A 114,631-nucleotide genomic window follows, 5' to 3' on the forward strand; every position below is an offset into this window, starting at 1 on the left:
TCTAACGGACGCATGCCGATGGCGCGGGCGGATTGGACATAATCGCGCTCGCGTATGCTCAAGACCTGCGCCCGCATCAGCCGCGCCGGATCCGCCCATGCGCCGAGCGCAATGGCGAGAATGACAATGGGCATGGAAGGGCCGATGGTGCTGACGAAGGCGAGCGCGAGCAAGAAATTCGGCACGATCTGGAAGGCGTCGGTGACGCGCATCAATGCTTCATCCACGAGGCCGCCTGCAAAACCGGCAATGGTGCCGATGACGGCGCCGATCACAAGCGCCGCGGCGGCGGCGCCAATGCCAACGAGCAAAGAGGACTGCGCGCCGTGGGCAAGTTCGGCCAGCACATCTCGGCCAAGCCGGTCGGTGCCGAGAGGCAAAGCGGCATCCGTAAAGGGCGCGATCAGCGGCTCACCGGCGATGGCCAGCGGGTCACCGGGAAAAACGACGGGCGCGGCGAGCGCCGTCACGGCAAGCAGCGCCAGAATGATGGCGCCTGTGGCGCCTTCGAAACTGCGCAGCAGCCGGAGAGCGAAACTCATGCCTGTCGCTCCCCGCTGCCGATGCGCGGATCGAGAACGGCATAGAGAATGTCGACGGCGAGATTGACGAGGATGACGAAGACGGCGCTTGTTAGAATAATGCCCATCAAAAGCGGCGTGTCGCGACCGCTGACCGCCTCCTGCGCCAGCCGGCCAAAGCCGGGAATGGCAAAGACGCTTTCAACTACCACGCTGCCGCCCAGCATGGTTGCGGCCTGCAGGCCAAGCACGGTGACGAGCGGAAGAGCGGCATTGCGCGCGACATGGCGCAGCACGATCCGCCGTTTGGAAAGCCCTTTTGACCTGGCGAACAGCACGAAATCCAGCGGCCAGACCGCCGCCATGGCGGTGCGCATGACGCGCAGGAAAAGCGCGAGATAAATGAGGCCGAGGCTGGCGACCGGCAACACGAGATGGCGGGCAATATCGAGCGTCCTTGCAAATCCCTGTTTGCCCGAGGCGATGGTTTCGATGCCGGACGTGGGCAGCCATTTGAGTTGAACGGCGAAGACGATTGCGAGCACGAGGCCAAGCCAGAAGCCGGGTGTGGCGTAAAGCGCCAGCGAAAACGTTGAAAGCACGCGGTCCGCTAGCCCGCCAGGACGCGCCCCCGCAACGATGCCAAGCCCGGTGCCGAGGATGAAGGCGAGTGTGGTAGCGCTGCCCATCAGGAGAAGCGTGTTCGGCAGTCGCTCGAGGATCAACCCCAGCACAGGGCGGTTGAAGGCAAGCGACCAGCCGAGATCGAGCCGCAGCACCGAGCTGGCATAGAGCCAGAAACGGGCCAGCACCGAACCGTTCAGGCCATATTGCTCGCGCAATACATCCCTGAGCCCGGCATCACCGCCGCCGATGGAGACGAGATAGGCGTCTACCGCGTCTCCGGATGCGTTTTCAAGCAGTACGAAGGTGAAGACGAGGACAATCAGCAGCACCGGAATGGCGCTGACTGCCCTACGCTTCAGCAATGTCGTTGCGCGCTTCACGGCGCGTCCTCAGCCGTCGACCGTCGTATCCGCCCAGTTGGAAACGGCCCAGCGGGGATTGCTGGCGACATGTTTGACCGTATCGCGCGCCACGGTAATGAAGCCCCATTCGGCAACGTTGATCAGCGGCAGATCGGCGGCGACCTGCTTCTGGAAATCCTTGTAAAGCGCCGTGCGTACCGCCGTATCGACCGTTATCGCCGCATTGTCGATCAGTTCGTCCAGAGTCTTGTTCTCGTAACCGCCCTGGTTGGAGAAGCCGACGCCCGTCGGAATGCCGGAACGCACGAGAATGGTGGTGGAAATTGCCGGGTCGCCGCGGAAGACCGGCGGCGCGATGGCGAGATCGAAGGCATGATCGGTGTAAACGGCCTTCTGGTGAGCGGCTGAATCATTGTTGACCAATTCGGCATCGATGCCGATTTCCTGCAACGCCTGACGAAGATAGGAGCCGAACTGCCTGGTTTCATTAAAGTAAGGCGCCGGCAGAAGTTTCAGCGAGAAACGTGTTCCGTTCGGGCCGCGTGCATAACCCGCCTCGTCCAGCAGGGCGTTGGCCTTGGCCACATCGAAATCATAGGTCTCGACATCGTCGGTGTAGAATTCAGGGGCGTTCTTCGGTACCGGGCCGGTGGATGCCGTGGCGTAACCGAGAAAGACCTTGTCTATGACGAATTTTTTGTCGATGGCGTGGGCGATGGCCTTCCGGACCTTGAGGTCGGCCAGTTCCTTGCGGCGGTGGTTGATTTCCACCACCAGCTGATAGGTCAGCGCCTCGTAACCATCGGCGATGACCTTGATCCCAGGCACCTTCGAGATGCGGTCGAGATCGGCCAGCGGCACGGCGGAGAAGGCGGCCAGCTGTATTTCTTCCGCTTCCAGCGCCGAGGCAGCGCCTGCGCGGTCGGGCAAGACGCGATAGATGATCTCTTCGAGCTGTGGTTCGTCCTTGCCCCAGTAATTGGGATTGCGGGTCAGGCGATAATATTCGCCGGGTTTGTATTCGGCAAAGACGAAAGGCCCGGTGCCGACCGGTTTGGTATTGGCCGGGTTGCTGGCGATATCGGTGCCTTCATAAAGATGTTTCGGCACGACGCTGGTAACGACCGGCAGCGCGTTGCGGATGAGCTGGAACGGCGTTGGCTTGGAGAAGCGGAGGATTGCCGTGTGTTCATCCGGCGTGTCGACCTTATCGAGATTGGCAAAGACCAGCCGTCCGAGGTTTTGCAATGGTTTCCAGACGTAGAGCGCCGAAAAGGCAACGTCCGCGGAGGTAAAGGGTTTGCCATCATGCCAGGTCACGCCCTCACGCAGCTTGAAGGTGGCGCTTAACCCGTCATCCGATCCCGCCCATTCGGTTGCGAGGCGCGGTTCCAGGCCGTCCTTGCCGTTGAAGGAGGCCTCGGCCAGCGGCTCGATGATCTTGCTGGCAATATAAAACACGCCGTTTGAGGCGACGATCGCCGGATTGAGGTTCTTCGGCTCCGAATCGGCCGCAACGATCAACCTTCCGCCGGGCGCCGCCTGCTGCGCAGCGGCAATGCCTGCCAGCCCCGTGGTTGCGGCAAGAAGAAGCGAGGTCTTGAGAAGCGAGCGACGGGACAGATGGACAGGCGACATGATTCACTCCGGAAATGAGGGCTGGACGGGCCTTTCCGCTTGGGCCGCGGCAGGCCGATCTTAAGGCTGCAACCTCGGCAGTGTCCACGTTAATTCGCGGGCTTTACAGCAATGATTTTACGTTGCGCGCACCTTTGCGGAAACAATATGCTTTCCGGCGGCAATACGCTTTTCTCACCTTGCCGTCTTGCCCTCGGTAATGCTCTGAAAATTTGATATAGCCTAATAAAATTAAGTGGTTGGAATGCCGTTCCCTCGGTGGCATGTGCCCCGTGCGGCGTATGGACGAAACGAAAATCTACCTCATCGACCCCGTTTGGAAAGGGGTAATTAACCTTTATTTTTTATTTCAGGGAGACCGAAATATGTACGTTTATGATGAGTGTGCACGCTGCCATGAGCTTCTCCCGATCCAGATTCCAGAATTCGTCCAATAGCGTAGGGGAGGGGAGCGAGAAGGCTCGTCATGCCGGCGGCCAGTCGGTTGCCGGTCAGCAGACGGCGGCGATGAAGGCCGGCGCGGCACCCAAGCCGAATGCCGATGTCAGCGCAGCCGACGCCATCGAAGGCCGCGCCGAGATGCCCGGCTGGCAGAATGCTTTCGTGCTCGGCCCGAATGTCCGTTTCACCCGCACGCCGGAAAGCGCGTTTGCGCGGCGCATGCCGGTCGAGACCCCCAATATTCCGGAGGAGGAAGTCCTGGCTGTCGCTCCGGCTGAAGCACCGGAGCCGGAAGTGGTGGAGCAGCAACAGGCTGTGCAGCAGGAGGTTGCTCCTGTCTCTCAGCCGGTCATAGAGCCGGCGGAGCCGCGCATGCCGCCGCCGCGCATGCCGTTCCTGCCGCAGCCGCCGGAGGCCCGGGGTGCGAGGGCGTTGACCTACAAATTGCGGCTGGAGCTTGCCCGCAAGCAGGCGGAAGAGGCGGCTGCCGCTGCCCGGGCGCCGGTTCAGGCGGAGGTTTCCCTAGCTTCAGAAGCGCCCGCGCAGCAGATATTCTCGCCGGTTCAGCCGCCATCCGTCGAACCCGCCATCGATGCAGTTCAGACCACCGCGCCGCAGGCTGCCATTCCGGCTTTCGCCGCCCATCTGCCTGATGAGCTGTTCTGGGAAGTGATGACGCTTGATCTGCCGGGCGCTGCCGGCGAGGGCGTCTCCGCGTCCGCGCGCGCCGTTCTTGCAAATTCGGTCACGGCACCTGCTGTTGTCGCGCCGGTCGCCCTTGCATCGCCGGCGGCCGCGGCGACCGTACTTTCGTCCGTGCCTCCGGTCATCACCGTGCCGGGTGGTTCCGCAATCCGGCTTTACCGCGAGATCGGCGTGCGCCAGTCCGTCGTTCCTGCGGCCCTTCCGGTCGTTGAACAGGAAGTCGCGCTGCCGGCCGTTGCGGAAACGCCAATGGTTGTCGAAGCGCCGAAACCTGTGGAGCAGGTTCAGCCGGTTGAGAGAATTACGGCAGAGCCGCGCTTTACGCCGCGCGCACCCATCCAGGCCTCGCAGCCGATGTTCCGCGACGCGCCTGTCTTTGCCGAAGGCGAATATGAATATCCCTCCATCGATCTTCTGCAGGAAGCCCGTGTCCAGCAGACCACGACCATGACGCCGGAAGCGCTGGAGCAGAGCGCCGGTCTTCTCGAAAGCGTGCTGGAGGATTTCGGCATCAAGGGCGAGATCATCGATGTTCGTCCAGGCCCGGTCGTCACGCTGTACGAATTCGAGCCCGCGCCCGGCGTCAAGTCCTCGCGCGTCATCGGCCTCTCGGACGATATCGCCCGCTCCATGTCGGCGCTTTCCGCGCGTGTCGCCGTCGTACCCGGCCGCAATGTCATCGGCATCGAATTGCCGAACCCGGTGCGTGAGACGGTTTATCTGCGCGAATTGATCGAAGCGACCGACTACGCCGAGACCCGCCAGAAGCTCGCACTTTGCCTCGGCAAGACCATCGGCGGCGAACCTGTCATCGCCGAACTGGCGAAGATGCCGCACCTTCTGGTCGCGGGCACCACCGGTTCGGGCAAGTCGGTCGCCATCAACACCATGATCCTTTCACTGCTCTATCGCCTGAAGCCGGAAGAGTGCCGCCTGATCATGGTCGATCCCAAGATGCTCGAGCTCTCGGTTTATGACGGCATTCCGCATCTGCTGACGCCTGTGGTCACCGATCCGAAAAAGGCGGTGATGGCCCTGAAATGGGCCGTGCGTGAGATGGAAGACCGGTATCGCAAGATGTCACGTCTCGGCGTGCGCAATATCGACGGTTACAATGCAAGGGCCGCTGCCGCCCGCGCCAAGGGCGAGACGGTATTCTGCAACGTGCAGACCGGGTTTGATCGCGCCACCGGCGAAGCGGTCTACGAGCAGGAGGAAATGGACCTCACGGCCATGCCTTACATCGTCGTCATCGTCGATGAAATGGCTGACCTGATGATGGTCGCGGGCAAGGAAATCGAAGGGGCGATCCAGCGCCTGGCGCAGATGGCGCGCGCCGCCGGCATCCATCTCATCATGGCAACGCAGCGCCCGTCGGTCGATGTCATTACAGGCACGATCAAGGCCAACTTCCCGACCCGCATCTCCTTCCAGGTAACCTCGAAGATCGACAGCCGCACCATCCTTGGCGAACAGGGCGCAGAGCATCTGCTCGGCCAGGGCGACATGCTGCACATGATGGGTGGCGGCCGCATCGCCCGTGTCCACGGCCCCTTCGTTTCGGATGAGGAAGTGGAAAAGGTGGTCGCGCATCTGAAGACGCAGGGACGTCCGGAATATCTAGGCACCGTTACGGAAGACGCCGACGAGACCGACGAAGATGTGGAAGAGGAAGCCGCTGTTTTCGACAAGACCGCCATGGGTGAGGACGATAGCGACGATCTCTACGAGAAGGCTGTCAAGGTGGTGATGCGCGACAAGAAATGCTCCACATCCTATATCCAGCGCCGCCTGTCCGTGGGCTATAATCGCGCAGCTTCGCTGGTCGAGCGCATGGAACAGGAAGGCATTGTCGGGCCTGCCAATCATGTCGGCAAACGCGCGATCATCGCCGGCGAACGCTCTTCTTACGATGCCACGGGAGCGGAAGACTGATTGAGCCTTCGGGCGCGCGATATTCGATTGCAAAAACGCGCCCCGTGAATAGCTTGTGCGGCATGGATTCTGGAATTGGGAGGATTCCCTTATGGCGCACAGCAATGAAAAAGCCAACGTCCTGGCGAGGCTGGATGAGCTGGAGCGGTTTTGCCGCGCCGTTTTCCTGGCCGCCGGCACCGATGAGGAAACGGCCGATGCGGCGACGCGCGCCATGATGCACGGCACAAGGCTCGGTGTGGACAGCCACGGCGTCCGCCTGCTCGCCCATTATATTACCGCGCTCGAAGGTGGACGTCTCAATCGGCGGCCGCAGATCCGCCGCGTTTCGGGCTTCGGTGCGGTGGAGACGATCGACGCCGACCATGCCCATGGCGCCCGCGCCACCTATGCGGCGATGGACAGCGCCATGGCGCTCGCGGAAAAATTCGGCATTGGCGCGGTGGCGATCCGTAACTCATCGCATTTCGGCCCCGCCGGCGCTTATGCGCTGGAAGCGGCGCGGCAGGGTTATATCGGCCTCACCTTTTGCAATTCCGACAGTTTCGTGCGCCTGCATGATGGCGCAATGCGTTTCCACGGCACCAACCCCATTGCCATTGGTGTGCCGGCAGCGGACGGCATGCCCTGGCTGCTGGATATGGCGACGAGTGCCGTGCCCTATAACCGCGTTCTGCTTTACCGTAGCCTCGGCCAGCAATTGCCGCAAGGCGTCGCTTCGGATGGCGACGGCGTCGATACGCGCGATCCCAATGCGGCCGAGATGCTTGCCCCTGTAGGCGGTGAGTTCGGGTTCAAAGGCGCGGCGCTTGCAGGAATGGTCGAGATTTTCAGTGCTGTTCTCTCCGGCATGAAGCTCAGTTTCGATCTCGCTCCCATGGGCGGGCCGGATTTTTCAACGCCGCGCGGGCTCGGAGCCTTTGTTCTGGCACTGAAGCCGGAGGCCTTCCTGGAGCGCGACGTGTTCGACGAGGGCATGAAACGTTATCTCGAGGTCCTGCGCGGATCCCCTGTGCGGGAAGACTGCAAGGTCATGGCGCCGGGTGACCGGGAGTGGGCGGTGGCGGCAAGGCGGGAGAGGGAAGGCGCCCCTGTCGATCCCGTCACACGGGCGGCCTTTTCAGAACTTGCGGAAAAATTCTTGCTCAGCCTGCCCGCCTATCATTAAAGCGGCCAGTACATGAGGGCAGTCTGCGCTGACATCGCTGGATCAGGCGGGGCGCAGCAGCATGTTGGGGCGCGGATAGGGCGCCGCCGCCGCGCTCAGCCTCTCGGCCCCGACCGGACGCCCAATATAATAACCCTGCGCGTAGTCGATCTCCATCTGCCGCACGAGCCTCAGCTGTTCCTCGGTCTCCACGCCTTCGATCAGGATCTTGTGGCCGCGATTGCGGATAAGGCGGATCATGTCCTGCAGCATCGCGCGTCCGCGCGGGGCCTTGCTGTCGTGCAGGAAGGAGCGGTCGATCTTGACGGTATCGAAATCCGTCATGCGCAGCCAGGAGAGCCCGGCAAAACCGGTCCCGAAATCATCAAGCCAGATATTGATACCAAGCGTTTTCAGGTCGTTCAGACACCGTAGCACGTCTGAGTGCATTTCCATGTCGACGCCTTCGGTGATTTCGAAGGCGAGCCTGTTGCCGGCAATGCCGGCCTCCACGAGAATGGCGGCCACCGAGGTTGCGAATCCGGGATTCTTCAATTGCATCGGCGAGACGTTGACGCTGACGACGGCCACCGTGTCATCGGCCAGTATCTGTTTGCAAACCGTCTTGATGGTCCACAGGCCAAGTTCCATGATCGTGCCGGTACGTTCGGCAATCGGAATGAAGACGCCAGGCGCGACGGGAGTGCCATCCAGCAGGCGGAGCCGCATCAGCGCCTCTACCCCTGCCGTCTCGTTGGTCGAAACGTTGAGAATAGGCTGATAGACGAGGGAAACGAGATTTTCCGCGACGGCGATTTTCAGCAGAGCGGCAATATTCTCGGTCTCGTCGCTGGTCTGCGGATCGTTCGGATCGAACAGCTTCATGCAGTTGCGGCCATTGCCCTTGGCTATATAGAGCGCGCGGTCGGCTTCATTGATAATCTTTTCCAATTTGCCGTCCGGATTGGGACGGGTGAACGACGCACCGATGCTGACGGTGACGATGAAGGTGCCATCGCGGCGCTGGTCATGCGGGAGCGACAGACTTTCAACTGTGTGGCGGATCGTCTCGGCAAGCTCACCCACCTGCTGCCTGGTCTTGAACGGCGCCAGCACGATGAATTCTTCGCCGCCATAGCGGCCGATGGAAGCGCCGTGTTCGGTGATCGCATCCTGCAGGGCGTTGCCCACCGTCACCAGGCACTTGTCGCCTTCCTGATGGCCGTAACGGTCGTTGTATTTCTTGAAGAAGTCGACGTCGATGAGGAAAACGGCAAAGCCTTCTTCCTTCCTGATCCAATTTTCCCACAGAAGGCGCAGATGGTGGTCGATGGCGCGGCGGTTCTGCAGGCCCGTCAGGGAATCGGTATTGGAAAGCCGCAACAGCGCCTGGCCACGCTCGTCCGCCGCCTTTTGCTGGGCCTTCGCCTCCAGTGCGTTGACGAACACATGGTAGCGTTCCCGGTTCAGGTTCCAGTTCACGTAAGAGGTGAAGACGAAGCAGGAAATGTAGAAGGTGCCGAAGGCGATCTTGTAGAAGCCATCTTCGGGAAACTGCATAGCCGCCACAAAATAGGAGACGAGAATAATACCTGAAGACACCAGTGACAGATGGAAGCGGAAGGTGAAAAACAGATTGGCGCCCATCATGAATATCGCCCCGAAAACCATGTAATAGGACATGTTTTCAGTATTGTCGGTCAACAGCGAAGGGAGCAGCCAACCGATATATCCCATGACGAGAGCCGTGGCGCAGGTGAGATCGAGCGCGGCAGTACTTGCACCCTTGCGCAGCTGGATTTCCAGCGTCAGCAGGGATGACAGGACGACGGCGAAGCGTGCAAGAATGGTATAGGACGCAACGTCGGGTATGAGAATGATGTCGGTTGCGGCAAATAGCAGATAGATTAAAACAGCGGTCCACAGGCCCCGGCGGATCGAACCACGGCGGCTGCGTTCACCTTCCTGCTGGTAAAGGGCAAGAAGTTTATCAGAAAACCGGGAGTCCGGCCGCCGATAGTCTTGCTGTCCACTCACCTCTCCCAATGTGTGCTTCATGCACTTTCCCATAGTGTTGCGTATACTTTATTAAGTAACTGCTTATTCCACTTTTCCGTGTGCTTCCGCACCCGTTGCGGGTTCCCGTCGATCTCTGCCGATGCGTGCGGAGAACATGGAAAGGAAGAACGCATTATACGTTCGCAACATTAAGTTTCACTAAATCGCGTATCTGCTTTCTCCCGTCCTCACGAGTGTGACCAAAAAAATACGCTAATTTACTAATGTATCCCTACACCGCTCAAAAATCGAAAGCGAGTGGCCATCCGCCTCCCAGAAACGTATAGTTAACAATGTGTTAATACTGGAGGCTGAAGTGGTGCGGGTAAAGAAAAAAAATCTTGACGGGGCAAGTCTGATCACCCCGGATACTGTCGCAAAGGAGATTTTTGCGCGCAGAACGGAAACATTCGATGAGCAGTTCGCAGTTGCGAAAGCAGAGGTGGCGCTCATTCTCGAATTGGCACAACAGCAATTCGACAATCGTGTTTCAGCACGTGAGATAATACATAGAATAGCAGGTGCACTTCATCTCCTGCGTGATAAGCTCCACTCCAGCGTGTGGGCTGAACTGATACCGCTGGTACAGAATCACCCCGTTTCGCACCGTTTTCTGGAAGACCCGTTCACGCGTTGGTCCTTCGAAAAGCCGCGTGGCTATTCGGGCGACGCGCAGTTGCTGGATTTCATTTATGGCCACGACAGCGTTGCGGAACTGGTGAAAAAGGCCACGCCGCTCGGTGCGGCCCTTTACGACTACACGAAGGACGCCAGTTCCTCGGTCGCCGTGCGCGAGCGGCGCGATTTGCTGACGCGGTTCGTTGACGAGGCCGCAGCCCGGCATGGCGATGAGACGGAAATCCTCACCATCGCTTCCGGCCATCTGCGCGAGGCGGATGCCTCCGTGGCGCTGAAAGAGGGCCGGATCAAGCGCTGGGTGGCGCTCGATCAGGATCCCTTGAGCGTCGGTTCCGTCGCCCGTGATTTCAACGGCAGCTGCATTGAGGCGATCGATGGTTCCGTGCGTGATATCGTGCTGCGCACGCAGGAACTAGGCACTTTCGACCTGATCTATGCGGCCGGTCTTTACGATTATCTGAACGACCGCGTGGCGATCAAACTCACGCGGCGCTGCATGGAGATGCTGAAACCCGGCGGCATGTTCCTCTTCGCCAATTTCTCGGAAGACATCGTCGTCGACGGTTACATGGAAACCTTCATGAACTGGGCGCTGCTGTTGCGCTCCAAGGCGGATATGTGGCGAATCGTCAATGCCAGCGCCGATCCTGCGAGCATCGAGGCGGAGGTGTTTTTCGGTGAGAACCACAATATCGTCTACGCGACAATGCGGAAGAAGGTGTGATGTCCTTCGGACCGATCTCTGTTTGCCAATAACTATTTGATTAAACGCCGGCGCGGCCTTAAGAATCCGCGCCGAATGCGTTGCTGAATGGAATGGCTGAAATGAAGAGATATTATTCGGATATGGGTGGTCTGCCGGGACAGACGGAACTTCTGTCGAGCAAGGCGGTGTTCAAGACCGCCTATGCGGTCATTCCCAAAACCGTCATGTCCGATATCGTAACAAGCGTTCTGCCGCACTGGACCGGCACTCGCGCGTGGATCATCGCCCGGCCGATGACGGGTTTTTCCGAAACCTTCGCGCAATATATCGTCGAGGTGCAGCCGGGCGGCGGTAGTGAGCGGCCGGAACCGGACGCGCGGGCTGAAGCCGCGATCTTCGTCGTTGACGGCGAAATGACCGTGGAATTCGAGGGCGTGCAGCACGCGCTGCGGGAGGGCTCATTCGCCTTCCTGCCTGCCGGTTCCCGCTGGCGGCTTCGCAATTCGGGCAAGGCGCCGGTCAAGTTCCATTGGGTCCGCAAGGCGTTTCAGGCGGTTGACGGGCTGGAGCTTCCGCCGGCGATCTTTTCGCATGAAGACGAGATCGCCCTGTCGGCCATGCCTGACACGGAAGGCAAATGGGCAACGACCCGTTTCATCGATCCGGAAGATGTGCGCTATGATATGCATCTCAACATCGTTACCTTCGAGCCGGGCGCGACCATTCCCTTCATGGAAACCCATGTGATGGAACATGGTCTTTATGTCCTGGAAGGCAAGGCCGTCTACCGGCTGAACGAGGACTGGGTAGAAGTTGAGGCGGGTGACTTCATGTGGCTGCGCGCCTATTGCCCGCAGGCCTGTTATGCGGGTGGACCGGGCCGGTTCCGTTACCTGCTCTACAAGGATGTGAACCGCCACGTGAAGCTCTGGTAACGGGCATCATAGTCACAAAGCTCAGGAATTATCGCCCAATCTGACGGTTTGCGCGATAAATGCTTGCGTTAAATCGAATATCCCTAATAAATCCGGAGATGCGGGCGGCCATTGCTGCCCCGCACCCTTTCGGCCTTCATCCGCATTTACCTCAAGAAGAATGCCCGCATGAGTGAGACGACCGATACCAGCATCTTCAATCTTGCGCCCGTGGCGATGTGGATAGAAGATTTCAGCGAGGTGAAAAGCCAGTTCGATATCTGGCGGTCTCAGGGCGTGGAGGATGTCAGGGCGTTTCTTCTCGAAGATTTATCAAGGGTAGCGGCCTGTTCGCAGAAAATCCGTGTGATTAAGGTCAACCCCAGGACGCTGGAGCTGTTCGAGGCCCGTGATCAGGCGCATCTCGTTGACAATCTGCACCGGATTTTTCGTGACGACATGCTGGAAAGCCATGTGAACGAGCTTTCCGAACTCTGGGCGGGCAAGACGGAGTTCACCAGCAACGCGGTCAATTATTCAATCGGCGGCAAGCGACTGGATATTCAGCTGCGCGGCGCGGTCATTCCCGGCCACGAAGAAACACTCGGGCGGCTGCTTTTGACCACCGAGGATGTGACGGAGCGGGAGGAAGCACGCCGCAAGGAGCTTCTCAACCGTCGTTATGCCGAAGGTATGTTCAAACACTCACCCGTTTCCCTGTGGGTGGAAGATTTCAGCCGGGTGCGGCGATTGATCGAGGAGGTCAGGGACCGCGGCATCGTCGATTTCCGCGTGTTCATGGATGTGCATCCCGAATTCGTGCGGCAATGCATGAGCGAAATCCGCGTCATCGACGTCAACCGCGCGACGCTTGACCTGTTCTGCGCGCCGGACCGGCAGGTCCTGTTGCAGCGGCTAGGCGATATTTTCCGTGGCGAGATGGAAAAGCCGTTCCGGGAACAGCTGATGGAGCTTTGGAACGGCAATCTCACCCACCATCGCGAGGTGGTGAATTATGCGCTTGATGGCTCGGAGCGGCACGTTCTCCTGCATTTTTCCGTTTTTCCGGGCCATGAGCACGACTGGTCGCTGGTGCAGGTGGCGCTGACGGATATTACCGCGCGCAAGAAGGCGGAAGCCTACCTCGAGTATCTCGGCAAGCACGATGTGCTGACCAAGCTGCACAACCGCGCTTTCTATTCGGACGAGCTGAACCGGCTGGAGCGCAGCGCGCTCAGGCCGGTTTCCGCCATCGTCATCGATCTCAACGGCCTGAAGGATGCCAATGACAAGCTCGGCCACGATGCCGGCGACGCGTTGCTGCGGCGGGTGGGCGAGGTGCTGAACGGTGTGGTGACTGCGCCGAACCATGCCGCGCGCATCGGCGGTGACGAATTCGCCATCCTTCTCCCCGGCGCCGACAAGCAGGTCGCCGCCGCCATGGTGGAAACCGTCTACGAACTGCTGAAGATCAACAACCAGTTCTATTCCAGCGCGCCGCTAAGCCTCTCGCTGGGTGTGGCGACCAGCGAGGCCGGCGAGACGATGGAATCGCTGGTGCGCCGGGCCGACATGAATATGTACGAGCAGAAGAACGCCTATTATGCGGCATTGCGCAACAGAGCCGCCGACAATAACGACACGACGAAGGGCGGCCCGCAGCCGGAGCCGAACTCGCTGAAACGTCTGTCCTAAGGGCGGAAAGGGTCGCCGCCCTCCCGTTTGCGCTATTTTCGTCAGACGTTGTGGGAGTGTAACCACGCGCAGGTTCCGTGCCGCCATGCGCCACTCGCTTCTCCTCATTTTCTGCAATGCAAATCTCGTTTCCAAGCCGCCTCAAAGGTCTTCACAAGCGCGTGAGAGCACTTTTGCACTGCAGCAATTCTATTGCCGAAATTTTACATACGTATTAGTATGTATGTAAATGTGACCTATTTTATGGATTCGGAGCGCAGTATGGCGAAGAGATTTGGGCAGATCGTAGCGGTGTTGTTGACAGGCATCGTCCTGGTCGGGTGTAGCGACGAGCAGGCGTCCGCGCCCGCCGCCCCGCCGCCCGGTGCGGTCAAGGTCGTGACCGTGAAGCCGGAGGAACTGCCCATCACCAACGAATTGCCGGGACGCATCGCGCCGACGCGGCTTGCCGAAGTACGTCCGCGCGTTTCCGGCATCATCGTCGAGCGGGTGTTCGAGCAGGGCTCGCTGGTGAAGGAAGGCGACGTGCTCTACCGGATCGATCCCGCACCCTTCCAGGTGCGCGTCGATAGCGCCGAAGGCACGCTGCGCCGGGCGCAGGCCGCGCAACTGCAGGCGCGGCAGACGGCTGACCGTCAGCAGCAGCTGCGCCGCTCCAATGTCGGCTCTCAGCAGGAATTCGACAATGCCGTCGCTTTGCTGGCGCAAGCCGATGCCGAAGTGGCGGTGGCGGAGGCCGGCGTTGCGGAAGCAAGGCTCAATCTGCAATATGCCGATGTGAAGGCGCCGATCAGCGGCGTCATCGGCCGGGCGCGCATCACCGAAGGCGCGCTGGTCAGCGCGACCGGTTCTGAAAGCCTGGCGACGATCCAGCAGCTCGATCCGATCTATGCCGATTTTACCCAGCCGGCCGCCGATCTCATTCGCCTGCGCAAGGCGCTGCAAGACGGCCAGCTGATGACCGGCAAGAACGAGGCCGAAGTCAACCTGCTGTTTGATGATGGCAGCCGTTATCCGGTGTCTGGCCGCCTGCTGTTCTCCGAGGCAGCGGTGGATGAAACCACCGGCCAGGTGACGTTGCGCGGCGAATTCCCCAACCCGAACGGCGATCTTTTGCCGGGCATGTATGTTCGCGTCCAGATCCAGCAGGGTATCCAGAAGGCGGCCTTTGCCGTGCCGCAGCAGGCGGTACAGCGGGATGCGGGCGGACAAGCCAGCGTGCTAGTCGTGAATGCCGAAGACACGGTCGAACAGCGGCGCGTGAGCGTCGGACGCTCCATCGGTGATCGCTGGGTGATTTCGGAGGGGCTGAAGGATGGTGACCGTGTGGTTGCCGAAGGTTTCCAGAAAACTGCGCCGGGCGCCAAGGTGAAGCCCGAACCGTGGTCGCCGGAGCCCGATATCGCTGCCGTCGCCGGCAGCGAGGGCACTGTCCCGGCCGCCGCGAAGCAATAAGGACCGATTTCCATGGCACGTTTTTTCATCGATCGGCCCATTTTTGCCTGGGTCGTCGCCATCTTCATCATGCTGGCGGGCCTGCTCGCCATTCCCATGCTGCCGATTGCGCAATATCCGAATGTGGCCCCGCCACAGATTTCGATCGGCACCAACTATCCGGGCGCCTCGCCGGAAGACATCTACCAGAGTGTTACCCGGCCCATCGAGGAAGAGCTAAACGGCGTTCCCGGTCTCATCTACTTTGAGTCGACGTCGGAATCCTCCGGCCGTATTTCGATCAACGTGACGTTCGAGCCCGGCACCAATATCGGTGAAGCGCAGGTGGAAGTGCAAAACCGCATTGCCCGCGTCCAACCCCGTCTGCCGCGCTCTGTGACGCAGCAGGGACTGCGTGTGGAACAGGCCGGCACATCGTTTCTGATGATGGTGGCGCTGACCTCCGTCGACGGCAACACCGATGCCATCGGTCTTGGCGATTATCTCAGCCGCAACGTGCTGGGTGAATTGCGCCGTGTGCCGGGTGTCGGCAGCGCGCAGCTGTTCGCCACCCAGCGCTCCATGCGCATCTGGATGGATCCCGACAAGATGTTGGGTCTCAGCCTGACTTCGGACGATGTCATCAACGCCATTCAGGCGCAGAACTCGCAGGTGGCCGCTGGCCGCATCGGCGCATCGCCGAACCCCGTCGGCCAGCAGATTTCGGCCACCGTCAACGTTCAGGGTCAGTTGACCTCTCCGGAGGAATTCGGTTCCATCGTGTTGCGCGCCAATCCCGATGGCTCATCGGTGCGGCTGCGTGATGTCGCACGTGTCGAAGTGGGTGGAGAGAGCTACAATTTCTCGAGCCGTCTCAACGGCAAGCCCAGTGCCGCCATCGGCGTCCAGCTGTCGCCGACGGCAAATGCCATGCAGACCTCCGAAGGCGTGCGCGCGACGATGGAGGAGTTGTCACGTTATTTCCCGCAGGGCATCGAGTATGAGATACCCTATGATACCAGTCCCTTCGTCAAGATCTCGATCGAGAAGGTCATTCACACGCTGATAGAGGCAATGATCCTCGTCTTTGTGGTGATGTTCGTCTTCCTGCAGAACATCCGCTACACGATCATTCCGACACTGGTGGTGCCCGTGGCGCTGCTGGGCACCTGCGCCGTCATGTATGTCTCGGGGTTCTCGATCAACGTGCTCACCATGTTCGCCATGGTTCTCGCCATCGGCATTCTGGTGGACGACGCTATTGTTGTCGTGGAAAATGTTGAGCGCATCATGGCGGAGGAGCATCTTCCGCCGAAGGAGGCGACCCGCAAGGCCATGGGCCAGATTTCGGGCGCCATCATCGGCATCACGCTGGTGCTGACCGCGGTGTTCGTACCGATGGCCTTTTTCCCCGGAGCCGTTGGCATCATCTACCAGCAGTTCAGTCTGACGATGGTGGTTTCCATCCTGTTTTCGGGCTTCCTGGCACTGTCTCTCACGCCCGCGCTCTGCGCTTCGTTCCTGAAGCCGATCAAGGCAGGGCATCACGAGAAAAAAGGATTTTTTGGCTGGTTCAACCGCAATTTCGATAAGGCGTCGCACAAATACTCCTCGTCGGTGGGGGGTATCATCAAGCGCTCCGGCCGTTTCATGATCATCTATGCGGCGCTGCTTGCCGGTCTCGGTTGGGCCTATATGCAGCTGCCAAGCTCGTTCCTGCCCAACGAGGATCAGGGCTATCTGATCGTCGATATTCAGGCGCCGGCGGAAGCCAGCACCGAGCGCACGCTGCAATCCATCCAGCAGATCGAGAAAATCTTCATGGAAGAGCCGGCGGTGGAGCGCGTCATTGCGATCTCGGGATTCTCCTTCTCCGGCTCCGGCCAGAATGCGGGTCTCGCTTTCGCGACGCTGAAGGACTGGAGCGAACGCGGGCCGGAGGATTCGGCTGCCGCTATCTCCGCCCGGATCAACGGCAAGCTGTGGGGACTTCCAGACGCGATGTCCTTTGCCTTGTCACCGCCGCCCATTCAGGGGCTGGGCAACTCGAGCGGTTTCACCTTCCGTCTTCAGGACAGGTCTGGCGCCGGTCAAACCGCACTCAGCGCGGCGGGCGCCCAGCTCATGGCCGCCGCCCGCCAGAGCCCCATCCTCGCCGGCCTTCGCATCGAAGGCATGCCGGATGCGGCGCAGGTCAATCTCGTCATCGACCGTGAAAAGGCCAATACTTTCGGTGTGACCTTCAGCGACATCAACGCCACCATCTCGGCTAATATGGGGTCGTCCTATGTCAACGACTTCCCCAATGCCGGCCGCATGCAGCGTGTGACGGTGCAGGCGGAACAGGGCCAGCGCATGAAGACCGAGGATCTTTTGAACCTCAACGTCCGCAACGCCAATGGCGGCATGGTGCCGGTCAGCTCATTCGCTTCGGTGGAATGGGTGCGCGGTCCCTCGCAGGTGGTCGGTTATAACGGCTATCCTGCGATCCGTATCAGCGGCCAGTCCGCACCCGGTTACTCCTCCGGCGATGCGATTGCCGAAATGGAGCGTCTGGCGCGTGAATTGCCTGGTGGTTTCGGTTTCGAATGGACCGGCCAGTCGCTGCAGGAAATCCAGTCGGGCTCACAGGCGCCGGCCCTGATCGGCCTCAGCGTGCTGTTCGTCTTCCTGCTGCTGGCCGCGCTTTACGAAAGCTGGTCCATCCCTCTCTCCGTCATGCTGGTGGTGCCGCTCGGCGTCATCGGCTCGGTGGCGGCTGTCATGCTACGCGGCATGCCGAACGACGTCTACTTTCTGGTGGGTCTTGTCGCCATCATTGGTCTCTCGGCCAAGAATGCGATCCTGATCATCGAATTCGCCAAGGATTTGCGGGCGGAAGGAAAATCCACCTATGATGCGACGGTGGAGGCGGCGCATCTGCGCTTCCGGCCGATCCTGATGACCTCGCTTGCCTTCTCGCTCGGTGTGTTGCCGATGGCGATCGCATCTGGTGCCAGTGCGGCGAGCCAGAACGCCATCGGCACCGGTGTTCTCGGCGGCATGATCTCGGCGACGATCCTCGCGATCTTCTTCGTTCCCGTGTTCTTCGTTTTTGTCATGAAGTTTTTCGGGGATCGGAAGAAGGGGGACAAGATTGCTGCTGACGCTGTGTCGCCGGCGGAATAAAACGGATGTGACAGCTGGGCGAAAAGTCACATGAATGCGTTCATTTGGCTGACAGCCCGGCACTGCAAACAAGGTACGGTGCGAAAGCGCCGTGCCGCGACTGGAAGGAGACATCAGCATGCGCCGAACCAAGGCCGAGGCGGAAGAGACGCGTCAGGCGATCCTTGCCGCCGCCGAGCGGGTGTTCTTCAAGAAGGGTGTGGCCAACAGCTCTCTGGATGAGGTGGCGGCTGCGGCCGGCGTCACGCGTGGTGCCATATACTGGCATTTTTCCAGCAAGAGCGATCTCTTTATCGGCCTCTATCAATCGGTGTCCCTGCCGGAATCGGATTTGCTCGATTTCGGCGACCCCGACGTCAAGGGGCTGGCTCTGCTGGCCAAGATCGAGGAAGCCGCCTGCAAATGGCTGACGCTTCTTTCAAAAGATGAACAGCGCCAGCGCATCATGACCATCAGCCTGCGCACCAATTACTCCGATGAGTTCGCTCCGGTGCTGCACGCGCAGGAAGAACTGGATCGGTATCACAAGGATCGGCTCGAGGCCGCTTTCGCACGGGCGCAGGCGGAAGGCGCATTCAACGACAACTGGACGGCGGACTCTGCGCTCGATGCGCTATACTGGCTGCTGAAAGGCATGTGCTCCGACTGGCTGCTGTTCGGCAAGCGTTTCGATCTGGCCAGGGAGGGTGCCGAAGCCGTGCACCGCCTGATGAAGGGTTTCCAGCGCTCCTCCGCATCATGACGGGACTTCCGGGACCTTCTGGTTTGCGGTTCATACGGTCAAATTTGAGTGTATTCTAAAAGACCAGCGAAAATTGCTTTACGTACCTCAAAACGAACGCTAGCTTCTTCTTCGGGCTTTGGGAGGAGTTCGCACATGGTCATTTCAAATAAAATTAAGGGACAAGCGCCGTCCGTTCTTACGGGACACCGGTGAGGGCGCATGGCTTTTGCTGACGAATCTCCAGACCCGGCCTTGATCCGGACGGTTGGGCTATCGAAGTCTTTCGGTCCGGTACAGGTTCTGAAGGACATCGAGATTGCGGTGCAGGCCGGCGAGGTCCACGCGATCATCGGTGAGAACGGCGCCGGCAAGTCGACGCTGATGAAGCTTCTTGCCGGCAATGAGAAGCCGTCGGGCGGGGAAATCCGCATCGATGGCGAGGCCGTTGCGCTCACCGGACCGGTGGACGCCGAACATCGCGGCATCGTCCTCGTGCATCAGGAAATATTGCTGGCCCCGGATTTGACGGTGGCGCAGAACATCTATCTCGGCCGTGAATTATGCAAAGGTCCGACGGTGGATGATCGCGCGATGCGCGCCGGCGCCCGCAAGGCGATCGCCGATCTTGGCGGTACGATCGATCCGGACGCCATTGTCGGCAGCCTGTCGATTGCCCAGCGGCAGCTCGTGCAGATCGCCCGTGTGCTGCTGGTGCCGCACCGGGTGGTCATTTTCGATGAGCCGACGGCGAGCCTTACCCCCATCGAAACGGATGCGCTGCTGAATGTCATCAGGGACATCCGGGCGAAGGGTGTGGCCGTGCTTTATATTTCGCATCGTCTGCCGGAGGTGAAGGAGATCGCCGACCGGGTGACGGTTCTGCGAGACGGCAGACTGGTCGCCTCCCATCCGGCATCGACGCTGGAGCCTGCGGATATGGCGCGTCTGATGGTGGGGCGCGACGTCGCCAAGCTTTATCCAGACCGTGTCGCCGGCGGAGAACACGAGCCGGTTCTGCAGGTGGAGCATTTTACCGTTCCGGCCTATGCTCAGGATGCCGGTTTCAGCCTGGGCAGGGGCGAAATCCTCGGTTTTGCCGGTCTGGTTGGCGCGGGCAGAACGGAGCTTATGGAGGGGATACTCGGCCTGCGCGCCGGTCGGGGAACGGTGCGTCATCACGGCAGGCCGGTGTATTTCGCAACGGCGGAAGACAGCCTGAAGGCCGGAATCGTTTACCTGAGCGAGGACCGCAAGGGCAAGGGCCTGCTGCTCGCCAAGGATTTGCGTGTCAATCTCACGCTTGCCGCGCTCAAGAAATTCAGCCGGCTGTTTCAGATCGATACCCGCCGGGAAACGGCGGCGCTCGATGATGCGGTCCGGGATTTCGACATCCGCACCGGCCGCAAGGATTTGCTGGCGGGCCAGCTTTCCGGCGGCAACCAACAGAAGCTTCTGCTGGCCAAGATGATGCTGCTCGATCCATCCATCGTCATCATCGACGAACCGACGCGCGGCATCGATATCGGCACCAAGGAGCAAATTTACCGCTTCATCGCCAGGCTTGCGGATGAGGGGCGTTCGATCATCGTGGTTTCTTCGGAAATGCCGGAGCTGATCGGCATTTGCGACCGCATTCTGGTGATGCGGTCGGGCCGGATCGTCGGTGAGGTGACGGGTGAGCACATGACCGAGAACGACATCGTGACACTGGCGACGGGCGTTCATACGCAGGAACCCGCCTGAGCGCCCGTGTCCCGGGAAACATGGCCTGACAAAAGAGACTGAGGGGAAATATGACTGAGGCCGCATTTGACAACGGCAAAACGCCGAAGACCTCGAAGGACTGGGACCTGCGCGCCGTCGCGCCGTTCGTGGCGCTGGCCCTGCTGCTGGTTCTCGGCGCCATCGCCAATCCCAATTTCATCGGCATCGACAATTTGTTGAACGTCACTACGCGCAGCGCCTTCATCGCCATCATCGCGCTCGGCGCAACTTACGTCATCACATCGGGCGGGCTTGATCTTTCCGTCGGCGCCATGGTCGCATTCGTCGCCAGCCTGATGATCCTGTTCATGAATAGCGGCGTCATCGCAAGTCCGCTTTTAATGCTGCTCACCGCCATGGCGTTGGCGCTCGCCATCGGTGCTGCCTGTGGGCTGACGAACGGTCTCATCACCACCATCGGCCGTATCGAGCCCTTTATCGCCACGCTCGGCACCATGGGCATCTATCGCGGCTTGACCACATGGTTGTCGCAGGGCGGGGCGATCACGCTGCGCAATCCGGAAATCCAGACGCTTTATCGTCCGGTCTATTTCGGCAATGTCTTCGGCGTGCCGGTGCCGGTCATCGTCATCTTCGTCACCGCTGCAATCGCCGCCTTCGTGCTCTATCGCACCCGTTACGGCCGGCATTTGACGGCCGTCGGCTCCAGTGAGGATGTAGCGCGTTATTCCGGTATTTCGGTCACCCGGGTGCGCACCATCGCCTATGTGGTGCAGGGGCTGTGTGTCGCCGTTGCGGTGCTGCTTTACGTGCCGCGCCTCGCTTCCACTTCGGCCACCACAGGCATGTTGTGGGAGTTGCAGGCCATCACCGCCGTCGTCGTCGGCGGCACGGCGCTGAGAGGCGGGGTAGGGCGCATCTGGGGGACGATCTGCGGAGCCTTCATTCTGGAGATCGTCGGCAACATCATGATCCTGTCGAACTTCGTCAGCGAATATCTGATCGGCGCCATTCAGGGGGCCATCATCATCATCGCCATGCTGGTGCAGCGCTCGCTCAGCCGCAGGTGACGTATCACGCCGCGCCAGTGGGGCAGGCGCGGTCGAAGGAGGAACGCCCCGGTCTTGGGAGGAAAGAGACTATGCGTAGAAAATTCATCGGCGTGGCCTTTGCCGCGCTGGCTGCGGTGCTGGCGGGTCCGGCTCACGCGCAGGACAAGAAGGTCACCATCGGCGTTTCCATTCCAGCGGCCGATCATGGCTGGACGGCGGGCGTCGTCTATCATGCCGAGCGTGTGGCCAAGCTGCTGATGCAGGAGCATCCGGGGCTCAACGTCATCGTCAAGACGTCGCCGGACGCCGCCAATCAGGCAAATGCGCTGCAGGATCTTGCCGTGCAGGGGCTCGATGCGCTTGTCGTGCTGCCATCCGATCCCGATCCGCTGGTCAACGCCATCAAGGAGATCAAGGACAAGGGCACCTTCGTCGCGCTGGTCGACCGCGCGCCGAGCGTCAACGACAATTCGATCCGCGATCTCTATGTTGCCGGCAACAACCCCGCGCTTGGCCAGGTGGCCGGCGAATACATCAAGAAGACGACGCCGGATGCCGAAGTCGTGGTCATTCGCGGTCTGCCGATCCCGATCGACCAGCAGCGTCAGGATGGTTTCGACAAGGGCATCGCAGGGTCGAACGTCAAGGTTCTCGACCGCCAGTACGGCAACTGGAACCGCGACGACGCCTTCCGTGTGATGCAGGACTATCTGACCAAATACAAGAAGATCGACGTGGTCTGGTGTCAGGATGACGACATGGCTATCGGCGTGCTGGAAGCCATCCAGCAGGCGAAACGCACCGATATCCAGTATATCGTTGCGGGCGCCGGCTCCAAGGACATGATCAAGAAGGTGATGGACGGCGACAAGCTGGTGCCTGTCGACGTACTCTATCCGCCGGCAATGGTGGCGACAGCCATGCAACTGACCGCTGGGCACTTCTACGATCAGGTGCCGGTCGCGGGTGAATATATCCTCGATGCGACGCTGATCACCAAGGACAATGCCGAGCAGTTCTACTTCCCGGATTCGCCATTCTGATCTGATTTTCCGCTAGTACCGACGCCCGCCGCAAGGCGGGCGTTTCATTTTGCGGACTACCCGTTCTTCCTGAACCAGGCCGAGAGATAGTCCACGAAGCTGCGCACCTTGGCGGGCAGGTAGCGGCGATGCGGATAGACCGCATAGATACCCCTGTCCTTGGAAATATAATCGTCGAACAGCGTCACCAGTTCGCCGGACTGGATATAGGGTCTGGCAATGAAATCCGGAACGAGCGCGATGCCGATCCCGGCGCGGGCGGCGCGCAGCGTCGCCTGCGGGCTGTTGACCTCGATCGGTCCGCTGATGGTGACGGAGTTCGAACCGCCATCCGGCTCCAGATACCGCACCGTATTGTGAAACCGTGTATTGGTGTCGATGATGAAGGGGACGCGGGAGAAATCCTGCGGGCCATGGAGTGGCCCGTGTTTCGCCACGAAATCTGCCGTCGCCACCGCATAGACCCGGAAATCGGAAAGCTTGCGGGCTATGAGGCCCGAATCCTCCAGCCGGGTTATCCGAACCGCGAGATCGAAACCCTCCTCGATCAGATCGACGAATCGGTCTTCCGCGACGATTTCGAGCGAGAGTTCCGGATTTTCCTTGGCGAAGTCGATCAGGCTCTGGCCGACATCGGCGTCGATGAAGGTGCGGGGAACGGAAATCCTGAGCTTACCCTTCAGATCGGCATTCTTCTCGCGCACCAGATCGGCAAGGTTATCGATCTCCTTCAAAATGTCGGAAGCCGTGCGGTAATAGGTGTGCCCGGCCTCCGTCAGCGAGAACTGCCGGGTGGTGCGATTGAGGAGCAGCGCGCCGAGATCGTCCTCCAGTTCCCGCACATATTTGGACAGGAGCGCCTTGGATCGCCCTGTCTTGCGCGCCGCGGCGGAAAAACCCTCCGCTTCGACGACATCGATAAAGGCGCGGATGCGGGTGAGCGTGTCCATGAAAATCCTCCGGTTCGTTCCATATAATTGAACGGCGAGAACGGACTGTTCAACCCTTAATTCATTGCCGAAAAAATCCGCGCTTTGGTGAAAAAATCCTCTTGATTATGACTGCGAATATTCTTATCTCCCGTGCTGCCCAAAGTCGCACGTGCCCATGTGTGTCCGCCGAGTCCTCGATGTGGTGAGGATTTAGGTAAGGTACCTGGAACTAACCCCTCCAGTCGCTATTCCGGCCAACCGGGAAATGCGAGGACATACGAAGCAACGACGGTGCGGGCCTTTCTGGTTCTCTGCCGGCTTTCCATCAGCCGGGGTACTAAAGAGGCACACCATCATTGCCTGAAGTGCGGTCGGGTCATTCCCTCCAATCAATGGCAGACAAAGCCGAATGATGCTCTGGCAGGGCGTCGTTCACATTCGCGCCTTGAGCGTATGCTATCGATTCTGCGCCTCCACCGGCTGATTCGAATGCATATCTCGAGCGTCCTTTGTCCTTCGGATTTTTCCGAAGCCGGTTTAACAGGGAATACATCGATGACGACTGCACGCATTCTCGACTTCATCAAGACCCGACGTCCCGAAGGCCCTTGCCTCGTGGTTGATCTCGACGTCGTGCGCGACAATTTCAACGCTTTCCGGCATTCCCTGCCGAACAGCGCCATCTACTATGCCGTCAAGGCAAACCCGGCTCCGGAAATCCTGAAGCTGCTCGCTTCGCTCGGCTCCAACTTCGATTGCGCCTCCGTGGCTGAAATCCAGATGGCGCTCGATGCCGGTGCGACGTCCGACCGTATCTCCTTCGGCAACACCATCAAGAAGGAACGTGATGTTGCACGTGCCCATGCGCTCGGCATCGATCTCTTCGCCGTGGACAGCCATGAGGAAGTCGAGAAGGTCGCCCGCGCCGCTCCCGGCGCGCGCGTCTTCTGCCGCGTGCTGACGGATGGCGAAGGTGCGGAATGGCCGCTGTCGCGCAAGTTCGGCTGCGTGCCGCAGATGGCTGTCGACGTTCTCGTTTACGCCCATCAGCTCGGCCTCGAATCCTATGGCGTATCCTTCCACGTCGGTTCGCAGATGATGAATCTCGACGCATGGGATGCGGCGCTGGCCGATGCCAAGCGCGTCTTCGCGTCGCTTGCCAAGCAGGGTATCCATCTGCAGATGGTCAATATGGGTGGCGGTTTCCCGACCAAGTATCTGCGCGACGTTCCGGCTGCCGAAGAATACGGCCAGGCGATCGACACGGCGCTGCGCAAGCACTTCGGCAACCAGATCCCGAAGACGATCATCGAGCCGGGCCGCGGCATGGTGGGCAATGCCGGCGTCATCAAGGCGGAAGTCGTTCTTGTCTCGAAGAAGTCCGACAATGACAACCACCGCTGGGTGTTCCTCGACATCGGCAAATTCGGCGGTCTCGCCGAGACGATGGACGAGGCGATCCGTTACCCGATCCGCACCGAGCGCGATCAGGACGAGATGGAGCCCTGCGTTCTGGCCGGCCCGACCTGCGACAGTGCCGATGTGCTGTATGAAAAGAACATGTACCCGCTGCCGGTCTCTCTGACTATCGGCGACGAAGTTCTGATCGAAGGCACGGGCGCCTATACGACCACCTATTCGGCGGTCGCCTTCAACGGCTTCGAGCCGCTGAAGGCTTACGTCATCTAAGCATCGGGCCGAAAAGTGTAACGCGGTTTTCGGAAAACCCGATGCGCAGGTCAAAAAGTCCGAGCGCCGTCCGCTGAAAAGGGCGGCGTCTCGACCAAGCTTCCGTTCCGGCCCTGCCGATTGTGCTGTTGCGCAAATCCCTGCTTGCTGCACCTCTTCCAGCCGAGGAAAGCGTGTCGGCGGGCCGGAACGGCTCCACCAATTTTCATCAAGGGCCGCGTGTGGGCGGTAGTGTGACGGGAGGCCAAGGATGGCCGCTCTTTTGAATTCGGTACGGGCGTTTTTCACACCGCAGACATTTCATATCGATCAGGAAAATCCGGGCGATGTCGTCGCCCGTGAGAACCTGCTGGACCGCGCCATGGGCGCAGGCCGCCGCCGCAAGTCTTCCGAAAAGCTGCGCGCCGGCCGCGTTCCGGCCGAAGGCTTGGCGCTCGTCGCCCGCGATGAGGACGGCCATGTCATCGGCACGGTGCGCCTGTGGAACGTCGAGGCCGGCATCTCGCGCGAAGGCCGCGCCGTCGAAGCGCTGCTGCTCGGCCCGCTGGCCGTCGATGCCGCCCATGAGGGCAAGGGCATCGGCTCGGCGCTGATGCGCGCTGCCATTGCCGAGGCAACCAAGCGTGGACACGGCGCCGTTCTTCTGGTTGGCGATGCACCTTATTACGAGCGCTTCGGCTTTTTCCCCGACAAGGCCCAGCACCTCATCATGCCCGGCCCATTCGAGCGCAGCCGTTTCCTGGCGCTGGAGCTGAAAGCCGGCTGGCTTGATGGCGTTGCCGGCTTGCTGGTGGCAAGCGGCCGCAGGCTCTCTGCCTGAGATAAGCCCGATACTGATATCAACCCCCGGCCTAAAACCGGGGGTTTGTTTTTACGCTGTGATCCGAGCGTGCGGCTTTTCCCGTCGATAGTTTTCAGTCGCCTCTTGCGCATAGAAATTTACGGGTATATACCCGAGACAAATGCCAAATGATCGTTGCCACTGCATTCTGTTGCGCAAAGCATCCCGCAAGGTTTCGTCTTATTATGACGAAGCCCTGGCGCCGCTTGGCGTCAATATCGGTCAGTTCAGCCTGTTGCGGAATATCAACCGCACCGCGCCTGTCTCGCTGACCGATCTGGCCGCGCGGGTGGAACTGGATCGTTCCACAGTCGGCCGCAACGCCAAGGTGCTGGCTCGCATGGGTCTGGTGGCCATCGGTCACGGCGAGGATCAGCGGGAAGCGATGCTGACCGTGACGAGGGAAGGGCATGCGATCCTGAAAGCGGGCGCGCCGCTCTGGGATGGCGTGCAGGATGAAATCGAGGCCCGGCTTGGGCCTGAGAAGACAGCACAATTACAGGAACTGCTCGCAGCTCTGTAATTTTTGGGGACATAAGCGGGTATCTGCCCGCAATACAGGGTATATACCCGTAAACTATCGGCCGCAGCGGCTGGAAAGGGAAATTGAACATGCTCTCCACACGCCTTGCCAGCTGGATGGCCGGCAGAAATCTGCATTATGGCTGGCTCGTTGCTGCAACCACCTTCCTGACGATGTTGGCCACCGCCGGTGCGATGGGGTCCGCGGGGGTGATGATCCAGCCGCTGCATCAGGAATTCGGCTGGGATATCGCCGATATTTCCTCCGCAATGGCCGTCAGGCTGGTGCTTTTTGGTCTGCTCGGGCCTTTTGCCGCTGCCTTCATGAATCATTTCGGCGTCCGGCAGGTGGTGTCCACCGCGCTTGCCCTGATCATGGGCGGCATTGTCGCCTCTTTCTTCATGACTGAGGTATGGCAATTGCTGCTGCTCTGGGGCGTGGTGATCGGCGTCGGCACCGGTATGACCGCGCTGGTATTGGGCGCCACCGTGGCGACACGCTGGTTCTCCAAGCGTCGCGGCCTGGTGATCGGCCTCATGACGGCGAGCAACGCTACCGGCCAGCTGGTTTTCCTGCCGCTGCTGGCGGCGTTGACGGAAGCCTACGGCTGGCGAACCGCTTTGACCCTTTCCGTTGCGGTGATCGCAACCGCGATGGTCCTCGTGCTGCTTTTGATGCGTGACCATCCCGCCGATGTCGGCCTGCCGGCCTATGGCGAGACAGCGGTGGCAAAACCGGTCAAGCAGGATCACAATCTCCTCGCCACACTGGCATCGCCGCTGGTGACCTTGAAGAGCGTATCGGGCAACCCGGTGTTCTGGGTGCTTTTCGGCACTTTCTTTGTCTGCGGGCTTTCGACCAACGGTCTCATCCAGACCCACTGGATTTCGATCTGCGGCGATTTCGGCATGGCCGCGGTGACGGCGGCGGGTACGCTGGCGGTAATCGGTATTTTCGATTTCTTCGGCACCATCTTCGCCGGCTGGCTTTCCGACCGGTTCGACAATCGCTTCCTGCTGTTCTGGTTCTACGGTCTGCGTGGCCTGTCCCTGCTTTATCTCTCATTCTCGGGGTTCAGCTTCGTGGAGCTTTCGGTCTTCGCCGTCTTTTATGGGCTGGATTGGGTGGCGACCGTACCGCCGACGGTGAAACTTGCCGCCGAGAATTTCGGCCGTGAAAAGGCCGGTCTCGTTTTCGGCTGGGTGTTTGCCGGCCATCAGTTGGGAGCCGCTACCGCCGCCTTTGGCGCCGGGTTCTTCAAGAGCGATTTCGATACCTATATGCCCGCACTGCAGATTGCCGGTCTGATGTGCATGATCGCGGCCGTCTCGGTTCTGCTTCTGCGCAAGCCGGGCTCCGCAACCCTGACGCCCCAGGCCGCGTGATAGAGATGATGCACTGGAAGGAGGCCTGCAAATGCAGGCCTTTCTTGTATTTTTCCGGTATCTGCCGGGCGCGTTGTGCATCCGCTTTTCGATCGCTGGACGGCGCTTGTTGCGTAATTGTCACAATGTTTGCCGGTTGATCGTTCCGATCCATGATCGGCGTCCCGGTTTGATCCATCTCAATCGGCCTGCCTTCCCCTTCGTCATAGTGGTTCCGAAGCGGTTGCGGCGGGCGAAGATTCGCTAAAGCCCACCGTCATCAGCCGGTTCCGGGGACTTGCCCGGCTGCGGTGCGCTATAGGAGAGATGGAATGACGAACAGAAACAAAAAAACCGCCTTGTTTGCCAGTGTCGCGGCTGGTGTTGCGGCCATGCTGGTATCCGCCAATGCCATGGCCGCCGATCTGGCCCAGGCAGCGCCGACCCCCACCGCCGAAGAGGCGATTGCGGCGGCAAGCCCGTGGATGCTGCGCGTGCGCGGCCTCGGCGTCATCACCCATGACAGCGGCAGCGTCGATGGCGTACCGGGCGCGGGCCTGTCCTATTCGGACACCGTGATCCCGGAACTCGACATCAGCTATTTCTTCACCGAAAACTTTGCGGCCGAACTTATCCTCGGCACCACCTATGCCAAGATCAATGGCGAGGGCGTGCTCGCCGGCACGCCTGTCGGCAAGACCTGGCTGCTGCCGCCGACGCTGACGCTGCAATATCACTTCACCGATTTCGGTGCTTTCAAGCCCTATATCGGCGCGGGCGTGAACTATTCGCTGTTCTATAACCAGTCGGAAAAGCCCGGTTTCAGCAATCTCGACGTCAAGAACAAGCTTGGTGCAGCCGTACAGGTCGGTTTCGATTATATGTTGGACGAGCATTGGGGCGTGAACTTCGACGTGAAGAAAATCTTCCTCAAGACCGACTGGACCGCCGAACTGGGTGGCACGCCGATCAGCGGCAAGGCCAAGCTCGATCCCTGGCTGATCGGCGCGGGTATCACCTATCGCTTCTGATCACGGGATCGGCTGAGCGCTGCCTTTGACGGGCGACGCTTTCTGAGCTATAGGGACGGCCACGGGCGTAAGAGCCCCGGCCGTCCGCAGGCGTTTACGCCCTTGGTGAAGCTCTTTCTTCAATAACGGTCATCCCATGTTTTGCATGTCGTCGATGGCAACGCGGACCCCCTTCGGAATAGTCGGCATGCGCATGTTGGAGAACCGTTATGAACGTGTCCAAACCGCTTCCCGCGCTTGAGGGGCTGAAAGAACAGGCAAAACGCCTGCGCGCCGCCCTTGAGGATCAGGGGCAAGCAATCACCCATTCGAAAGCGCTGGAACTCATCGCCGCGCAATATGGCTTCCGCGACTGGAACACCCTCCACGCATCGGCCGGCAACCGCCCCGCCTTCAACCCCTATCTTCTGGGGTCAAGGGTGGAAGGTTTTTACCTCGGCCAACCCTTCGTGGCTTCCGTTCTAGGTGTGCAGGCGCTCGGCGGCGATCCCGAACGCTACCGGCTGACCCTGCATCTCGATGATCCCGTGGATGTGGTGACTTTCGAAAGCTTTTCCGCTTTCCGGCAGCGCGTTCATTGCAATGTCGATACGTCCGGCCGCACCGTGGAGAAAACCTCCAATGGCCGGCCGCAGGTGGAACTCGTCTGGTAAGGAGCTGGCGGAGATTCTAGCGATAGTGCGAGCACCCGCCGACTGGCGGGTGTCCCTTTTCGTAGGCAAGTTTAGATTCTCTTCCCCGCCGCATCGAACAGGTGAAAATCCTTTGCCTGTGCGGCTATCTTCAGCGTTTCGCCGATGCGCAGTTGCGAGCGGCCGTGAACGCGGAAAACGATGGTGGTGCCGTCAGCGAAGGAGCCGTGCACGTAGCTTTCCGCGCCCACCAGCTCCACGGCGTCCACCTGCACGGTTCCGGTGAAGGCGGCATCTGCGGGGGCTTCATCGGCGAGAGTAATATCTTCGGGGCGGATGCCGAGCGTGGCGACGCCCTGCGGCAGTGCCGGGGTTCCCTGCACCGACCAGCCGGAAGAGCCGTTTGCCGATGTCGCGTCATGGTTCAGCAGGTTCATGGAAGGCGAGCCGATAAAGGTGGCGACGAAGGTGGTGGCCGGTTTTTCGTAGAGCTCAATCGGCGTGCCCATCTGCTCGATACGGCCGGCATTCAGCACCACCAGCCGGTCGGCCAGCGTCATCGCCTCCATCTGGTCATGGGTGACATAAACGCTTGTCGTGGCGAGCGAACGTTGCAGGCGGCGGATTTCCACGCGCATCTGCACACGCAGCTTGGCATCGAGGTTGGACAGCGGCTCGTCGAATAGGAAGGCCGCCGGCTTGCGCACGATGGCGCGGCCCATGGCCACACGCTGGCGCTGGCCGCCGGAAAGCTGGCGCGGTTTGCGCTCCAGGAACTGTTCGATCTCCAGCGCCTTTGCCGCCTCGGTGATTCGCCGTTCGATCTCCTCCTTCGGCGTATTGCGGTTCTTCAGGCCATAGGCAAGGTTTTGGCGCACCGTCATATGCGGATAAAGCGCATAATTCTGGAACACCATGGCGATATCGCGGTCGGAGGGCTCGAGATCGTTGACGACCCGGTCGCCGATGACGATCTGACCGCCGGAAATACCTTCCAGACCGGCGATCATGCGCAGTAGGGTAGATTTTCCACAGCCGGAGGGGCCGACCAGCACGATCATTTCGCCGTCGGCGATGTCCATCGACACGCCCTTGATGGCCTCGACATTGCCGCCATAAACCTTGCGGACGTCTTTCAGCGCAATTTTTGCCATTACTTTTCGGTCTCCACCAAACCTTTGACGAACCAGCGCTGCATCAGCACCACAACGATAATCGGGGGGATGATGGCGAGGATCGCCGTCACCATCACATAATTCCAGGGCGTCGAAGCGTCGGTAAAATCCACCATGCGCTTGAGGCCGATGATGATCGTGTTCATCTTGGCGTCGTTGGTGACGAGCAGCGGCCAGAGATATTGAGTCCAGCCATAGATGAACAGGATCACGAACAGAGCGGCGATATTGGTTCTCGACAGCGGCAGCAGGATATCCCGCATGAAGCGGAACGGGCCGGCATTGTCGATGCGCGCCGCCTCGACCAGTTCACCGGGAATGGTCAGGAAGAACTGCCGGAACAGGAAGGTCGCCGTCGCGGACGCCATTAATGGCAGCGTCAGTCCCGCATAGGTGTCGATCAGCCCAAGATCGACGATGACCTTGTAGGTCGGCAGGATACGCACTTCCACCGGCAGCATGAGCGTGATGAAGATCATCCAGAAAAAGCCCATGCGGAAGGGAAAGCGGAAGAAGACGATGGCGAAGGCCGACAGGAACGAAATAACGATCTTGCCGATGGCGATGGCGAGCGCCACGACGAAGCTGTTGAACAACAGCCGTTCGAGGCTCACACCGACCACTCTTTCGACACCGCCAACCATGGCCTCGGCGTAATTGGCGCCAAGATGGTCACCGGGCAGGAGCGACATGGGCGGGCGGATGATATCCGTCGACGTCATGGAGGAGGCGACGAAGGTGTAATAGATCGGGAAGGCCACGATGATGATGCCGAGTACCAGCATCAGATGGGCGACCACACGGGCGACCGGGCGATTTTCAATCATGGGAAATCCTCAGCCGTAATGCACGCGCTTCTCGACGAAGCGGAACTGGAAGGCGGTGAGCGCTATGACGATCACCATCAGGATCACGGATTGCGCGGCGGAAGAGCCGAGATTGAGGTTCACGAAGCCATCATTATAGACTTTGTAGACCAGTGTTTCCGTCGCCTTGGCAGGGCCGCCACCGGTGACGGCATGGATGATGCCGAAGGTATCGAAGAAGGCGTAGACCGTGTTGACGACCAGAAGGAAGAAGGTGGTCGGTGCTAGCAGCGGGAAAACGATGGTCCAGAAGCGCCGCGAACCGCGCGCGCCATCAATGGAGGCCGCTTCCAGCAATGATTTCGGAATTGCCTGCAAGCCTGCGACAAAAAACAGGAAATTGTAACTGATCTGCTTCCAGGCGGCAGCCGCGACGACGAGCAGCATGGCCTGGTCGCCGTTGAGCAGCGGGTCCCACATGATGCCGTTACGGCGCAGGATATAGGAGAAGGTGCCCATGGCCGGGTTGAACATGAAGAGCCACAACATGCCGGCAACCGCAGGGGCGACGGCATAGGGCATGATCATCATGGTGCGATAAAAGCCCTTGCCGCGCACAACGCGGTCGGCAGCCGTCGCCAGAAGCAGCGCCAGCCCCATGGAGACGAGCGCGGTCAGGATGCTGAAGATGATCGTGACCTGCAGCGAGTTCAGATAGCTTTCGTCTGAAAGCACGGCGGAAAAATTCGCCAGACCGACGAAATTGCTGTTCAGCCCGAAGGCGTCCTCGCGCATGGTCGATTGGTAAAGCGCCTGGCTTGCCGGCCAGAAGAAAAAGATCACCGTGAGGATGATCTGCGGCGCGACCAGCAGATAGGGCAGGATTTTGTTGGGGAATACGACGCTTTGCACGGCGATCTCCTGATGAGATGGGAATGCCGCCCGCACCCTGTCGAGGATGCGGGCGGGGCAGGGGATCGTTTAGTTGCCGGCAGCCTGCTTGATGGCGGCGTCACCGCGCTCCACGATCTTGTCGAGGGCGGCTTTCGCGTCCTGCTTGCCGGCGAGCATCGCCTCGAACTCTTCATTCATGATATCGCGCACCTGTGGCAGGTTCACGAGACGCACGCCCTTGGAGTTTTCTGTCGGCGGCTTGCCCATCATCTGCAGCAGCGGCGTTTCACGGGCGGGGTTCTTGTCATAAAATCCGGATTTCTTGGTTTCCTCATAGGCCGCGATCGTCACCGGCATGTAACCGGAGACCTGATGCAGGCGCGCCTGAATCTTGGTCTGGGAGAGGAAGTGGAAGAACTCGGCCACGCCCTTATATTCGGCGTCGCTTTTGCCGCCGAAGACCCAGAGGCTGGCGCCACCGGGAATGGTGTTCTGCGGACCATGGCCCTCATAATAAGGAAGCTGGCCGATGCCGTAATTCATGCCGGTCTTGACGATATCGCCAAGGCCGCCGGAGGATTCGGTCAGGATGCCGCATTCGCCGGACATGAACAGCTGCTTGGCTTCTGAAGTGCGGCCGCCATAACGGAAAGTGCCGTCCTTCGCGAGGTCTGCAATCGCCTGGAAATGCTCGACGAAGAGCGGCGCGTTGACCGCAAGTTTCACATCCGTGCCACCAAGACCGTTTTCATTGCTGCCATAGGAGACGTTGTTCCAGGCAGCGAAGTTCTCGGTCTGGATCCAGGTGAGCCAGGTGGAGGTGAAACCGCATTGGGCGGCGCCGCTGGTCTTGATCTTCTTGGCGGCTTCGAAAACTTCCGGCCACGTCTTCGGCGGGTTGTCGGCGTCGAGGCCGGCTTTCTGGAAGATATCCTTGTTGTAATAGAGGATCGGCGAGGACGAATTGTAGGGGAAGGACAGCATGGTGCCGTCGGGCTTGGAATAATAGGCCACGATGCCGGCCAGATATTCATCCTTGTTGAAGGTGTATCCCCCTTCCTTCAGGACGTCCGCAACGGGCTTGATGGCGCCGGCGGCCCCCATCATCACGCCCGAACCGGCATCGAAGACCTGAATGATCGCCGGCGGCTGCTTGGCGCGGAACGCCGCAATCCCGGCATTCAGCGTTTCCGGGTAAGTACCCTTGAAGACCGGTGTGATCTTGTATTCTTTCTGGCTGTCGTTGAATTCTTTCGCAAGCGTATCCACGACCTCGTTATTCGCGCCGGTCATGGCGTGCCACCACTGAATCTCCGTCGCAGCGAAAGCATTCGATGTGACAAAAAACGAAAGCGCGGATGCCGCAGCAAGGCGGTAGCTGAGTTTTTTCAAGGCGATTCCTCCCGTTATGAAAACAGTAAAAGATACAGCCCCTTATTGCAGTCGTTCCTCCATGATCCGGCTGCGGGCGATCTTTTCTGCATTAGCGATCTGATTAAAAGCGAACTCTAATGAAAATGCAAGAGAACGTGGAACGATTAAAACGAAAGTGAAGGAAACGGTTTTATTATTCCATTTTCTTCGTTACGTGGTTTTTTCATGCGCCTGCCCGTTGGCGACGCGCTGGCGCTGGTTTAGCGCGCGCCAGAAATCAAATAATCGCAATTGATATGTTATTACATTGCGTACTATGGTGCGGCGAATTTTGGATGGTGAAGGTGCGGATGTGTTCGGAATGAAGCGGAAGAATGCGGTCGGTCCCAGGGACGATTCGGCCGTCGCGCCACCTGCCTGCACAGTGCCGGTTACCCTGCTGACGGGTTTTCTGGGCGCAGGCAAGACGACGTTGCTGAATGCGCTTCTGACTGAGCCGGCCATGCGCGACGCCGCGGTCATCGTCAATGAATTCGGCGCAGTTCCCATTGATCACGGTCTGGTGCGGACGGGGTCTGAGCGATATTTCAGAACGACAACGGGCTGCATCTGCTGCACCGCCACCAGCGATATTCGCACTTCGCTTTACGAGCTGCATCAGGCCTTTCTGGAAGGGGTGATGCCGGAAGTATCGCGGGTCGTCATCGAAACCACCGGCCTTGCCGATCCCGCACCTATCATCAACAGCCTGATCGCTGGCGGAACGCCGGCGCTTGGCCTGCGCGATCACATCGTGGCGCGGCATTTTCATCTTTCCGGCGTGGTCACGGCTTTCGACGTTGTCTCCGGCCCGGCGATGCTCGACAGCTTTATCGAAGGCTGGAAACAGCTTGCCTTTGCCGATCATATCGTCCTGACGAAAACCGATCTTGTCGATGCTGCAGCCGTGGACCGCGAAAGCCTCGCCGATCTCAATCCTGCGGCCTCGTTTCATGACCGCAATGCGGTCGATTTCGATCTGATGTCGTTGTTTGCAGCCTCGGATTATTCGCTGCGCGGCAAGCCGGAGGATGCGCCGGGATGGCTTGCGGCCGACAGGCTGAGCCTTCATGCCGCCCACCAGCACGATATCAACCGCCATGGCGTCGGGGTCGAGGCTTTCGATCTTACCTTTGACGGCGCTTTTGATCCGCAAGCGATTGCCACTTTTCTGGAGCTCGTCACCAGCAATGTGCATTCCGGCCTGCTGCGACTCAAGGGAATTTTCGGCGCGACGGATGATCCGGAGCGGCCGGTTATCGCCCATGCGGTGCAGCATCGGCTTTATCCATTGACCCGCCTGGAGCGCTGGCCGGATGGCAATCGTGGCACGCGCATCGTGCTGATCGGCATGGAGATGCCGCAGCAGCCGATCCGCGCTCTCTTCGAGACATTGGCCGCGCAGGCGGCGCGAAAGGGCAGGGCATGAACAATCCGCTTGCGCGCAGCGGCTCCGCAATCGTCTCGCAGGCCCGTCTTGTGAAGCAATGGTCCCGCGATTTGCTGCATCTCCACGCCGAAGACATTATTACAGTCACCGAGCTTTCCTGCGCCCTGCCGGATTGCCCGCCGCGCGAAACGGTGATCGTCATCCTGTCGGCTTCCGGCACAAGCCGGCAACTATCCATCCACAAGGCGCTTCTCGCCGTGGATCATGACGATATCGTGCGCGCCATCGCCGCGAATTCGGCTTGAGAACCCGTTTTCAGGCTCAAGATGTGCTTGACCGCCGCCGCCCTCATCCGCCACTTCAGGGGCAGCGACGGGATTCGTGGAGGATGAAGGGCGGGCAATGGCCGATCTGGCGGTATATGCGGGTTTGTTCCTGACGGCGTTCATAGCAGCGACCATTCTACCCATGCAGTCGGAGGCCGCATTGGCCGGCCTCATCCTTCTGAAATCACAGCCCGTCTGGCTGCTGGTCGTCGTGGCCAGCGCCGGCAATGTCGCCGGCTCCTTTGCGAACTGGCTGCTCGGCCGCGGCATCGAGCGCTTTCGGCATGAACGCTGGTTTCCGGTCGGTGAGGCGGCGCTGGAGCGCGCCCAGAACTGGTATCGGCACTATGGCAAATGGTCCCTGCTGCTCAGCTGGGCGCCGCTGATCGGCGATCCGCTGACGGTTGCCGCCGGGATCATGAAGGAACCGCTGCCAGTGTTTCTGCTGCTGGTCACCGTCGCCAAGGTTGGGCGTTATCTCGTTCTGGCGCTGGTGACGCTGAATTTTCTGTAGTGTTTCGCAAGAAACGGGGCGGCCTGTTTCTTCCCCCCCGGTGGGGAGAAGACGACAGGCGCATACGCCCGGCTAAAATAAGGGCGAGGAACGATCAAGCCGCCTGCCGGTCCCAGCTTGCGAAAGGATCGGGCAGGTGCCGCCATGCATCCGGTGTGAATGCCTCGGTATCGATCAGGCAGGCGTCGAGCTGCGCGCGGATGCGTGCCTCGTTCATCGGATCGGAGCCGATGAAGACGATTTCCTGCCGGCGGTCACCGAAGACCGGATCGAGATAGGGCTTCATCATATCGAGGAACTGCTTCTCGCGCGGCCATTGCTCTTTCGGCACGGCGGACCACCACAGGCCCATCTTGCCGGTACGCACCAACGCGCCGGCCTGGCTGATCTCGCCGACATAACGCGGACGCGTCGCCAGCCAGAAGAAGCCCTTGGCGCGCACCACGCCTGGCCAGGCGCGGTCGATGAAGCGCTGGAACAGCACAGGGTCGAAGGGTTTTTTGGCGCGGTAAACAAAGGAGCGGATGCCATATTCCTCGGTTTCGGGAATGTGGTCCTTGAAGCCGTGCAATTCCTTGAACCATAGGGGGTGTTCTTCCGCCCTGGCGAAATCGAAACGGCCGGTGCCCAGAACCTCCTTCAACGCCACCTTGCCGAAATCGGCCTCGATGAGTTTTGCATCCGGGTTCAGCCCGACGATGATCTTGCGGGCGGCGTCCCGCTCCTCTGGCGTCGCGGTGCCGATCTTGTTGAGGACGACGACATCGGCAAATTCGATCTGCTCCACCAGGAGATCGACGATGGTGCGGTTGTCGCCATCGCCTGCCGTTTCGCCCCGGTCGGCCAGAAAATCGGACGAACCGTAATCGTTGAGAAGATTGGCGGCATCCACCACCGTCACCATGGTGTCGAGACGCGCAACATCGGAAAGGCTGCGGCCGTTTTCGTCGCGAAAATCGAAGGTCGCAGCGACCGGAAGCGGCTCGGCGATGCCGGTGGATTCGATCAGCAGGTAATCGAAACGACCCTGTTCGGCCAGCGCCCGCACCTCCGTCAGGAGGTCGTCGCGCAGCGTGCAACAGATGCAGCCATTGGTCATTTCCACCAATTGCTCCTCCGTGCGGGAGAGATTGGCGCCGCCATCGCGCACCAGCGCGGCGTCGATATTGATCTCGCTCATGTCATTGACGATCAACGCCACACGCAGACCATCGCGATTGGCGAGAATATGGTTGAGGAGCGTCGTCTTGCCGGCGCCCAGAAAGCCGGAAAGCACGGTGACGGGAAGTTTGTGCGACATAAGGACCTCGTTCTTTGGCAACGCTCGCGTGCACCTCATGGCGACCACGCGGACGATCTGAAAACGACGGGTTCGGTGCTACCCCGTCTTTGTGGTGTAACGTAATAACATTACACATCGTCCACCTGTCAACGGGCGACAGAAAAAAAGTGCCCCGCTATGCGGGGGCTGTGACTTATGCGAAGCGCAACGCATCTTTCCGATAGTTAATGTTATTTCATTACGTATTCGTTTGACGAATGTAATAACATTACATATCAAGGGCCATCGAATGACATCCTGCCTTGGAGGGATCGATGAGCGATCCGTGCCTCACCTTCAAAAACCTGACGCTTGGATATGCCGGCCGCGCGGCCGTGCATCATCTGAATGGCGATATCGCCAAAGGCTCGCTCACTGCGGTGGTCGGCGCCAATGGCTCTGGAAAATCGACGCTGATGAAAGGCATTGCCGGCATTTTGAAACCGCTCGGCGGGGAATGCCGGTTAAGCCCAAATCTGTCCGTCGCTTATCTGCCGCAGCAATCGGAACTCGACCGCTCCTTTCCGGCGCAGGTGCGGGACCTGGTGGCGCTTGGTCTCTGGCCGAAACGCGGCCTTTTTGGCCGCCACCGTTCCGAAGACCGGGCGGCGATGGGCCGCGTGATGGAGGCGGTTGGGCTTTCCGGTTTTGAAAAGCGAAATATAGACTCACTGTCCGGTGGCCAGATGCAGCGTGCCTTGTTTGCGCGCGCGATGTTGCAGGATGCGCAGCTGATCCTGCTCGACGAACCCTTCAACGCCGTCGATGAGAAGACTGTTGCCGACCTTATGGTCCTGATCAAGTCATGGGTGGCCGAGGGGCGCACGGTGCTGGCGGTCCTTCATGACTTCCAGCTCGTGCGGCAGCATTTTCCAGAGACCCTGTTCCTCGCCCGAAAGCTCGTCGGGCTGGGTCCTACGGCCGAGGTGTTGAAGTCCGAGAACATCCGGCAGGCGCGGCATTTTCACGAGGCGTGGGAGGAAAATGCGCCCTGGTGCGATCCGGCCGAAGCACCTTCGCTGCAGATCGTCGGGGCAAGTCCGCACGCGGCCACCGCCCGTTCCCATTCCGATGACCACTCACACGCGAATTCGAGTGCCCATGGCTGATATCTTCATCCAACCCTTCGTCCAATATGTCTTCATGCAGCGGGCGCTCGCCGGTGCGCTGATCCTTGCCATCAGCTGCGGCCCGGTCGGGGTGTTTCTGATGCTGCGCCGCATGAGCCTGACGGGCGACGCCATGTCTCACGCCATCCTGCCGGGGGCGGCGGTCGGGTTTCTGTTCTACGGGCTGGAAATCCTGCCCATGACCATCGGCGGGCTGGCTGTCGGCCTTCTGGTCGCGCTCGGCGCCGGCGCGGTGTCACGCTTCACCATCCAGAAGGAAGACGCTTCCCTTGCCGCCCTTTATCTCATCTCGCTTGCGCTCGGCGTGCTGCTCGTCTCATGGCGCGGTTCCAGCGTCGATCTCATGCATGTGCTGTTCGGCACGGTGCTGGCGCTGAACAATGAGGCGCTCGGCCTGATCGGCAGCATCTGCATCGTAACGTTGGTGGTGATGATCACCTTCTGGCGGGCGCTGCTGGCGGAATGTCTCGATCCCCTGTTTCTGCGCTCGGTCAGCAACTGGGGCAGCCCGGTGCATTTCCTCTTCCTTGCCATCGTTGTGCTCAATCTCGTCGGCGGCTTTCAGGCGCTGGGAACGCTGCTCTCGGTCGGGCTGATGATGCTGCCCGCCGCCGCCAGCCGCTTCTGGTCGAACCGTGTCGCACCAATGTGCTTCATTTCCATCGGCATCGGCATGGTGTCCTGCTTTGCGGGCCTGCTCCTTTCCTATCACGCATCGCTGCCGTCCGGCCCGGCGATCATCCTTTCCGCGGGCGTCATTTACGCCCTCTCCATCCTCGTCGGCACGCGCGGCGTGCTCAGCGATCTTCTCGGTTCCGGCCGTCACAGGACGGCCTGAAAACAGCGTTCGAAAAAGGAGAACCTTCATGTTCAAAACCCTCCGTCTCGCCACTGGCGTCAGCCTTCTTTCCCTCTCCCCGGTCCTGATGGCGCAGGCGTCCGCCGCCGAACTCAAGGTCGTGGCGAGCTTCTCGATCATCGCCGATTTTGCTAAAAACGTCGGCGGTGACCGCGTGGAGATCACCACGTTGGTGGGGCCGGATGGTGACGCCCACGTTTATGAACCCCGCCCGGCCGATGCCGTCGCCGTCAGCAAGGCGGATGTGGTGCTGGTCAACGGTCTGGAATTTGAAGGCTTCCTGAAGCGGCTGATCGACACCAGCGGCACCAAGGCGCCGGTGGTGGAACTGACCAAGGGTGTGGAGCCGCTCAAGCTTTCTGAAGAGCCGGCAGGTCACGCCCATCCGGAAGCCGAGGAAGAGGATGGCCACGACCACAAGGCCGAAGAAGCCGGCCACAGCCATGAGACCGCCGAGGCCCATGATCACGACCACGGCCATGAGGGGCATCACCATCACGGCGAATACGATCCACATGCCTGGCAGTCGATCAAGAACGCGGAAATCTACGTGAAGAACATTGCCGGCGCATTTTGCGAAGTCGACAAGGCCGGTTGCGCCACCTACACCGCCAATTCGGACGCCTATATCGCCAAGCTTGCCGCGCTGAACGAGAAGGTGAAGACCGAGATCGCCGCCATCCCGCCGGAAAAACGCGTCATCATTACTTCGCATGACGCCTTCGGTTATTTCGAGCATGCCTATGGTCTGAATTTTCTTGCGCCCGAAGGCGTATCAACGGAATCAGAAGCCTCGGCCGCCGATGTCGCCAAGCTCGTTGACCAGGTAAAACATGACAAGGCCTCGGCGATCTTCGTCGAGAACATTACCGACAAGCGGCTGATCGACCAGATCGCCAGCGAAACCGGTCTCAAGGTTGGTGGCACGCTCTACTCCGACGCGCTTTCGACTGCCGATGGCCCGGCTTCGACCTATATCGACATGATCAATCACAATATGCAGACGATCACGGCGGCGGTTCTCGGCCAGTAAGTTCAGCTCTTTCGTTGTGGAGTCGGGGAGGACGGCTTGCCCCGCCCTTTCTGCTTTTCTGCCCGCGCTTTTTGGCTGCCTGCGAGGGGGAAACGCTATTGGCACCGAAGAAACCTTCTCAAATGGCGTGTTGCTTTAGTGGTTTCCGATTGGGTACTACACAACCTGTCATGTCCGATGCGCTTCACATTTTCACCGACGGCGCCTTCGATGATGCCTCCCGTTCCGGAGGATGGGCGTTCGTCGTTTATGAAACAGCCGACCAAATCCATTCGGCCTCGGGCAAGGCGGCCGGCACATCCAACAATACGTTCGAGGTCCTCGCCGTCCTGAATGCCATGTTGTGGATCGCCGCTGAGGCGCCAACGCGGGCAGTCACGCTCTGGACGGATGCAGTTCATGTCATTGAGGGCTGTCGGCGGTATAGAGCGATCTGGCGCAACAATGGCTGGACGCGCATCACGCCCAACCAGCGTAACCGCCGAAGACCGATCCCTGACAGGGAAATCTGGCAGCAGCTCGACACGTTGCTCGAGCAGCATCCCCATGTGGCCGTAGAATGGTGCAAGGGGCATTCCGGCACTGTCGGCAATGAGCATGCCGACGCATTGGCGCGTCAGGTGGCTCGCGTGAAGACGGCTTAATCGGCGGCTCTCTGTCGTCGTGATGCGGCACAATCGATTCCCTTCAAGCCCGCACTCTGACGTTTCGATATCGAGGGATCGCGCAGTTACTTTTTTGCTGCACCAATAACCCAAGAGACACTTTGGGCACTTCATTATCTCTATTTTTTCAGCAGCATACGAGATTTTGCTGAGAGGAGCGTACAGCGTCCCCTTGCCCGTTGACATTCCTTTTACCTTTTGAAATGGTAAGATGTCAGACCAATTTAGGGGATGCGTTTTGGACAGGTCCAGCCGGGAACTCATGCAGCCGATTCCGCCGAGCGACCGTGTGCGCCAGGTCGAGGCTGCGCTTTCCGACTATGTGGAGCGGGCTGGACTGAAGGCGGGAGATCGGCTGCCGGCGGAGCGGGAACTTATGGCGGCGCTGGGCGTGGGGCGGTCCACCATCCGCGAAGTCATCCGCAAGTTTCAGGCGCTCGGTGTGATCGACAGCCGAAAGGGCAGCGGGAACTACCTCCTGAAACCGATTTCCGCCGCCACCGTGCATATGCCGATCTCCATAGATGCCGAAAGCCTGCGCGACGCGCTGCTGATGACGCTGGAAGTACGACGCGGCATCGAAGTGGAGGCCTCCATGGCTGCCGCTCGTCGCCGCACGGCAGACGATATCGCCACCATGGAAGCGCGGCTCGATGAGATGGAGCGGGTGCATCTGGCCGAAGGCACCTCCGGTAAAGCCGACCTTGCCTTCCATCTGTCGATCTACGACGCCACCCACAATACGCTGTTCAAGCAGCTTCTGGAGCAGATGCGCGAAGGTTTCGAACGTTTCTGGTCGAAACCGTTCGACCGCCCGGATTTCGCCGGTCGCTCCTTTCCCTTTCACCGCACCTTGTTCAACGCGATCGCTGCGGGCGATGCGGAGACCGCCCGTGAAGAAACACTGAAAATCCTCGCCGTCGTCGAGGAGGATATCAAGGACATGTCGAAATGAACCATGGCAACGATCTGTTCGATCCCGCCTCTTTGATCGTCGCCCATGACGAAGCCCACGCCTTCGACGCCGTGGTGCCGCCCATCGTGCAGACCTCGCTTTTCACCTTTTCCAGCTATGACGAGATGGTCTCCACCTATCGCGGCGAAAAGGTGCGGCCGGTTTATACGCGCGGGCTCAATCCCACCGTGCGGCTGTTCGAGGAAATGCTGGCGAAGCTCGAAAGGGCGGAAGATGCGCTCGGTTTTGCGAGCGGCATGTCTGCCATTTCCTCCACCGTGCTTTCCTTCGTTTCGCCCGGCGACCGCATCGTCGCGGTGCGCCATGTCTATCCCGATGCCTTCCGCCTGTTCGGCACCTTTATGCAGCGCATGAATATCGAGGTGACCTACGTCGACGGTCGCGATGAGGCGGCAGTTGAAAAGGCGATGCCAGGCGCCAAGCTGTTCTACATGGAAAGCCCGACAAGCTGGGTGATGGAAGCCCATGATGTCGGTGCGCTCGCTGCCATAGGCAAGCGTCATGGCGCGGTCACCGTCATCGACAATTCCTGGGCAAGCCCCGTTTTCCAGCAGCCGATTTCGCTTGGCGTCGATTTGGTCGTGCATTCGGCCTCGAAATATCTCGGCGGCCATAGCGATGTGGTGTCCGGCGTGGTTGCCGGTTCGAAGGCGATGATCGACCGCATCCGGGCGGAAACCTATCCCTATCTCGGCGGCAAGATGTCCCCCTTCGATGCATGGTTGCTCATTCGCGGACTTCGCACCCTGCCGCTGCGCATGAAGGCGCATCAGGCCTCGGCTTTGGATATCGCTAGCCGCCTGCAGGCGCTGGATGTGGTGGAGAAGGTCTGCCATCCCGGGCTGGCGAACCGCCTGCCGCCCGGCCTTAACGGCACGTCGGGCCTGTTTTCCTTCATTTTCAAGGAAGGGGTGGATGTGCGCGCTTTTGCCGACCGGCTCAAGCTTTTCAAATTGGGTGTTTCCTGGGGCGGGCATGAAAGCCTGATCGTTCCGGGCGAAGTGGTGCTCGAACAGAAGGCGCAACCAAACTCCGCCCACACCTTCGGCATCAGCGCACGCTCCGTGCGCCTGCATGTTGGGCTGGAGGGCACGGAAGCGCTCTGGAACGATCTTGAACCCGCGATCAAGGCGGCCTCCGCCGCCTGACGTTTTTTAAACTGACCACAAAAAGGGGAGAACGACATGAAAAAACTGGTAGCAGCAGCAATCTTCAACGCCCTGATGACCGGAACGGCGCTGGCGGACACGACCTTGAAACTGGTGGAAGTCATCACCAGCCCGGAACGCACCGAAACGCTGAAGGGCATCGTCTCGAAATTCGAAGCGGCCAATCCCGGCACCAAGGTAGAGATCATCTCGCTGCCGTGGAGCGAGGCCTTCCAGAAATTCGCCACCATGGTTTCCGCGGGCGATATTCCCGATGTGATGGAAATGCCTGATACCTGGTTGTCGCTTTATGCCAATAACGGCATGCTGCAGAGCCTTGAACCCTATCTCGCCAAGTGGGAACACACGGCGGGCTTGAGCGAGCGCACGCTCGAACTCGGCCGCGATGTGAAGAACACCGCCTATATGCTGCCTTACGGTTTCTATCTCCGCGCCATGTTCTACAACAAGAAGCTGCTGGCCGAAGCCGGCGTGAAGGAGCCGCCGAAGACGCTCGAGGAGTTTGCCGACGCCTCCAAGAAGGTCGCGGCACTGCCCGGCAAATACGGCTATTGCCTGCGCGGCGGCCCGGGCGGCCTCAACGGCTGGGTCATGTTCGGCGCGTCCATGGCTGGCTCGAACGAGTTCTTCACCAAGGACGGCACTTCCACATTCGATAGCCCCGGCTGGGTGAAGGGCCTGACCTATGTGATCGATCTTTACAAGAACGGCCTGGCGCCGAAGGACAGCGTCAACTGGGGCTTTAACGAGATCGTCGCCGGTTTTTATTCCGGCACCTGCGCCTTCCTCGATCAGGATCCGGATGCGCTGATCGCCATTGCCCAGCGCATGAAGCCGGAAGATTTCGGCGTCATGACCATGCCGAAGGGACCCGATGGCAAGACCTTCCCGACGATTGGTTTCGCCGGCTGGTCGATGATGGCGAAGTCTGAAAACAAGGACCTTTCCTGGAAGCTGATCGAGACGCTTGAGGGACCGGAAGGCAATATCGAGTGGAACAAGAAGACGGGCGCGCTGCCGGTGCACAAGTCGGCGGAGAAGGACCCCTTCTATGCCAGCGAGCAGTTCAAGGGCTGGTTCGATGAACTGGCGGACAAGAACGCTGTGCCGACGACGATGCCGACCTATCTTGAGGAATTCGCCTTCTTCAAGGACTCGCTCGTGATCAAGACCTCTCAGGAAGCGCTGCTCGGCGACATCACGCCGGAAGACCTCGCCAAGCAATGGGCGGATTACATGACGAAGGCGCAGCAGAAATTCCTCGCCTCGAAGTAACGACACGCACCAGCCGTGCGGGCGCAAATGCCCGTGCGGCGGGTCTTGCCGGCCTTCGCTGCGACAGGCTTTTTCTTGCAATTTTTCGGATCGGTGAGCCGAGAGGCTGGAAAACCCGTCCGTTCCGTCGTCCGATCAGGGAGCGATACAATGTCCTATGCCCATGGCGCCGGGCCGGTGGCTGCGCGCAAACCGGCTGGCAAGCCCGCAATGCGGCGGTTTGCTGATTGGGCCGAACCATGGCTCTACAGCGCGCCCGTTCTGGTGCTCATCGTCGCCGTCATGCTGGTGCCGCTGGTGCTCGGCCTCTCCTATGCGTTTCGCGACGTGCAGCTGCTCAACCCGTTCTCCGGCGGTTTCGTCGGCCTGAAACATCTGGAGGCTCTGTCGCAGGACGCGGCCTTTTACCGGGCGCTGAAAAACACGCTCTGGTGGACAGGCGCTTCGGTTTTCCTGCAATTCTTCTTCGGCCTCATTCTGGCACTGCTGCTGGATAAGCCTTTCGCAGGCAGGGGGCTCGCTCAGGCGCTGGTGTTTCTGCCATGGGCCGTGCCGACCTTTCTCGCCGGTCTCAACTGGGCATGGCTGTTCAACCCGGTCATCGGGCCGCTGCCGCACTGGATGGTGTCGCTCGGGCTTTTATCCGCACCTAACAATATTCTCGCCGATCCGCATCTCGCCATGTGGGGGCCGATCATTGCCAATGTCTGGTGGGGCATTCCCTTCTTCGCCATCACTTTGCTTGCCGCATTGCAGGCGATTCCGCGCGATCTCTACGAGGCTGCGGAAATCGACGGGGCGAATCCGCTTCAGCGTTTCACCTCGATCACCCTGCCGTTTCTCGCCCCCACCATCGCCATCACCATCCTGCTGCGCACCGTCTGGATTGCCAATTTCGCCGATCTCATCATCGTCATGACCAATGGCGGACCGGCCGACCGCACGCAGATCGTCGCCAGCTACATCTTCACCCAGGCCTTTAGGCGTCTGGATTTCGGTTATGCCTCGGCCATTGCGCTGGTGCTGCTGGTGTTGCTGCTTGCCTATTCCATGGTGATCGTGCTGCTGCGCCAGCGCCTGATCGAGAAGGATTGACCGATGACATCAAGGATATTTCTCACCCTTGCCCATCGTCTGGCGATCCTCGCCTATATCGCTTTTGCGCTGTTCCCGCTGTTCTGGCTGCTCAAGGTCTCCGTCACGCCGAATGACCTGCTCTACAGCGAAGGTGTGCGAATGTGGCCGTCGCGGGCGACATGGGACCATTATCGTTTCGTCATAGAAAACAGCGCCTTCCCGACATTTTTTAAGAACAGCGTCATCGTCGCTGGCTCCACGGCGCTTGCCGTAACGGTACTCTCGTCACTTTCGGGTTACGCGTTGTCACGCTTCCGTTTCAAGGGCAAATACTGGATCGTCGCCCTGATGCTGATCACCCAGATGTTCCCGCTGGTGATGCTGGTCGCGCCGATCTTCAAGATGCTGTCGCCGCTCGGCCTCACCAACAGCCTGACAGGCCTCGTTATCGTCTACACCGCCTTCAACGTGCCTTTCGCTACCTTCCTCATGCAGTCCTTCTTCGACGGCATTCCGAAGGATCTGGAGGAGGCCGCAATGATCGACGGGGCGAGCCGGTTTACGGCCTTTCGCCAGATCATTCTGCCGCTGACGCTGCCGGGCATTGCCGCAACGCTCGGCTTCGTCTTCACCGCCGCATGGAGCGAGCTGCTGTTTGCTCTGATGCTGATTTCCGGCAACCAAAGCGCCACTTTCCCGGTCGGCCTTCTGACCTTCGTGTCTAAATTCTCCGTCGATTTCGGGCAGATGATGGCGGCGGGCGTTCTGGCGCTCATTCCGGCCTGCCTCTTCTTCCTGCTTATTCAACGTTATCTCGTGCAGGGCCTGACGGCCGGCGCGGTGAAAGGATAATCCCATGGCTTCCATTGAGCTGAAGAATGTCGGCAAGACCTATGGCGACCTCGCCGTGCTGCATGGCGTCGATCTTGATATTGGTGATGGCGAGTTCATCGTTCTCGTCGGCCCATCCGGGTGCGGAAAATCGACGTTGCTGCGCATGATCGCGGGACTTGAGGAGATAACGTCCGGCGACCTGTCCATCGACGGTGAGCGCGTCAATGATCGCCGGCCGAAGGACCGGGATATCGCCATGGTGTTTCAATCCTACGCGCTCTATCCGCATATGAGCGTTGCCGACAATATGAGCTATAGCCTTCGCCTGCGTCGCAGCCCGAAAGAAACCATCGCGGCGGCGGTGGCCGGTGCTTCCGCGAAACTCGGCCTCGATCCCTATCTCGCCCGCCGCCCGAAGGCGCTCTCCGGCGGCCAACGCCAGCGTGTCGCCATGGGCCGCGCCATCGTGCGCCAGCCCAAGGCCTTTCTGTTCGATGAACCACTGTCCAACCTCGATGCGCGGCTGCGCGAGCAGATGCGCGCCGAAATCAAACGCATGCATGCCGATCTCGGTGCCACCTCGGTTTACGTTACCCATGACCAGATCGAGGCCATGACGCTCGCATCCCGTATCGTCGCCATGAATGCCGGCCATGTGCAGCAGATCGGGGCGCCGCTCGATCTCTATGACCGTCCCGCCAATCTCTTCGTTGCCGGCTTTATCGGCTCACCGGGCATGAATTTCCTCGAAGGCCGGATCGGACGGGAGAATGGCGGCAGTTTCGTCGTGCTGAGTGACGGCACGCGCCTTGAGCTTGGCCGGGATGTGAAGCTGGCCGATGGCGAGCCGGTCACGCTCGGCATCCGTCCGGAACATGTCACCGTTGCGCCGGCCGAGGGTGATGTTGAAGCGACGGTCGATCTGGTCGAGCCGACCGGCCTCGGTGTCATCTTGCATCTCACCGTGCACGGATTGCCGTTCAAGCTGTTTTCGTCAGACCGGGCGCTGTTGCAGCCGGGCAAATCCCTTCGGGTCGGTTTCCCGCAGGAGCGGCTGCATGTCTTCGACAGGAGCGGTGCCCGGATCGATGGAACCTGATACGTGAAGATATTCTACTTATGTTATGAGAAAGAATGTATAGTTTGTACGCTCTGATGTTTTGGCTTCCGGGAGGCGCATATGATCGGTCTTTCGCGACAGGAAAGAGCGATGTAATCTACCCATGATTCTTTCATTGGGGGTAACATTGTGGCCAAGTCTATCAGGACGATGGAGGAATTTTCGGAGTTCGTCGGGTTCTCTCGCCCGACGGTATCCAAATACTTCAATGACCCGTCCTCGGTGCGTAAGAAAACGCGGGACACAATAGAGGAGGCGCTTAGAAAATCCGGCTTCCGGCCGAATATGTTTGCCGTCAATCTCAACCGCCGTCGCAGCAATATTATTGGCATTGTCATTCCGAACTATGCCGACCCTTTCTACATGGCCCTGACGAACCGTATCGAATCGATTGCCAACGACGCCGGTTTTCTTGCCTTCGTGCTGTCTTCGGATGGAAAGCCGGAAATCGAAGACCGTGCCATCCGTACTTTCAAGTCCATGAACATCGCGGGCGCGATCATCGCGCCGCTGGGTGTTACATCGCACTGCTCGACGCTAGAACAGCTCGCCGCTACCATCCCCATCGTCTACGTCGACTCGCCGCTGGACGAGATGTCGGCCTTTGTCGGCACGGATAACAGGCAGAGCGTTGACCTGATCGTTGATTATCTCTGCCGCTCGGGTGAGCCGCCCAGCTATTTCGATATGCCGCAGGTCAACAACAACTCCTCGACGCGCCGTATAGCCTATGAGGAGGCTATGCGGCGTCTCGGCCGCGAACCCTTGTGCCTGGATGTCGCGAAGCCCGCGCGATGGGATTTCGAGCGGTTTGCGTTCGATGAGGCGAGCCGGCTTTTCGAACGAATGGGGGATCTGCCCTCCCGAACCATCCTGTGCGCCAATGATCGGATCGCTTTCGGCGTCATCTCGGCTGCCTCGCAGAAGGGCATGAAGGTCGGCCATGGCACCGGGCATGATCTGCGGGTTGCCGGTCATGACGATCATCCGCTGTCGCGTTACGCCAACCCGCCGATTACGACCGTGGCGCAGAATTATAACGAGATCGGCAGGCTGTCGATCGAGCTTCTTTTTCAGAAGCTGAACGAGGAGGCGGGTCAGTCGACCCGCATTCGTGATCGCATTCTCCTCAGTGCCGACCTCATGTTGCGAAAATCGGCCTGATGCGGGGCGGCGGTCAGATTTGAAATGACCGCCGCTATTGGCCGGTCCTAGCGGTGGCTCGGCAGTTTCGGCAGGAACACTGTCAGAAGGCCGAGCAGCGGCATGTAGGAGCAGATGCGGTAGACGAATTCGATGCCTTCCTTATCCGCATAGACGCCCAGAACCGCAGCCCCGATGCCGCCGAAACCGAAGGCGAAACCGAAGAACATGCCGGCGATGAGGCCGACGCGGCCCGGCACCAGTTCCTGCGCGAACACGACGATGGCCGAGAAAGCGGAGGAGAAGACGAAGCCGATGACAACCACCAGAACCGCCGTCCAGAACAGGTTGGCATAGGGCAGCATGAGCGCGAAGGGAATGACGCCGAGGATCGAGAACCAGATGACGACGCGGGAGCCGAAACGGTCGCCGATCGGGCCGCCGAAGAACACACCGAGCGCCGAAGCCCCGAGGAAAAGGAACAGCAGAACCTGCGCGTCCTGTACGCCAAGACCGAACTTGTCGATGGTATAGAAGGTGAAGTAGCTGGACAGGCTGGCGAGATAGGCATTCTTGGTGGCGGTCAGAACCACCAGCACCAGTAGCGTCATCATCACCGTGCCACGCGAGAGGGGCAGGGCGCGGCTGGCCGCGGCCTTGCCGACGGTTGCGCGGCGGTGGCGGGTGTACCAGACGCCGACCCAGGAAAGCACGCCGAAGCCGAGGAGCGCGATCAGCGAGAACCAGCTGAGGCTCGTCTGGCCGAGCGGGATGACGACGAAGGCGGCGAGCAGCGGGCCGATGGCCGTGCCGGTATTGCCGCCCACCTGGAAGAATGATTGCGCCAGACCATGGCGGCCGCCGGATGCCAGGCGCGCAACGCGAGAGGCTTCCGGATGGAAGATCGCCGAGCCGACGCCGATGAGGCAGGCGCCGATCACCAGAACCTCGAAACTATGGGCAAAGGCAAGCGTGATGAGACCGGCGCAGGTGGACAGCATGGCAACAGGCAGGGAGAAGGGCATCGGCCAGCGGTCGGTCACCGTGCCGACGACCGGCTGCAGCAGCGATGCGGTGACCTGAAAGGCGAAGGTCAGCAGGCCGATCTGCACGAAATCGAGCGCGTAATTGGCCTTCAGCAACGGATAAAGTGACGTCAGCAGCGATTGCATGATGTCGTTCAGCATGTGGCAGAAGCTCGCCGCTGCAATGATTGAAAACGCCGTGCGTTGCGGGTTGAACCCGGTGCTGGTGACGGTGGCCATGGTAAATCCTCTTCAGATCCCCGCTGACGAAGCGGAAAACATGTCTTTATTGCTCCCGCTTTTATTCATATTGTGTCTGGCCTGCATTTGTGTTCTGGACGATTTTCTTTGTGAGTGGGCCAAATGGCAAAAATCAAATCGCGACAGCCATTCGGCATGGGCCTGGAAGAGCACGAGCGCAGCCTGAAATTGATCGACGGCACCAACGAGCCGGTGCTGGCGCTTCATCGTACTTATCCCACGGGTCATCGAACACCGCCGCACAGCCATAGCCGGGTGCAGATCTGGTGCGCCCGTCAGGGCGTGGTGCTGGTGAGCACGGCCGACGGGCGCTGGATGATACCGCCCGGTCACGGGTTGCTCATTCCCGCCGGGCTGCAACATGAGGCCGAGATCATCTCTGCGGTGGAGATGCACTCGATCTACGTTCATCCTGAGATGTTTCAGGCAGACGTCCCGAAGGTCGTGGAAATAACCGAATTGGCAGCGAGTCTCATTTCGGAATTGCTGGCCGAGGAGCACCAGCCATCCGCGTTCCATCGTCAGGGTCTCGTGCGCGCCCTTTTGCTGGATGAGGTGAATCGCCTGCCGGAACGCCCTTTGGGCTTGCCTTTTCCGGACAATCAGCGGCTGGCTGCGCTTTGCCGTGACTTCCTTAAAAAGCCGGTGGCGCGGGTGGAGATCGACGACTGGGCCGCGGCAATGGGCATCAGCCGCCGCTCCTTCACACGCCTTTTTCGTCGGGAGATGGGGGTGAGCTTCGTTACCTGGCGCCAGCAGGCCTGCATCTTTGCCTCATTGCCGAGATTGGCGGCGGGCGAAGCGGTGACCAATGTGGCGCTGGATGCGGGTTATGAAAACATCCCGGCTTTCACCACCATGTTCCGGCGGATGCTCGGCAGTTCGCCGCGCGCTTACCGTCAGGCGGCGCGGCAGCGCAGCGCCGCTTTCGCCGATAGTGAAGATTAAGCCGCTGCCGCCCGCATGTCGCGGCGGAAATCGGAAGGCGACATGCCTGATATCTGGCGAAAGGCCTTGTTGAAGGCGCTGACCGAGCCGAAACCGCTTTCCATGGCGATTTGCAGAATATTGTCCTTGCCCGTCATCAGCATCGCCTGTGCGCGGGAAAGCCGGAGCAGGGTGAGATATTTGATTAGCGTCATGCCCGTCGATTTGCGGAACAGGTTCATTGCATATTTCGGGTGCAACGACGCGGCGCGGGCAATCTCCGTCGCGTCGATATCGTCGAGAAAATTGGCGGCGATGAAGTCGCACATGCGCACCACGCCAATGGAGGGCGCCATGCCCTCGTCATCCTGTTTGCGTTTTCCATTGAGGGCAGAGGAGATGACGGTGTACGGCTCGAGGAACATCCGCTCGACCCTTAGCAGCAGTTCCTCCACCGCATGCTGGGCTTTCACCGGATTGCCCGAGGTGACGTAACGGAACCAGCGGCCGAAATTTTCCGCATCCGCCCTATCCGTCTCGGCGCTCACCATTGTCGCACCACCCATCAACTGGCTGGAGACGGCGACCGGCAGGCGCATGCGAAAGAAATGCACCAGCGGCAGATGCGCACCCGCGTAAAAGGAATCATCGGAAGAACGGTCCATCTGGTGCGGCTGCCCACCCCAGAAGATACACATCTGGCCGGCGTTGAGCGTCAGGTCGTGATCGCCCATGCGGTAATGCACTGATCCCGACATCAGGTAATTCACCTCCACCTGCGCGTGCCAGTGGGGCCGGAGCATGATGGGCGGGTGGTTGTGGAACAGCTGAAGCGTTGTCGGCATACCTTCGATGCTGCTCGCACCGGGCTGGTAAAAAGCTCTTTCGGCAACCTTACTTTTCGCCAAATCGATATTCCCTTTGTACGAGACAGATTTCCTGCCGCCGCTAATGTGCCCATGTTCGCTGAAGAACGGCAATTGAAAAAGGGAGGTTTTCAATGTGCTTGAAATTTCTTGGCGCGTCTACGGCCATGCTGCTTCTCGCAGCTCCGGCTTTCGCGCAAACCGAAACCGTCACCATCTGGAGCTGGAATGTCGCGGCTTCCGCGCTGAAATCCACGGTGGAAGGCTTCAACAAGCAGAATCCGGATATCAAGATCGTCGTTGAAGACCTTGGAAACGATCAGGTTTTTGACAAAACGCTGGCTGCCTGCGCAGCCGGCGGCGATGGTCTTCCTGATATCGTCACCATTGAGAATTTTGAGGCCGAACTGTTCTGGAGCCGCTTTCCCGATTGTTTCGCCAATCTGACCGAACTTGGCTATACGCCCGAGAAACAGGCACTTTTCCCTGACTTCAAGCGCACGGAACTGGAGGTTGACGGTGTCGCCTATGCGGTTCCATGGGATTCCGGTCCGGTGGCCGTGTTCTACCGCCGTGACTTCTATGAAAAAGCAGGCGTCGATCCGGCGACCATCAAGAGCTGGGACGATTTCATCGCCGCCGGCAAGAAGGTCATGGCCGCCAATCCCGGCACCGTCATGGCGCAGGCCGATTTTAACGGCGATAGCGAATGGTTTCGCATGATCGCCAACGAGCAGGGATGCGGTTACTTTTCGACCGATGGCCAGACTATCACCATCAACCAGCCCGCCTGTGTCGCGACCCTCGAAAAGGTCAAGGAGATGAAAGACGCCGGCATCATCACGGCGGCGATCTGGGATGAAAAAATTCAGGCCAATACCGCCGGCAGGGCCGCAAGCCAGATGTATGGCGCCTGGTACGAGGGCACCATCCGCTCCGGCTCTCCCGATCTCTCCGGCAAATGGGGCGTCTATCTGATGCCGAGCCTGACGCCGGACGGTCCGCATGCCGCCAATCTCGGCGGTTCGTCGCTGGCGATCAGCTCGACATCCGAGCACAAGGAAGCCGCGTGGAAATATATCGATTACGCGCTCACCACCAATGAAGGGCAGGTGACGATGTTGAAATCCTTCGGCCTCGTTCCCTCGCTGCTGTCTGCCATCGACGATCCTTTCGTCAAGGAAAAACAGCCCTATTGGGGCGGGCAGGCGGTGTGGACCGATATTCTCGCCACACTGCCGAAGATCGTGCCGAGCCGCGGCACGGCGTTCCAGTCGGATGCGGATGCGATCTACAAGGCGACGCAGACCAAATATTTCGCGGGTGGGTTTCCCGATGCGAAGGCGGCGCTCGATGATGCGGCAAAGCAGATCGAAACGGCGACGGGGCTCCCCGTAGCGCAGTAAGCCGGCGGCTGTTTTATGGACCGAGAGGGTGCTGCACGTTTCTTCTCCCCGAGGGGGAGAAGTCCGCGGCAGCGGGATGAGGGGCGAGGGTAGCGATATCCGGTGAGCTAGCCCCCTCATCCAACCCTTCGAGCCACCTTCTCCCCCTCGGGAAGAAGAAACCAGTGGCACCGTTGTGCAAAAGCATTCCCCTCAACGGGGGAAGCTCTTTCAAGCTTTTCCATTTATCCGGCCATCGTCCGGCTTCTGGAGGTCGTCATGCCGTCTAGGAACAGGATCGCTTATGCGTTCCTTGCGCCCTATCTCCTGATTTTCGCCACCTTCTGGGTCTGGCCGATCATCAGCTCGTTCATGCTGTCGTTCCAGAATACCCGCATCAACCCATGGCGGTTCGCGCCCTCCATGAACTGGGGGCGGCTCGTTTCCGATCCGGCCTTTTATAATGCGCTTTATAATACGCTGATCATTCTGGTCATTCAGGTGCCAGTCATGATCGCGCTCGCCACCGTCATGGCGGTGCTCTTGAACTCGCCGCTGCTGAAAGCACGGCCGCTTTACCGTTTTGCCTTCTTTGCACCTGTCGTTGTCGGCGAGGTAGCCTATGCGGCGGTTTTCCGGCTGATGTTCAGCGCCGATTTCGGCATCATTAACAAGCTCATCACCTCCGTCGGCCTTTCGCCCGTCTCGTGGTTCGACAATGCCAATGCGGCCATGGCGCTCGTCATCATCGCCGTCACCTGGCGTTGGGCGGGGTATAACGCCATCATCATCCTGGCCGGTCTGCAATCCATTCCTGGCGATGTCTATGAAGCGGCGACGCTGGACAAGGTCAGCAAGCGGCAGCAGTTCTTTTATATCACCCTGCCGTTGCTTAAACCCATCATCCTGTTCTGCGTCGTGCTGTCGGTCATCGGCACCATGCAGCTGTTTGCCGAACCCTTCCTCATCACTAACAGGGGCGGGCCGGGCGGCGGCACGGAAACGCTGGGGCTGTTCCTCTATCGCCAAGGCTTCACGTCGCTCAATTTCGGCTACGCCTCGGCCATTGCCTACACCATGGCGGCGCTTGCTATCGCCATTTCACTCCTCAATCTCTGGGTCGGGAGGGAGCCGAAATGAGATCGAAATCGAGATCGCTTTTCTGGCAGAAGATCGCCCTGCATGCGGCGCTGACGCCGCTTGCCATCGTCTGGCTGTTTCCGCTGTGGATGATGTTCGTATTCTCGACCATGCCGGATTACGGCATTTTCAGCCCTGATATCGTGCTGGCGCCCTCCACCAACTTCATCGAGAATTTCAACAACCTGCAGGCGGATACCAATTTCCTCAGGGCCATGTTCATCTCGATCACCGTTGCCGTCATCTACACAGTTCTTTCGGTGTTCCTGACCTCCATGGCGGGCTGGGCACTGGCGCGTTACCGCTTTGCCGGACGCAGGGTGGTGATCGCCATCATTCTCGGGACCATTACGTTGCCTTTTGCCGTTGTCGTTATCCCGCAGTTCATCATGGTGGCGCGCGAATTCAAGCTGGCCAACACCTGGGTGGCCCTGATCGTGCCGCCGCTGTTCAATTCCCTCGGCGTTTTGTTCATGCGGCAATCCTTCTCGATGATGCCGACCGAGCTTTTCGATGCGGCAAGGGTGGAGGGCGTCAAGGAATGGCAGATTTTCCTGCGCATCGCCCTGCCACTGGCACGGCCCACCATGGCGGCACTGTCGATCATTCTCTTCCTGGCCTCGTGGAACAATTACCTCTGGCCGCTTCTCATCAATTCCCGCCCAGGAATGATGACCGCACCCGTGGCGCTTGGCACCCTCATCGGGCTGACCAAAGTGTCATGGGGCGGCATCATGGCGGGGGCCGTGCTGCTCACCGCACCCATCCTCGTGGTTTTCGTGGCTTTGCAGCGCCACTTCATCGCCGGCATTTCCGCCGGGGCAGTCAAGTAAGGGGAGGCCGCATGGCGGAACTTTCGCTCAAAAACGTTGTGAAGCGTTATGGCGCGCTGGAGGTGATCCATGGCGCAAATCTGGAGGTGAAAGACGGGGAATTCGTCGTTTTCGTCGGCCCCTCCGGCTGCGGCAAATCCACGCTTCTCAGAATGATCGCCGGGCTGGAGGATATTTCCGGTGGCGATATCGTGATTGGCGGCAAGACGGTCAGCGATGCCGATCCGGCCGATCGCGGCATTGCCATGGTGTTCCAGTCCTATGCGCTTTATCCGCATATGACGGTGGCCGAAAACCTCTCATTCGGGCTCAGAATGAACGGTAACCCCAAGGCCGATACGCAAAAGCGGGTCAAACGCGCCGCGGAAATCCTGCAGATCAACGAGCTGATGGAGCGACGCCCGAAACAGCTTTCCGGCGGCCAGCGCCAACGTGTGGCCATCGGCCGCGCCATCGTGCGCGAACCGCAGGTCTTCCTGTTCGATGAGCCGCTGTCGAACCTCGATGCGGAATTGCGGGTGCAGATGCGCGTGGAAATCTCGCGGCTGCACAAGCAGCTCGGCACCACGATGATCTATGTGACGCATGACCAGACCGAGGCGATGACGCTTGCCGACAAGATCGTCGTGCTGCGGGCGGGCAATATCGAGCAGGTCGGCGCGCCGCTCGATCTTTACGACGATCCCGCCAACCGTTTCGTTGCCGGTTTCGTCGGTTCGCCGAAGATGAATTTTCTCGACGCCACCATCGTCGGCAGCAGCGCGGAGGGCGTCACGCTCTCCCTCGACAGCGATCCTACGGTGCGGCTGAGCCTGCCGGTCACGGCCCGTTTGAACGAGGGAGCCAGAGTGTCGCTCGGCATGCGGCCCGAACATTTTGCCGATGCGGACGCGGGCGATGCCGATCTCACCGTTCATGTCGATGTCGCCGAACATCTCGGCAATACCAGCTATGTCTATGCCCGGACCGAAGGCGGCGAGCAGCTCATCATCGAGCGGCCGGAATCGCGCGATGTCGGCAATCGCGACCGACTGACTGTCGGCCTTTCCGCCCGCAGGGCTTTCCTTTTCGACAGCAAGGGCGACCGCCTGCGCTGAACCCTTTCCCAAGCACCCAAGACTGATATGAAGGACGAGGATTTCATGACGACCGAACAACCGATCCGCTGGGGCATCATCGGCCCGGGCACCATCGCCAGAACTTTTGCCGATGGCATTGCCCATTCCCGAACCGGCAGGTTAGAGGCCATCGCCACACGCAATCCGGACAGGCCCGGCCTTGCCGAGGCCTTTGCCGGTGCGCGTGTGATCCATGGGTACGATGCGCTGCTTGCCGATCCCGATATCGACGCCGTCTACATCGCCACACCCCACACCGGCCATGCCGAATGGGCGATCAAGGCGATCCGGGCGGGTAAGAACGTGCTGGTGGAAAAACCCATCGCGCTCTCAGCCTATGATGCCGACGCCATTTTCCACGAGGCGAAAAAGGCCGGCGTTTTCGCCGGCGAAGCCTATATGTATCGCCTGCATCCGCAGACGTCGAAATTGCTGGAACTCGTGAAAGCCCGCGCCATCGGCGATATCCGCATCATCCGCTCCAGCTTCGGTTTCAACATGGGCTCGTTCCGGGCCGATCACCGGCTTTTCGCCAATGAAACGGCGGGCGGCGGCATTCTCGATGTCGGCGGTTATCCGGTTTCCATGGTGCGGCTGATCGCCGGCGCCGTGGACGGAAAACCCTTCGCCGAACCGGAAAAGGTGGCGGGCGTCGCCCATCTTGGCCAGTCGGGCGTCGATGAATGGGCCTCGGCCGTGCTGAAATTCGCAAACGGCATTGTCGCCGAAGTTTCGTGCTCGATCATGGCGGCGCAGGACAATGTGCTGCGCATCATCGGCTCGGAGGGCCGTATCGAGGTCAAGGATTTCTGGTTCGCCGCCGGCCACAAGGGCGGCACCGGGCGGATCGATATTATCAGGGGCGACAAGGTGGAAACCATCGAGTTGCCGGAGGATCGTTGGCTTTATTCCTTCGAGGTCGACGCGGCCGGCGAGGCGATCCGGCATGGCAAAAAGGAATTCGACGTACCCGGCATGGCCTGGGCGGACAGCCTCGGCAATCTGCGTGTCATGGATCAATGGCGGGCTTCCGTCGGGCTTGAATACAGCGTTGAAAAAGCAACGTCGCGCGTCGCGAATATTGCCGGCGGCAAGGTCGTGGCCGGAAACGCAGTGCCGAAGCGGCAGATTCCGGGCCTTGCCAAACCCGCTTCCGTGGTCGCGCTCGGTTTCGAATTCTTCCCCAATTTCGCCTCCGCATCGCTGACGCTGGATGCCTTCTATGAAGCGGGCGGCAACCTCTTCGATACGGCCTATGTCTATGGCGCAGGCAGGACGGAGACGATTTTCGGCGACTGGCACACCAGCCGCAACGTGCCGCGCGAAGAGATCGTGCTGATCGGCAAGGGCGCACATTCGCCGCTCTGCTATCCTGATATGATCGCAAAGCAGCTCGATCAGTCGCTCGCGCGGCTGAAGACGGATTATGTCGATGCCTATTTCATGCATCGCGATAATCTGGAGGTTCCGGTCGGCGAGTTCGTCGACGCCATGGATGCCGAAGTCCGGCGCGGGCGCATTCGCGGCATTTTTGGCGGCTCCAACTGGACACGCGAACGTATGGATGAGGCGGCCGCCTATGCTGCGAAGAACGGCAAGCAGGCGCCGGCCGCGCTTTCCAACAATTTTTCGCTGGCGGAAATGCTCGACCCTATCTGGGCGGGCTGCGTCGCTGCATCGGATGACGAGTGGAAAGAATGGCTGCAACAGCGTCAGATCCCCAACTTCGCTTGGTCCAGCCAGGGGCGCGGTTTCTTCACCGAGCGTGCCGGGCGGGACAAGCAGGACGATGAAGAAATCGTCCGCGTCTGGTATTCCGACCGCAATTTCGTTCGCCGGGACAGGGCGATCGAGCTTGCCCAGGAACTTGGGCGGCACCCGATCCATATCGCGCTCGCCTATGTCATCGCCCAGCCTTTCCCGGTCATTCCGTTGATCGGGCCGCGCACGATTGCGGAGCTGGAGGACAGTCTTTCGGCGCTGGATATCAGGCTGACAGCCGAGCAGGTGAAGTGGCTGGAGGCGTGAAAAGTAATGAGGCGGCGGGTTTATCCACCGCCTCAACGATATTGGGCAAGATGTTGTCGCCCGTTTCTTCTCCCCGCCGCGGAGAAGGTGGCCCGAAGGGTCGGATGAGGGGGCCAGCTCTCCGGATAACTCTACCCTTGCCCCCTCATCCCGCTGCCGCGGACTTCTCCCCGGCGGGGAGAAGAACAAGCGGGAAGCGCTCGCGCAACTGACAATACTCGGCATAGAGATGTCATCTTCCACTTTCATTCCTCTCCCGGTGACTGCTAAAGCGTAGGTCCATAAACGTGTCGCGAAACACGGCAGCCAAACAATCACCGGGGTTCCCATGAGCGATGTCGACCGAAGCCGTGCCCAGCAGCTGATGCGGGAGGCGGGCATAGATGCGCTTGTACTTTTCCAACCCGAAGCCTTCCGTTATGCCGTCGGCGTCCATGCCGGTGTCGCGACCATGTGGGGCAGGGCGGGTTCGGCAATTGCGCTGGTGCCGGCCGATGCCCATGCGCGGCTTGCCGCTGTCATCAGCGATCATGCCGCTCCGCTTGTGAGAAAGGCCGCGCCGGAGATCGATCTGCGCTGCCATCGCATCTGGATCGACATGGTCGATCTGTCGCAAGTCAAAACCATCGCGCAGGTGGACGACGCCTATCGCCGCAACAACTCCGGTGGCCCGAGACCGGAGACATTCGACCGCGCCGCCTGTTTCGGCCTGCTGGCCGACCTGCTGCGGGAGCGCGGACTGTCGGGCGCGCGCATTGGCGCAGACCTAGAATTCATGCCCGCCGCCGATTTTCTGGCGCTGTGCGAGGCGCTGCCCGATGTCGAATGGGTTGACGGATCGCCCGTGCTGCGCCATCTGCGCGCCGTGAAATCCAAGCGTGAGATCGAGCTTCTGCGGCGCGCGGCGGCCGCGGCTGAGGCAGGGCTGGTCGCGATGGCCGCTGCCGTCAGGCCAGGTGCGGAGCTCGGCGGGCTTTCTGCTGCCTGGAAGGCTGGCGCACATGCCCATGCCGTAAATTCCGGATTTTCGCTGAGCGGCCATTGGGATTACATATCCGTCGGACCCGCTTTGTCGGATATGGCGGCGGTTGTCACGCCGGGAGCGCTCATCAAGGCCGATGTCGGCACGCTGGTCGACGGTTATTCATCGGATGGCGCGCGGAGTTTTTCGTGGGGGCCGGTCTCGCCGCTGGCCGCTGATGTTTTCAGCGCGTTGGAGGCGGCCTTTGCCCGGGGGCTGGAAGTGCTTCGTCCCGGCAACACATTCGGTGCGGTGCACGCCGCCATGCTGGCCTCGATGCGCAGCGATGGTTTCAGCGAATATTATCGCGGCCATTTCGGCCATTCCGTCGGCGGCGGCGTGGGCATCGAGGAATGGCCGTTCTTTTCCCATGACAATCCGGAAATCATTCTTCCCGGCATGGTCGTTGCGGTTGAAGCGCCGTTTTATGGCGAAGGATTGGGCGCGCTGATGATCGAGGACCAGTTCCTCGTCACCGCCTCCGGCGCGGAATGCATGAACAGCCTGCCACGCACCCTGCGGGATTTATCGGCGAACTGAGCGCCGGATCAGAGGAAATCGTCGCGGCGCGGGGTAAAGCAGTCGATCAGCTCGCCCTCTTCCAGACACAGGCAGCCATGCTCGATATGGCCGGGAATGACGAGACTGTCGCCCTTCTGAAGATCGTAGGCCTCACCGTCGCGGTAAAAGCGGAAGCTGCCGCTGGCGACATAGGTGGATTGCACATGCGGATGGCTATGCAGCCTGCCTTCGGCGCCGGTTTTGAAGCGGAAGGAGACCACCATCAATTCCGGCGCTTCGGAAAGCACGGTGCGCTCCACGCCATCGTCGGGGGAAACGGTGGGGAAGGTCGGAAGCTGCTGCATATCGTTCTCCTCGGTCATGCAATGCGGTTTTAACTGGCGATCTCAGCGCGGCGCGCGCAGCATGGAGCGATAACGCGTCTGGCTGCTTTTCAGGTGGCTGCGCATGGCGCTGCGCGCCGCCTCTTCGTCGCCGTCCTGTATCGCGATCAGGATCGCTTCGTGTTCACCGACGAGTCGGGCGAGATCGGCGGGCGAAAGCACGGTTTCCGCGCCGTTTTCGGCCACGGCGCGGCGCGGAATGAGGGTGGGGCCGAGCACCTGCAAAAACTCGCTGAAGCGGGGATTGTTGGTCGCTTCGGCAATGGCGAGATGGAAGGCGAAATCGGCTTCCGCCGTCGGCACGCCCCTGGTGGCGCTGGCGCGGAAGGCATCGAAGGCCTCGATGATCTTTTCCTCCTGCGCCGGCGAGCGGCGAATGGCGGCAAGACCGGCGGCGTCACCTTCGACGGCGGTGCGCAATTCCAGCATTTCGATCAGCGAGGAGACGCGCGCAAGATCGACATTGTGGAACGGCCGCCGCTCCACGGGGGCGGGCTCCAGCACGAAGACGCCGGCGCCCTGACGCGGCTCGACCAGACCGTCGGAGCGCAGCGAGGCAACCGCCTCGCGCACCACGGTACGGCTGACACCGAATTCCTGCGTCATCTGCGCTTCGGAGGGCAGACGTTCGCCCGTCTTGTAACGGCCCTTGGCGATCTGGCTGCGGAGTTCCTCCGAAACCTTCACCACAAGCGTTCTGCCTTGTGGAGGTGTCGGTTCGGAGCTTGTCGCTTTTGTCATCTTGGTCGCCGTTCTAAAAAATGTCGGTTGCGTGCACCGTTCCTCGATACGTCATTCGCGGCCTGGCATGCAATCCCGCCGTTTTAGCGGGAAACGTCCGTGCGACATTTCACGTCTCCTTGAAGATCGGGTTGTCGACAAACACGCCACCCTGAAAGCGGACAATCGGGTCGCGCGCGTCCGGCTGCGGCGTCGTTTCGGCAATCTTCCGGCGGAAGGCCTCGGCATTGTCCTTCGGTTTCCATCCAATAAAGCCGAGATGCGAATTGTCCCACCAGCTCGCATCGTTGGCCGACGCCCCCCAGACGATGGGGCAGCCGAGCACGGGGGCGCGGAACGCCGCCTCGATCAGCGAGACGAAATCGTCATGCGAAAACCAAGTGGACAGCATGCGGTAATTAAGGGGTTCCGGCGTGCAGGAGCCGATGCGGACAAGCGCGGTCTCCTGGCCGAATTTCTCGAAATACATGCGGGCAAGGCTCTCGCCGAAACATTTGGAGACGCCGTAAAGCCCATCCGGGCGGAAGGGAACATCCGGTCCAAGCCTCTCCGTCTGCGGGTAATAACCGATCGTATGGTTCGAACTGGCGAAGATGATGCGCGGCTGGCCGTGGGCGCGGGCGGCCTCATAGAGATTATACAGCCCGATGATATTGCCCTGGAGAATCTGCTCGAAGGGCTTTTCCACGGAGATGCCGCCCAGATGCACGATGCCGTCGCAGTCGGCCACCATAGCGTCGACGGCTGCCGCATCGGCCAGGTCGCATTGCACACATTCCTCGTTAGGCCCAGCCGGATCGAGCGGGGCGAGATCGGCAAGACGCAAAATCTCCGCCATTGGCGCGAGACGTTGACGCATCATGCGACCGAGTTGGCCTGCCGCACCGGTAACAAGAAGCCGTTTCATTGCCAGTCTCCCTTAGCGCTTGCACGTCTCCGATGCGGTCGAGATATGGCTTCACCCCTTGACCTTGTCATACAGATCGTACAAAAAGCGGATAACATATATTATGTGCTATACGCAACAATCATGAGGGATGAGTTTGATGTTGACCGTTGAAACAAGGCAGGCCGTGAACCCGGAATATGCAAAAACGCTGGATACCGAAGGGCTCCGTCGGCATTTCCTCGCCAACGACATGTTCCGTTCCGGCGAAATCAGGCTGATCTATACCCATTATGACCGCTTCGTGATGGGCGGTGCTGTGCCGAACGGTGCGCCGCTGACGCTGGACAAGGTGGAAGAAACCAAAACACCGTCCTTCCTCGACCGGCGCGAGATGGGCATCGTCAATATCGGCGAGACCGGAACGGTCAGCGCCGGCGGCGAGACCTACACCCTCAATCGCGGTGACGTGCTTTATCTCGGTGCAGGCAGCGGCGCGGTGACCTTTGACGGGGCAGGGCGATTCTACATCACCTCCTGCCCGGCGCATCGCAGACTGCCGGCGAAGCTCGTGACGCTGGCCAGCAGCAAAGAGGTCAAGCTCGGCGCGACCGAAACCTCCAACAAGCGCACCATCAACCAGTTCATCCATCCGCTGGTCATGGAAAGCTGCCAGCTGGTGCTGGGTTATACGACGCTGGAGGACGGTTCCGTCTGGAACACCGTTCCCTCGCATATTCATGACCGTCGCATGGAGGCCTATCTCTATTTCGGCATGGATGAGAAGTCCCGTGTGCTGCATCTGATGGGTGAGCCGCAGGAGACCCGGCATCTGTTCATTTCGAATGAAGAGGGCGCGATTTCCCCGCCCTGGTCCATCCATTCCGGCGCCGGCATCGGTTCTTACACCTTCATCTGGGCCATGGCGGGCGACAATGTCGATTACACCGACATGGACTTCATTCAGCCGGGAGACCTGAAATGAAGAATCCCTTTTCGCTTCAGGGGCGTAAGGCGCTCGTCACCGGCGCGAATACGGGGCTTGGCCAGGCGATTGCGGTTGGGCTCGCCGCGGCCGGTGCGGAGGTGGTCTGCGCCGCCCGCCGCGCGCCGGATGAAACGCTGGAGATGATCGCCAGTGACGGCGGCAAGGCCAGCGCATTGTCCATCGATTTTGCCGATCCGCTGGCGGCGAAGGACAGTTTTGCCGGCGCCGGTTTCGATATTCTCGTCAACAATGCCGGTATCATCCGCCGTGCCGATTCAGTCGAGTTCTCAGAACTCGACTGGGACGAGGTGATGGACGTCAATCTCAAGGCGCTGTTTTTCACCACCCAGGCTTTTGCGAAAGAGCTGCTGGCGAAAGGCCGGTCCGGCAAGGTGGTCAATATCGCTTCGCTCCTTTCCTTTCAGGGCGGTATTCGCGTGCCGTCCTATACGGCGGCGAAACATGGTGTCGCCGGCCTAACCAAACTCCTGGCGAATGAATGGGCCGCCAAGGGCATCAATGTGAATGCCATTGCGCCCGGTTATATCGAAACCAACAATACCGAGGCGCTACGCGCCGATGTGACCCGCAACAAGGCCATTCTCGAGCGCATCCCGGCCGCCCGCTGGGGGCGCTCGGAAGACATCGCCGGGGCCGCGGTTTTTCTGTCATCTGCGGCGGCGGACTATGTGCATGGCGCCATTCTGAATGTCGATGGTGGCTGGCTGGCGCGCTGATCCGCGCCAGTTTTCAAAATTCATCATATAACTTGTATGATGAATTGTTGACAAATCTATGGCGAGCAGCTTAGGTGACGTTCAGTCAGTGAACTTGCAGAGGAATTTCGATGATGAACCCCGAACAAATCAAGACGGCGCTCGGCTCCGGTCTGTTGTCCTTCCCGGTCACCCATTTCGATGCCGAGGGTCGTTTCGCCGCTGATAGCTACAGGGCGCATGTGGAGTGGCTCGCCGGTTACAAGGCGCCGGTGCTGTTTGCCGCCGGCGGTACGGGCGAGTTCTTCTCGCTGAAACCGGATGAAATTCCGACTATCGTTTCCGCCGCCAAGGATGTGGCCGGTGAAACCGCCATCGTTTCCGGTTGCGGTTACGGCACTGAGATCGCCGTCGATATTGCCCGCTCGGTCGAAAAGGTCGGCGCAGACGGCATCCTGCTTCTGCCGCATTACCTTATCGATGCGCCGCAGGAAGGGCTTTACGCCCACATCAAGAAGGTGTGCCAATCGGTCGGCATCGGCGTCATGGTTTACAACCGTGACAATTCCGTGCTGCAGGCGGATACGCTGGCGCGTCTCTGCGACGAATGCCCGAACCTCGTCGGTTTCAAGGACGGCACCGGGGATATCGGCCTCGTTCGCCAGATCACCGCCAAGATGGGCGACCGCCTGATGTATCTCGGTGGCATGCCGACGGCGGAACTGTTTGCCGAAGCCTATCTCGGCGCTGGTTTCACCACCTATTCCTCGGCCGTCTTCAACTTCGTTCCCGGTCTTGCCAATGAGTTCTACGCCGCCCTGCGAGCCGGCGAACGCGCCACCTGCGAGCGTATCCTGACGGAATTCTTCTATCCGTTCATGGCGATCCGCAACCGCGCCAAGGGTTACGCCGTCTCCGCCATCAAGGCTGGCGTGCGCCTGCAGGGCTTCGATGCCGGTCCGGTGCGTGCGCCGCTGAAGGATCTGACCAATGAGGAAGTCGGAATGCTCGAAGCCCTGATCGGCACGCACAAGCGCAAGGTCTGAGGACGGAATGACGGGAGGGGAGCGATGAAAATCACAGCGGTGCGGACGCATCTGCTTGAACATCGTCTGGACACGCCGTTCGAAAGCGCCTCCATGCGTTTCGACCGGCGGGCCCATGTTCTGGTGGAAATCGAATGCGACGACGGGACCGTCGGCTGGGGCGAATGCCTCGGTCCGGCGAGGCCCAACGCGGCCGTGGTTCAGGCCTATTCCGGCTGGCTCATCGGCCAGGATCCGCGCCAGACCGAAAAGATCTGGGCGGTGCTTTATAATGCCCTGCGTGATCAGGGCCAGCGCGGCCTCAGCCTCACGGCATTGTCGGGCATCGATATCGCGCTCTGGGATATCAAGGGCAAGCACTACGGCACTTCAATCTCGATGCTGCTTGGCGGGCGCTGGCGCGAAAGCGTGAAGGCCTACGCGACCGGCAGCTTCAAGCGCGATGGCGTCGACCGCGTCTCCGACAACGCCTCCGAAATGGCGCAGCGGCGGGCGGATGGCTTTCACGCCTGCAAGATAAAGATCGGCTTCGGCATCGAGGAAGACCTTAGCGTCATCGCCGCCGTGCGCGAGGCGATCGGGCCGGATATGCGGCTGATGATCGATGCCAATCACGGCTATACCGTCACCGAAGCCATCACGCTCGGCAACCGTGCCGCTGAATATTGCATCGACTGGTTCGAGGAACCGGTGGTCCCGGAACAGCTCGATGCCTATGCCCGGGTGCGGGCGGGCCAGCCGATCCCGGTTGCGGGCGGTGAGACCTGGCACGGGCGTTACGGCATGTGGCAGGCGCTTTGCGCCGGCGCCGTGGATATTCTCCAACCCGATCTCTGCGGCTGCGGCGGCTTTTCCGAAACCCAGAAGATCGCCACGCTCGCCACGCTGCACGGCGTGCGCATCGTGCCGCATGTCTGGGGCACCGGCGTGCAGATTGCCGCCGCACTGCAATTCATGGCGGCGATGACGCCTGACCCGGTGCGTGCGAACCCCATTGAGCCGATCATGGAATTTGACCGCACCCATAATCCGTTCCGCCAGGCCGTGCTGCAAAAGCCTCTCGAGGCGGTGAACGGCATTGTCGCCATTCCCGATGGTCCCGGTCTCGGCATCGAGATCAACCGCGACGCATTGACCGAATTCAGAATGCCAGACCCATGAGCGAACTCGTCAGAAAACTGAGCGGCGCAGCGCCGAATCCTGCCTTTCCGAGAGGCGCGGTCGATACGCAGATGCACATGTACCTGCCCCACTATCCTGCCTTGCCGGGTGGCCCTGGCTTGCCGCCGGGCGCTCTGCCGGGGCCGGAGGATTATCGTCGCCTCATGCAATGGCTCGGGATAGACCGGGTCATCATCACGCAGGGCAACGCCCATCAGCGCGATAATGGCAACACGCTCGCCTGCGTCGCAGAGATGGGTGAGGCAGCCCGCGCCGTGGTCATCATCGATGCGACGACGACCGAAAAGGATATGGAAAAGCTTACCGCCAGCGGCGCGGTCGGGGCGCGCATCATGGACCTGCCAGGCGGTGCGGTAAACCTGTCCGAGCTGGAAGCCGTGGACGAGCGCGCGCATGCGGCCGACTGGATGGTGGCGGTGCAATTCGACGGCAATGGTCTTCTCGATCATCTGCCGCGCCTTCAGAAAATCCGCTCGCGGTGGGTGTTCGATCATCACGGCAAGTTCTTCAAGGGCATCAGGACGGATGGGCCGGAAATGGCAGCACTTCTGAAGCTCATCGACCGTGGCAATCTCTGGTTCAAATTCGCCGGCGTTTATGAAAGTTCGCGTGAGAACTGGCCCTATGAGGACGTTGCCGCCTTTTCGCGCGTTGTCGCCGCCCATGCGCCGGAACGAATCGTGTGGGGCACCAACTGGCCGCATAATTCCATTCGCGAAACGGCCGCCTATCCCGACGATGCCCGCCTTGCGGAACTCATACTCGGCTGGCTGCCGGATGAAGCGGCGCGCCATCGGGCGCTGGTGGAAAACCCGGAAGCGCTGTTCAAGCTGCCTCCATTCGAGGCGGCATAGGTCAATTCCGGATAATCATACTCCTTCGTTACAAGGCCCCGCTATGCCGGGGCCTTTTCCATTTCATCGGCAAGCAGCCTTTGCTGTTCGTGTTCGTCAAAGGCCATGAGATTGCCGTGCCGGCTGCGGCGTATCCGGTTCATATGGTCGCGCGGACTTAAGCCGAGCGTGCGCTTGAACATGCGTGAAAAATAATAGGGGTCGCCGTAACCCACCTCGGCGGCCGCTGCCGAAACCGAAAGACCCGCCTCAAGAAAATGCATGGCGCGTTCCATGCGCTTGAACTCCTGATATTTGCGCGGCGTCCGACCGACCCGCTTCTGGAATTCCCGCAAGAAATAATCGCGATTATAGGGAGCCGCCTCGGTCGCCCTGCCGGCAATATCGGGGTCGAGCGGATTGGCCGAGATCATGGTGATCGCCTTCATCACGGCAAGATCGAGGCCTTCCGTCCCCTCCGGCTGGAAACTCGGGCGGTCGATCCATCCGAGGAAGGCGTCGTCGATGAAGGCGATGAGAAGCACCATGAAAAGATGGTGCTGGCCAAGCGTGACGGAGGAGGGTGGGGCGCTCTGCCGGTAGTGGCGCACCAGCGGTTCCAAAAGCGGCCAGCGGCTCAGCTTCACTTTCGGTTTCAGGTCCATCTGCGCGATCAGGTTGTGGCGGCCGTAAATATCCAGCGTGAAATGCTGCGCCACCCCGCGATAGGTGACGGCCTGCTCGTTCCAGCCGATAAAACGCTGACCCCGAAAAATCAGCATCGCGTCACCCGGTTCCAGCATCCGCGCCTCGCCATCGATAAGATAGTGTCCGCACCCTTCCAGACAAATGATCAGATCGTCGACCGGGTTGGATTTGTCGATCTGCCAGGTGCGCGAATGTTCCATCTTGATCGTGGCGCGCGTCAGGTTGAGGTTGAGCGCCGCAGGCGGAACGGACGAGAGTATGCCACCTTCGATTTCGTCCATCTTTTTCCTCGTCTTTGTTAATTCACCTTGGCGCGGAAATTTGGTTTTGTCACCGCATAAATTGCTTTTATGCGCCGTATCAATGAGGGAGGAGATCGGTCGCGGCGAGAAACTGCGCCATCACGCGCGCCCGCCGCCGGCCGTTCCGGGAGAATCACTTGTACGAAATTGTATTCTGTCATTCGCGTTCCGTCGGGACGCGAGGAGGAGCATTATGAAATCTCAGCGTTTCCTCGGGCTGGGATATCTGACGCCTTATATCGTCGGGCTTTTGGTCTTCACGGCTATCCCGTTCCTCGGCTCGCTCTATCTCAGCTTCACCCGTTACGATCTGATGAGCGATCCCACATGGGCGGGGTTGGCCAATTACGAGCGGCTGTTCACCCGCGACCGCACGTTTATGAAATCGCTGAACGTCACCCTGTTCTACGTGTTCCTGACGGTGCCGCTGAAGCTTGCCTTTGCCCTCTTCATTGCTGCGATCCTCAATTACAAGCTGCAATTCATCAACTTCTTCCGCACTGCCTTTTATGTGCCGTCCATCCTTGGCGGTTCGATCGCGATTGCGGTGCTGTGGCGCTATATCTTCGCGAGCGAGGGGCTTGCCAATATGGCGCTGGCCGCCGTCGGCCTGTCGCCGGTGGACTGGTTCGGCGATCCTGGCAACGCCCTTTTCACCATCACGCTGCTGCGCTGCTGGCAATTCGGTTCGGCGATGGTGATCTTTCTCGCGGCCCTGCAATCCATTGACAAGTCGATTTATGAAGCGGCCGCCATCGATGGGGCCGGCAAGGTGAGAACCTTCTTCTTCATCACCCTGCCGCTTTTGACACCCGTGATCTTCTTCAACCTCATCATGCAGATGGTGCAGGCGTTCCAGGAGTTCAACGGACCTTACATCATCACCCAGGGCGGGCCGCTGAAGTCCACTTACCTGTTGCCTCTCTACATCTATGACGAGGCCTTCAAGAAGTTCAACATGGGTTATGCCTCCGCCATTGCCTGGGTGCTCTTCACCATCATCACCGTGCTGACCCTCGTGGCCTTCTGGTCATCGAAGAAGTGGGTCTATTACGCCGGCGACAAGCGGAATTGATGCCATGACCGATATCGCAATCCTCAACGACATGCAGGCGGCCCGCCGGGCGCGGCTGAGGCTCGTCTCCACCTCGGTGCGCTACGTGCTTCTCTTCGCGGTCGGCCTCGTCATGCTTTATCCCCTGATCTGGCTGGTGGGCGCGAGCTTCAAGACCAATTCGGAAATCTTCTCCGGTGCCGGTTTCATCCCGGAAAACCCGACACTGGACGGCTATGTCCGCGGCTGGGAAACCTCGACGCCTTATACGTTCGGCCGGTTCTTCTGGAATTCTTTCCTGATCATCCTGCCGAAGGTCATCGGCACGGCGATTTCCTGCACCATGGCGGCCTATGCCTTTGCCCGCTTCGATTTTCCGCTGAAGAAAATCCTGTTCGGCTCGGTCATCGCCATCCTGCTTTTGCCGAATGTCGTCACCCGCATTCCGCAATATATCCTGTTCCGCGATCTCGGCTGGCTGGACAGCTTCCTGCCGCTCTGGGTGCCGTCCGCGCTCGCTGGTGATGCCTTCTTCGTCTTCATGCTGGTGCAGTTCCTGCGCTCGCTGCCATCGGATATGGAAGAGGCCGCCCGGGTGGATGGCGCCAACAGCTTGCAGACGCTGATTTACATCGTCGTGCCGATGCTGGCCCCGGCGCTGATTTCGGTCTGCCTGTTCCAGTTCATGTGGACGATGAACGATTTTCTCGGGCCGCTGATCTACCTGTCCTCGGTCGACAAATATCCGGTGAGCCTTGCGCTCAAACTCTCCATCGACACCACCGAAGCCTTCGAATGGAACCGCATCCTGGCGATGTCGGTGCTGACGATCGCACCTGCGCTGATCGTGTTCTTCGCGGCGCAACGGTATTTCATTGAAGGGATCTCGTCTGGCGGGGTCAAGGGCTGAAAATGGCAAGCGTTCAACTTAAAAATCTCGAAAAAGTCTATGGCGGCAGTTTCAAGGCGGTGCACGGCATCGATCTCAATGTCGAGGATGGTGAGTTTATGGTATTCGTCGGCCCTTCCGGCTGCGCCAAATCCACGACGCTGCGCATGGTGGCGGGGTTGGAGGAAATCACCGGCGGCGAAATCCTGATCGGCGACCAGCGTGTCAACGACCTGCCGCCCGGCAAGCGCTCCATCGCCATGGTGTTTCAGAATTATGCGCTTTATCCGCATATGAAGGTGCGCGGCAATCTCGCCTTCGGCCTGAAGATCGCCGGTGTCGCAAAACCCGAAATCGAAAAGGCAATCGACAATGTCGCGCGCATTCTCGAAATCGAGCCGCTGCTAGACCGTCTGCCTAAACAGCTTTCCGGCGGGCAGGCGCAGCGTGTGGCGCTGGGCCGCGCGCTCATCAAGAAGCCCGGCGTGTTCCTGTTCGACGAGCCGCTCTCCAATCTCGATGCAAAGCTTCGCGCCTCCATGCGGGTGCGCATCACCGATCTGCACCGTCAGTTGAAGGCGGAAGGCCTGTCTTCGACGGTGATTTACGTCACCCATGACCAGACGGAAGCCATGACCATGGGCGACCGTATCTGCGTCATGCAGGCGGGCCGCATCATGCAGGTTGCCACACCGAAGGAGCTTTATAACCACCCCGCCAATCTTTTCGTCGCCGGCTTCATCGGCACGCCGGAAATGAACCTGGTGGATGTGGCAATCGAGGGCGCGGAGTTCGTCATCGCCGGCCAGCGCCTGCCCATCGGCGCGCATCTGGAGCAGCGGCTATCGGCCAGACCCGCGGATGCGGTCATCGGCATCCGCCCGCAACATCTGTCATTGACGGAGGCGACCGATGGCCCGGCGCTGCAGGCGAAGCTCACCAATGCGGAATTCATGGGCCACGAGGTCTATCTGCATGCCGATCTCGGCGGCCAGAAGCTGGTGAGTGTGGTCGGTGCGGCCGAATTCGAGGCGCTCGGGCGTGACGACATCCTGCGGCTCAAACCGGATCCGGAGAAGCTGCATATTTTCGATAAGGCCGATGGCCGCAACGTCTCGCTGTGAGGAGGGAACGGGCGTGCCTGATTTTTCGAGGAGGAGAAGAACAATGAAGACGATGACCAGAATGATGGCGATGCTCGCCGGCGCCGCCTATGTGGCGATGGCAGCCGCTCCGGCGGCAGGTGCTGCGGAACTGCGAATGTCCTGGTGGGGCGGCGAAAGCCGCCATGTCGCCACCCAGAAGGCCATTGCCGCCTGCGGTGAGAAATATGGCCATACAGTCAAGGGTGAATTTACCGGCTTCGACGGCTATCTGGAAAAGCTGACCACGCAGATGGCCGGCAAGACGGAAGCAGATATTGTTCAGGTCAACTGGCCATGGCTGCCGCTGTTTTCCAAGAACGGCGAGGGTTTTGCCGATCTGCGCCAGTTGAAGCCGCTCGATCTTTCCCAATGGGCCGAGAGCGATCTGGACGCCGGTTCGATGAACGGCGTGTTGCAGGGGCTTTCCGTTTCCACCACCGGCCGCGTCTTCTTCTTCAACGTCACCACCTTCGAAAAGGCCGGTGTTGAAATTCCGAAGACCTGGGACGAGTTCTTTGCGGCAACCAAGACCATAAAGGAAAAGCTCGGAAAGGACTATTACACTTTCAATGCCGTGAAAGAGACTGCCCAGCTTCTGGTCACGCTGGCTGTCGTGCAGAAGACCGGCAAGGATCTGGTCGATCCCAAGACCAACCGCGTGGCCTGGACGCCGGAGGAACTGGCAGAGGGCATCTCCTTCGTCGGTAAGTTGGTCGAAACCGGTTCCATCCGCTCCCAGAAAGAGGAAGCGGCCGACGGTAACGTCAATCTCTATGAGAAGCCGTCCTGGTCGGTAGGCCGCATCGCCGGCTCCTATGAATGGGATTCGACCTATTCGAAATATGCCGACCCCCTGAAGGAAGGGCAGGTTCTGAAACCGGTACCGATGCTGAAGCGTGCCGATGCCGTGACAGAGGGTGTCTATCGCAAGCCTTCCATGGTGTTTTCGATCTCGAAAAACTCGAAGAACCCGGAAGCGGCTGCGCAAATCCTGAACTGCCTGCTGAACGAACCGGAAGGCATCGATGCGCTCGGCACCTCGCGCGGTTTGCCCGCATCGAAGGCCGCGGCGGCGCGTCTGGGGGGCAAGGGCGAGCCGGAAGTGCGGGCCGCCAACTCCATCGTCATGGCGGCATCGGGACCAGTGGTCTCCCCCTTCAACGAACATCCTGAAATCCGATCGGGCTTTATCGATACGCTTGAGGAATATGCCTATGGCCAGCTGACGGCGGAAGAGGCCGCCGAGCAGATCATCGATACGACCAACGATGTTCTTGCCAAGTTCGATTGATGACAATGGCCCGCCGCCTCCGGTGGCGGGCCCTCTATCCGGACGCCGAACGATATGAAGCATGTCCGCCAAGGGTTTGGTCGGCTATGCAAAAAAGACGAGAAGAGAGCATGAACGAACCACTTATCATCGCGTCTTCGGCGCGAATGGCTGCGCTTTGCCTTGCTGCGCCCGGCGCCCGATATTTCCTTCCGTCCAAAACGGAATGGCGTCTGACGTCGCCGGATGGCGACGAACGGCGCGGTGAAACCGCATCCGTGGTGACGCTGCTGGATGATCTCTCTCCGGATACTCGTTATCTCTTCGAAGCGGAGGGGTTCGCGACGCTGGCGTTCAAAACCGCCTCCTGCGCCGGGCTTGTCGAGGCTGCGGCATTTTCCCTGATGTCGAATGTTGCGCTCGATGATGAAGAAGGTGCGCGCGCCAACGCGCAGGCGCTGGAAAGGGCCGTGGCCGCGGTGCCGCACGGCGGCACGTTGCGTCTCGGGGGCGGTCTCTGGACGGCATTTCCCGTACGCCTCAAAAGCAATATGACCTTCCACCTTGCCGAAGGAGCCGTGTTGCGCGCGCCCTCCACCCGCAGGGGCTGGCCGATCCTGCCTGCCCGCGATGAGGCAGGCCGTATGCTTGGAAGCTGGGAAGGCTTGCCGGACGCCTGTTTCGCCGCGCCGGTTCATGCGATTGCGGCAGACAATCTCTTCATCGAGGGCAGGGGCGTTCTCGACGGTTCGGGCGACAGAGGCGATTGGTGGAGCTGGCCGAAAGAAACCCGCGATGGCTCGCGCCGGCCGCGCGGCCTGCATCTCGTTTCCTGCCGGAAGACAAACCTGCTCGGTTTCACGATCCGAAACGCTGCCTCCTGGACGATCCATCCGCAGGGCTGCGAAGACTTGGTTGCCGCCGGCCTCAGCATCGTCGCGCCCCATGACAGCCCGAACACCGATGGTTTCAACCCGGAAAGCTGCCGCAACGTCACGATATCAGGCGTGCGCTTTTCCGTCGGCGACGATTGCATTGCGGTGAAGGCGGGAAAGCGCGGTCCTGATGGCGAGAACGATCATCTTTCGGAAACGCGGGGCGTTCGGGTGCGCCATTGCCTGATGGAACGAGGCCATGGCGGGCTGGTGATCGGTTCGGAAATGTCCGGCGGTGTGCATGACGTGGCGGTTGAGGATTGCGAGATGGTCGGCACGGATCGCGGCCTGCGCCTCAAGACACGGCGCGGGCGCGGCGGCACCGTCAGCAACATTGCCATGCGCCGGGTGCTGCTGGATCGCGTGCAGACCGCGCTTTCCGCCAATGCTCATTATCATTGCGATGCCGATGGACATGACGACTGGGTGCAATCGCGAAACCCGGCACCGGTCGATGGCGGCACGCCTTTTATCGACGGCATTAGCGTGGAGGACGTCGAAATCCGCAATCTCTCCCATGCGGCCGGCGCTTTTCTGGGCCTTGCCGAAGCGCCCATCCGCAACGTTGCCATCCGCAATCTCACCATCGTCTCGCGCGATGCCTCGGCCATCGCAACGCCGCCGATCATGGCCGACGGGGTGCGTCCCATGCGCCATGAGGCGATTGTTTTCGAGCAGGCGCATATAGTCTGCGATAATCCTGCCCTGTTGAGCGATGCTTCCGTTTCCATTGTGTCAGATTCCAATTGAGAAAACAGATGAAAGCCACTGAATATTTTGATCAATTCTCCAGTCTTTATAAACATTACAAGGGCGGAAGCTGGTGTTATGAGGATGGATGCGTTTATCGCGGCCTGCAACAGCTGTTCGAGGCGACCGGGGAGGCGCGCTGGAACGATCATCTGCATCGTCTCGCCGATGCGCAGATAGCGCCAGACGGCATGCTCGCCGGTTACGATCCGCACGAATATAATATCGACCATATCCTTGCCGGCCGTATCCTCTTTCCCCTTGCGGCGGAAACGGGCGATCCGCGTTACCTCGCTGCGGCGGAACATCTGGCGGGGCAACTGCGCAGCCATCCACGCATCGCATCCGGAAATTACTGGCACAAGAAGCGTTATCCGCATCAGGTCTGGCTGGACGGGCTATATATGGGGCTTCCTTTCCAGATAGAATATGCGCAGGCGACGGGCCGGACGGAACTGATCGACGATGCGCTGCGGCAGTTTTCAGCAGCGCTCGCGGCGACGAAGGATAGCGGCGGGCTTTATGTCCATGGTTATGACGAGAGCCGCAGCCAGCGCTGGGCCGATCCTCAAAGCGGAAAATCTCCCGCCATATGGGCACGCGCGGTGGGCTGGCTCGCCATGGCGCTGGTGGACGCGCTGGCCACCCTGCCGGATGACGATGCGACGGTGGCGCTTCGCAACAAGACGCAGTCGCTTCTGGCCGGTATCATCGCCCGGCAGACCGAGACCGGCCTCTGGATGCAGGTTGTCGACAATCCGGACCTTGCGGACAATTATGAGGAAACATCCGCCTCGGCCATGTTCGCCTATGCTTTGCTGCGCGCGGCGCGGCTTAAGCTCGTGCAGGGCGAAGAGGCGAATGCCGCCCTTTCGGCGGGTCGCCGCGCGCTTGAGGCACTTCTTGAAACGCGGCTGAAAGCCGATGAAGAAGGCGTGACGCGCCTCACGGGCATCGTGCACGTCGCGGGCCTTGGCGGCTTCGAGGGCAATTATCGCGATGGAACGCCGAAATATTATCTGACCGAGCCGGTGGTGTCTGATGATGCCAAGGGCGTCGGGCCGTTGATGATGGCCTATGCTGAAAACCTGCTTCTGGCCAAGCGGCAGGCGCAGGCTGTTTCAGCGGCGTCATCTGCGGGGTAAATTCCCCCGTCGGTCACGCCTTGTTTTTTTCGACGAAACGGATGGCGTCGCCGACGGTCAGGATCGTGCTTGCGGCGGAATCTGGGATTTCCACCCCGAACTCCTCCTCGATTTCCATGACGATCTGAACCGTCTCCAGAGAATCCGCGCCGAGATCGTCAGCAAAATTGGCATTGTCCACCACATTGGCTGGGTCTGCGCCAAGCTGGTCCACGATGATTTTTCTGATACGTTCTGCAATGGTGGACATGGTGAGACTCCGCGAAAGTTGCCTGTCGCCGAACCATCTGAATTTGCGCCGAAGATATCCAAGCGAAATCAAACTGAAGTTTCGAAAGGACAGGCCGCAGAGTCAAAGGCTCGGAAGATCGATGACATCCGGACGTAGCACGCCTTTCGCAGCCGCGAAAGAGTGTCGATCACCCGTTAGTATTCCATAATAATATGGGACGTTCGCCACGTTAAACAGTTTGTGACTGGCGGCGGTGAACCGCAACGCGGTAAAGCTCGTTGCCTGTGAACCTCAAATCCGTCAGCCACGCCGAGCCTCACACATGGTCCAGTCGCCCCCGGAACGCTTCATCTTGCTCGACGGCATAAGGGGCGTGGCCGCTCTTTTCATCGTCCACCGCCATGCCGAAAATCTCTTCGGGAAAAGCACGGTTTCGAGTTATCTCGCCGTGGATCTGTTCTTTGCACTCAGCGGTTTCGTGCTCGCGCACGCCTATAGCCGGAGGCTGGCCGAAGGGGCGATTACGCCAGGCTTTTTCATGAAGACGCGCTTCGCACGTCTCTACCCGCTTTATGTGCTGGCGCTGGCGCTGATGGCGGCCTATTTCATCTGTCTCTACGTGCTGGGCCTGCCGACGCCGATCGACGATCTGCACCGTCTCATCGATCCGGGCGAGCTTGCTTTCGCCTTGGTAACAGGGCTGCTCTTTCTTCCGGCGCCCTTTACGCTCACGCTGAACGGTGCGCTGTTTCTCGTCAGCCCGGCATGGTCGCTTTTCAATGAGCTGGTGGTGAATGCGTTTTACGCCCGCTTCGGTGTCCGGGCCACGCCGAAACAAACCGCCGCGGTGCTCACGGTCAGCGCCCTTGTGTTGATGGTGGCTGCCGCCGAGTTTGGCCGTTTGCATGCCGGTTTTCGCTGGCATGAAATGTATGCCGGCATGGGGCGAGTGTTCTTCTCGTTTTTTGCTGGCGTGCTTATTTACCGTTTCCGCAATCGCGTGCCGCAGTTGAAACCCTTTCAGGCGGCGCTTTGCCTTCTGCTGGTCTGCTTCATTCTGGCCGTGCCGATGTCGCGCGAGCTTCGGCCGTTCTTCGATCTTGCGGTTGTCCTTGTCGTCTGGCCGCTCCTGCTGTTTATCGCCAGCAAGACGGTTCCGGGGCGCGGGGTGTCAATGGTGTCGGTGTTCCTCGGCACGGCGTCCTATGCGGTCTATGTGCTGCATATTCCGCTTCTGGCCTGGACGGAGCTTCTTATCCCCGCGGTGCACCGGGAAAACTTCGCTTTGCCGGCCGGCCTTGTTTTTCTCATCGGCACGACATGCCTGTCATGGTTGCTGACGGTCTATTACGATCAGCCCGTTCAGAAATGGCTGAAGAACCGGTTGAGAGAGCGGAGCGAAATCCGCCAGCCGGTATGACCCTGCCTCGCGGCTGAAAACCTCAATAATGGGCGAAAATCGGGGCTGTCAGCACAAAAGCTGCGACGAGGCTGATGATCGTCAGTTTCGCCGCTCGCATGCGGCGCATTTTGCGGCCGCTCCAGTCATACGTCATACTCACCTCCACGCAGACGCAAAACTTACCGGTATGGGAAACAACCGAAACCTGGCGCAGACCTGTCATGGCCCCGCAACGCACCGGATGCACATTCGATACCCGAACTCCCGTACGCGCCTGATCGCGCGCGGGATGCTCAATTTCAGTGTTGCCTGATATACGACTTTTGCCAAGCCGTTATTTTCATCGGTGATTTTGAAGGCCGCCACGAAGAGGGCGGCATGCCCATCACTGGTAAAGAGGCGGCAGGCCCTGAATGGCGTAACGCGGCAGCGGTTTCCACGGTTTGACGCGCTCATGTTTGTGAACGCCGAACAGGAACAGCATTTCCTTCGAAATATCGGCAGGGTCGGTCAAGCCATCCTGAAAGAGCTGGATCACCTTGCGGGCGGCATTGTTGTAGAGAATGACTTCGCCATCCATGGTGTGGCTATCGTAACCGAGACCTTCCAGGACTGACTGAAGCATTTTCAGGTCCTGCGATGTGATGATGCAATTTTCGTGTGCGGAAGACATGAGGTCGTCCTTTCCTGCGGGAGTTAGAAAAAAACCGGAGCGTCGCGCTGCCGTCCAGAGATGGCGCTGGGACGCTTCAACGTTTCGAAATGCGGACGCGTCAGATAAACCGTTTCCGGCGCGTGCTGTCATCCATGTCGCGTGAATTGCGGATCGTTACCGCCGGCAACAGGCGGGACAGGGCTGAGGGCGCAACAGACCAGACGGTGGCAACGCCGCTTAGTTAACTATCACGGAGCCTGCGCCGTTTAAGGGGAATAGGCAAGTTAATTCCGCTAAACACGGTGGGAGATATAGCCGCTGCCGCAGGCAACAAAAAAGGCCGGGGCAATATTGCACCGACCTTCCTCATATCGCTCTCAACACCAGTGCCAGTACATCCGTGGTCAAAAGTCTAAAAGCGACTGGAGCAACTGCGAACATCGATTTCATTCGCGCTCACCAGCAGTTGCTATGAAGACATTTAGTTTGGCAATGTGGCCAAATCAAGACCTGCATTCATGGCGATGCATTTATTCGTCCTGATTTCCCAGCCACAGGGGGCGTCATGTCTTCTTGCCATCCCCGGTGGTTGCATTGGCAAACTTGACCTGCGAGCCTGGGGGGGCTGCTGCAGGTGTTTTCGTCTTGTCTTTTTTAGGTTTGCGGATTTCCTTGTTGCTGCGCAATTGACCCTTGGCCATGGTGTCCTCCTCCTGCTGAATTCATGAGGTCTCGAGCGGGTATTAATCATCCCCTCAAGACCCGTTTAACGGGGCGGTTCTGGAAATCCCGTCCGGCTATTTCTTGCCGGATCGTTTCTTTGCGGATGCGGGCGCGTCAGCGATAAATGACGCTTCCTGTGCCTCACGAAGCTGGCGAAGGCGCTCTGTTTTGCGGGCGCGCTGGTCGGCCTCGGTATTTATGATCTGTTTTGCGGCGTTATCCGTCAGTGATGCTTTGTCCTGTGCGGATAGTTTGCCGGGCTTGAAGAAAGCTTCTTTAGTCGCGGCCATGTCATTCTCCTTGACGTAAGAGAGCAGTATCAAAGGGCTTAGCGGGTGCGGGCGGCCTTCTTTGGGCCCGGCAGCAAGCCTTCGCGTTGCATCTTCTTCTTTTCCATCTTGCGATGGCGGCGTACGGCTTCGGCCTGTTCGCGGACACGCTTTTCCGAGGGCTTCTCATAGGATTCCCGCGCGCGCATTTCGCGGAAGATGCCTTCGCGCTGCATTCTCTTTTTCAGAACACGAAGGGCTTGGTCTACATTGTTGTCGCGGACGAGTACTTGCAAGAAATTCTCCTTCAGCAGCCCATGCTGCTACTTTCTGACTTTAATGGAACTCAGGTTGACCCAGCTGGATCCCGCTTCGCGCACCGAAGTGTTTTCGCTGACGCGTGGCGTCGGTGTGGTGGACGCTGACAAATCTATTTCGTCGATCGCAATACTGCGTTCGAAATTTTCATGCTGGAAGCGCACCCTGAGGCGAACGACGCCCTGTCCCTCCGGCATCACGGACATCACGCGCGCAGGACCCTTGGGCTGGTTGTTGCCGATGACACCGGGCTTCAGAAAAACCGTGTCGCCGCACTTGTAGGAATTTTTACGCATAGGACCTCCATGGCCCAAAAACAAAAGGCCGGGCTTTGACCCGACCTCTCACAGTCATCCTAACCTGCAGCCAGTACATCCGTGGTCTGCGAGTTGGAGATGACGAATATCAAGCTGCCTGAAGGTTATCAGCCGAGCTCTTGCCGGACCGACGGTCCTGGACGATCTCGTAGCTGATCTTCTGGCCATCGTTCAGCGAACGCATGCCGGCGCGCTCAACTGCGGAGATGTGAACGAAAACGTCCGTGCCGCCATTGTCAGGCTGAATGAAGCCGAAGCCCTTGGTGGCGTTGAACCACTTTACAGTACCAGTGTTCATAACGATTTCCTTTCGTAGAATCGTTGTGGTTCCCGCGATACCTTGCGGGATAAGATCGATTATTTGAGAGGAAATCCGACGGGGAACAGTCTGTTCCAGAACGACGTCACAAGCAATGGTCGATGAAGAAAATATAGGCGCAATTTTTGATTTTGCAATGGGCCCTGAAGGAAAAAGCGCCGGCGAGCAACGCTTGATCCGCTAAGTGTCTGTTTTACGGCGTTATTTCCCGATGACCCAATGTTAACCCCGGTCTGGCGCTGCCTTTGGTCTCACGCGCATCAACCTCCGCCGGGAGACACGTCTTTCGCATCGTCATCCGGCAGACTGCCTGCGCCCGGCGTCTTGTCGCAGTCAGTGAGGGAAGGTTTGGCGTGCGGGCCGGCCGGGGGAATGTCGTTCGGGCTGGAAGGCCCTTTGTCGACAGTTTTCGGCTTCGTTTTCTTCGTCATGTCGCGTCCTCCTTTTAGCAGGAAAACGCCAGGGAAAAGGCGCGGGTTCCGTTTCCACACCGCGCGGGCGCGCTTTTCCGCCGTCAGCGGCGGGAACGCGGCTTTTTCTCTTCTCGGTTCATATCTCGTCCGACCCATTTGAAGAACACAACGAGGCTGGCGCCGATGATGATGAGCGGAACGAAGGATTCAAAACTGGACATGACTCACTCTTTCTTCCCCCGGTGGCCATTTTACCGGCCTGAAAGAAGAGCGTAATCTGCGGAATATCGTCGGTTCTTTTTTGGCGATTGCCGTCTGCGGCCCAGCTGCCGATGAGGTCGCAGACGACAGCGGTTAAACGGGCAACGATTTCACCGTTGCCGTCCCGCCTTCACGGGCGCTTTTCAGCGCCGCCACGCCGGTCAGAACGGACATGGCGCCGGCGCGCGACCCCGCCCGCTGCCGCAGCCGGTCGTTGGAGCCAGGCTTGAAGATCATGTCGCGCATGCGGTTGTCGCCGCCATAGTGGCCGCCCGGCTCATGCGGCACCCAGATACGTTCCACGCCGCCGCCAAAACTTTTCACCAGCAGGATTTCATCGGCCGGCGGTTCCGTCCAGGGCTGCTTTTCATACTGGCGCATCTCGATGCGCCCCTTATGACCGTTGAAGGCGATATGGTGGCCCTCGATCGGCATATAGGTGTTGAGCGAATAGGAAACCTGCACACCGCTGGCATAACGGATTGAGGCGCTCATCGTATCGGGAATGTCGATCTCCTCACGGAAGACGCAGGCGTCACGCATATAACCGTCAATGCTCGAAGGATCTTCGTAAAGCGCATCGAGGAAGGGGTCGGCGCCGAGATCCATGAAATAATCGCACTCGGCCTTGTGCGGACAGGTGCGACAGCGCGTTCCCCGGAACGGACCGTTCTTGCCATAATGCAGCAATTGTCCGAACCCCTTCACTTCCACGGGATCGGAATCGAGATACCAGTTCAGGAGATCGAAATGGTGGGTGGCCTTGTGCACGAACAGGCTGCCGGAATGTTCGGTGAAGGCATGCCAGCGGCGGAAATAATCCGCGCCGTGGTGATTATCGAGATACCAGTGGAAATCGACCGAGGTAACCGTGCCGATGGCGCCGTCATCGATCAGTTCCTTTATGCGAGCGGCCGTGGGCGAAAAACGATAGTTGAAGGACACATCGACACGTCGGCCGCTTTTGGCTTCGGCTGCGCGAATGCGTGCGATCTTTTCCGGGGTGGTGGTCATGGGCTTTTCGCTGATGACATCGGCCCCGCCTTCCAGCGCGCGGATGATGATGTCGTCATGGGTGTCGTCCGGTGTGCAGACGATCACCAGTTCCGGGCGTTGCTCCAGCATCATCCGGTCGAAGTCGTCGTAAAGCGGCGCATTCGATCCCATCATGGCGCGGGCGCGCTCGGCGCGCATCAGGTTCAGGTCGCAAATGCCGACCAGCTCGACATAGTCGCTCCAGCCGGTCAGCAATTCGCGGCCCCACATGGTGGTACCGCGATTGCCGGTGCCGACCAGCGCGTAACGTTTGCGTTTCACCTTTTCAGGCATTGTCTCTCTCCCGGATATCTCAACAAACAGTCTTGAAGCGCTCAACCACGGTGGCGAGGACCTCATCCATCGGGCGTGCCTGCCAGCGATGCGAGAAAATCTCAACTTCTTGCGGGCCGTGGAAGCCGGCGGCCTCGATCATGGCGCGAAAGGCCTTGAGGTCAATCACGCCGTCGCCCATCATGCCGCGATCATTCAGCGGATCGGTGGTCGGCACTAGCCAGTCGCAGATATGGTGGGCGAGAATTTGCCCGTTCCTGCCCGCACGCGCCACTTGCTCCTCCAGTTCCGGGTCCCACCAGACATGGTAGACGTCGATGGCCACACCGGTGCCGGCGCCCAGCCGGTCGCAGAGATCGAGCGACTGTTTCAGCGTGTTGAAGCAGGCGCGGTCGGCGGCATAAAAAGGGTGGAGCGGTTCGATGGCCAGCGGCACGCCGGCGGCGCGGGCATAGGGCAGAAGCTCGGCCATGCCGTCCTCCACCATCTGCCGCGCACCCTTTAAATCACGCGAGCCGGCGGGCAGCCCGCCCACGACAAGCACGAGGCAGTCAGCTTTCATGGCGGCGGCCTCATCGACGGCGCGTTTATTGTCCTCAATGGCGAGCCGACGGCCTTCTTCGGTAGGAGCAGGGAAAAAGCCGCCACGGCAATGGCCGCTGAGGCGCAGCCCATTCTGCTCAACGATGCGTGCGGCTTCAGTAAGACCGACGCCGTGTACCTGTTCGCGCCAGGGCGAAATGGCGGTGATGCCATGGGCGAGGCAAGCATCGACGATTGCGCCAAAATCTCCGCCCTGACGCACGGTGGCGAAATTGATGGAAAGGCCTTCAAGGCTCATCTCGGTATCTCCCCTCGTTTTGCTTCACCCGATGCCGCGGACGGCCAGAAACGCCTTCATGCGGTGCGTGGCCAGATCAGGCTCGGTCAGCACATTGGCCTTGTCCGCCAGTCGGAAAAGCTCGGCGAAATGCTGCGTGGAGCGGGTGCTTTCCTGCCCGCCGATCATAGTGAAATGATCCTGCAACCCGTTGAGATAGGCGAGGAACACCACACCGGTTTTGTAGAAGCGGGTGGGAGCCTTGAAGATGTGGCGCGAGAGCGCCACCGTCGGCTCCAGAATATCGAAGAATTCATTGTCCGCCCCGTGCTTCAGGCAGGCCAGCGCTTTCGAAGCCGCCGGCGCTATGGCGTCGAAAATACCGAGCAGCGCGTCCGAATGGCCGTTCTCATCACCGGCGATCAGTTCGGCGTAGTTGAAATCGTCGCCGGTATACATGCGCACGCCTGCAGGCAGGCGGCGGCGCATGACGATTTCCTTTTCCTTGGAGAGAAGCGAAATCTTGATGCCGTCGATCCTGTCGGCATTCTCCTCGATCATGGCAAGGCATGTTTCCATTGCCGCCATATGGTCATTGGCACCCCAATAGCCCTCAAGCGCGGGGTCGAACATGTCGCCCAGCCAGTGGATCACCACTTTCTGCTCGGCGCGGGAGAGAACCCGCGCATAGGCCTTGAGATAATCATCCGGCGAGCGGGCGGTCGCGGCCAGCGCGCGGCTCGCCATCAAGATCACGCGCCCGCCTTCTCCCTGAACGAAATCAAGCTGTTCGAGATAAGATTCGATAATCTGGTTCAGGTCGTAACCGCCGCCATTCAGATGGTCGGTGCCGACGCCGCAGGCAATCAGAGCATCCTTGCGGCTGGCTGCTTCCTTCAGCGAACGGGAGATCAGTTCCTGCGCCTGCGGCCATGCCAGTCCCATGCCGCGCTGCGCCGTATCCATGGCCTCGGCGACGCCGAGGCCGAGGTCCCACAGGCGGTGACGGAAGCGCAGGGTCGCGTCCCAGTCGATGGCGGGCGTCAGCCACGGGTCGTTATCGGCAAACGGATCGGCCACCACATGGGCGGCGGCGAAGGCGACGCGGTTGAAATCCGCGGCACTTCGTTTCTCAACGGCGACCGGCGTGCCGGACAGCCTGTAGACCTCGATGCTGCGGTCGTCCTTCGGAAGCTTGAGTTCACTCACCTCTGCCTCCTTAGGAAATGGCGGGAACGTCGAGCCAGCGGCGTTCCTTCCACGATCTAAGACCCAGTTCGGCAAGCTGCACGCCCTTCACGCCTTCCATCAGCCCATAGGGCCAAGGGTCGTTGTCGACGAGGTGGCGCACGAACATTTCCCATTGCGCCTTGAAGCCGTTATCGTAGACGACATTGTCCGGCACTTCCTGCCAGGTCTTGTAGAAATCGATGGTCTGCGGCTGGTCGGGGTTCCAAACCGGCTTAGGCGTGTTGGCGCGGTGCTGGGTAAAGCATTTGGTCAGGCCCGCCACCGCCGATCCATGGGTGCCATCGACCTGGAAGGTCACGAGGTCGTCGCGACGCACCCGCACCGCCCATGAGGAGTTGATATGGGCAATGGCGCCGCCTTCAAGTTCGAAAGTGGCATAGGCCGCGTCATCCGCATCCGCCTTGTAGGCTTTGCCCTGTTCGTCAAAACGTTCCGGAATATGGGTCGCGCCGAGGCAGCTTACCGATTTTACCGGTCCAAACAGGTTGTCGAGCACATAACGCCAGTGGCACAGCATATCGAGAATGATGCCGCCGCCATCCTTCAGACGGTAATTCCAGGAGGGGCGCTGCGCCGGTTGCCAGTCGCCTTCAAAAACCCAGTAACCGAACTCGCCGCGCACCGAGAGGATTTTTCCGAAAAAGCCGCTGTCGCGCAGCATGGCGAGCTTGCGCAAGCCCGGCAGGAACAGCTTGTCCTGCACCACGCCGTGTTTGATGCCGGCGCTTTCGGCCAGCCGTGCAATGGCCAGCGCCTCTTCCATCGTGTCGGAAATCGGCTTTTCGCAATAGACGTTCTTGCCGGCCTTGATGGCTTTCTCCAGCAGGCTGCCGCGCATCTGCGTTGTGCCGGCATCGAAGAACAGCGTATCGTCGGGGTTCGCCAGCGCCGCATCGATATCGGTCGTCCAGCGTGCGACGTCGTGCTTTTTGGCTATTTCCTCAATCTTCGCGCCGTTGCGACCAACCAGAATGGGGTCGAGCATGACCCTTTCGCCGTTCTTCAACAGCACGCCGCCCTGATCGCGAATGGCGAGAACGGAGCGCACGAGATGCTGGTTGTAACCCATGCGGCCGGTGATGCCGTGCATGATGACGCCGATACGTTTCATGAATTTCCTCCCAAGGCGGCCTTTTCCCGAAAGCCGCTTCCGTCAAAAATGGCAATTTGTAACCATTTGGTTATTTGTGTTCGTGAAAGGTGCGATCTGTCAAGGTGTTTTTGATAGGAAAAATTCATGAGGTGAGGATCGCTGAACTTACGGGTCTCCACCGCGTCGCAAAAAGAAAACGGCGCGCTTCGCGGATGCGAATGGCGCGTCGTCGCTGTTGTTAAAGAGAAAATCGGTTCGGCCGGTTCAGGCCGGCCGCACTGCAGCAAGCAGGGTATCGACGATATGCTGGCCCCAGCGTTCCAGTTCGGCAGGGTCGGTCAGGTCGCGCTGGAAGATGGTCGACAGCGTGAACCGGTTCGAAAGATAAAAGGCGCCGAGCGAAGCAATGGTCAGATAGACGTCGATCGGATCGAGACCGTCACGGAATTCGCCGGCGTCGCTGCCCCGCCGCAGCACGTCTTCCAGCTCTGAAATGAAATTCGAGTGCATCGCCGTAATCGTCGGGGATTGCCTGAGATAGCGGGCTTTATTGAGGTTTTCCGTGGCGAGGATGCTCAGGAATTCGGGGTGGTCGAGGAAGTAGTGCCAGGTAAAAAGCGCAAGTTCCCGCAGGCCCTCCGACGGGGCCTTTCGGGCCAGGTCAAGCCGTCTCTCGGTGTGGCGGATATGGCGGTAAGCGTCTTCGAGAACGGCGAGATAAAGCGCATCCTTGTCACCGAAATAATGGTAGATCATCCGCTTGTTGGTGCCGGCGCGCCGGGCGACGACATCTATCCGAGCCCCCGCCAGCCCCTTGGCGGCCACCTCACGGCGGGCGGCTTCAAGAATGGCGGCGCGGGTCCTTTCCGGGTTTCGCACCTGTGCCGTCGCGCGTTTGCGCTTGGGCGACGGCGTGTTCTCCATGGCGGCATCGGGGGCCGGATCGGACGGCTGGTTTGTTGTCGTTTTTTCCATTTCAGCACCCGCTTGACAATGTTTGCGATCAGTGTTCCCATGTAACCAATTAGTTATAAAACGGCAAGCGTCGTTTACGTTCATCATCAATTGGCAGTCAATAGGGAGGAGTTGCCAATGCCCGTGATGCTTCACAGGAGAGGTGTGCTTTCAGCGGGGCTCGGCGCCCTGTCGCTTGCAGCACTGGGAGGTGGTTCAGCGCAGGCCCAGGCCGCGCGCCTTCGCATGTTGTGGTGGGGTTCGCAGGAGCGCGCCGACCGCACCAACAAGGCGATAGCAGCCTATAAGCAGGTCAAGCCGGATCTCGACATTGCCGGTGAATTCGCAGGCTGGAGCGATTATTGGACACGCCTTGCCACGCAGGTTGCCGGCCGCAATGCGCCTGACCTGATCCAGATGGATTATCGCTACATCTTCGAATATGGCCGGCGCGGCGCACTTGCTCCGCTGGATGACTATATCGGCAAGGGCCTGAAGATCGAGGATTTCGGCAAGATGAACATCGATTCCGGCCGGGTCGATGGCAAGCTTTATGGCATCAATCTCGGCGTCAATTCCAGCGCCGTCTTCTTTGATCAGGCGGCCTGGGAAAAATCCGGCGCGACACCGCCGTCGATCGGCCAGACCTGGGAGGAGTTTGCCGAAAACGCCGCCAAGCTCAGCAAGAACAAGCCGAAGCCCGGTTATTACGCAACGGCCGACGCCAGCGGCGTGGAGCCGAGCTTTGAAAACTGGCTGCGCCAGAACGGCAAATCGCTCTACACGCAGGATGGCGGGATCGGCTTCGATCCGACCGATGCCACCAAGTGGTTCACCCTGTGGGCTGATCTGCGCAAAAGCGGCGCCTGTGTGCCAGCCGACGTGCAGGCGCTCGACCAGCTCAACATTGAAACCAACCCGCTGACGACGGGCAAGGCGGCAACTGCATTTGCCCATTCCAACCAGTTCGTCGGGTATCAGAAGCTGAACAAGTCCAAGCTTGCCATAAGCTCCTATCCGAAGAGCACGAAGGATGGCCCTTCAGGCCATTATCTAAAACCCTCCATGCTCATCAGCGTCGCCAATGGCAGTGCCGGCATCGAGCAGGCGATTGGGTTTATCAACTTCCTCGTGGCTGACCCGCAGGGCGTCGACATTCTCGGCGTCGAGCGTGGCGTTCCGGCGTCGGAATCCATGCGCAGCCAGTTGAGCAGCAAGCTCGACGAGGTCAGCAAGACGATGGTGGACTATATTGCCGAGATTACCCCCGGCGTCGGCGATCTGCCGCCGGCGCCGCCTCCGGGCGCGGGCGAGTTCGCCTTCGTTTTGAAACGCACGGCAGAAGAAGTTGGCTTCGGCAAGATCACGCCGGAAGAGGGCGGTGACCGCCTCGTCAAGGAATCCGAAACCGTTATCAAACGGAAGTGATGGTTTATGGCCTTTCGATCTGAAACTCTTGTGGAGGAGAGCCGTGGCGCGGCTCTCCCGAAACGGGGCGGCCTGAAGCGGGTTTTCGACCGCAACATTCACGCCTACCTGTTTCTGCTGCCCTGGCTGATCGGCTTTTTTGGCCTCACGCTTGGCCCGGCGCTGGCGTCGCTTTATCTGTCCTTCACCAATTACGATCTGTTGCAGTCGCCGGATTGGGTGGGTGCGGCGAACTATGTGCGCATCGCAACCGATGACCCGAAATTTGCAGCAGCCATGCAGGTGACGTTTACCTATGTGCTGCTGTCGGTGCCGCTGAAGCTCATCTTCGCGCTGCTGGTGGCGCTCGCCTTCAATCGCGGCATAAAGGCGCTAACGCTCTACCGCGCGATCTTCTATCTGCCGTCGCTGCTGGGTTCCAGCGTCGCGATCGCCGTTCTCTGGCGCCAGCTTTTCGCGTCCGATGGCCTCGTCAACATGCTGCTCTGGCAGGCTTTCGGTTATGAAGGCCCAAGCTGGATTTCCAATCCTGATTATTCTATCTACACGCTGGTTATCCTGTCCGTCTGGCAGTTCGGTTCGCCGATGATCATCTTCCTTGCGGGTCTGAGACAAATCCCGCAGGACATGTATGAGGCCGCCGATATCGACGGCGCGAGCAAGGTGCGGCAGTTCTTCCGCATTACCCTGCCGCTTTTGACGCCGGTGATCTTCTTCAACGCCGTCATCCAGACGATCGACGCCTTCAAGGCCTTCACGCCCGCCTTCATCATTTCCGAAGGCTCCGGCGGGCCGATCAACTCGACGCTGTTCTACACGCTCTACCTCTATCAGGAAGCCTTCGGTTTCTTCCGCATGGGTTATGCCTCGGCGCTGGCCTGGATTTTGGTGATCATCATCTCGCTGTTCACGGCCTTCTCGTTCCTCAGCGCAAAATACTGGGTGCATTACGATGACTGACGCTGTTACCGCCCCCCGGCCGGGACAAGGCCCGCAACGCTCGCCGCTGAAATCGGTGATGCTCCACACGGCGTTGATCATCGCGTCCTTCGCGATGCTCTATCCGATCCTGTGGATGATATCGGGCTCTTTCCGGCCGCAGGATGAGCTGTTCGGCTCTTCCTCGCTCATTCCCTCGGCAGTCGATTTTGGCGGTTATATCCGTGGCTGGACGGGGCTGCAGGTTAGTTTCGGGCAGTTCTTCTGGAACTCCTTCTTCATCTCGGTGCTCGCTACCATAGGGAATGTGGTCGGCTGCTCGCTCACCGCCTTTGCTTTTGCAAGGCTTCGGTTCGGCGGGCGCAATTTCTGGTTTGCGCTGATGCTCGGCACGCTCATGCTGCCCTATCACGTCGTGCTCATCCCGCAATATATCCTGTTTCTGGAAATGGGCTGGGTGAACACGTCGCTGCCGCTGATCGTGCCGAAATACCTCGCGACGGATGCCTTCTTCATCTTCCTGATGGTGCAGTTCTTCCGTGGTATCCCGCGCGAACTGGACGAGGCGGCCGTGATGGATGGCTGTTCGCCCTTCCGCATCTACTGGAAGATTATGCTGCCCCTGTCGCTGCCGGTGTTGGCTACGGCCGCGATCTTTTCCTTCATCTGGACCTGGGACGATTTCTTCGGGCCGCTGATCTATCTGAACGACATCAACACCTACACCGTGCAGCTCGGTCTCCGATCCTTCGTGGATTCCACCGGCAGCTCGGACTGGACCTCGCTTTTCGCCATGTCCAACCTGTCATTGGTGCCGGTCTTCCTGTTCTTCCTGTTTTTCCAGCGGCTGCTGATCGAAGGTATCGCGACGACGGGAATGAAACGCTGAACCGAGAAAACATTTTATAAGACCATCAACACTGTCGTGGCTGCCCTTTGCGCGGCGCGACAGTCGGGAGAAACAGCATGGCAAGCAGCATTACTCTGGAAAAAATCGTCAAGCGGTTCGGCGCTTTTCCGGTCATCCACGGCATCGATCTCAAGATCGAACCGGGCGAATTCACGGTTTTCGTCGGTCCCTCGGGCTGCGGAAAGTCCACGCTTTTACGCATGGTCGCCGGACTGGAAGAAATCTCCGAGGGCGATCTTCGCATCGATGGCGAAAGGGTCAACGAAACCGCCGCCTCCAAGCGCGGAATCGCCATGGTCTTCCAGTCCTATGCGCTCTATCCGCACATGAGCGTCTACAAGAACCTCGCCTTCGGTCTTGAAACGGCAGGCTACAAGAAACCGGAAGTCCAGGCGCGGGTGCAGAAGGCCGCCGACATCCTGCAGATCGGGCCCCTGTTGCAGCGCAAGCCGAAGGCGCTTTCGGGCGGTCAGCGCCAGCGTGTCGCCATCGGCCGCGCCATTGTGCGCGAACCGAAGATATTCCTGTTCGACGAGCCGCTTTCCAACCTCGATGCGGAACTGCGCGTGCAGATGCGCGTCGAAATCGCGAAGCTGCACCAGACGCTCGGCAGCACCATGATCTATGTGACGCATGACCAGGTGGAAGCCATGACCATGGCCGACAAGATCGTCGTGCTGCGCGAAGGCCGCATCATGCAGGTCGGCCGCCCGCTCGATCTTTACAACAACCCGGCAAACCAGTTCGTCGCCGGTTTCATCGGTTCGCCGAAGATGAATTTCCTCTCCGCCAAGGTGGCTTCCACCGACAGTTCCAACCGCACCATAGAGGTGGCCGGTCAGCGCATCGTCCTGGAAAAGCCGGTCGCCGCGCAACAGGGCGAACCGCTCACCTTCGGCGTGCGCCCGGAACATGTGAACCCGCAGGAGCAGTCCGCCTCGCTGGGTGAGGCTTCCATCCAGCTCGTCGAACATCTCGGCGGCTCAACGGTGGTCTACACCGCGACCCCCGACGGCCAGCCCGCCACCGTGCTGCTGGACGGCCAGCGCCATATCCGCATCGGCGAGACCATTCCCTTTGCGTTTGATTTGGCGAAGACGCATCTGTTCGGGGCGGATGGGCGGCGGATATAGCGCTGCCGGCAGCCGTCTTACGCTGCGTGTTTCGGGCGTCCTGGCCGGCGGGGACGAAAATGCGCATGCATGAGAAGCGGGTCGCGCTGGGTGGCCCGCAGCAGCATCTTGACCGCGTGGCTTACGGGCGTGCCCGCGCGATAGTTGTTCCACGTCCGTAAAGTGACGCCGAGAAAATCCGCCGCCTCATTATTGGAAAGGCCGATTTCCTCCTGCCATTTGCGCAGGTCCTCCACATCGAAATCCCGCTGGTCCTGCGCGATCTGGTAAAGGTGATAGGCATCGATTGCCAGGTCGTCTCCGTCCCATTCCACGCTCGCGCCATAGTCGGCGACTGTCGCGGTCTGCCAGATATCTGCCGAATGGAGCGGATTGAGCAATTTTCTTCCGGTCGATATCCATCCGGTCAGATCGGCAGTCGACCGGCTTCCGTCTGCCCAGTCGATAGTGAGCGTGCAAGGTGGATGGGGCAGGATGGTTTTGATGCGCGGTGTCATGACTTCTTTCCCTTTCCTACAATGGGAAAACGCGGGTTCGTCCGATTCCATTCATCGACAATCAGGTTCCCATTGTTTCTCGCCCATGCCAAAGCTTCGGCTTCAGCCCTGCGGGATAGCTTGCCGCGCAGGATCTCCAGATTTTCGATGTCGACAAGGGCATCGGCATCCGGTGTTATGATGTGAAAATGCGGTGGCAAATGATCGTTCGCATAGACGCGTATAATGATGTTCCCGATCTGAACCAGTCTGCCCATGCGCCCCCACGCATCAATAAAACATAGTGCATAAATTTCACTATGTGAAGGGGGCAAAGAAGCATATTCCTGACCAGTGGGCAGTCATAGGGCGGGTTCTATGTTCTATAAAGAATGTCGCCGAGAACCGCCGCATCTTCCGCGAACTGCTCGATATCGTCACCCTTGACGAATTCCAGCATCGCGAAAGCCGTCTTCGTCCAGTCGCCTTCCGGCAATGCATCCATGCACGCCCGCCAGTACTCCGCGCGCTCGACAAACGGCAGACGGCTGGCGTCGGCGAGCCAGGCGAAGACATGCAGGTGGCAGATGCGTGGGCCGAGTGCGGATATTTCCGTGAGTGCGTCCTCCAGCGGCAGTCCGGGGGCGGGTTGCCAGTAAAAGAAGAGATTGGGCATCGGCAAGTCCTGCATGAGTTGCAGGGCCGAGGGCAGGGTGTCCGTCAGTGAGTTGGGGTGATATTCGAGGCCGATTGTGATGCCATCGTCGTGCGCCCGGCGGGCGATTGTCGTCAGCGCTTCCGCCGCCGCGCGGCGTTCGCCTGGGGAGTAATCGGCAGACGGGCGTTTGCGGCTGCCGGGCCAGATACGGATATGGCCGGCACCGAGGGCCTTTGCGGTTTCGAGCACGGCAGCCACATCTTCCGGCGTAGAATCCGGCGCAAAGATATAGGAGCCGTAGGACGAGACGGAGAGGCCGGCTTCTGCCGTCCGCGCCGCCACATCCCTTGCATTTTCGAGATCGCCGGGCGGTACATGGATATCCGCACCCCATTCGATTGCCTTGATGCCGTTTGCGGCGGCAAGGTCGATGACGGCCTGTGGCGACAGGGAGCGGAAGGTGACGGAGCAGAGGCCCGGCTCGAAAAATCTCATGCGATCAGTTCCAGATGTTCCGGCCGCACCTGCTGTTGCAGGGGTGCCGCGCGGCAGAAGCGTTCGATTTCGGCAATCGCCATGTCACCGAGCCTTGCGCGTTCAAGGCCGGTGGCGCCGGCGATATGCGGCGTCAGGAACACGTTGGGCAGGCTGTAGAAGGGTGAATCCGGCGGCGGCACTTCCGGGTCGGTCACGTCGATGACGGCTTCGATGCGTCCGGTTTTCAGTTCGGCCAGAAGCGCGTCTTCATCCACCAGCGCGCCGCGCGCCGTATTGATCAGGGTCGCGCCGTCCTTCATGCGGGCAAGCGCTGCCGCGCCGATCATATGCTGTGTCTCCGGCAGGGAAGGCGCATGCAGGGAAATGACGTCGCTCACCGCCACCAGCTCCTCAAGCGAAACGAGACGTACACCGAGCTTTTCCGCCTCCGCAACGCTTAGAAGCGGGTCGAAAAGGATAAGGTTGAGATCGAAGGGCTGCAACAGATTGATGACGCGACGTCCGATGCGTGAGGCGCCGACAATGCCGACCGTGAGGCCGAGATTGCCGATGGCCTGCGCCTGCAATCCTTCGACAGGGGCGCGATCTCGGTGCTCCAGATAGAGACGCCGGAAGCCGAAGGTGCGCTTGCCGGCGAGCAGGATCATCGCCAGCGAAAATTCGGCGACCGGCTGCGCATTCGCCTCCGCCGCACTGCACACGGTAACGCCACGATCGAACACCGCCTGCGACAGGAAATATTTGACCGTGCCGGCGGCATGGGAGATCAGTTTGAGGCACGGCATCAGCGCCAGCTCCCGTGCGCCGATATCCGGACAGCCCCAGCCGGTCAGAAGAATATCCGTCCGTGCCAGTTGCTCTTTAACTGCGGGATCGTGGAAATCGCAGATCCGCCCCGTATCGAGAATCTCGAGGCTCTGCGACAGCCTGTCGAGCGCCTGCGGTGTCAGCACATGCTGGGTTCGCTCCGGGTCCATGGCAAGGCTGAGACGCGGAAGCGGGCTCGTCATTGCGGCTCTCCCGTTGCCGCCATGCTGCTGACCGAAACGCCCCGTTCGGCAAACAGGCGGTCGAGCGCGTCCATATCCGGAAAGACAGGTGGCATCGCCAGCGCTTTTTCGCTTTCTGGCCCGGCCATCCCCGCAAAGACCGCGCAGGCAAGGAGGGTTTCGCCCGCCGGAATCTCGCCCCGCAATTGCGGCACCGTGGTCTTGGCGTTAACGAGATTGGTGTTGGGCAGCGCCTTCAGCGCCACGCCGTGGCGGGTTATGCTGGAGCCGAGATCGACAATGTCGGATATGTCCGTTCCGCAATCGGCAGTCGCCCGGCCCGGCTCTTCGCGCACGGCGTCGCGGTCGCCGTCGTTGCGGTTGATAGCGAAGCCGCCTTCGGTCACCGAAAGGGGACGGGCGGAGGTGATCCGGTGCAGCCTTATATGCCAGTCGCCAGCCGCAACCAGCGTCGTTTCAACCGCCACATCCGGGAACGGCTTCCATGTCGCCCGCAGGCTTTCCCCGGCCAGCAGAACCTTTTCGTTGGTCTCGCGCACGCGGTAATGCAGGCCGTCTTCGGAAAAGGCCAGCATGTTGTCGAAACCGTTGGTCTTGAAACCACGCTCGTCCACTTCCACGCCGAAACCGTAACGCGAGGAATAGGCGAATTTGGAATATTTTTCCGGCCCGCCACGCATGGAAAGGTTTTCCTGGCCGCTGGAAAGTGCCGTGACATTGCCGGCGGCCCGCATCATCACCATGCCGGGATGAGCGAGCGGCTTTGGATTTGCGGATGTTTCAGGCTGTTTTTCCTGCGCCAGCCAGAAGGGGTGGCTTTCCGGCAGGGCCAGCGGCAGAAAGGCCTTGAAGGCCCAGTAGGGCGAGCCCGCCGAATTATAGCTTTCGGACATGGTGAGCTGCGGATAGGCGTAGCCGATGGAGAGCACGCCGTCGCGGTCGGCAATCGGCTTTTTCGCCCACCAGCGCAGATGTTGCAGATAAAGCCCCTTGATTTCGCCCCAGGGCAGCGCCTCCTCATCGGCAAAGGCAAGGCCGGCCCAGAAGCCGCCGCAAGCGAAGCGATAGGTCATGGAGCGGCCGAAGGCGAGCGTGCCGCCATCCTCATCGAACCAGCTGGCGAAATCGACGGCGAAGAGGCGCGCCCGCTCCCGGTAACGTGCGGCGTAGGCGTCGTCAGGCTTGCTGAGTTTCGAGTAGATCAGGCCGTAAAAATGCATGGCGAAGGCGATGTAATGGTCGATGCGGCGATAATTACCGTCACGATACCAGCCGTCGGCAATATAGAACTCGTCCAGTTCCTTCTGGAATGTCTCGGTCAGGCTGCGGTCGAATTCGATGCCGAGATGATCAAGCGCCATATCGACCATCACCCGGAAGAACTTCCAGTTATTATCGGCGTAATTGCGCTCGCGCGCCGCCAGCAGATAACGCCGCGCATTGTCTTTCTGCGCGTCGGAAAGCGGTTCCCACAGGTGCTGCGGCGCAAGCCGCAGCGCAAACCCGATTGCTGCAAGCTCTACCAGCCGCTGGTCTTTCTGGCGCACATCGCCCCAATATTCGGGATGGGAAGGATCGGTGCCGTTGGCAATTCCCTGTGCCAGAAGCGGCCAATGGTCGAAATGATCGCCGCTCAGCGCAAGCGGTGCGATGCCCCAGAGCGGCCGGGCGAAACCTTCCAGATCGGCCGCCGCCCGGTCGAAATGCGCGGCGGCTCCGCTGAGCGTCACTCTTGCGCCGCCCGGCGAAAAATAGGGAAGAAGCGGCGCGAAACTGTCATCCAGCGCCCGTCGGACATCGGCGCGGCTTTTGAGCGGATTGCCATGCAGCGGATTGAATCTGGCCATGGTGGGCTTACTCATGGTGTCATGCATCGCGTGCTGCCTTTCCCGTCTTTTTCGCCTTGCCGGCCGTCTGTCCTTCCACCAGCTGCACGCCAAGCTGCACCTGACGGGCATTGGCAGAGGGTTCCGTCAGCCGGCGGCGCATCAGTTCCACCGCCTCACGGGCGATTTCTCGACGGTCGACGCGGATGGTGCTGAGACGGGGCGTGGAAAGTTCGGCAAAGGGCAGGTCGTCGAAGCCGATGATGGAAAGATCGTCCGGCACGGCGAGGCCAAGCTCCTGCGCTGCCCCCAGCGCCCCGAGCGCAATCGCGTCATTCATGCAGAAGATGCCGGTGAGTTCAGGGTTTTTGGCCAATAGCTGGCGAACTGCATCGCCTGCCTGTCCGAAGCCGCTATCCGCCGTCGAAAGCAGAAACTCCTCATAGGTCGTTCCCTCTCCCTCAAGAATCGTGTGGCGGAAGCCGCGCATACGCTCCCTTATGGTGTGGCGATGATGCGGGCCGATATAGGCGACCTTGCGGTGCCCGAGTTCCAGAAGCCGCCGCGCCGCCAGCGCCCCACCGTAAAAATTGGAAGGCGAAACGCAGTCCAGCATCATCAAGGGATCGGCGCTGTTGACCAGAACCGGTTGCAGCACACCCTGCGTGATGCGGTGGATGATTTCATCCTCGGGATCGAGACCGATGGCGAGAAGACCGTCCACCTCGCAGACCCGCTGGGTCAGCGCATCATCCACCTGTTTCTGGTGCAAAAGCCGGATGTCGAGTTCGAAACCGTCCGTCTGGGCAAGGCTGCGCAGCATGTCGAAAATATCGTGATAAAAAGCGCCGATATCGCCGGTCGCCCTTTCGGCGGACATGAGGGCGAGGATTTTCTTGCCCTCCAGCGGCACGCCGCCGGTCTGGTTTGTGACCGGCCGCAAGGGATAACCAAGTTCCGCCGCCACCCCCAGAACCTTAGTCTGGATCGACGCGCTGATACCCTTTTCCCCTGCAAGAACGCGCGAGACGGTGCTGATGGAAACGCCGGCGCGCTGGGCGATATCCGACTGGCGCGGGCGGCTGATGTCGGGCGTATCGTTCATATCGTCTCCTGCGCTTGCAAAAAAATCTAATATGATGCAAATATTGCAAACTAAGAAAATTTGCAAGAATTTAAGTGGTCAGTGAAAAATTTGCAAAACGCGGGAGGAGCAGATGCAAACTATCGACAGACGTGGATTTTTGGTGACGGCGGCGCTGGCCGGTCTCGGCGTGGCGGCGGGCGGTTTTCGCGCGGCCGCGGCCGAAACCCGGCTTCGCTGCGTATGGTGGGGATCTGCCGACCGCAGCAAGCGCACTAACGACGTGATCGCCCTTTACCAGAAGGCAAACCCGCAAACGGAGATCAGCGGCGAAATGATCGCCGGTTCCGATTACTGGACCAAGCTTGCGACATCGATGGCGGGGCGCAACGTCGCCGATATCTTCCAGCTCGAACCTTCCACCATTGCCGATTATTCCGGCCGTGGCGCCTGCATGGAGCTGGACCAGTTCGTCGGCAAGTCGCTTGATCTTTCCACCTTCGGCAAAAGCGAGGTCGATCTCTGCCGCATCGACGGCAAGCTTTACGGCGTCGGCCTCGGGCTGAATTCCTTCTGCATGATGTATGACGCCGACACGCTGAAGGAAGCCGGCGTTTCCGTGCCGCAGGACCAGATCACCTGGAAGGCGCTTTCGGAACTGGCGCGCGATTTCAAGAAGAACGGTCCGGCAAAACGGAACTACTGGGCCGTGCCCTATGGCGCGCGTTATCATTATGTTTTCGATGTCTGGCTGCGCCAGCGCGGCAAGCTGCTGTTTCAGGATGGCACCGTCGGCTTCAACAAGGAAGACGCCAAGGAATGGTTCGCCTATTGGGAGGATTTGCGCGAGAACAAGCTCTGCGTTTCCGCCGACATTCAGACCCGTGACGACAATACCATCGAATCCAACGCCCTGACGCTCGGCAATTCGGCTATCGGCTTTGCCTATTCCAATCAGCTTGTCGGTTATCAGAAGCTCAATAAACAAACGCTGTCCATCGGCATGCTGCCGGGCGAGGGGCCGGGCAAACCGACCGGTCATTATTACCGGCCGGGACTCATCTGGTCCATTTCGTCCACCTCGACCAATGCGGAAGCGGCGGCGAAGTTCATTAACTTCTTTGTCAACGATCTGGAAGCCGGCAAGGCGCTCGGCGTCGAACGTGGCGTGCCGCCGGCCAAGGCCGTGCGCGAGGCCCTGTTGCCGACGCTCAATGAGACCGAGCGCAAGACGGTGGATTATATCGAAAGCCTGTCCGGAAAGACCGATGCCTATCCGGAACCCGCCCCGATCGGCGCCAACGAGTTCGACCGTGGCGTGATGCGCCCCATCGCCGATTCGCTCGCCTTCGGCCGCGCCAGCGTGGATGAAGCGGCGCAAAATCTCGTCGACACCGGCACGCGGACCCTGCGCAAGCGCGGCTGACGACGAAACGGGCGCCGCCACACGGTGTCGAGCCATGTGGCGGTGCTCTTTTTTGTGAAGCGCCCGGGCTGAATGGCGCTTCATGCCTTTCAAAGGCGCCTGTATGACAAACAGCACTGGACAAGTGCATGGCATTTAAGCCAGAAATTCTGATCTGGATCGATAAATCTGAAGATTAGAATATGGCGCCCAATTTTCTCCTCGTTGATGCTGAAAAAGAATTCGATGTCCTGAAGGCGGCGGCGTCGCTGATCCGCGTGCAAATATTAAAGCTGCTGCATGAGGCGAGCGGCCTCAACGTCAACGAAATTGCACAGAGACTGGAACTCCCCCAGTCCACCGTTTCCGCCGGCGTGGCCGTTCTCGAGGAGGCGGGGCTTCTGCGAACCGAAACGCGCAAGGCGCGCAAGGGAAGTCAGAAAATCTGCTTCGCCACCTGTGACGAACTCATCGTTTCGTTCCGAAAACCCGAGGCGCCTGTCACATCAAATTACATCGCGGTCGCCATGCCGCTCGGTCTTTACACCCAAAGTTCGGTCACCGCGCCCTGCGGCATCTGCTCGCCGGAGGGAATTATCGGGCTGCTTGATGTGCCCGATACATTCATGGATCCAGACCGCATGAAGACGGCGCTTCTGTGGTTGACCTCCGGCTTCGTGGAATATCAATTCCCCAATAATGCCAAGATCCAGGGGCGGGAAGTCGAGGAAATCGAGTTTTCGATGGAGGTCAGCTCCGAAGTGCCCGGAACGCACAGCAACTGGCCGTCCGATATTACGCTATCCGTCAACGGCCGGGAAATCGGGGTGTGGACCTCACCCGGCGACTTCGGCGACAAGCGCGGCACGTTTACGCCGGACTGGTGGAAGCTCTCCGGTTCCCAATATGGCATGCTCAAGACCTGGCGCATCACCGAACAGGGAACCTATGTCGACGGAACCCGGATTTCGGATGTGACACTGACGGATATCGATCTGACCAGCCACCGTTCCATCCGCTTGCGCATCGAGGTCAAGGCCGATGCAAAACATCCGGGCGGGTTGAATATATTCGGCCGCGGTTTTGGCAATTACGATCAGGACATCATCCTGCGCCTGCGTACCGTGGGCTGAACCCTCAATTTTCAAAAGTATGATTTTCGCGGTTGACAGGCGCGGATTCCCTCGGCAACTATATTATTAAATATGGTTCATATCATATTTTAAGATATAAATGCGCAGGGAGGAGAGCCTTATGAAAGCGCGGGTTTCAGTCCACCGGGACTTCCGGATTGGGCGTATCGACGATCGTCTTTATTCCGCCTTCATCGAGCATATGGGGCGTGCGATCTATGGTGGGATTTATGAGCCCGGCCATCCGCAGGCGGATGCGAATGGCTTTCGCAAAGACGTCCTGAAATTCGTGCAGGATCTGAAAATTCCCGCGATCCGCTATCCCGGCGGCAACTTCGTGTCAGCTTATCGCTGGGAAGACGGCATCGGCCCGCGCGATCAGCGCCCCATCCGTCTCGACCTTGCTTGGCGTTCGAAGGAAACCAACCAGATCGGCATCAATGAATTTGCCGACTGGGCACAGATGGCCGGCATCGAGATGATGCTCGCCGTCAATCTCGGTTCCCGTGGGCTGGACGATGCCCGCAACTTCCTCGAATATGTGAACTTTCCAGGAGGCACGGCTCTCAGCGATCTTCGCCGCAGCCACGGCACTGAAAAGCCCCACGGTGTGAAAATGTGGTGCCTCGGCAACGAGATGGACGGCCCCTGGCAGATCGGCCACAAGACGGCTGTGGAATATGGCCGCCTCGCCAATGAAACCGCCAAGGCCTTCAAGGGCTTCGACCCGACGATTGAAGCGATTGTCTGCGGCAGTTCGAATGACGGCATGCCGACCTATCCCGAATGGGAGCGCCAGGTGCTGGAGGAGTGCTACGAGAATGTCGATCATATCTCGCTGCACAAATATTTCGGCAATAGCAGCCGCGACACGCTGAACTATTTCGGCAAGATCGAGGAAACCGGGCGCTATATCCAGACGATTGCCGGGGTCATCGATTACGTGAAGGCGAAGAAACGCGCCAAGAACGATGTTTCCATCTGCTTCGATGAATGGAACGTCTGGTATCACATCCGCGAAGAAGACGGCAAACGCATCAAGAGCTGGGACTGGCCGGAAGCGCCCGCACTTCTGGAGGAAACTTACAACTTCGAGGATGCGCTGTTCGTCGCCGGTCTGCTCAACGAGTTCATCCGCCGTTCGGACCGGGTGCGCATCGCCTGCATCGCCCAGCTCGTCAATGTCATCGCCCCCATCCGGGCGGAAAAGAACGGCCCGGCCTGGCGGCAGACGATCTATTATCCCTATCAATTCGCCTCGCTTTATGGCCGTGGTGTCGCGCTGAATATCGCCGTCGATTGCCCGACTTACGATTGCAACGCGGCCGATGACGTCAAATATCTCGATGTTGCCGGTGTTTATGACGAAGCGGAAGGCGTGGTGACGCTGTTCGTGCTCAACCGACATCTGACAGAAGCGGCGGAGATCGATGTCAGCTTCACCGGCTATTCATCCGCCACGCTCAGCCTGCATCTGGCCATGGCGGGATACGATTTGCGTGTCGGCAACGGGCCGGACCAGCCGGATCGCGTCGTGCCGGTGCCGGGCAGTGGCGTCGCCGTGGAGGACGGGGCATTGAAGGGTTCGGTGCCAGCGCTGTCCTATCACGTGCTTCGGCTGAAGGTTCAGTGAGGCGACCATGGGTGTCCGTCTCAACAATGTCGCCAAGTCCTTCGGATCCTTCGCGGCGATCCGGGATGTTTCGATGGAAATTCCAGCCGGCAGCTTTGCGGTCTTCGTGGGGCCTTCCGGCTGCGGAAAATCGACCCTGTTGCGCATGATCGCAGGCCTTGAGGAAACCAGCGGCGGGCGCATCGCCATCGATGAGCGTGATGTCACCGCAGTCGAACCGGCGGATCGCGGCGTTGCGATGGTGTTCCAGAACTATGCGCTCTATCCGCATCTGACGGTGTTCGAGAACATGGCGTTCAGCCTGCGTCTTGCGCGCCGGCCGAAGGCGGAGGTGACGGAGAGGGTGGGCGAGGCCGCGCGCGTCCTCCAGCTCGAGGAGCATCTGCACAAACGGCCCTCGCAGCTTTCCGGCGGGCAGAGGCAGCGCGTGGCCATCGGCCGCGCCATTGTCCGGCAGCCGAAGGTATTCCTGTTCGATGAACCGCTGTCCAATTTGGACGCCGAACTGCGTGTGCAGATGCGGCTGGAACTGACCCGGCTTCACCGCAAGCTGGGCGCGACGATGATCTATGTCACGCATGACCAGGTGGAGGCCATGACGCTTGCGGACAGGATTTTCGTGCTGAAGGGCGGCGTCGTGCAGCAGGCGGGTGCGCCGCTCACCCTTTATGACGATCCGGACAACCGGTTCGTCGCGGGCTTCATCGGCTCACCGGCGATGAACTTCCTGCAGGCGCAGATTGTCGAACAGCGAAACGGCGTCGTGACGCTTTCGCTCGATGGCGGCGAGAGACATCTCGAAGCACGGCTTTCGCAGCCTGTTTCCGCCGGCCAGCGGGTCGAGATCGGCGTTCGGCCCGAGCATCTGACGATAACGCAGGAGGGCGCCTTGCCCGTCAATGTCGAGGTGGCGGAGGAGCTGGGGGATGTTTCCTATCTCTACACCCGCGCGCCCTCGGGCAAGGAAATCATCGTGCAGCGGCAGGGCTCACGCGAGAGTCTGGATGGCCGGTCCGTGTCGCTCAGCGCTTCGCCCGAACACATTCTGGTGTTCGACAGCGACGGCAAGAGATTGCGATAGGCGCGAGGAGGCGCCTTTCGATTGAGCAGACCGCCTCTTCAAGGGGTGTTTCCACATAAACGGGAGGAGTACACGATGCGACTGATCAAGACATTGCTTGTTGGCACGGTTCTGGGTTTGACTGCCCTGCCGGCGCTGGCCAAACAGGATATCGTCTGGTGGGACTTTCTGTCCGGCGGCGATGGCGTGCGCATGAAGGCGTTGATCGATGCTTTCAACAAGGAGCACCCGGATATTCAGGTCAAGGGAACGACACTGGAGTGGGGCGTGCCCTTTTATACCAAGGTGCGGACCGCCTCAGCCGTCGGCGAGGGCCCTGACGTCATGACCTATCACCTGTCCCGCGCGCCCCTGGCGCTGCAGGAAAAGGTGCTGAGCGAAATCACCGACAAGGACCTTGAAGATGCTGGCCTGAAGAAAGACGATTTCTTCAGCGCCCCGCTTGAGGCGGCGACCCATGACGGCAAGCTTTATGCCGTGCCTTTCGATATTCACGCGCTTATTCTTTACTACAATGCCGATCTTCTCCAAGGCTCGCCCTATATCGATGCCGAGGGCAAGCTGACCGGCATCAAGACGATGGATGACTTTGAGAAGGCGTTGGCCTGGGCGAAGGAGAAAGGCGTCGAGACACCGGTGACCTACCAGTCCGGCGGAGAAGCCGGGGTCTGGCGTGTCTTCTATACGTTGTTCTCGCAACAGGGCGGCGAACTCGTCACCAATGGCGAGGTTCTGGCCGGCGACAATGCCGAAAAGGCCGCCAAGGCAATCGACACCATGTCGAAATGGCGTGAAAACGGCTGGGCGCCCGAGCAGGCGGAATATCCTGCTTCCGTCGCGCTTTTCTCTGCCGGGAAATCCGCCTTCCAGCTGAATGGCGTCTGGGAAGTGCCGACCTACAAGGATCTGGAGAAGAACAACAAGCTGGGCTTCAAATGGAGCGCGGTCGAGGTTCCACCCTTCATGGGCAAACGCGCCACCTGGGCGGATTCACACGCCTTTGCCATCCCCAACCAGGGCGACAAGACCGTTTCGGGTGAGAAGCGCGCAGCCGTCATGAAAGTGATCGGCTGGATGGAAAAACACGCCATCAGCTGGGCCGATGCCGGCCATATCCCGGCCTATAAATCGATCACCGAAGGCAGCGACTACAAGGCGATGCAGCCGAATGCGACCTATGCGTCGCTTGCGGAAGCAGCGGTGTTCGATCCGAAAACGACGATCACTGGCGTTGCCTCACCCGCCTATGATGCGGCGCTCAACGTCATCGCGCCGGCCATTCAGGGCTTCATGAGTGGCACGGATGCGGTGGCACAGATCAAGGAAGAACTGCAAAGCAAGCTGAAGTGACAGGAAACCAGCCCTCCGGTCTATGGCCGGAGGGTGCCTGCAATGCATGAGGTCCCGGAGATATCCCATGGCTATGATTGAAAACCGGCGCAAGAAATCGCTGATCGCGCTGTCGATGGTGACGCCGTTCATCGTGGTCTTCGTCACCTTCTTCCTTTATCCTTTGATCGAGATGGTGCGCATCAGTTTTACCAATGCGCCGCTGATTGGCGACGGTGACTGGGTAGGGCTGGCCAACTACACCAAGTTGCTGAGTGACAAGCTTTTCGTCACCTCCCTCAAGAATAACGGCTATTTCGTGCTTCTGACTGTCGTGCCGACAACAGTCATCGCCCTGATGATCGCTCTTGCCGTCAGCCGCCTGTCGGGTGTCAAGCAGACGATCGCAATGAGCCTGTTCTTCCTGCCCTATGTGCTGCCGGTGTCTGTCGTCACTGAAATCTGGGCATGGATGCTCGATCTGCAGTTCGGTATTCTCCAACCGGTGATTTCGCTGATTGCCGGAAAGCCGGTCGCGGTATTCAAGAACCCATATTGGGTGATGCCGATGGTCGCCGTCGTCACCATCTGGTGGACGAATGGCTTCAACGTGTTGCTGTTCATCGCGGGCCTTCGCAATATTCCGGCCGAGCTTTATGAGGCTGCCTCGCTGGACGGTGCAACGACGTGGCAACGCTTCTGGCGCGTCACCTGGCCGCTGTTATGGCCGGTGACAGCTCTCGTGCTCACTCTGCAACTGATCCTGCAACTGAAGATATTCGACCAGATTTATCTGCTCAGCGGTGGCGGACCCTTCAATTCCAGCTTCGTGCTGCTTCTCAAGGTCTATCGTGAAGCCTTCCAGCTCAACAATGGCGGTTACGCCTCCGCTGTCGCGACCGTGCTGTTCCTGCTGATCATGATCGTTTCCATTCTCCAGTTCCAGCTGCTGCGCATCCGGAGGAACTCATGAGCCTCACAAGAAGACTAGAAAACATTATCCTGACCGTGCTGACCTTTTCGGCCGCACTGGTCTGGATTTTCCCGCTCTACTGGACGTTCGTGACGTCCATCCGTTCGGATGAGAATGTTGCCGGCAACACATCATTGATCCCCGATGAATTTCGGCTGAGCGCTTATGTCAGCGCCATCTTCAACACGAAATTGCTGAACTGGTACATCAACTCCGTTGGCACGGCGGCCATCGTCACCGTGTCGGTGCTGCTGATCTCGATGTTATGTGCTTATGCCCTGTCGCAGATACGTTTTCCGGGCCGGCGGCTGCTTTATGGCATCGTGCTGGCCAGTTTCATGGTGCCGGCGCAGACGCTGGTCGTCACGCAATTTATCCTGATGAAGAACCTTAACCTTATCAACACCTGGGCGGGCATCATCCTGCCGCAGCTCATCACGCCCATCGTCATCATTGTCTACAAGCAGTTCTTCGACAGCGTGCCGAAGGAGATGCGCGAGGCGGTGGTTCTGGATGGCGGCGGCGAATATACCATTCTTTTTAAGGTCTATCTGCCGCTTAACTGGGGCATCACCACCGCTATGGCGATTGTGACGTTCATCACGGTGTGGAACGCCTTCTTCTGGCCCTTCCTCGTCGTCACCTCGGAAAACATGATGACCATCCCTGTTGGCATCACCCAGGTCAACGACACTTTCGGGGTCGCCTATGCGCGGCTGATGGCCATCGCCATGCTGGCGGCGCTGCCGGTCATCATCGCCTATGTCATCTTCCAGCGGCGCGTAACGGAAGCGATCATGATTTCGTCAGGCGTGAAAGGGTGACGGCCGGACCCGTCGCATGATGCGACGCGCCTGCCAAACAGGCTTGATCTTAATTGCGGGTCCGGCGCGGAGAGAGAATATTCCAAACCGTGCCGGACATGTCTCGCAGAAGGTTCAAACCGCGAGCAGCTTCTCGTTTATGCTTCGGGGGGTCTCCGCCATACCTTCCGCTTCGATCCGTTTGCCGGTGGCCGGATCGAAAAAATGAAGATGGGCGGGTGGAAGATCGAGATGGATGCGCTGGCCGGGTTTTACGGAAAGGTCCTCACCGATGGCGGCGGAAAAGGTCTCGCCTGCGATATCGGCATGCACGATGCGGCCCGAGCCCAATTCTTCGACGAAATCAACAACCGCCGGTACGCCGGCGCCATCCGTGCTGACCACGCACTGCTCCGGGCGGATGCCGACCGTGACGTCGCGACCGCGCAGTTCCAGCGCGATTTCGGGGAATAGTTTCACCGGCGCGCCATTCAGCATCACGGCGGGGGATTCCACCTCCACCCTTGTGCTGAACAGGTTCATGGCCGGCGAGCCGATGAAGGACGCCACGAAGGTGCTGGCCGGGCGGTGATAAATATCCAGCGGATGGCCGACCTGCTCGACAATGCCCTTGTTCATTACGACCAGCCGGTCGGCCAGCGTCATGGCCTCCACCTGATCATGAGTGACGAAGATGGAGGTGGCGGAGAGGCGCTGGTGCAGCTTGCGGATTTCCGCGCGCATGGTCACGCGCAGCTTGGCGTCGAGGTTGGAGAGCGGCTCGTCGAACAGAAACACCGCAGGTTCGCGGATGATGGCGCGGGCCATGGCGACGCGCTGGCGCTGGCCGCCGGAAAGGGCTGCCGGCTTGCGCTCCAGATAATCGGAAAGGCCGACGATCTTTGCTGTCTCCTCAATGCGGCGCTGGCGTTCGGCTTTCGCAACGCCGGCGACTTTCAGCGCATAGCCGATATTACCGGCAACTGACATATGCGGATAAAGCGCGTAGTTCTGGAACACCATGGCGCACCCGCGCTCACGCGGTTCCAGCATGTTGACCACACGCCCGCCAATGGCGATCTCGCCGGAGGTGATATCCTCCAGACCGGCGATCATGCGCAGAAGCGTGGATTTGCCGCAGCCCGAGGGGCCGAGGATGACGACGAATTCGCCGGAACCGAAATAGAGGTCCACGCCGTGCAGGGTGGGCGTCTTGCCATAGGATTTGCGGACCTGACGGATATCGATCTGAGCCATGATTATAAAACCTTTGTTGAAAGCCGCGCTGTCACTTGTCGGACGAGACGAGACCGCGGACGAACCAGCGTTGCAGGAAGGCCACGACGAGGAGCGGCGGCAGGATGATAATGAGGGAACCGGCCAGCGTGACGTTCCAGTCCGGCGTGCCGTCATCGGCGGGCAGAAGCGCGCGCAGCGACATCATCACCGTCTTGTAGGACGGGTCGGTGATCATCAGCAGCGGCCACAGATACTGGTTCCAGGCATAAACGAACATGATGGTGGTGAGCGCCAGCATGTTGGTGCGCGACAGTGGCAGCAGCATATCCACAAAGAAACGTGCCGCACCGGAACCGTCCATGCGCGCGGCTTCCGCCAGTTCGTCCGGGATCGTCATGAAGAACTGCCGGTAAAGAAAGGTGCCGGTGGCGGTGGCGATCAGCGGAAGGGTGAGGCCGGCATAGGAGTTCAGCAGGTTCCATTCGAGGGTGATCTCGATGCCGAACAGGCCGAGGATCGAGCGGAACGGCTGGAAAACATCGGCGGCGACCGAATAGGTTGGCACCACGCGCACTTCGAGCGGCAGCATAAGGGTGATGAACACCGTCCAGAAGAACAGATGCCTGAGCGGCGAGCGGAAGAATACGATGGCAAAGGCGGTGAAGGCCGAAAGGGCCACCTTGCCGATGGTCACCAGTGTTGCCATGATCATGCTGTTGAGGAGGGCATTGCCGAGATTGGCGCGTTGCCATGCCGCCTGTGCATTTGTGAAGAATTCGCCCTGCGGCATGAAGTTGAAGGGGACGCTGTTGACCTGCTGGACCGACTGGCTGGCGCCGGAAATGACGACGATGAAGGGGCCGATGAGCAGGAAGAAACCGGCCACCATGATCGCATAGGTCAGGGCGTCGGCGTAGGGTGTGCGCTGGATCATCGCCGCCTCACTTGTAATGGACTTGCCGCTCGACAAAGCGGAACTGGATGAAGGTGAAGACCATGATGAGGCCGATGAGGACGAGGCTCTGCGCCGAGGCGCCGGAATAGTTCAGTCCCTCGAAGGCCTCGCTGACGATGCGGTAGACCATCACTTCGGTGGCGTGGTTGGGGCCGCCCTCCGTGGTGGAGGCGACGATGCCGAACGTATCGGCGCCAACGAAACCTTCGGTCATCATGATGACGGTGAGAAAGAACAGGGTCGGGGCCAGCAGCGGCACCTGAATGTCGATGGCGCGGCGAACGGGCCCGGAGCCGTCCATGGCGGCGGCCTCCGTCAGCGAACGCGGCACGGATTGCAGGCCGGCGAACAGGAAGATGAAGGTGTAGCCCGCCCATTTCCAGATGAAGATGACGATGACAAGGATGAGCGCGTGCTCGCCGTATTTTGCAGGGTTCCAGATATCGGGCCACCAGGAATTCAGCGATGCGGCGATGCCGCGTTCCGGCGACAGGATGAAGCGGAAGGCCATGCCGGCGGCGGGACCGGCAATCGCGTAGGGCAGGATATAAAGCACCCGGAAAAAGCCGGAGCCGGGAAGCTGGCGATCGACCGCAAGGGCGAGCACAAGGCCGATGAGGATCGCGAAAAACGGCCCGGCCACCGCAAATATCAGGCTGGTGAGGATCGATTGCCAATAAAGCGGATCGCCGAAGGTTTCGATGAAATTGGCTAAACCGACGAATTCCGCCTGGCCGCCGAAAGGCGGCTCCAGGGTGAATGCCCAGTTCAGCACCGCCGCAACCGGCCAATAGAAGAACAAGAGGATGAGCAGGAACTGCGGCAGGGCGAAGAGCACAGGCAGCCATGTGCTTTTGAAGACGGTACGCTTTTCCATTGGAAACCGGCAGGGTTCGAGAATTCGGCGGGCCTGCCCGAACCATGTCCGGACAGGCCTTTGACGGCGATGAAAGCGGGCTTAGTTCAGCTTGGCGCCTTCATAGGTCTTTTCGAAGCGGCGCAGGCCGGTATTGGCGCGCTCGACGGCCTTGTCGAGTTCAGCCTGGATATCCGCGTTCTGCATGAAGATGGCTTCGAGCGAGGTGGCGACTTCCTTGCGGATCTGCGTGAAACCGCCGAGGCGGATGCCGCGGGTATAGTCGGAAGGCGGCGTGAACGTCAGGCTTTCGATGGCCTTTTCGCGGCCCTTATAGGGAGCCTTGTCGTAAAAACCGTTGGCCTTCATGGCGTCGAAGCCGGTCTTGGTGACCGGAATGTAACCGGTGACCGTCGACCACCATTCAACCATATCAGGCTGGGCGATGAAGTTCAGGAATGCGGCCGCACCCTTGTATTCGGCTTCCGGACGACCGGCCATGACCCATAGTGAAGCGCCGCCCACCAGCGAGTTGTGACGCTCCGTGCCCTTCCAGATCGGCAGCATGGCGACGTCCCACTTCACGCCTTCCGGCATGGATTTGCCAACGGTGCCGTGGTTGGCGATGGAGGTCATGAACATCTGGCAGGTCTGGGAGGTGAAGGCCGGCAGGATATCCATGCCGAGCTGCTTGGTCTTGACGACGAACAGCTTCTCGTCCTGCATCTTCTTGAAGAATTTCACATGGTCGACGAACTTGGTCTTGTTGATCGCAAGTTCCGCGTCGAGGCCCTGATAACCATTCGCCCTGGTGGCGATCGGCTGGTTGTGGATGGCGGAGAATTGCTCCATCAGCATCCATGTGTCGAAGTTAAACGCGAGCGGGCATTCGAAACCGGCGGCTTTCAGCTTCTTGGAAGCTTCTTCGACCTGTTCCCATGTGTCGGGCTTGAAGGTGATGCCGGCTTTTTCGAAAGCATCGACGTTGTAATAGAACATCGCGGTCGAAGAATTATAGGGGAAGGAATTCAGCTCGCCTGCGGCCGTGGCGTAATAATTGGCGATGCCGGGGAAGTAATTGTCCCAGTCGATCTTGTAACCATTGTCAGCCATCAGCTTCTTGGCTGGAACGAAAGCCTTGGACAGCATCATGTCCAGCGTGCCGGCGTCATAAATCTGGGTGATGGCGGGCTGCTTCTTGGCACGATACGCGGCAATGGTGTTCTGCAGGGTGGATTCGTAATCGTTTTGCGAGGTGCAGACGATCTCGAATTCGGTCTGGGATTCGTTGAACTTCTTGCAGGTTTCCTGCACGCGGTCGCCGAGATCGCCGGAAAGACCGTACCAGAATTCGAACTTGGTCTTTTCTGCCTGGGCGGCCGTGGCGCCGAAGGCGGCGGCGATGGCGACGCCGGCCACGAAGGAAGTCAGAGCGGAAGATTTCATGAGTTAGCCCCGTTGATGGAATGATGGCCTGCTCGGCAAGGACCTCATGTCCCCGGCACGTAGCCACGGGCTCTGCTAACAGTCGTATTTAACGGATCGCTTACATTTTGTTGAACGTTTTATGATGACTGGCCGCGCAGTGTATTCTGCGCGGCGAAAAAAGTGCGACAAATGCGGAAAATCGGAATGTAACCTTGTTTATCAAGCGCTTACTGTTTCCGGATTGCGTCGCTACTTACTGCTGAGCAGCTTTTTCCAGTCATCCGCGACGTGCAGCCTCGATGGCGGCGACGTCGATTTTCTTCATGTCCATCATCGCGTCGAAGGCGCGTTTGGCCTCCGCGCCGCCGGCGGCCATGGCCTCCATCAGCACGCGCGGCGTGATCTGCCAGGAAACGCCCCATCTATCCTTGCACCAGCCGCAGGCGCTTTCCTCACCGCCATTGCCGACGATGGCGTTCCAGTAACGGTCGGTTTCTTCCTGGTCTTCGGTCGATATCTGGAAGGAGAAAGCCTCGCTCTGCTTGAAGACCGGTCCGCCATTGAGGCCGATGCAGGGGATGCCTGCAACGGTGAACTGCACCGTCAGCACGTCTCCCTTCTTACCGGAGGGAAAGTCGCTCGGCGCATGGTGAACACCGGTTACCGCGCTATCCGGAAAGGTTTCGGCGTAAAATCTGGCCGCGGCCTCGGCATCCTTGTCGTACCAGATACAGATCGTGTTCTTTTCCATCTGTGTGTTCCTCCCAAGTTGAAATCGCCCTCGTGCCGGCACGTAAATGCGCCGGCAATTGCCGGTTCCCCATTCGGTATAGAATGCGACCATGCGCCGAACGTTCCAAAAAAGAACGGCGGCAAGGGAACATCGACAGACACCACTCTGCCACGGTTTCCGCAACCGCAGATGACGAACATCAACTTTATCCTTAAATATTATTTAAGAATGCAATCATAATATTCACTAATGATTTTGAATAGAAATCATCCCTTTCTAATGGAGGACTGCGCGTGAGTATTCTTGATCGTGGTGCCAATGCTTTTGCGGTTCTTGCCGCGCTTTCCAAATCCCAGGCCATCATTGAATTCGACCTTTCGGGAAAAATTCTCAACGCCAACGAGAATTTCTGTCGGGCGCTCGGTTACGAGCTTTCGGAAATCCTCGGCAGGCACCACAGCATGTTCGTGGAACCTGCGGTCGTGTCTTCTGAGGATTACAGGGCCTTCTGGTCCAAGCTTTCGGCCGGTCAGTTCGATCAGCGGCAATATAAGCGCATCGGCAAGGGCGGCCGGGAAGTCTGGATCGAGGCGTCCTACAATCCGGTGTTTCGTCGCGGCAAGCCGGTGAAAGTGGTCAAGATCGCCACCGATATTACCGACCGCAAACTGAAGGCGGCGGAAGACGCGGGCAAGATCGACGCCCTGTCTCGGGCGCAAGCCATCATTGAATTCTCCCCGAACGGCGAGGTTTTGACCGCAAACGAGAATTTTCTGGCCGCGCTCGGTTATTCGCTGGCGGAGGTGCAGGGCAGGCACCATTCCATGTTCTGCGAACCGGCCTATACGCAGTCGCCGCAATATAAGCAGTTCTGGGAAAGGCTGGCCGGCGGCGATCTCGTGGCGGACGAGTTCATGCGGCTTGGCAAGGGCGGCCGCAAGGTCTTCATTCAGGCGTCCTATAACCCGATCTTCGATCTCAACGGCAAGGTGTTCAAGGTCGTCAAATTCGCGACTGACGTGACCGGCCGCGTCGAGAATGTCGAAAAGCTGGCGCAGTGCCTCACCGATCTGGCCGAGGGCGATCTTGCCCAGAACATCGACAAGCCCTTCATCCCCTCGCTTGAAAGATTGCGCACGGATTTCAACGCGGCTTCGGAAAAGCTGAAAAGGGCCATGACGCTGGTGTCTGAAAATGCAGGCGCCATTTCTTCCGGTTCCAACGAGATCAGGTCTGCTGCCGACGATCTCGCCAGACGCACGGAGCAGCAGGCCGCCTCCATCGAAGAAACGGCAGCTGCACTGGAGGAAATCACCACCGCCGTCAACGATTCCAGCCGCCGCGCCGAAGAGGCTGGCAAGATCGTTGCCCGCGCCCGTGACCACGCGGAACATTCGGGCCAGGTGGTGCGCGATGCGATCGGCGCCATGGACCAGATCGAAAAATCATCGCGAGAGATTTCCAACATTATCGGCGTGATCGACGAAATCGCCTTCCAGACCAATCTTCTGGCATTGAATGCAGGTGTTGAAGCCGCCCGTGCCGGCGAGGCGGGCAAGGGTTTTGCCGTGGTTGCGCAGGAGGTTCGCGAACTCGCACAGCGTTCGGCAACGGCTGCCAAGGAAATCAAGAGCCTGATCAATGCCTCCGGGGCGCAGGTGGAGAACGGTGTCGGCCTTGTCACCAGGGCCGGCTCGGCCCTGCAGGAGATCGCCGAGCAGGTGCATGACATCAACACCAATGTCGTCGCGATTGTCGATGCCGCGCGCGAACAGTCCACGGCGCTTGCGGAAATCAATCAGGCGGTCAACACTGTGGATCAGGGCACCCAGCAGAACGCCGCCATGGTCGAGGAGCAGACCGCCGCAAGCCACAGCCTTGCGCGGGAAGCGGCGGCCCTGTTCGAACTTCTCGGGCAATTCCGGTTCGATGACACTCCGCGCTCCTCCGCCTCTGCGCGCAGCGGCTTCGAGCAGCAATCTGCGCCGGCGAGCTCGCATCGCAGCGCATCCCGCCCGCTTGCAGCGCGCGGTTCCGCTGCGGTTGCCGTCAAGCATGAGGAGTGGCAGGACTTTTAGAGTGAGGCCTCAGTTCCTGTGAAGCCGGTGGTGAGCCCATATTCTCTCGTCATCGGTCCTGTGCCACTGCCATCCGGTTTAAATTCCTGATGGCAGTGGCACAGGGCCGATGATGACGTCGAGAGAATATTGACGGTCCATTACTGACTTGAAAGTGGCTGCCCGCCGTCCTCGTCCCGTCCGATCGCGCCAGTCCGTTCGATGTTCGATACGTGATGACAAGCCGCAAAGCTGGGCATATCTTCCGGATTGGCCGATAATCGGCACATCGTGTCTGGAGTTTTCGGGGACTTTCGCTTGGCAGGGATATCGACAAGCCGCATGGCTCTTGCCCTGTGTCTGCTGACCGCAGCCTTTGGGGCGGCGCAAGCCGAAGAGCCCGCCAGGGAAAAAACTGCCTGCGCTTATACCCATGATGTCGCGCCGGATTTGTGCATCAATGCCGACAGTTACAATAACGATCTTTGCCATGCCATTGAGGTTCTCGCCGTCCGCCATGCCGTTCCGCCGGATTATTTCGCCCGGCTGATCTGGCGAGAAAGCCTGTTCCGGGCGAGTGCGGTCAGCCCGAAGGGGGCGGAGGGCATTGCCCAGTTCATGCCGGGAACGGCGCGGTTGCGCGGTCTCGAAGACAGTTTCAACATCATCGCCGCGCTTGAGGCATCTTCCCGATATCTCTCCGAATTGAACGTGCAGTTCGGCAATTTCGGCCTTGCCGCCGCAGCTTACAATGCGGGGGAGGCGGGCTTGCGGAATTTCATCGCCAACGGCCGCCTGCCCACCGAAACCCGCGATTATGTGTTCGCGATCACCGGTTATCCGGTGGAGACATGGAAGGACAATCCGCCGGAAAAGGCTGCGCCGGCGCTGGATGACAACCGTTCCTTTCTCGATGCCTGCGTGCGTCTCGCCGACACCCGCACCATGAAAGATCCCGTTCTCATTGCATCGGCCGACTGGGCGCCCTGGGGCGTGCAGCTTGCGGCGCATTATAATCCGGCCGTGGCGAACCGGCTTTTCACCCGGGCGATCCTGCAGCTTTCGGAGCCGCTGAATGCCGAGCGGGCTTTGATCGTGCGGCAGCGGGGCGGCAATTTCGGTTCGCGGCCGCGTTATGCCGCCCGCATCGGCCGGGAAACCAGAGCTGAAGCCAACGCGCTTTGTGGCGATATCCGGCGGGCGGGCGTTCCCTGCACCGTGTTCCGCAACAGGTAAAAACGGCGCGCGCCGGACCGGTAGATCGGCTTCCCGCGAAGGGGCTGATCATAACAAGTTGATCGGCTTCAGACCTATGCCGGCTTCAGCACCAGGACGACCGAGATCATTGGCAATTGCGGCAATTGCGCGGATAGTCTCAATCGTCCGGCGTCGTGAGGCGGGCCGTTATAGCCGTCCCGGTCGCCAGATATCTCAAAGCGAAATCGCGACTGTCTGCCTATCCCGTTTCTGTGGATGAGGCTCAGTGCGGTTGTTACTGTGAGCCCGTGCGCATATGTTGGAATACTCAATCTTGATTTCCGGGCAAGGCGGACAGGCGCATTATGACCTCCCAGTTGGATTTTTTCTCTCCCGCGGCAGCGCGGCTTCCGCAGGCTGAAAGAGGGCGAAAAGCGGGTGGTCGCGAAACGACCCAAAAGACCGCTACGGACGATGAGGCCCTTGCTGCTTATCTTGAATCCACCGGTAATTATCGTATCCTGCGCCGGTTGCAGCCGCGCGCGGTCATCGATCGGCCAAGGCCGGAATTCGCCCGTCAGGGCGTGATCCTCGATACGGAAACGACGGGCCTCGACCATCGCACCGACGAGATCATCGAAATCGGCGTCATCACCTTCACATTCGACGATAACGGCACAATCGGCGATGTCACAGGCATCTATGGCGGGTTGCGGCAGCCTGGTATCGCCATTCCCGAAGAAATCACCCGTCTGACCGGGATCACCGACGAGATGGTCGCGGGGCAGTCGATAGACATGGGCCGGCTGACCTCCCTCATTGCCCATGCCGATCTGATCATCGCCCACAATGCCGGTTTCGACCGCCCCTTTTGCGAGGCCTTCTCGCCGATCTTCCGCGACAAGGCATGGGCCTGCTCCGTTTCGGAAATTGACTGGCGCGCGCGTGGTTTCGAAGGCAACAAACTCGGTTATCTGATCGGGCAATCCGGCTATTTCCACGACGGCCATCGTGCGGTGGACGATTGTTTCGCCCTGCTGGAAGTGCTGGAGCAGACGCGCCCTGGCCAGAGTAGAACGCCGTTTGCAGAACTCCATGAGGCGAGCCTGCGCTCAAGGGTGCGCCTCTACGCGGAAAACAGCCCGTTCGACATGAAGGATCATCTGAAAAAACGGGGCTATCGCTGGTCCGACGGTTCCGATGGACGGCCGAAATCCTGGTGGGTCGAACTGCCGGAGGAAAAGCTCGAAGAGGAACTGCATTTCCTGCGGACCGAAATTTACCGCTGGGATGCCGATCCCACGGTCAAATATCTCACCGCTTTCGACCGGTTCAAGGCCGGGTGAAGCGCGGGGCGTTTCGGATTTTTGGATTGCATACAATTTCTGCAATGAATCGAAAACAATCGACGTAAAATTGGGCAAGTCCGGGCAAAGCTTTCCGGAGCGCAGAAGAATATCATTTTACATCAAAGGCTAAGCCGATTGGCACGCCTCCTGCATGACAAAGACGTCGCAGGAGAGTGTTTATGAGCAAAGCCGCAGCAATCGACATCGCGTCCGTATCCAAGATTTACGGCAACACCACCGCCGTGCATGCGATAAGCCTCAAAATACCGGCCGGGAGCTATTGCTGCCTGCTTGGGCCGTCGGGCTGCGGCAAGACCTCGACGCTCAGAATGATCGCCGGCCACGAAAGCATCTCCAGCGGTGACATCAGGCTCGGCAATGCGGTCGTCACCGATCTGCCGCCCGCCCGGCGCGGTACGGCCATGATGTTCCAGTCCTACGCGCTGTTTCCGCATCTCGATCTCGTCGACAATGTCGCTTTCAGCCTCAAGATGAAGGGTGTGGACAAGGAAACCCGGCGGGCCAAGGCGCTCGATATGCTGCGGCTGATGCAGCTCGAACCCTATGCCAGCCGCCGTCCGGCCCAGCTTTCCGGCGGGCAGCAGCAGCGGGTGGCGCTGGCGCGTGCGTTGATTACCGATCCCGAGGCGCTGCTTCTGGACGAGCCGCTTTCGGCGCTGGACCCGTTCCTCAAGATCCGTATGCGCGCCGAGCTGAAGAAACTGCAGACCTCGCTCGGCATCACCTTCGTGCATGTCACCCACAGCCAGGAAGAGGCCATGGCGCTTGCCGATATCGTCGTCGTCATGAACGACGGCCGCATCGAACAGGCGGCCACGCCGCGCGAGGTGTTCGAGCGTCCGGCCACCGCCTTCGTCGCCCGCTTCATGGGCGACCACAACGTCATTTCCGGGCGCTACCGGGAAAAATCGGGAGACCTCGTCACGCTCGAAGTGGCGGGCGGCGGTACTTTCACGGCAGGCGGCGTCGCCTCGGATGAGGGCGCGGTCGATATCGCCGTGCGCACCGACCGCGTGCGCGTGGGTGAGGCGCAACAGCCGGGCCTCGGTTTCACCGGTATCGTCTCGAACGTCGAATATCGCGGCGCAAGCGTGAAGATCGCCGTAACCGGCGCAGGCATCGAGGATTTCAACGTCATCCTCAGCGATGCCGCCTTCTTCGAAAATCCGGTCAGGACCGGCGACGCCATACCGCTTTCATGGAATGCGGCCGATGCCATCGTGCTCGGCCGGGTAGAGAAGTGACCCCAAAAATAACCAGAGGAGAACTTTGAAATGACCGATACCACCAACAGCAAGAAGGGCCTGTCCCGCCGCGGCCTCCTGAAGGCGGGCGCGGCCGCCACGGGTGCGGCGA

At 59.8% G+C, this 114,631-nt stretch carries 107 protein-coding genes (2 of these 107 running past the window's edge); 67 read left to right on the forward strand and 40 right to left on the reverse strand.

Going from position 1 to position 114,631, the window contains the following annotated elements:
• The 3 genes in view from PL599_RS02390 to PL599_RS02400 are tightly spaced (at most 9 nt apart) and all read right to left on the reverse strand, a layout consistent with a single transcriptional unit that may run on beyond the window.
• Positions 1-542: the 5' portion of an ABC transporter permease gene (locus tag PL599_RS02390; protein WP_269824112.1), read on the reverse strand. It extends 289 nt beyond the left edge of the window; 542 of the gene's 831 nt are visible here — the first part of the coding sequence; its start codon is at positions 540-542; the stop codon falls past the left edge of the window.
• Positions 539-1,528, reverse strand: a complete 990-nt coding sequence (locus PL599_RS02395; protein ID WP_271358787.1) for an ABC transporter permease — start codon at positions 1,526-1,528, stop codon at positions 539-541. Before PL599_RS02395 ends, PL599_RS02390 begins: the two co-directional genes overlap by 4 nt.
• A gap of 9 nt (positions 1,529-1,537) precedes the next feature.
• Positions 1,538-3,148: an ABC transporter substrate-binding protein gene (locus tag PL599_RS02400; protein ID WP_269824110.1), complete on the reverse strand. Its 1,611-nt coding sequence runs from the start codon at positions 3,146-3,148 to the stop codon at positions 1,538-1,540.
• A 375-nt stretch (positions 3,149-3,523) separates the two neighbouring features.
• Between PL599_RS02400 and PL599_RS02405 the strand changes: the two genes are divergently transcribed.
• Together PL599_RS02405 and PL599_RS02410 are read left to right on the forward strand one after the other, a co-directional pair.
• Positions 3,524-6,229, forward strand: a complete 2,706-nt coding sequence (locus PL599_RS02405) for a DNA translocase FtsK (protein WP_269824109.1) — start codon at positions 3,524-3,526, stop codon at positions 6,227-6,229.
• 91 nt (positions 6,230-6,320) lie between these two features.
• Positions 6,321-7,397 (forward strand): Ldh family oxidoreductase, encoded by a 1,077-nt coding sequence (locus PL599_RS02410; protein ID WP_269824108.1) that lies wholly within the window; start codon positions 6,321-6,323, stop codon positions 7,395-7,397.
• Positions 7,398-7,439: 42 nt separating this feature from the next.
• Here the strand turns inward: PL599_RS02410 and PL599_RS02415 are convergent, their stop codons facing one another.
• The gene (locus PL599_RS02415; protein ID WP_269824107.1) at positions 7,440-9,434 is read right to left on the reverse strand and encodes a putative bifunctional diguanylate cyclase/phosphodiesterase; all 1,995 of its coding nucleotides are present in this window, start codon (positions 9,432-9,434) and stop codon (positions 7,440-7,442) included.
• 316 nt (positions 9,435-9,750) lie between these two features.
• Here PL599_RS02415 and PL599_RS02420 point away from each other — a divergent pair, with 316 nt between their 5' ends.
• From PL599_RS02420 to PL599_RS02460, 9 genes are all read left to right on the forward strand, one after another.
• Positions 9,751-10,797, forward strand: coding sequence for a class I SAM-dependent methyltransferase (locus tag PL599_RS02420; protein ID WP_162520321.1), 1,047 nt, complete (start codon positions 9,751-9,753; stop codon positions 10,795-10,797).
• Positions 10,798-10,889: 92 nt separating this feature from the next.
• Positions 10,890-11,714, forward strand: coding sequence for a bifunctional allantoicase/(S)-ureidoglycine aminohydrolase (locus PL599_RS02425; RefSeq protein ID WP_137411701.1), 825 nt, complete (start codon positions 10,890-10,892; stop codon positions 11,712-11,714).
• Positions 11,715-11,882: 168 nt separating this feature from the next.
• A complete protein-coding gene (locus tag PL599_RS02430; protein ID WP_269824106.1) occupies positions 11,883-13,388 on the forward strand; it encodes a sensor domain-containing diguanylate cyclase in 1,506 nt (501 codons plus the stop codon).
• 261 nt (positions 13,389-13,649) lie between these two features.
• Positions 13,650-14,843: an efflux RND transporter periplasmic adaptor subunit gene (locus PL599_RS02435; RefSeq protein WP_416172489.1), complete on the forward strand. Its 1,194-nt coding sequence runs from the start codon at positions 13,650-13,652 to the stop codon at positions 14,841-14,843.
• Positions 14,844-14,855: 12 nt separating this feature from the next.
• Positions 14,856-17,990, forward strand: a complete 3,135-nt coding sequence (locus tag PL599_RS02440) for an efflux RND transporter permease subunit (protein ID WP_269824104.1) — start codon at positions 14,856-14,858, stop codon at positions 17,988-17,990.
• Positions 17,991-18,108: 118 nt separating this feature from the next.
• On the forward strand, positions 18,109-18,732 hold the full coding sequence (locus PL599_RS02445) for a TetR family transcriptional regulator (protein ID WP_077984252.1): 624 nt from the start codon (positions 18,109-18,111) through the stop codon (positions 18,730-18,732).
• A 201-nt stretch (positions 18,733-18,933) separates the two neighbouring features.
• On the forward strand, positions 18,934-20,457 hold the full coding sequence (locus tag PL599_RS02450) for a sugar ABC transporter ATP-binding protein (RefSeq protein WP_269824103.1): 1,524 nt from the start codon (positions 18,934-18,936) through the stop codon (positions 20,455-20,457).
• A 50-nt stretch (positions 20,458-20,507) separates the two neighbouring features.
• The gene (locus tag PL599_RS02455; protein WP_077984250.1) at positions 20,508-21,509 is read left to right on the forward strand and encodes an ABC transporter permease; all 1,002 of its coding nucleotides are present in this window, start codon (positions 20,508-20,510) and stop codon (positions 21,507-21,509) included.
• Positions 21,510-21,580: 71 nt separating this feature from the next.
• The gene (locus PL599_RS02460; protein WP_077984249.1) at positions 21,581-22,534 is read left to right on the forward strand and encodes a substrate-binding domain-containing protein; all 954 of its coding nucleotides are present in this window, start codon (positions 21,581-21,583) and stop codon (positions 22,532-22,534) included.
• Positions 22,535-22,590: 56 nt separating this feature from the next.
• Here the strand turns inward: PL599_RS02460 and PL599_RS02465 are convergent, their stop codons facing one another.
• Complete coding sequence (locus PL599_RS02465; protein ID WP_269824102.1) at positions 22,591-23,484, reverse strand: LysR family transcriptional regulator; 894 nt, start codon at positions 23,482-23,484, stop codon at positions 22,591-22,593.
• Between the two features lie 537 nt (positions 23,485-24,021).
• Here PL599_RS02465 and odc2 point away from each other — a divergent pair.
• The 7 genes from odc2 to PL599_RS02500 all read left to right on the forward strand — a co-directional run bounded on the left by odc2 (position 24,022) and on the right by PL599_RS02500 (position 29,567).
• The gene (odc2, locus tag PL599_RS02470; RefSeq protein WP_269824101.1) at positions 24,022-25,155 is read left to right on the forward strand and encodes an ornithine/lysine decarboxylase; all 1,134 of its coding nucleotides are present in this window, start codon (positions 24,022-24,024) and stop codon (positions 25,153-25,155) included.
• A gap of 250 nt (positions 25,156-25,405) precedes the next feature.
• Positions 25,406-25,975, forward strand: a complete 570-nt coding sequence (locus tag PL599_RS02475; protein WP_269824100.1) for a GNAT family N-acetyltransferase — start codon at positions 25,406-25,408, stop codon at positions 25,973-25,975.
• A gap of 142 nt (positions 25,976-26,117) precedes the next feature.
• The gene (locus PL599_RS02480) at positions 26,118-26,519 is read left to right on the forward strand and encodes a MarR family winged helix-turn-helix transcriptional regulator (protein ID WP_137411706.1); all 402 of its coding nucleotides are present in this window, start codon (positions 26,118-26,120) and stop codon (positions 26,517-26,519) included.
• Between the two features lie 89 nt (positions 26,520-26,608).
• Positions 26,609-27,904, forward strand: a complete 1,296-nt coding sequence (locus PL599_RS02485) for an MFS transporter (protein ID WP_149147541.1) — start codon at positions 26,609-26,611, stop codon at positions 27,902-27,904.
• A 31-nt stretch (positions 27,905-27,935) separates the two neighbouring features.
• Positions 27,936-28,151 (forward strand): hypothetical protein, encoded by a 216-nt coding sequence (locus PL599_RS02490; RefSeq protein ID WP_269824099.1) that lies wholly within the window; start codon positions 27,936-27,938, stop codon positions 28,149-28,151.
• A gap of 64 nt (positions 28,152-28,215) precedes the next feature.
• Positions 28,216-28,914: an OmpW/AlkL family protein gene (locus PL599_RS02495; RefSeq protein ID WP_191217709.1), complete on the forward strand. Its 699-nt coding sequence runs from the start codon at positions 28,216-28,218 to the stop codon at positions 28,912-28,914.
• A gap of 209 nt (positions 28,915-29,123) precedes the next feature.
• A complete protein-coding gene (locus PL599_RS02500) occupies positions 29,124-29,567 on the forward strand; it encodes a glyoxalase superfamily protein (protein WP_077984241.1) in 444 nt (147 codons plus the stop codon).
• A gap of 71 nt (positions 29,568-29,638) precedes the next feature.
• On the opposite strand, the gene PL599_RS02505 is transcribed toward PL599_RS02500, so the two are convergent.
• The 4 genes from PL599_RS02505 to ugpB form a co-directional block, all read right to left on the reverse strand.
• Entirely contained in the window at positions 29,639-30,700 is a 1,062-nt protein-coding gene (locus PL599_RS02505; protein ID WP_269824098.1) for a sn-glycerol-3-phosphate import ATP-binding protein UgpC, read from the reverse strand.
• A complete protein-coding gene (gene ugpE / locus PL599_RS02510) occupies positions 30,700-31,548 on the reverse strand; it encodes a sn-glycerol-3-phosphate ABC transporter permease UgpE (protein ID WP_077984239.1) in 849 nt (282 codons plus the stop codon). Before ugpE ends, PL599_RS02505 begins: the two co-directional genes overlap by 1 nt.
• Before the next feature lie 9 nt (positions 31,549-31,557).
• Positions 31,558-32,439, reverse strand: coding sequence for a sn-glycerol-3-phosphate ABC transporter permease UgpA (ugpA, locus tag PL599_RS02515; protein WP_077984238.1), 882 nt, complete (start codon positions 32,437-32,439; stop codon positions 31,558-31,560).
• 69 nt (positions 32,440-32,508) lie between these two features.
• The gene (gene ugpB / locus PL599_RS02520; RefSeq protein ID WP_169538598.1) at positions 32,509-33,819 is read right to left on the reverse strand and encodes a sn-glycerol-3-phosphate ABC transporter substrate-binding protein UgpB; all 1,311 of its coding nucleotides are present in this window, start codon (positions 33,817-33,819) and stop codon (positions 32,509-32,511) included.
• Between the two features lie 337 nt (positions 33,820-34,156).
• Here ugpB and PL599_RS02525 point away from each other — a divergent pair, with 337 nt between their 5' ends.
• The 3 genes from PL599_RS02525 to PL599_RS02535 all read left to right on the forward strand — a co-directional run bounded on the left by PL599_RS02525 (position 34,157) and on the right by PL599_RS02535 (position 36,064).
• Positions 34,157-35,263: a CobW family GTP-binding protein gene (locus PL599_RS02525; protein ID WP_269824097.1), complete on the forward strand. Its 1,107-nt coding sequence runs from the start codon at positions 34,157-34,159 to the stop codon at positions 35,261-35,263.
• Positions 35,260-35,529 (forward strand): hypothetical protein, encoded by a 270-nt coding sequence (locus PL599_RS02530; protein WP_269824096.1) that lies wholly within the window; start codon positions 35,260-35,262, stop codon positions 35,527-35,529. Before PL599_RS02525 ends, PL599_RS02530 begins: the two co-directional genes overlap by 4 nt.
• Positions 35,530-35,626: 97 nt before the next feature.
• A complete protein-coding gene (locus PL599_RS02535; protein WP_269824095.1) occupies positions 35,627-36,064 on the forward strand; it encodes a YqaA family protein in 438 nt (145 codons plus the stop codon).
• 94 nt (positions 36,065-36,158) lie between these two features.
• Here PL599_RS02535 and zigA read toward each other — a convergent pair whose 3' ends face one another.
• Positions 36,159-37,364: a zinc metallochaperone GTPase ZigA gene (zigA, locus tag PL599_RS02540; protein ID WP_173990608.1), complete on the reverse strand. Its 1,206-nt coding sequence runs from the start codon at positions 37,362-37,364 to the stop codon at positions 36,159-36,161.
• A 296-nt stretch (positions 37,365-37,660) separates the two neighbouring features.
• Between zigA and aztA the strand changes: the two genes are divergently transcribed.
• The 11 genes from aztA to PL599_RS02595 all read left to right on the forward strand — a co-directional run bounded on the left by aztA (position 37,661) and on the right by PL599_RS02595 (position 48,687).
• Positions 37,661-38,494: a zinc ABC transporter ATP-binding protein AztA gene (gene aztA / locus PL599_RS02545; protein WP_269824094.1), complete on the forward strand. Its 834-nt coding sequence runs from the start codon at positions 37,661-37,663 to the stop codon at positions 38,492-38,494.
• Complete coding sequence (gene aztB / locus PL599_RS02550; protein ID WP_077984362.1) at positions 38,487-39,353, forward strand: zinc ABC transporter permease AztB; 867 nt, start codon at positions 38,487-38,489, stop codon at positions 39,351-39,353. The genes aztA and aztB overlap by 8 nt, the downstream gene beginning before the upstream one ends.
• Positions 39,354-39,381: 28 nt before the next feature.
• A complete protein-coding gene (gene aztC / locus PL599_RS02555) occupies positions 39,382-40,407 on the forward strand; it encodes a zinc ABC transporter substrate-binding protein AztC (RefSeq protein ID WP_077984232.1) in 1,026 nt (341 codons plus the stop codon).
• Positions 40,408-40,577: 170 nt separating this feature from the next.
• Positions 40,578-41,051, forward strand: a complete 474-nt coding sequence (locus tag PL599_RS02560) for a ribonuclease H family protein (protein WP_271358789.1) — start codon at positions 40,578-40,580, stop codon at positions 41,049-41,051.
• A gap of 283 nt (positions 41,052-41,334) precedes the next feature.
• Positions 41,335-42,027, forward strand: a complete 693-nt coding sequence (locus tag PL599_RS02565; protein WP_048902873.1) for a FadR/GntR family transcriptional regulator — start codon at positions 41,335-41,337, stop codon at positions 42,025-42,027.
• Positions 42,024-43,196: a PLP-dependent transferase gene (locus PL599_RS02570; protein WP_137411718.1), complete on the forward strand. Its 1,173-nt coding sequence runs from the start codon at positions 42,024-42,026 to the stop codon at positions 43,194-43,196. Before PL599_RS02565 ends, PL599_RS02570 begins: the two co-directional genes overlap by 4 nt.
• 36 nt (positions 43,197-43,232) lie before the next feature.
• Positions 43,233-44,492 (forward strand): ABC transporter substrate-binding protein, encoded by a 1,260-nt coding sequence (locus PL599_RS02575; RefSeq protein WP_269824092.1) that lies wholly within the window; start codon positions 43,233-43,235, stop codon positions 44,490-44,492.
• 150 nt (positions 44,493-44,642) lie between these two features.
• Positions 44,643-45,587 carry a carbohydrate ABC transporter permease gene (locus tag PL599_RS02580; protein ID WP_269824091.1) on the forward strand — a complete coding sequence of 315 codons (945 nt, stop codon included), beginning with the start codon at positions 44,643-44,645 and terminating at the stop codon, positions 45,585-45,587.
• A gap of 3 nt (positions 45,588-45,590) precedes the next feature.
• The gene (locus tag PL599_RS02585; RefSeq protein ID WP_003499970.1) at positions 45,591-46,421 is read left to right on the forward strand and encodes a carbohydrate ABC transporter permease; all 831 of its coding nucleotides are present in this window, start codon (positions 45,591-45,593) and stop codon (positions 46,419-46,421) included.
• A gap of 4 nt (positions 46,422-46,425) precedes the next feature.
• A complete protein-coding gene (locus tag PL599_RS02590) occupies positions 46,426-47,502 on the forward strand; it encodes an ABC transporter ATP-binding protein (RefSeq protein WP_269824090.1) in 1,077 nt (358 codons plus the stop codon).
• A gap of 171 nt (positions 47,503-47,673) precedes the next feature.
• Positions 47,674-48,687 carry a LacI family DNA-binding transcriptional regulator gene (locus PL599_RS02595; RefSeq protein WP_269824170.1) on the forward strand — a complete coding sequence of 338 codons (1,014 nt, stop codon included), beginning with the start codon at positions 47,674-47,676 and terminating at the stop codon, positions 48,685-48,687.
• 47 nt (positions 48,688-48,734) lie between these two features.
• Here PL599_RS02595 and PL599_RS02600 read toward each other — a convergent pair whose 3' ends face one another.
• Positions 48,735-49,931: an MFS transporter gene (locus PL599_RS02600; protein ID WP_269824089.1), complete on the reverse strand. Its 1,197-nt coding sequence runs from the start codon at positions 49,929-49,931 to the stop codon at positions 48,735-48,737.
• Between the two features lie 123 nt (positions 49,932-50,054).
• Between PL599_RS02600 and PL599_RS02605 the strand changes: the two genes are divergently transcribed.
• Entirely contained in the window at positions 50,055-50,900 is an 846-nt protein-coding gene (locus tag PL599_RS02605) for an AraC family transcriptional regulator (RefSeq protein ID WP_269824088.1), read from the forward strand.
• Here PL599_RS02605 and PL599_RS02610 read toward each other — a convergent pair.
• On the reverse strand, positions 50,897-51,787 hold the full coding sequence (locus PL599_RS02610) for a helix-turn-helix domain-containing protein (RefSeq protein WP_269824087.1): 891 nt from the start codon (positions 51,785-51,787) through the stop codon (positions 50,897-50,899). The genes PL599_RS02605 and PL599_RS02610 overlap by 4 nt on opposite strands.
• A 92-nt stretch (positions 51,788-51,879) precedes the next feature.
• On the opposite strand from PL599_RS02610, the gene PL599_RS02615 reads away from it, so the two are divergent.
• From PL599_RS02615 to PL599_RS02640, 6 genes are all read left to right on the forward strand, one after another.
• A complete protein-coding gene (locus PL599_RS02615; RefSeq protein WP_269824086.1) occupies positions 51,880-53,151 on the forward strand; it encodes an ABC transporter substrate-binding protein in 1,272 nt (423 codons plus the stop codon).
• Positions 53,152-53,409: 258 nt separating this feature from the next.
• Positions 53,410-54,270, forward strand: coding sequence for a carbohydrate ABC transporter permease (locus PL599_RS02620; protein WP_065656190.1), 861 nt, complete (start codon positions 53,410-53,412; stop codon positions 54,268-54,270).
• Complete coding sequence (locus PL599_RS02625; protein ID WP_077984220.1) at positions 54,267-55,103, forward strand: carbohydrate ABC transporter permease; 837 nt, start codon at positions 54,267-54,269, stop codon at positions 55,101-55,103. The genes PL599_RS02620 and PL599_RS02625 overlap by 4 nt, the downstream gene beginning before the upstream one ends.
• A gap of 11 nt (positions 55,104-55,114) precedes the next feature.
• Positions 55,115-56,200 carry an ABC transporter ATP-binding protein gene (locus PL599_RS02630; protein WP_269824085.1) on the forward strand — a complete coding sequence of 362 codons (1,086 nt, stop codon included), beginning with the start codon at positions 55,115-55,117 and terminating at the stop codon, positions 56,198-56,200.
• A 45-nt stretch (positions 56,201-56,245) separates the two neighbouring features.
• A complete protein-coding gene (locus PL599_RS02635; RefSeq protein WP_269824084.1) occupies positions 56,246-58,249 on the forward strand; it encodes an aldo/keto reductase in 2,004 nt (667 codons plus the stop codon).
• A 328-nt stretch (positions 58,250-58,577) separates the two neighbouring features.
• Positions 58,578-59,810, forward strand: a complete 1,233-nt coding sequence (locus PL599_RS02640; protein WP_269824083.1) for a M24 family metallopeptidase — start codon at positions 58,578-58,580, stop codon at positions 59,808-59,810.
• A gap of 8 nt (positions 59,811-59,818) precedes the next feature.
• Here PL599_RS02640 and PL599_RS02645 read toward each other — a convergent pair whose 3' ends face one another.
• The 3 genes from PL599_RS02645 to PL599_RS02655 form a co-directional block, all read right to left on the reverse strand.
• Entirely contained in the window at positions 59,819-60,136 is a 318-nt protein-coding gene (locus PL599_RS02645) for a cupin domain-containing protein (RefSeq protein ID WP_003522691.1), read from the reverse strand.
• A 42-nt stretch (positions 60,137-60,178) separates the two neighbouring features.
• Entirely contained in the window at positions 60,179-60,916 is a 738-nt protein-coding gene (locus PL599_RS02650) for a FadR/GntR family transcriptional regulator (protein ID WP_269824082.1), read from the reverse strand.
• A gap of 109 nt (positions 60,917-61,025) precedes the next feature.
• Positions 61,026-61,823 (reverse strand): NAD-dependent epimerase/dehydratase family protein, encoded by a 798-nt coding sequence (locus PL599_RS02655; RefSeq protein ID WP_269824081.1) that lies wholly within the window; start codon positions 61,821-61,823, stop codon positions 61,026-61,028.
• 139 nt (positions 61,824-61,962) lie between these two features.
• Between PL599_RS02655 and kduI the strand changes: the two genes are divergently transcribed.
• The 5 genes from kduI (at position 61,963) to PL599_RS02680 (ending at position 66,588) form a co-directional block, all read left to right on the forward strand.
• Entirely contained in the window at positions 61,963-62,787 is an 825-nt protein-coding gene (kduI, locus tag PL599_RS02660) for a 5-dehydro-4-deoxy-D-glucuronate isomerase (RefSeq protein WP_269824080.1), read from the forward strand.
• Positions 62,784-63,527 (forward strand): 2-dehydro-3-deoxy-D-gluconate 5-dehydrogenase KduD, encoded by a 744-nt coding sequence (gene kduD / locus PL599_RS02665; protein WP_269824079.1) that lies wholly within the window; start codon positions 62,784-62,786, stop codon positions 63,525-63,527. Before kduI ends, kduD begins: the two co-directional genes overlap by 4 nt.
• A 113-nt stretch (positions 63,528-63,640) precedes the next feature.
• Positions 63,641-64,552 carry a 5-dehydro-4-deoxyglucarate dehydratase gene (gene kdgD, locus PL599_RS02670; RefSeq protein ID WP_269824078.1) on the forward strand — a complete coding sequence of 304 codons (912 nt, stop codon included), beginning with the start codon at positions 63,641-63,643 and terminating at the stop codon, positions 64,550-64,552.
• A gap of 24 nt (positions 64,553-64,576) precedes the next feature.
• Complete coding sequence (locus PL599_RS02675; protein ID WP_269824077.1) at positions 64,577-65,713, forward strand: D-galactarolactone cycloisomerase; 1,137 nt, start codon at positions 64,577-64,579, stop codon at positions 65,711-65,713.
• Positions 65,710-66,588, forward strand: coding sequence for a D-galactarolactone isomerase (locus PL599_RS02680; protein ID WP_269824076.1), 879 nt, complete (start codon positions 65,710-65,712; stop codon positions 66,586-66,588). The genes PL599_RS02675 and PL599_RS02680 overlap by 4 nt, the downstream gene beginning before the upstream one ends.
• Positions 66,589-66,629: 41 nt before the next feature.
• Here PL599_RS02680 and PL599_RS02685 read toward each other — a convergent pair whose 3' ends face one another.
• The gene (locus tag PL599_RS02685) at positions 66,630-67,556 is read right to left on the reverse strand and encodes a helix-turn-helix domain-containing protein (RefSeq protein ID WP_173990575.1); all 927 of its coding nucleotides are present in this window, start codon (positions 67,554-67,556) and stop codon (positions 66,630-66,632) included.
• Positions 67,557-67,770: 214 nt separating this feature from the next.
• On the opposite strand from PL599_RS02685, the gene PL599_RS02690 reads away from it, so the two are divergent.
• The 6 genes from PL599_RS02690 to PL599_RS02715 all read left to right on the forward strand — a co-directional run bounded on the left by PL599_RS02690 (position 67,771) and on the right by PL599_RS02715 (position 74,765).
• A complete protein-coding gene (locus PL599_RS02690; RefSeq protein WP_077984210.1) occupies positions 67,771-68,652 on the forward strand; it encodes a carbohydrate ABC transporter permease in 882 nt (293 codons plus the stop codon).
• 4 nt (positions 68,653-68,656) lie between these two features.
• Positions 68,657-69,541 (forward strand): carbohydrate ABC transporter permease, encoded by an 885-nt coding sequence (locus tag PL599_RS02695; protein ID WP_077984209.1) that lies wholly within the window; start codon positions 68,657-68,659, stop codon positions 69,539-69,541.
• A gap of 2 nt (positions 69,542-69,543) precedes the next feature.
• Entirely contained in the window at positions 69,544-70,644 is a 1,101-nt protein-coding gene (locus PL599_RS02700; RefSeq protein WP_269824075.1) for an ABC transporter ATP-binding protein, read from the forward strand.
• A 43-nt stretch (positions 70,645-70,687) separates the two neighbouring features.
• Positions 70,688-71,956, forward strand: a complete 1,269-nt coding sequence (locus PL599_RS02705) for an ABC transporter substrate-binding protein (protein ID WP_269824074.1) — start codon at positions 70,688-70,690, stop codon at positions 71,954-71,956.
• 110 nt (positions 71,957-72,066) lie between these two features.
• Positions 72,067-73,620, forward strand: coding sequence for a polygalacturonase PglA (gene pglA / locus PL599_RS02710; RefSeq protein ID WP_269824073.1), 1,554 nt, complete (start codon positions 72,067-72,069; stop codon positions 73,618-73,620).
• 8 nt (positions 73,621-73,628) lie between these two features.
• Positions 73,629-74,765 carry a glycoside hydrolase family 88/105 protein gene (locus PL599_RS02715; RefSeq protein ID WP_269824072.1) on the forward strand — a complete coding sequence of 379 codons (1,137 nt, stop codon included), beginning with the start codon at positions 73,629-73,631 and terminating at the stop codon, positions 74,763-74,765.
• Positions 74,766-74,778: 13 nt separating this feature from the next.
• Here the strand turns inward: PL599_RS02715 and PL599_RS02720 are convergent, their stop codons facing one another.
• Complete coding sequence (locus PL599_RS02720; protein ID WP_026372446.1) at positions 74,779-75,015, reverse strand: acyl carrier protein; 237 nt, start codon at positions 75,013-75,015, stop codon at positions 74,779-74,781.
• A gap of 304 nt (positions 75,016-75,319) precedes the next feature.
• Between PL599_RS02720 and PL599_RS02725 the strand changes: the two genes are divergently transcribed.
• A complete protein-coding gene (locus PL599_RS02725; protein ID WP_271358790.1) occupies positions 75,320-76,417 on the forward strand; it encodes an acyltransferase family protein in 1,098 nt (365 codons plus the stop codon).
• Positions 76,418-76,784: 367 nt separating this feature from the next.
• On the opposite strand, the gene PL599_RS02730 is transcribed toward PL599_RS02725, so the two are convergent.
• From PL599_RS02730 to PL599_RS02785, 12 genes are all read right to left on the reverse strand, one after another.
• A complete protein-coding gene (locus PL599_RS02730) occupies positions 76,785-77,072 on the reverse strand; it encodes a hypothetical protein (protein ID WP_269824070.1) in 288 nt (95 codons plus the stop codon).
• Between the two features lie 545 nt (positions 77,073-77,617).
• Complete coding sequence (locus PL599_RS02735) at positions 77,618-77,755, reverse strand: hypothetical protein (RefSeq protein ID WP_162854307.1); 138 nt, start codon at positions 77,753-77,755, stop codon at positions 77,618-77,620.
• Between the two features lie 96 nt (positions 77,756-77,851).
• Positions 77,852-78,067: a hypothetical protein gene (locus tag PL599_RS02740; protein ID WP_077984196.1), complete on the reverse strand. Its 216-nt coding sequence runs from the start codon at positions 78,065-78,067 to the stop codon at positions 77,852-77,854.
• Between the two features lie 38 nt (positions 78,068-78,105).
• Positions 78,106-78,342, reverse strand: a complete 237-nt coding sequence (rpsU, locus tag PL599_RS02745) for a 30S ribosomal protein S21 (RefSeq protein WP_077984195.1) — start codon at positions 78,340-78,342, stop codon at positions 78,106-78,108.
• A 27-nt stretch (positions 78,343-78,369) separates the two neighbouring features.
• On the reverse strand, positions 78,370-78,660 hold the full coding sequence (locus PL599_RS02750; protein ID WP_077984194.1) for a cold-shock protein: 291 nt from the start codon (positions 78,658-78,660) through the stop codon (positions 78,370-78,372).
• A gap of 109 nt (positions 78,661-78,769) precedes the next feature.
• Positions 78,770-78,979 carry a cold-shock protein gene (locus PL599_RS02755; protein WP_003508146.1) on the reverse strand — a complete coding sequence of 70 codons (210 nt, stop codon included), beginning with the start codon at positions 78,977-78,979 and terminating at the stop codon, positions 78,770-78,772.
• Between the two features lie 281 nt (positions 78,980-79,260).
• On the reverse strand, positions 79,261-79,431 hold the full coding sequence (locus PL599_RS02760) for a hypothetical protein (protein WP_162854306.1): 171 nt from the start codon (positions 79,429-79,431) through the stop codon (positions 79,261-79,263).
• A 336-nt stretch (positions 79,432-79,767) separates the two neighbouring features.
• Entirely contained in the window at positions 79,768-81,003 is a 1,236-nt protein-coding gene (locus PL599_RS02765; RefSeq protein WP_269824069.1) for a Gfo/Idh/MocA family protein, read from the reverse strand.
• Positions 81,004-81,022: 19 nt separating this feature from the next.
• A complete protein-coding gene (locus tag PL599_RS02770) occupies positions 81,023-81,844 on the reverse strand; it encodes a sugar phosphate isomerase/epimerase family protein (protein ID WP_269824068.1) in 822 nt (273 codons plus the stop codon).
• Positions 81,845-81,868: 24 nt separating this feature from the next.
• Complete coding sequence (locus PL599_RS02775; protein WP_271358791.1) at positions 81,869-83,032, reverse strand: dihydrodipicolinate synthase family protein; 1,164 nt, start codon at positions 83,030-83,032, stop codon at positions 81,869-81,871.
• Positions 83,033-83,042: 10 nt separating this feature from the next.
• Positions 83,043-84,185, reverse strand: coding sequence for a Gfo/Idh/MocA family protein (locus tag PL599_RS02780; RefSeq protein WP_269824066.1), 1,143 nt, complete (start codon positions 84,183-84,185; stop codon positions 83,043-83,045).
• A gap of 246 nt (positions 84,186-84,431) precedes the next feature.
• A complete protein-coding gene (locus PL599_RS02785) occupies positions 84,432-85,142 on the reverse strand; it encodes a TetR/AcrR family transcriptional regulator (protein ID WP_149147495.1) in 711 nt (236 codons plus the stop codon).
• A 117-nt stretch (positions 85,143-85,259) separates the two neighbouring features.
• Between PL599_RS02785 and PL599_RS02790 the strand changes: the two genes are divergently transcribed.
• The 4 genes from PL599_RS02790 to PL599_RS02805 all read left to right on the forward strand — a co-directional run bounded on the left by PL599_RS02790 (position 85,260) and on the right by PL599_RS02805 (position 89,531).
• Positions 85,260-86,549 (forward strand): ABC transporter substrate-binding protein, encoded by a 1,290-nt coding sequence (locus PL599_RS02790; protein WP_271358792.1) that lies wholly within the window; start codon positions 85,260-85,262, stop codon positions 86,547-86,549.
• 6 nt (positions 86,550-86,555) lie between these two features.
• On the forward strand, positions 86,556-87,509 hold the full coding sequence (locus PL599_RS02795; RefSeq protein ID WP_162520601.1) for a carbohydrate ABC transporter permease: 954 nt from the start codon (positions 86,556-86,558) through the stop codon (positions 87,507-87,509).
• Positions 87,502-88,377, forward strand: a complete 876-nt coding sequence (locus PL599_RS02800; protein ID WP_035210311.1) for a carbohydrate ABC transporter permease — start codon at positions 87,502-87,504, stop codon at positions 88,375-88,377. Before PL599_RS02795 ends, PL599_RS02800 begins: the two co-directional genes overlap by 8 nt.
• Positions 88,378-88,454: 77 nt before the next feature.
• Positions 88,455-89,531, forward strand: coding sequence for an ABC transporter ATP-binding protein (locus tag PL599_RS02805; protein ID WP_269824064.1), 1,077 nt, complete (start codon positions 88,455-88,457; stop codon positions 89,529-89,531).
• A 17-nt stretch (positions 89,532-89,548) separates the two neighbouring features.
• Here the strand turns inward: PL599_RS02805 and PL599_RS02810 are convergent, their stop codons facing one another.
• From PL599_RS02810 to PL599_RS02835, 6 genes are all read right to left on the reverse strand, one after another.
• Positions 89,549-90,028, reverse strand: coding sequence for a hypothetical protein (locus PL599_RS02810; protein WP_269824063.1), 480 nt, complete (start codon positions 90,026-90,028; stop codon positions 89,549-89,551).
• Positions 90,025-90,285, reverse strand: coding sequence for a DUF4160 domain-containing protein (locus PL599_RS02815; protein WP_269824062.1), 261 nt, complete (start codon positions 90,283-90,285; stop codon positions 90,025-90,027). Before PL599_RS02815 ends, PL599_RS02810 begins: the two co-directional genes overlap by 4 nt.
• 98 nt (positions 90,286-90,383) lie before the next feature.
• Positions 90,384-91,160, reverse strand: coding sequence for a sugar phosphate isomerase/epimerase family protein (locus tag PL599_RS02820; RefSeq protein ID WP_269824061.1), 777 nt, complete (start codon positions 91,158-91,160; stop codon positions 90,384-90,386).
• On the reverse strand, positions 91,157-92,173 hold the full coding sequence (locus tag PL599_RS02825) for a hydroxyacid dehydrogenase (protein WP_269824060.1): 1,017 nt from the start codon (positions 92,171-92,173) through the stop codon (positions 91,157-91,159). The genes PL599_RS02820 and PL599_RS02825 overlap by 4 nt, the downstream gene beginning before the upstream one ends.
• Complete coding sequence (locus PL599_RS02830) at positions 92,170-94,047, reverse strand: DUF2264 domain-containing protein (protein WP_269824059.1); 1,878 nt, start codon at positions 94,045-94,047, stop codon at positions 92,170-92,172. Before PL599_RS02830 ends, PL599_RS02825 begins: the two co-directional genes overlap by 4 nt.
• A complete protein-coding gene (locus tag PL599_RS02835) occupies positions 94,040-95,104 on the reverse strand; it encodes a LacI family DNA-binding transcriptional regulator (RefSeq protein WP_269824058.1) in 1,065 nt (354 codons plus the stop codon). Before PL599_RS02835 ends, PL599_RS02830 begins: the two co-directional genes overlap by 8 nt.
• 112 nt (positions 95,105-95,216) lie before the next feature.
• Here PL599_RS02835 and PL599_RS02840 point away from each other — a divergent pair, with 112 nt between their 5' ends.
• The 7 genes from PL599_RS02840 (at position 95,217) to PL599_RS02870 (ending at position 103,461) form a co-directional block, all read left to right on the forward strand.
• Complete coding sequence (locus PL599_RS02840) at positions 95,217-96,509, forward strand: ABC transporter substrate-binding protein (protein ID WP_269824057.1); 1,293 nt, start codon at positions 95,217-95,219, stop codon at positions 96,507-96,509.
• Positions 96,510-96,691: 182 nt separating this feature from the next.
• Positions 96,692-97,621, forward strand: coding sequence for an ArsR/SmtB family transcription factor (locus tag PL599_RS02845; protein ID WP_269824056.1), 930 nt, complete (start codon positions 96,692-96,694; stop codon positions 97,619-97,621).
• A gap of 121 nt (positions 97,622-97,742) precedes the next feature.
• Positions 97,743-99,254 carry an arabinosylfuranosidase ArfA gene (gene arfA / locus PL599_RS02850; protein ID WP_269824055.1) on the forward strand — a complete coding sequence of 504 codons (1,512 nt, stop codon included), beginning with the start codon at positions 97,743-97,745 and terminating at the stop codon, positions 99,252-99,254.
• A 7-nt stretch (positions 99,255-99,261) separates the two neighbouring features.
• Positions 99,262-100,335: an ABC transporter ATP-binding protein gene (locus PL599_RS02855; RefSeq protein WP_269824054.1), complete on the forward strand. Its 1,074-nt coding sequence runs from the start codon at positions 99,262-99,264 to the stop codon at positions 100,333-100,335.
• 75 nt (positions 100,336-100,410) lie between these two features.
• Positions 100,411-101,685, forward strand: a complete 1,275-nt coding sequence (locus tag PL599_RS02860) for an extracellular solute-binding protein (RefSeq protein ID WP_269824053.1) — start codon at positions 100,411-100,413, stop codon at positions 101,683-101,685.
• 67 nt (positions 101,686-101,752) lie between these two features.
• A complete protein-coding gene (locus tag PL599_RS02865) occupies positions 101,753-102,637 on the forward strand; it encodes a carbohydrate ABC transporter permease (protein WP_162520600.1) in 885 nt (294 codons plus the stop codon).
• Positions 102,634-103,461 carry a carbohydrate ABC transporter permease gene (locus tag PL599_RS02870; protein WP_269824052.1) on the forward strand — a complete coding sequence of 276 codons (828 nt, stop codon included), beginning with the start codon at positions 102,634-102,636 and terminating at the stop codon, positions 103,459-103,461. The genes PL599_RS02865 and PL599_RS02870 overlap by 4 nt, the downstream gene beginning before the upstream one ends.
• 114 nt (positions 103,462-103,575) lie before the next feature.
• Here the strand turns inward: PL599_RS02870 and PL599_RS02875 are convergent, their stop codons facing one another.
• The 5 genes from PL599_RS02875 to PL599_RS02895 all read right to left on the reverse strand — a co-directional run bounded on the left by PL599_RS02875 (position 103,576) and on the right by PL599_RS02895 (position 108,669).
• Positions 103,576-104,697: a sn-glycerol-3-phosphate import ATP-binding protein UgpC gene (locus tag PL599_RS02875; RefSeq protein ID WP_269824051.1), complete on the reverse strand. Its 1,122-nt coding sequence runs from the start codon at positions 104,695-104,697 to the stop codon at positions 103,576-103,578.
• A gap of 31 nt (positions 104,698-104,728) precedes the next feature.
• A complete protein-coding gene (locus PL599_RS02880) occupies positions 104,729-105,613 on the reverse strand; it encodes an ABC transporter permease subunit (RefSeq protein ID WP_137412083.1) in 885 nt (294 codons plus the stop codon).
• Between the two features lie 7 nt (positions 105,614-105,620).
• Positions 105,621-106,511, reverse strand: coding sequence for a carbohydrate ABC transporter permease (locus tag PL599_RS02885; RefSeq protein WP_077984174.1), 891 nt, complete (start codon positions 106,509-106,511; stop codon positions 105,621-105,623).
• A gap of 81 nt (positions 106,512-106,592) precedes the next feature.
• Positions 106,593-107,936: an extracellular solute-binding protein gene (locus PL599_RS02890; RefSeq protein WP_269824050.1), complete on the reverse strand. Its 1,344-nt coding sequence runs from the start codon at positions 107,934-107,936 to the stop codon at positions 106,593-106,595.
• Positions 107,937-108,195: 259 nt separating this feature from the next.
• On the reverse strand, positions 108,196-108,669 hold the full coding sequence (locus PL599_RS02895) for a VOC family protein (protein WP_142913940.1): 474 nt from the start codon (positions 108,667-108,669) through the stop codon (positions 108,196-108,198).
• A gap of 275 nt (positions 108,670-108,944) precedes the next feature.
• Between PL599_RS02895 and PL599_RS02900 the strand changes: the two genes are divergently transcribed.
• The 5 genes from PL599_RS02900 to PL599_RS02920 form a co-directional block, all read left to right on the forward strand.
• Complete coding sequence (locus PL599_RS02900; protein WP_269824049.1) at positions 108,945-110,729, forward strand: methyl-accepting chemotaxis protein; 1,785 nt, start codon at positions 108,945-108,947, stop codon at positions 110,727-110,729.
• A gap of 321 nt (positions 110,730-111,050) precedes the next feature.
• The gene (locus tag PL599_RS02905; RefSeq protein ID WP_142913938.1) at positions 111,051-111,944 is read left to right on the forward strand and encodes a transglycosylase SLT domain-containing protein; all 894 of its coding nucleotides are present in this window, start codon (positions 111,051-111,053) and stop codon (positions 111,942-111,944) included.
• Positions 111,945-112,270: 326 nt separating this feature from the next.
• Positions 112,271-113,251, forward strand: a complete 981-nt coding sequence (locus PL599_RS02910) for a 3'-5' exonuclease (protein ID WP_142913937.1) — start codon at positions 112,271-112,273, stop codon at positions 113,249-113,251.
• A 182-nt stretch (positions 113,252-113,433) separates the two neighbouring features.
• On the forward strand, positions 113,434-114,519 hold the full coding sequence (locus PL599_RS02915) for an ABC transporter ATP-binding protein (protein ID WP_077984168.1): 1,086 nt from the start codon (positions 113,434-113,436) through the stop codon (positions 114,517-114,519).
• A gap of 30 nt (positions 114,520-114,549) precedes the next feature.
• Positions 114,550-114,631: the 5' end (the start) of an ABC transporter substrate-binding protein gene (locus PL599_RS02920; protein WP_080796270.1), read on the forward strand. The gene runs 1,208 nt beyond the window's last position; the window shows 82 of its 1,290 coding nt (coding positions 1-82); it begins with the start codon at positions 114,550-114,552; its stop codon lies beyond the right edge, outside the window.

The sequence above is a fragment of the Agrobacterium sp. ST15.16.055 genome (assembly GCF_027956555.1).
GTDB classification, from domain to species: domain Bacteria; phylum Pseudomonadota; class Alphaproteobacteria; order Rhizobiales; family Rhizobiaceae; genus Agrobacterium; species Agrobacterium salinitolerans.

Excerpts from the sequence above, each read along its gene's own strand:
- PL599_RS02680 (WP_269824076.1), top strand. The coding sequence starts at position 65,710 with ATGAGCGAACTCGTCAGAAAACTGAGCGGCGCAGCGCCGAATCCTGCC.
- PL599_RS02905 (WP_142913938.1), top strand. The coding sequence starts at position 111,051 with ATGGCTCTTGCCCTGTGTCTGCTGACCGCAGCCTTTGGGGCGGCGCAA.
- PL599_RS02915 (WP_077984168.1), top strand. The coding sequence starts at position 113,434 with ATGAGCAAAGCCGCAGCAATCGACATCGCGTCCGTATCCAAGATTTAC.
- aztC (WP_077984232.1), top strand. The coding sequence starts at position 39,382 with ATGTTCAAAACCCTCCGTCTCGCCACTGGCGTCAGCCTTCTTTCCCTC.
- PL599_RS02595 (WP_269824170.1), top strand. The coding sequence starts at position 47,674 with ATGGAGGAATTTTCGGAGTTCGTCGGGTTCTCTCGCCCGACGGTATCC.
- PL599_RS02750 (WP_077984194.1), bottom strand. The coding sequence starts at position 78,660 with ATGCGTAAAAATTCCTACAAGTGCGGCGACACGGTTTTTCTGAAGCCC.
- PL599_RS02505 (WP_269824098.1), bottom strand. The coding sequence starts at position 30,700 with ATGGCAAAAATTGCGCTGAAAGACGTCCGCAAGGTTTATGGCGGCAAT.
- PL599_RS02830 (WP_269824059.1), bottom strand. The coding sequence starts at position 94,047 with ATGCATGACACCATGAGTAAGCCCACCATGGCCAGATTCAATCCGCTG.
- PL599_RS02650 (WP_269824082.1), bottom strand. The coding sequence starts at position 60,916 with ATGACAAAAGCGACAAGCTCCGAACCGACACCTCCACAAGGCAGAACG.
- PL599_RS02415 (WP_269824107.1), bottom strand. The coding sequence starts at position 9,434 with ATGAAGCACACATTGGGAGAGGTGAGTGGACAGCAAGACTATCGGCGG.
- PL599_RS02895 (WP_142913940.1), bottom strand. The coding sequence starts at position 108,669 with ATGGAAAAGAACACGATCTGTATCTGGTACGACAAGGATGCCGAGGCC.
- PL599_RS02870 (WP_269824052.1), top strand. The coding sequence starts at position 102,634 with ATGAGCCTCACAAGAAGACTAGAAAACATTATCCTGACCGTGCTGACC.
- PL599_RS02910 (WP_142913937.1), top strand. The coding sequence starts at position 112,271 with ATGACCTCCCAGTTGGATTTTTTCTCTCCCGCGGCAGCGCGGCTTCCG.
- PL599_RS02755 (WP_003508146.1), bottom strand. The coding sequence starts at position 78,979 with ATGAACACTGGTACTGTAAAGTGGTTCAACGCCACCAAGGGCTTCGGC.
- PL599_RS02880 (WP_137412083.1), bottom strand. The coding sequence starts at position 105,613 with ATGATCCAGCGCACACCCTACGCCGACGCCCTGACCTATGCGATCATG.
- PL599_RS02655 (WP_269824081.1), bottom strand. The coding sequence starts at position 61,823 with ATGAAACGGCTTCTTGTTACCGGTGCGGCAGGCCAACTCGGTCGCATG.
- PL599_RS02535 (WP_269824095.1), top strand. The coding sequence starts at position 35,627 with ATGGCCGATCTGGCGGTATATGCGGGTTTGTTCCTGACGGCGTTCATA.
- PL599_RS02530 (WP_269824096.1), top strand. The coding sequence starts at position 35,260 with ATGAACAATCCGCTTGCGCGCAGCGGCTCCGCAATCGTCTCGCAGGCC.
- PL599_RS02640 (WP_269824083.1), top strand. The coding sequence starts at position 58,578 with ATGAGCGATGTCGACCGAAGCCGTGCCCAGCAGCTGATGCGGGAGGCG.
- PL599_RS02765 (WP_269824069.1), bottom strand. The coding sequence starts at position 81,003 with ATGCCTGAAAAGGTGAAACGCAAACGTTACGCGCTGGTCGGCACCGGC.
- PL599_RS02645 (WP_003522691.1), bottom strand. The coding sequence starts at position 60,136 with ATGCAGCAGCTTCCGACCTTCCCCACCGTTTCCCCCGACGATGGCGTG.
- pglA (WP_269824073.1), top strand. The coding sequence starts at position 72,067 with ATGAACGAACCACTTATCATCGCGTCTTCGGCGCGAATGGCTGCGCTT.
- PL599_RS02885 (WP_077984174.1), bottom strand. The coding sequence starts at position 106,511 with ATGGAAAAGCGTACCGTCTTCAAAAGCACATGGCTGCCTGTGCTCTTC.
- PL599_RS02840 (WP_269824057.1), top strand. The coding sequence starts at position 95,217 with ATGCAAACTATCGACAGACGTGGATTTTTGGTGACGGCGGCGCTGGCC.
- PL599_RS02575 (WP_269824092.1), top strand. The coding sequence starts at position 43,233 with ATGAAAAAACTGGTAGCAGCAGCAATCTTCAACGCCCTGATGACCGGA.
- PL599_RS02780 (WP_269824066.1), bottom strand. The coding sequence starts at position 84,185 with ATGAAACGTATCGGCGTCATCATGCACGGCATCACCGGCCGCATGGGT.
- PL599_RS02705 (WP_269824074.1), top strand. The coding sequence starts at position 70,688 with ATGAAGACGATGACCAGAATGATGGCGATGCTCGCCGGCGCCGCCTAT.
- PL599_RS02480 (WP_137411706.1), top strand. The coding sequence starts at position 26,118 with ATGCCAAATGATCGTTGCCACTGCATTCTGTTGCGCAAAGCATCCCGC.
- PL599_RS02790 (WP_271358792.1), top strand. The coding sequence starts at position 85,260 with ATGCCCGTGATGCTTCACAGGAGAGGTGTGCTTTCAGCGGGGCTCGGC.
- PL599_RS02810 (WP_269824063.1), bottom strand. The coding sequence starts at position 90,028 with ATGACACCGCGCATCAAAACCATCCTGCCCCATCCACCTTGCACGCTC.
- PL599_RS02800 (WP_035210311.1), top strand. The coding sequence starts at position 87,502 with ATGACTGACGCTGTTACCGCCCCCCGGCCGGGACAAGGCCCGCAACGC.
- PL599_RS02700 (WP_269824075.1), top strand. The coding sequence starts at position 69,544 with ATGGCAAGCGTTCAACTTAAAAATCTCGAAAAAGTCTATGGCGGCAGT.
- PL599_RS02600 (WP_269824089.1), bottom strand. The coding sequence starts at position 49,931 with ATGGCCACCGTCACCAGCACCGGGTTCAACCCGCAACGCACGGCGTTT.
- PL599_RS02450 (WP_269824103.1), top strand. The coding sequence starts at position 18,934 with ATGGCTTTTGCTGACGAATCTCCAGACCCGGCCTTGATCCGGACGGTT.
- PL599_RS02580 (WP_269824091.1), top strand. The coding sequence starts at position 44,643 with ATGTCCTATGCCCATGGCGCCGGGCCGGTGGCTGCGCGCAAACCGGCT.
- PL599_RS02735 (WP_162854307.1), bottom strand. The coding sequence starts at position 77,755 with ATGGCCAAGGGTCAATTGCGCAGCAACAAGGAAATCCGCAAACCTAAA.
- PL599_RS02615 (WP_269824086.1), top strand. The coding sequence starts at position 51,880 with ATGTGCTTGAAATTTCTTGGCGCGTCTACGGCCATGCTGCTTCTCGCA.
- kduI (WP_269824080.1), top strand. The coding sequence starts at position 61,963 with ATGTTGACCGTTGAAACAAGGCAGGCCGTGAACCCGGAATATGCAAAA.
- PL599_RS02795 (WP_162520601.1), top strand. The coding sequence starts at position 86,556 with ATGGCCTTTCGATCTGAAACTCTTGTGGAGGAGAGCCGTGGCGCGGCT.
- PL599_RS02730 (WP_269824070.1), bottom strand. The coding sequence starts at position 77,072 with ATGTCTTCCGCACACGAAAATTGCATCATCACATCGCAGGACCTGAAA.
- zigA (WP_173990608.1), bottom strand. The coding sequence starts at position 37,364 with ATGTCGCACAAACTTCCCGTCACCGTGCTTTCCGGCTTTCTGGGCGCC.
- PL599_RS02625 (WP_077984220.1), top strand. The coding sequence starts at position 54,267 with ATGAGATCGAAATCGAGATCGCTTTTCTGGCAGAAGATCGCCCTGCAT.
- PL599_RS02430 (WP_269824106.1), top strand. The coding sequence starts at position 11,883 with ATGAGTGAGACGACCGATACCAGCATCTTCAATCTTGCGCCCGTGGCG.
- PL599_RS02560 (WP_271358789.1), top strand. The coding sequence starts at position 40,578 with ATGTCCGATGCGCTTCACATTTTCACCGACGGCGCCTTCGATGATGCC.
- PL599_RS02820 (WP_269824061.1), bottom strand. The coding sequence starts at position 91,160 with ATGAGATTTTTCGAGCCGGGCCTCTGCTCCGTCACCTTCCGCTCCCTG.
- PL599_RS02865 (WP_162520600.1), top strand. The coding sequence starts at position 101,753 with ATGGCTATGATTGAAAACCGGCGCAAGAAATCGCTGATCGCGCTGTCG.
- PL599_RS02675 (WP_269824077.1), top strand. The coding sequence starts at position 64,577 with ATGAAAATCACAGCGGTGCGGACGCATCTGCTTGAACATCGTCTGGAC.
- PL599_RS02590 (WP_269824090.1), top strand. The coding sequence starts at position 46,426 with ATGGCTTCCATTGAGCTGAAGAATGTCGGCAAGACCTATGGCGACCTC.
- PL599_RS02835 (WP_269824058.1), bottom strand. The coding sequence starts at position 95,104 with ATGAACGATACGCCCGACATCAGCCGCCCGCGCCAGTCGGATATCGCC.
- ugpE (WP_077984239.1), bottom strand. The coding sequence starts at position 31,548 with ATGATTGAAAATCGCCCGGTCGCCCGTGTGGTCGCCCATCTGATGCTG.
- kdgD (WP_269824078.1), top strand. The coding sequence starts at position 63,641 with ATGAACCCCGAACAAATCAAGACGGCGCTCGGCTCCGGTCTGTTGTCC.
- PL599_RS02400 (WP_269824110.1), bottom strand. The coding sequence starts at position 3,148 with ATGTCGCCTGTCCATCTGTCCCGTCGCTCGCTTCTCAAGACCTCGCTT.
- PL599_RS02435 (WP_416172489.1), top strand. The coding sequence starts at position 13,650 with ATGGCGAAGAGATTTGGGCAGATCGTAGCGGTGTTGTTGACAGGCATC.
- aztB (WP_077984362.1), top strand. The coding sequence starts at position 38,487 with ATGGCTGATATCTTCATCCAACCCTTCGTCCAATATGTCTTCATGCAG.
- aztA (WP_269824094.1), top strand. The coding sequence starts at position 37,661 with ATGAGCGATCCGTGCCTCACCTTCAAAAACCTGACGCTTGGATATGCC.
- PL599_RS02570 (WP_137411718.1), top strand. The coding sequence starts at position 42,024 with ATGAACCATGGCAACGATCTGTTCGATCCCGCCTCTTTGATCGTCGCC.
- PL599_RS02495 (WP_191217709.1), top strand. The coding sequence starts at position 28,216 with ATGACGAACAGAAACAAAAAAACCGCCTTGTTTGCCAGTGTCGCGGCT.
- PL599_RS02815 (WP_269824062.1), bottom strand. The coding sequence starts at position 90,285 with ATGGGCAGACTGGTTCAGATCGGGAACATCATTATACGCGTCTATGCG.
- PL599_RS02760 (WP_162854306.1), bottom strand. The coding sequence starts at position 79,431 with ATGACGAAGAAAACGAAGCCGAAAACTGTCGACAAAGGGCCTTCCAGC.
- PL599_RS02620 (WP_065656190.1), top strand. The coding sequence starts at position 53,410 with ATGCCGTCTAGGAACAGGATCGCTTATGCGTTCCTTGCGCCCTATCTC.
- PL599_RS02860 (WP_269824053.1), top strand. The coding sequence starts at position 100,411 with ATGCGACTGATCAAGACATTGCTTGTTGGCACGGTTCTGGGTTTGACT.
- PL599_RS02465 (WP_269824102.1), bottom strand. The coding sequence starts at position 23,484 with ATGGACACGCTCACCCGCATCCGCGCCTTTATCGATGTCGTCGAAGCG.
- PL599_RS02585 (WP_003499970.1), top strand. The coding sequence starts at position 45,591 with ATGACATCAAGGATATTTCTCACCCTTGCCCATCGTCTGGCGATCCTC.
- PL599_RS02770 (WP_269824068.1), bottom strand. The coding sequence starts at position 81,844 with ATGAGCCTTGAAGGCCTTTCCATCAATTTCGCCACCGTGCGTCAGGGC.
- PL599_RS02485 (WP_149147541.1), top strand. The coding sequence starts at position 26,609 with ATGCTCTCCACACGCCTTGCCAGCTGGATGGCCGGCAGAAATCTGCAT.
- arfA (WP_269824055.1), top strand. The coding sequence starts at position 97,743 with ATGAAAGCGCGGGTTTCAGTCCACCGGGACTTCCGGATTGGGCGTATC.
- PL599_RS02410 (WP_269824108.1), top strand. The coding sequence starts at position 6,321 with ATGGCGCACAGCAATGAAAAAGCCAACGTCCTGGCGAGGCTGGATGAG.
- PL599_RS02695 (WP_077984209.1), top strand. The coding sequence starts at position 68,657 with ATGACCGATATCGCAATCCTCAACGACATGCAGGCGGCCCGCCGGGCG.
- PL599_RS02875 (WP_269824051.1), bottom strand. The coding sequence starts at position 104,697 with ATGGCTCAGATCGATATCCGTCAGGTCCGCAAATCCTATGGCAAGACG.
- PL599_RS02455 (WP_077984250.1), top strand. The coding sequence starts at position 20,508 with ATGACTGAGGCCGCATTTGACAACGGCAAAACGCCGAAGACCTCGAAG.
- PL599_RS02525 (WP_269824097.1), top strand. The coding sequence starts at position 34,157 with ATGAAGCGGAAGAATGCGGTCGGTCCCAGGGACGATTCGGCCGTCGCG.
- PL599_RS02725 (WP_271358790.1), top strand. The coding sequence starts at position 75,320 with ATGGTCCAGTCGCCCCCGGAACGCTTCATCTTGCTCGACGGCATAAGG.
- PL599_RS02715 (WP_269824072.1), top strand. The coding sequence starts at position 73,629 with ATGAAAGCCACTGAATATTTTGATCAATTCTCCAGTCTTTATAAACAT.
- PL599_RS02685 (WP_173990575.1), bottom strand. The coding sequence starts at position 67,556 with ATGGACGAAATCGAAGGTGGCATACTCTCGTCCGTTCCGCCTGCGGCG.
- PL599_RS02425 (WP_137411701.1), top strand. The coding sequence starts at position 10,890 with ATGGCTGAAATGAAGAGATATTATTCGGATATGGGTGGTCTGCCGGGA.
- PL599_RS02720 (WP_026372446.1), bottom strand. The coding sequence starts at position 75,015 with ATGTCCACCATTGCAGAACGTATCAGAAAAATCATCGTGGACCAGCTT.
- PL599_RS02740 (WP_077984196.1), bottom strand. The coding sequence starts at position 78,067 with ATGGCCGCGACTAAAGAAGCTTTCTTCAAGCCCGGCAAACTATCCGCA.
- PL599_RS02845 (WP_269824056.1), top strand. The coding sequence starts at position 96,692 with ATGGCGCCCAATTTTCTCCTCGTTGATGCTGAAAAAGAATTCGATGTC.
- PL599_RS02785 (WP_149147495.1), bottom strand. The coding sequence starts at position 85,142 with ATGGAAAAAACGACAACAAACCAGCCGTCCGATCCGGCCCCCGATGCC.
- PL599_RS02500 (WP_077984241.1), top strand. The coding sequence starts at position 29,124 with ATGAACGTGTCCAAACCGCTTCCCGCGCTTGAGGGGCTGAAAGAACAG.
- PL599_RS02440 (WP_269824104.1), top strand. The coding sequence starts at position 14,856 with ATGGCACGTTTTTTCATCGATCGGCCCATTTTTGCCTGGGTCGTCGCC.
- PL599_RS02890 (WP_269824050.1), bottom strand. The coding sequence starts at position 107,936 with ATGAAATCTTCCGCTCTGACTTCCTTCGTGGCCGGCGTCGCCATCGCC.
- kduD (WP_269824079.1), top strand. The coding sequence starts at position 62,784 with ATGAAGAATCCCTTTTCGCTTCAGGGGCGTAAGGCGCTCGTCACCGGC.
- PL599_RS02855 (WP_269824054.1), top strand. The coding sequence starts at position 99,262 with ATGGGTGTCCGTCTCAACAATGTCGCCAAGTCCTTCGGATCCTTCGCG.
- PL599_RS02805 (WP_269824064.1), top strand. The coding sequence starts at position 88,455 with ATGGCAAGCAGCATTACTCTGGAAAAAATCGTCAAGCGGTTCGGCGCT.
- PL599_RS02825 (WP_269824060.1), bottom strand. The coding sequence starts at position 92,173 with ATGACGAGCCCGCTTCCGCGTCTCAGCCTTGCCATGGACCCGGAGCGA.
- PL599_RS02475 (WP_269824100.1), top strand. The coding sequence starts at position 25,406 with ATGGCCGCTCTTTTGAATTCGGTACGGGCGTTTTTCACACCGCAGACA.
- PL599_RS02630 (WP_269824085.1), top strand. The coding sequence starts at position 55,115 with ATGGCGGAACTTTCGCTCAAAAACGTTGTGAAGCGTTATGGCGCGCTG.
- odc2 (WP_269824101.1), top strand. The coding sequence starts at position 24,022 with ATGACGACTGCACGCATTCTCGACTTCATCAAGACCCGACGTCCCGAA.
- PL599_RS02565 (WP_048902873.1), top strand. The coding sequence starts at position 41,335 with ATGCAGCCGATTCCGCCGAGCGACCGTGTGCGCCAGGTCGAGGCTGCG.
- PL599_RS02635 (WP_269824084.1), top strand. The coding sequence starts at position 56,246 with ATGACGACCGAACAACCGATCCGCTGGGGCATCATCGGCCCGGGCACC.
- PL599_RS02490 (WP_269824099.1), top strand. The coding sequence starts at position 27,936 with ATGCAGGCCTTTCTTGTATTTTTCCGGTATCTGCCGGGCGCGTTGTGC.
- PL599_RS02445 (WP_077984252.1), top strand. The coding sequence starts at position 18,109 with ATGCGCCGAACCAAGGCCGAGGCGGAAGAGACGCGTCAGGCGATCCTT.
- PL599_RS02605 (WP_269824088.1), top strand. The coding sequence starts at position 50,055 with ATGGCAAAAATCAAATCGCGACAGCCATTCGGCATGGGCCTGGAAGAG.
- PL599_RS02460 (WP_077984249.1), top strand. The coding sequence starts at position 21,581 with ATGCGTAGAAAATTCATCGGCGTGGCCTTTGCCGCGCTGGCTGCGGTG.
- PL599_RS02690 (WP_077984210.1), top strand. The coding sequence starts at position 67,771 with ATGAAATCTCAGCGTTTCCTCGGGCTGGGATATCTGACGCCTTATATC.
- PL599_RS02405 (WP_269824109.1), top strand. The coding sequence starts at position 3,524 with ATGATGAGTGTGCACGCTGCCATGAGCTTCTCCCGATCCAGATTCCAG.